We start from the raw sequence: 115,343 nt of genomic DNA, 5'->3' as shown, positions 1-115,343 counted from the left end.
ATCCGTCCACGGCCTCCGCGAGGACCGCGTCGAGATAGCTGCGCGGGAGGCCGTGCATCGGAAACACGTAGTCCTCGGGGACAGGCAGGCCGATCGCCCCGCGCTGCTCCTCGACATCGGCCGCGACTCCGATTTCCCCCTCCGCCAAGCGGTAATACGGTTCCAGGTCGGCATAGCCGATCGGCCAGTTCCGGCCGTGCCCGAACTCCCCGGCGCGGAAATCCTCGGGGTGCATCCGCAGGGCCAGACCGGTCCACGCGTTGCCGCTGCCACCATTGACCCGCAGATACGGGCTTGCGTAGGGCAGGGCACCCCGCTGGAGCAGATAGCCGTGTGCTTGAAACCCGTCGCGACCGCCGGTCAGGTCCAGCACATCCGGTGAGGGCGCCGCGGCGGTGGTGCGATAGGGGGCGGTCGGTGTCTTGGCCACGGCGGTGTGGAAGGCACGTACCGCATCCTGGTGATCCTGCCAGGCGTCACGCGTACCCGCACCGGCTTCCAGCACCAGCACCCGCCAACCCCGCTCGCCCAGCGCCTTCGCGACCAGCGAGCCGGCGAAACCAGCGCCGACCACGACCACGTCGTAGCGCTGCGGTCCCCTCACGTGGGCATCGCCCGCCTCGGCGGGCGGGCCCAGCTGCCGAAGCCGGGCGCGACGGTACCGGGAGGAGCTCCGTGAAACGTCTTCCACACCAAGCCCTGCGCGTAGGACCGGGGCGACACGACATACGCCTCAGCGGACGGCGGCAACCCCGGCCAGACACCCACGTACCACAGGTGCGTCACCGCCCGCGCGAGATCCAGCAGATGCGGGTCGTCCACGGCCGGCGGATCACCACCGGCCTCCAGCACGGTCACGGCCAGCCGGCGATAGCGTCTTTCGGTCACTTCCGTCACGACGAGATCGTGGTACCGGTCGGCCATGCCGGTCGCCTGCAGCTCACCGGGATCGAAACCGGTCAGCCGGGACGAGACCCTGACGAACTCATCCACCGCCGAGACATCTTGCACAGCGACAGCTTTGGGGAACAGGCAGGTTCGCGGCAAACCGGTCGACGAGCGCACACCGGCCGCCTCCCGAACCGGCAGTGATCAACCGACGGCGTCAACCGCCGTCCGAATGGCCGGCCTTGCCGCATCCGGGCGTCCGTGAGCCGCAGGCGTGGCACCCCTGCCCGGCGCGCCCGCCGCCGATGCCTGCCATCGTGGCCCGGCACTGCGCCGACTCCGTGAAACGGCGTGGTGTACCGCACATTCGTCAATGTCCGGCTCTTCCCGCAGAACGGGGGTCAGGCCGTGGGTCGAGGCGGGCGACGCGTCCGAGGCCCCGGACGGGTCACCGCAGGTGAACGACGGTCGGTGCCGGATGCATGAGGAAGTCGTGGTGGCTGATGTTGTAGCCGTAGGCGCCGCACATCGCGAACACGACCAGGTCGCCTGCCGCGATGCCGGGTAGCCGGACCTGCCGGGCCAGAACGTCTTTGGGGGTGCAGAGTTGTCCCACGAAAGTGATCGGTTCGGCGGTCACGCTCGGGCGCGGCCACGGACAGTCCCACTGCTCGGCCGGGACGACGACGACCGGCTGGTCGTGGCCCTTGGCGGCGGGGGTGCGCAGGTGGTGGGTCCCGCCGGCGCACACCGCGAACCATTCGCCGTGGCTGGGTTTGAGGTCCAGGACACGGGTGGCGTACCAGCCGGAGTACGCGCTGATCGCTCGTCCGGGCTCGATCCGGATGGTCAGTGACGGGTGCTTGGCCGCGATCGCGGCCAGACGGCGGGCATAGCCGGCCCAGTCGAAGATCTGGTCCGGCCGTCGGTAGTCCACGGCCATCCCGCCACCGACGTTGACCTCACGCAGAGCCAAGTGGTGCCGGCGGCCGAATTGGGCCGCCCAGGATAGTACGACCTCGGCTAGGGCGGCGCAGTCCGCTGGAGCCAGGCCGCTGGCCAGGTGGGCATGCACCCCGACGACCTGTATACCGGGTAGCTCAGCCAGGTCGGCGGCGGCTGCGGCGGCCTCCGCCGGGTCCATACCGAACGGGCTGGGCATGCCGCCCATGGTCAACGCCGCGCCTCCGCCGAAACCAGTGGGCAGGTTGACGCGCAACAGCACCTGCACCCGCTGCCCGGCGGCGCGGGCCAGGGCGTCCAGCCGACGCAGCTCGTGCCGGCTCTCCACGTGGTAGCGGTCGACACCGGCGGCCAGCGCGGCGGTCAGTTCGGCGTCGGTCTTGCCCGGACCGCCGAAGGCGAGCGGCACACCGGGCAAGTGCGCCCGGACGTGGGCGAGTTCGCCGCCGCTGGCGACCTCGAGTCCATGGACGTGCTCGGCGATCACCGTGAGCAGTGCGGGGTCGGGGTTGGCCTTGACAGCGTGCAACAACTCGATTTGCGCGTCCACCCCGTCGAAAGCCGCCCGAATCCGCGCCAGGTGGTCAGCGAGGTGGCGCAAATCGTAGAGGTACGCGGGCAGCGTCCGGTCTGCGGCGGCGGCCAGTACGGCGTCGGTGACCGGTGTTCCCGGCGGCGACGAGGTCCAGGTCATCGGAGGTCCTCCGGCAGGGCTCGGCCGAGGGGGTTGGGGAACGGCACATAACCGGCGTGCCGGTCGGCTGCACGCTGCCAGCGGATCAGCAGATTTGTCTTGGCGGGCAACGGAACACCGGCCAGCAACGCTCGCAGCCGGGGTGGGCCGCCGAGATCGGTGCCGGTGGTGGCGACGACGTCGGCGACGGTGTCCCAGAGCTCGTCCTCGAACCGCGGCCGTGCGGGTACGAGATCGGCGAGCGCACCGGCGATCTCGGTGAGGTGATTGACGAAAAGGCAGTAGGCGACGCGATTCCAGCCGTTCTCCTCGCTGTAGGCGGCGGCGCCGGACACCTCGGCGGGCAGCGCGGCGAGGAGGTCGGTGTGCCGGTGGGCCAGCAACTTCGTGCCTTCGAGGTCGCGCACCAGCACCTGGGTGGGTATACCGTCGGCGTCCAGGACGGCGAGCACGTTCTGCAGGTGCGGTTCGAGGACGATGCCGTGCTCGGCCCACAGCCGCAACACCGGTGGTACCAGCAGGTTCAGGTAGCGCCGCCACCACAGCCCGGCCCACGCGGCCGGGTCGCGGTGATCCACGAGGTCGGCGAGCCGGGTTCGGGTACCGGCGGGATCGAGCTGCGCGGCGGCCAGCGCACCGGCGAGGTGGACCTGTTCACCGGGCCGCAGCCGGCCGGTGATCCCCGTCCGCAAGATGGTGCCGAATCCTTCGAGGATCGCGTGACGCTGCCGCGCTGTGCCGAGATGTCCGGGCAGCACGACGCTGCGGGCCGCGGGTTCGGGTAGCGCGCCGAACCCGGGATGGCGGGCGGCGACCTCGGCGAACGGCCTGGCGAGCACGCCGGTCAGTGCGACCGCGCCACGCAGTTCGTAGGCGGCGTTCTTGCGCAGGCAGTTGGTGATGCGCACATTGAGGCTGGTCTTGAGGAAGACGTCGATCTCGGGCTGGTAGAGGGTGCGCACGCTGGCGGTGGGGTGACACGGCAGCCCGGTCTGTCCGAGGTCCAGTAGCGCGCCCTCGATGCGTGCGGCGGCCAGCACCGGTGCCAGGTCCGGGTCATCGGACAGCAGCTGGAACTGCCACGGGTGCACCGGAAGCGCTCGGTACCCGGCAGGCAAGGGCCGGCCGAGCAGGTCGGAAGTCCTTGCGTGCTGGTCGAAATCTCCGCCGACGGCGTGTTCGTGCACGAGTTCCGCGGGCGCGGCGAGCCAGTGCGGCGGGAACGCGGTGCGGGTCTCGGGCGAGAATCGGCGCCACCGGCTCGGTTCCCCGGACCGCCACTTGGGTGCCGGGTGCCGCGGGTGTCCCGCGAGCAGGGACTGTTCGGAGTCCAGGTAGGTGGCGGCCGGCTCGGCGACCGGACGGTCGGGGCGATCCGGACGCCTGGCCAGGGTGTCGTGCAGGGCGTCGCGGCTGGCCCGGACCTGCGTGGCGAACTCGTCGTTGCCGTGGCCGGTACGGGCGGTCAGCTCGGCATCGACGAGGTCGGCGAGTTCTGCCAGTCCCAGGTCCACCCAGGTGGTGCCGCCGGCGTGCCGTTGCACCGGACCGGCGAAGCGGTGGGCCGCGACCGTGGAGACCCGCAGCAGCGTGGCACGCAGCACCTGGCCGATATGCGGCAGGCGCAGCAGCAACCGGCCGGTGTCCACCGTGACCTGGCGGTCCGGACCGGCGAGTTCGCGGACCAGGCACCCCAGCAGGGTGTGCGCGGAGAGCAGGTCGGCATCGGTGTCGACGGGGAAGGAGGTGGTGACTTCGACTGTCACAGCGAAACTCCGTTACAGGGATCGGGATCAGGACGTAGGCGCAATGAGCGGCCCGGGAGCGGGTCTGGTGAAACCGGCGACGGCAGCGGCCAGCGCGAGGCCGACCACGACCGGGATTGCCAGTGGCGCGGCAGGGCCGAAGCCGGCCAGGGCGGAAGCCGTGACACCGGCCAGCACCGCACCGCTCTTGGACGCAGCCTCGACAGTGCCGAACAGCTTGCCGGGACGGCGGCCGGTCGCGGCTTCCGTAGCGAGCAGCGACAGCGAGGGCAGCCCGAGGGCGAGGGCGGCGCCGAGCACCAGCCGGCCGACCACCAGCCACGCCAGCGCACCAGAACCGGGAGCGACGAACAGGTGCACTGCGGCGGACGCTGCCGCCAAGGCGTAACCGGCGGTCAATCCGGCCCGTGCCCGGCCCCTCAACCAGCGCAGTGTGAAGGCACAGGCCAGCAGGTAGCACAGGTGGGGTGCAGCGAACAGCAACCCGATCAGCACGGGAGCCAATCCGGGCGCGATCTGGTGTGCCAGCGGCAGGAAGTACGGGAAGGTGATCACGGTGACGAGCACGAATCCGCCTTCTGCCAAGCACATTCCCGCCACAGTGATGCCTGCGCGGGCAGTCGTGGGCTCGGCGGCGGCCCGCACCGATCGACCGCCACCGGTGGGCGCGGGCAGGATCAGCGTCGCGACGGCGGCGGCCAGCGGCAGCAGGGCGGCCATCCCGTACATCTCCCGGACATCCAGCATCGTGGACAGCAGCCCGGCCAGCACCGGTGCACCTGCCAGCGCCGTCCGGGCCGATCCCTGCATCAGGGCCAGTGCGCCGGCCAGGCGGGGACCGCGCAGGCCCGCCGCGAGGTACGCGGTGCTGGCCGAGTAGGTCCCGCCCAGCAGGCCCTGTGCGATGAGTGCGATGACCAGACTGGTCATGTTCTGCGCGATCGCCGCGAGCCCGAACGCCACGGCGAGCCCGAACTGGGCGCGAACCAGCAGAGGTTTGGGGCCGTGCCGGTCGGCCAAGCGGCCCCAGACCGGCGCCGCCAACGCGGTGCACAGCGTGGGCAGCACGTAGAGCAGACCGGCCCAGCGAGCGTCCGGGTCACCGAGCTCGGGCAGGAGCCGGGGAAGGTAGGGCGGCAGGCCGAGAGCGGCGAACGCCGACGCGCAGTGCGCAGCCGTGATCGTGACGACGTGCGCGCGGCCCGGACCGTCGGAGGGCTGGTTCACCGGGCGTCCGCAAGATAGTTGGGACCGGTACGCAGGTAGTACTTGTTGACGTCGACGACGCCCAGGCGGGTCTTGGGCAGCAGGGTGCCGGCGGTGATCATGGCCTTGATCGGAAGCCGATCGGCCGCCAATACTCGGTCACGCAGCAGCACAGCGGCTTTCCGGGAGCGGGGCTCGTCCAAGTCGCACCAACGCTCGGTTGCTTCGACCAGACGCGTACGTGCCAGGTCGAACAGCTCGGCGCGGCGCCGGAGATCGGGACCCGCTTCCTCGGCGACCAGCGCGGCGACGCACAGGTGCAGCGTGATCGTGGTGACCATGTCGGCCAGCTCGGCGGGGTCGCTGACTGCGATGCGGCGGTCGGTGAAGTCTTCTGGCCGCACAGGCAGGCCCAGCGCTGCCGACGCGTGGGCACAGTCCACCCGGCCGCTGTCATTGTCCTTGTAAACCAGGCGAATGCCGGGGTTCTGGGCGACTGTGACGTTCTGCTGGTGGGCTTCCAGCGCGATGCCGTAGCGCAGCCACAACGCCACATGCCAGTCCAGCAGGACCGACAGGTAGCTGTCGAACCAGGACAAGACGTCGCCACCGGAGAGCCGGTCGATGATCCGGGCGTCCGGACGGCCGGGGTCCGGTGCAAGCAAGGCCGCGACCGGAACCAGGGTGCTGCCGGCGATCGCGGGCGGATAGCGCCGGACGAGCACGGCCAGCAGGTCGCTGTCGCTGTCGGCCCACTGGGACTCGTCGGCCAGCAGCACGCGCCCGGCCAACTCCGGTTCCCGCTCCAGCACGGCGCTCAGCAGGCGGTGCATGGTCTCCCCGTCGGGGAGCGTTCCCGGCTTGATGGTGCGGCGGTTACGCCGACCCAATGTCGCTGTGGGCAAAGGAAGTTTGAGGTGCACGCCGGGGTCTTCGGCCAGCGCGACCGTGCGGGTGGACAGCGTCGGCACCACGGCCGGGCCAAGGTGTGCCACCGCGTCGGCCTCGCCGCGGTCGACGGTCAGCGGGTGCACCGGGATGGCCACGTGATCGTCGGGGAACCCCAGGTCGGCCGGCGACGGCCACCACTCGGGCGTGGCGAAGGCGTCCGACAGCCGCATGCGAGTCCTCGGCACGACGGTCCAGCGCAGCGGGAAACTCGGCAGGTACTCCGGTGCGTAACGGCGCAGGTCGCCGGCGGTCATGCCCCACCGGCACCGGCCGGTGGGATGGACGGGATGGTCGCGGAGCGCGGCCAGCGCCTCGTGGCGCAGCAGACCGTCAAATCCCTTGTGGTCACGGCCTTTCAGCCTGGCCATCAGGTCGGGTTCGGCAGCGTCGTGCAGGTTCAGCACGGCCGAGGTCTGGGCGCACTCCTCGGTGAACTCCTGCCAGCCCCGCTCCGCCTCCGCGTCGCCCTGCGGCGCGAGGGAGGCCAGCACACCATCCACAGTGGACTCCACGTGCACGGTCGCGGCGTCGGTGACCACGAGGCAGCCGAGAGCGACGGCGTGGTCGGCGAGGACGCCGTCCGGCCGGACCGCGAGCCAGCCGGCGCGTCCGCCGGGCAGCGGGAACCGCCACCACGTGTCGTGCGCCGGGGCGCCGGGCGGCGGGCCTGCCATCCCGCCGTGGGTGAGCATCCCGAGGTGATCCTCACGGAACAAAGCGTCGAGCACGCGCTCCAGCAAGCTCACGCCGTCACCGACCACTGGTTGGCCGCGACGAAGTCCTCGATGGCGGCGCCGACTGCTTCCGGCCCCGGCCCGATGGCGTGGACGACGCCGAGGTAGTCGCGGTTGGTGCCGTGCAATGCGGCGGTGACGCCGAGCGCGCGCAGGCGGCGGTGCCCCAGCCGGATCCCGTCCGGCAGTTCGGCCGAGGAGGTCGGCGGGGCCTCGGTGAACCGGCCGGCCTGTTCGGCGGCGACGTAGCGGATCCGGGCATGCCGGTCCACAGTGGACGGTACCGGCAGGCCGGCGGAAAGTGGCCGTCCCAGGTGCAGCCGGATCACCTCCGCGAACAGGTCGACCTCGAGCAGCTCCGCGCAGATGAGGTCCATTGTGTCGCCGATCAACCGGTAGTTGACCTCGATCAGGCGGGCGCGGTCGCCCTGGATCACGAACTCGGTGTGGCAGGCGCCGAACCCGACCTCGAGTGCGCTCAACTGGGCGCGCAGGTCGCGTTCGACCGGCTCCGGCAGGCTCGGCACCCAGTCCCGGCCGGACTCGATGAAGGACGGCGGTTCCCCGAGGCTGGTGCGCCAGGACCCGAAGTGGTGCAGGCGCTCGCCGTCGCCGAGCGTGTCGTAGGTGTGCAGTTCACCGGCCAGGTACTCCTCGGCGATCAGGGTGCACGACCCGCGCCGGGCACGGATCCGCGCCACCTCCGTCACCAGCTCGCTCCGGTCTCGCACGAGCAGGACGTCCTCGCTGGCCACGCCTTCCGTCGGCTTGACCACCGCGGGAAACGGCAGCTCACCGGCGACCTCGGTGACGTCGTCGGAGGGCCCGATCTCCACGCAGGCAACGGTGTCCAGGCCGGCCGCGGCCAGCGTGTGCCGGGTGAGGAACTTGTTCTTGCACCGCTGCGCTGCCCGCCACTCCTTGTGCGGCAGATCGAGCAGCTCGGCCGCCAGTGCAGTGGTGGCCTGGAGGTGATCGCTGTTGCTGAACAGCGCGGCCGGGCTGCCGGCCAGTGCCAGCACCCGGGTGGCCACCGCACCGGGGTCGCGGACGTCGACCGGCTCGACCGCCGACGGCGGGTGCGCGTGGCCGGCGTAGGCAGCGCGGTGGGCTTCCGGCTGGTCGGTGAGGATCACCATCGGCATCCCGAGCCGGGCCGCGGCGGGCAGCAGCCCGTGGGTCACGGCGTCGGTCGGGTTGAGGGCGGTGAGGTACAGGCACACGGGCGGGACTCCGTCGCTCAATGATTTTTGGTTAGCCTTGCCTAATTCATGACCGGCGGGCATCACCCAACTTCATCCAGCGACCAGGGTCAAGCGATCGACGCCGTGGCCTAGAACACGCCGCCTCCGACTTGCTAAGGCTAGGCTTGCCTACCCTAGAATCCTGCGACGTTCTCCTCCTTCGTCCCCTTCGGAGCCGTTGTGCCGCATGCCACCCGAGAGGGCCGGTCGTCGCCGCTGGTCTGGACCATCGCGGTGGCCGGCCTGCTGCTGGCCGCCGGAGCCAGCCTGTTCCTGGGCGCCCGGCTGCTCTCACCGGCAGAGGTCCTCGACGGCCTGACCGGCACCGGGAACACCACCGCCGTGCTGGTCGTGGCCGACCTGCGCCTCCCCCGCACCCTGCTCGGCCTCCTCGCCGGTGCCGGGCTGGCCGTCGCGGGGGCGGTGATGCAGGCGATCACCCGCAACCCGATCGCCTCGCCCAGCGTGCTGGGCATCAACGCCGGCGCCGCCTTCGCCGTGGTCGCCGCGGTGGATCTGCTCGGCATCACCAGTGCCCTCGGCTACACCGGGTTCGCCCTGCTCGGCGCCGCGGTGACGGCGGTGCTCGCCTACACCCTGGCCACCGCGGGCGGCAGCGCCGGCCCGACCCGGCTCGCGCTGGCGGGAGCGGTGATCGCCACGATGCTGTCGGCCTGGACCACGACGATGCTCGTACTGTCCGGGCAAACCCTGGAGGAAGCCCGGCACTGGCTGGCCGGATCATTGGTCTCCCGCGGCACCGATGCGCTGTACGTCGCCGCACCGCTGATCGTGCTCGGTCTCGTGCTGGCCGCCGGGCTCACCCGTGGTCTGGACGCCTTGGTCCTCGGTGACGAGCAGGCCGCGTCACTGGGCCTGCGTCCGGCCCGCATCCGGCTGTGGGGTGCGCTGGCGGTCGTGCTGCTGGCAGGGGCCTCGGTTGCCGCCGCCGGGCCGATCGCGTTCATCGGGCTGGTCGTGCCGCACGCGGTGCGGATGGTCGTGGGCAGCGGCCACGGACGGCTGGTGCCGGCCTGCGCCTTGGCCGGGCCGATCCTGTTGCTCAGTGCGGATGTTGCCGGCCGGCTGATCGCACGGCCGGCCGAACTGGAGGTCGGCATCGTCACCGCCGTCATCGGTGCCCCAGTGCTCATCGCGCTGGCCCGACGTGCCGGGGAGCCGGCCAGGTGACCGCCACGCTGAACCGTCCGCGTTTCGCGGTGCCGGGTATGCCGCATCCACTTCGGACCACCGCGCTGTGCGTCGCGCTGCTGGCCGTGCTGATCGTGGCCGTGGTCGCCGCGCTGTGTCTTGGCGACGTCATGCTGAGCCCTGCGGACGTGCTCGGTGTCGCTACCGGCACCGCCGACGGCGGCACCACATTGATCGTTACGGAGTTCCGGCTCCCCCGGGTGTTCGCCGGCGTGCTGGCCGGCGCCTGTCTGGCCTGTTCCGGCACGCTGCTCCAGTCGTTACTGCGCAATCCGCTCGCCTCCCCCGATGTCGTCGGCGTGTCGCACGGGGCATCCGCGGGCGCGGTGGTGCTGCTGGCCGCCGGTATCTCACCCGGGTTCGTGCCGCTCGCCGCGCTGGCCGGAGCGATCGTCACCGCGACCGCGCTGGTGCTGCTGGGCTGGAAGCACGGCCTGTCCGGGGAACGCATCGTGCTGATCGGCATCGGCTTGTCGTCGATCTTCACGGCCGTGATCACCTGGGCAGTGGTCACCTTCCCGATCACCGTTGCGCAGCAGGCATTGTTGTGGACCGCGGGTTCGCTGTTCGGCCGCACCTGGACCGAGGTCGGCTGGGCCGGCCTGGCCGCGGTGGCCGTGCTCCCGATCGCCTTGGTCCAGCTGCGCCGGCTGGGTGTGCTGGAGCTGGGCGACGACCTCGCCCGCGGCCTCGGTCTGCGCGCCGACCGGGCGCGGCTCGGCCTGCTGGTCACGGCCGTCGTCCTGGCCGCGACCGCGGTCGCGCTGGGCGGGCCGATCACGTTCATCGCGCTGGGGGTGCCGCATCTGGCCCGCGCGCTGGCCGGGCCGCCGCGCCCGATCACACCCACGCCGGGAACCCTGCTGCTGGGCGCGTTGCTAGGTGCGGTCTTGGTCGTCGCGGCCGACATCGTCGCGGAATCCGTTCTGCCCCAACCTGTTCCGGTCGGCGTCATCACCGCGACCCTGGGCGCGCCGTGGTTCTGCTGGCTGCTGGTGCGTTCGGCCCGCGCCGAACGCCCGGCCACCGAGAGGAGGACGGCGTGACCCTGTCCGCGCACCGGCTCACCGTCGGCTATCCGGGCCGGACCGTGCTCGACGAGGTGGACGTGGCGATCCCGCCCGGTTTGATCACCGCCGTGGTCGGCCCCAACGCCTGTGGCAAGTCGACCTTGCTGCGTGCCCTGGCCGGCATCAGCCGTCCCGGCGGCGGCGAGGTCCGGTTGGACGGGACCAGGCTGACCGAAATCACGCCGAAGCAGCTGGCTCGACGAATCGCGCTGCTCCCCCAGTCCCCGCCGACGCCTGCGGGCATCTCCGTAGAGGCCCTGGTCCGGCGCGGTCGTCACCCGCACCAGCGCTGGCTGACCCCGTGGTCGGCCGGCGACCAGGAAGCCGTCGACGCCGCGCTGACCCGTACCGGACTCACCGAGCTGCGTACCCGTCCGGTCGACCGGCTCTCCGGCGGGCAGCGGCAGCGGGCCTGGATCGCGCTCGCGCTCGCCCAATGCACCGAGTACCTGCTGCTCGACGAACCGACCACGTACCTGGACCTGCGTCACCAGCTCGACCTGCTCAACCTCGTCGCGGACCTGAACACCGTCGACGGGCGCACCGCCGTGCTCGTCCTGCACGACCTCGGCCAGGCCGCCCGCTACGCGCACCACCTCGTGGTGGTCGCGGACGGCCGGATCGCCGCCGCCGGACCGCCCGCCGAGGTGCTGACCGAGAACCTGGTCGAAGCCGTCTTCGACGTGCCGTGCCGGGTCGTCCCCGACCCGACCTGCGGCAGCCCGCTCGTGCTGCCGCTGCCCTCGGTCGCCCATCTGCCCCGGAACCCAGTGGAGGAACAACGATGACTCGACGGATCACCCGCGTACTCGGCGCCTTGGCCGCCGCGGGCACCTTGGCGCTCACCGCCGGGTGCGGCAGCGCCCAGCCCGCCTCGTCCGGTACCGCTTCGTCCGAGGCGGGGTTCCCGCGCACCATCGCCACCGCCAAAGGCGACGTGGCGATCCCGAAAAAGCCGGCCCGGGTCGTGGTGCTGGACACCGCCGAGCTGGATTCGGTCACGCTGCTGGGGATCACACCGGTCGGCGCCATCCCGCCGCACCTGTCCGACGGGTCGAGCTTCCCCTCCTACCTCAAGGACAAGCTCAAGGGCACGGTGGACGTGGGCACCTCGGCCGAGCCGAAGCTCGACCTGATCGCCTCGCTCAAGCCGGATCTGATCCTGAGCAACAAGGTCCGTCACGACAAGATCTACGACCAGCTGTCCCGCATCGCTCCGACGGTGCTGACCGAGACGACCGGGCAGCCGTGGAAAGCCAACCTGGCCGTGCATGCCAAGGCGGTCGGCCGGGAGCAGGACGCCGCGGCCGAGCTGAGCCGCTACGAGGCCAGGGCGAAGAAGGTCGGAGCCGAGATCGTCGCCGGAAACGGCGGCACGGCGCCGACCGTGTCGGTGACCAGGTTCATGGCGGGCAAGATCCGCATGTACCAGAAGGCCAACTTCTCCGGCGTCATCCTCGCCGACATGGGTCTCGCCCGGCCCGCGTCGCAGAGCGCCGACAAGTTCGACAACGAGATCAGCCCCGAACTGATCGACAAAGCCGACGCCGACGCACTGTTCCTGACCACGGCGGTGTCGCCGGACAAGACGCAGCAGCAAGCCGTCCAGGCGAGCCCGCTGTGGGCCCAAATGGGGGCCGTCAAGAACCACAAGGTGTTTCCGGTCAAGGACGAGATCTGGATGTCGGGCATCAGTGTGCAGGCGGCGAACCTGGTGCTGGACGACCTGGCCACCGCGTTCGGCGTTGCTCCGCACCGGGCCTGACGTGTTGCGGGTCAACAAGGTCAGGGCGAAGCTCGCGGCCGGCGAACGGGTGTACGGGCTGTTCAGCGTAATCCCCGAGCCTGTGCTGGTCGAGATGATCGGCTGTGCCGGCTACGACTTCGTGGTACTCGACAGTGAGCACACGCTCGTCGACCCGCAGCAGCTGGAGAACCTGATCCGAGCCGCCGAGGCCGTCGACCTCACACCCTTCGTACGGGTCCCCGTCGCCGCGCCAGGCGCGATCCTGCGGGCGCTCGACGCCGGTGCGATGGGCGTGGTGCTACCCCACGTGCGGTCACGGTCCGATGTGGACGAAGCGATCCGAGCCGCCCGCTACCATCCCGAGGGCATGCGGTCACTCGGCGGCGGCCGGGTGCCCGGTTTCGGCGCCATCGACGGCACCGCATACCTCGCCCGGGCCAACGCCGAGATCATGGTCATCCCGCTGATCGAGGACGCCGAAGGCGTCGCGGCGATCGACGACATCGTGGCCGGTGGCGGTGTCGACCTGGTCATGCCGGGACCGGCCGACCTCTCGCAGTCCTACGGCGTGCCGTGGCAGGTCCGCCACCCGCTGGTCCAGGACGCCCTGAAACAGCTGCACACCGCGTGTGCCGGGCACGGCGTACCCTACTGCCCGATCACCCGCAACCGCGACTCGCACCGGCGTTGGCTCGAAGCCGGCGTCACCGCCTTCGTGCTCGGCGAGGAACGCGACCTCGCCGCTACCGCGTTCCGGCAGCACCTCGCCACCCTCTCGCCCCGAGGGCTGTGAAGGGACCCTTCACGGACTCAGCGACCGTGAAGGGTCCCTTCACAGCCTTGGAGCGCGGCCTCCAGCACCGTGCTGGCGCCTTCGGGAAGCATGAACTGGCTGGGTGGACCGAGTGTGGATCAGATGTGGACCAACCGGACGCGCGCCGCCCGGCCGGCTCGACGATCTCACCTCCAACGCCATCACCATGTCCATCGGCTGACACCGGCGGAACACTCCGCTCAGCTCACGTTCCCGACCCGCTCTTCCGAGAAATCGGTGTTCCGCGGCGCACTCCGATCCGCACACGAACAGTGGTGCCCGGAGAATTCGTTCCCCCCTTCATCACCGTCCCAGCGCGCACCGTAGGACCGGCCCGGCAATAGCCTCTGGAATCGCTGATATATTTCTCCCGCACGGTCCACCGGTTGCTGATGACCACCATGCGGACCGGTGACATCGCGCAATGTCCACACCTGGCGCGGAATGCGATACCTGGCGAAACGCACGCGCAGATCGAACAGCTCGCAGGGCTGTTCCAGCTCATGCACCACGTATGACCGCAGCACCTGCGGCCGAGGAAGGCGGTACCTTATGGCGAAGGCATGCGTGTCGCCTTTCGCGAGTGGTTCGGGCGGGGTGAGGGACAGGCGGCCCCGCGGTGCTGTGCCGCCGGCGCGCAGGGTGCCCCCATACAGCACGTCCACGTCGGGCAGGCCCCGCAGTGCGAACGCCGGCGAGGTGAAGTCGAGTTCGTGCAGTCCGTCGTGGTCTGCGACGATGCGGTACTGCTCCAGCACTTCGTGCTGCGGCCGGTCCAGCGTCACCACCACGTGCAGTTCCCCGATGTGCCAGGCCCCGTCCGGCCGGAGCGGGATGGTCACCACCAGTTCCGCGAGCAGGTCGATGGCCTCGTCGACCCGGCGGCGCACGGTACGCGCGTCGCGATCGATCCGGGGTGCGGCCCAGCCGACGCGGTCCTGGTACAGCGGCATGCGCACCTCGGCGGTGAGCCCGAAGGCGGCGACGGTGGCCAGGCGCATGTCCTCCGGCAACTGCTGGGCCAATCCGGTCAACCGCGCCACGAGCTTCTCCCGGATGGCGACCGGACCGTCGTCGTGCGTCACACCGCACAGCACGCGCAGCGTCGGGCCGATCCGCTCGCCGATCCTCCCGGCGTGCACCCCGCGGCCCTTGCGCAACGACTTGAGTTCCCGCACCAGTTCTTCATGGGTGTTCATCAGCCACGCCTCCCCGTCGATCTCCGATGACCGGCAGCTTGCGACGGATGAGTGGACCAGAAGTGGACATGTCGTGGATCAGTCCGCACGGCGGTACCCAGTACTCGTTCCGCCCGCTCGCGCTAGCCCGGAAACGAAGGTGCCCGCGCCCGATGGCAGGCACGGCGGAAATAGGTCGTTTTCGGTGCCACACGAATGGGCGCTTGCAACGACACAGTGATGGACATCAAGCTCGCACCGGGAGGCGGAGTGGATTTTCGGATGCTAGGTCCGCTGGAGGCGTGGCACGAGGGCGCTCCGGTAGATCTGGGCAAGCAGCAACAGCGCTTCGTGCTCACTGTGCTTCTGTTGCACGCCAACAAACCGCTCTCCGCCGACCGGCTGACCGAGATCATCTGGGGGGCCAACCCCGAGCGCCGCACCCTGATCCGCGGCTACATCAACAAGTTGCGCAAGGCCTTCGACCCAGCCGAAGACGTCGCGATCGAGACCACCGTAACCGGCTACCTGCTGCGGGTTTCCCCGGAACAGCTCGACCTCCACCGCTTCGACCAGTGGCGTGCGCAGGCCCGTCAGGAGCAGGAGCCACGCCGTCAGATCGAGCTGCTCCGCAGCGCGCTCGACCTGTGGCGCGGGCGCTTCCTCGAGGACATCGACATCGACCGGGTGGGCGGCACCGACGTGATCTCGCCGGCCGAAGGCTATTTCGACACCGTCGGCGATCTCGCCGAACTGGAACTGGCCAACGGTGATCATCGATCGGCACGCGACCGGTTGCGCCGCATCGTCGGCAAGGAACCGGACCGGCAGCGCCACGCCGGGTTGCTGATGCGCGCGCTGCTCGCCAACGGTGATCGCGTGGAGGCGATCCGGATGTTCCACAGAACCTGCGCCGCGCTCGCCGAACTCGATCTCGAGCCGGGGCCGAGGCTGCGCACCATCGCCGCCCGGGCCGAACGCGATGAGCCCGCCAGCTCTCTGCCGTCCCGGCCCGGTGGTTTCATCGGCCGCGAAAACGAACTCGACCTGATCGCCACGGCGGCGGGCACCGGCGAGAAAGCCGTGTGGGTCAGCGGCGCCCCGGGGGTGGGCAAGACCGGCCTGGCGCTGGAAGCCGCGCACCGGCTGCGGAAGCGATTCCCTGACCGGCAGGTGCTGTTGCGGCTCAACGGGTTCACCCCGAACGTCGGCGCGATGACCACGGGCGACGCGCTCACCCAGCTCCTGCTCGAACTCGGGGTACCCGCCGAGCAGCTCCCCGCCTCGCCGGGGCGCAGGATCGCGATGTACCAGAACGAGTTGTCCGGGACCCGGACATTGATCCTGCTGGACAACGCGAAGTCCGCCGGACAGGTCCGCGCCCTGCTCCCGGACGACCCGGGCTGCTTAGCGATCGTGACGAGCAGGCGGGTGGGCGAGCCGGACACCGGCCAGCAGGTGCGGCTGGCTCCGCTGCCGCCGGACGACGCCGCCGCGTTGTTCTGCACGCTCGCCGTGCCACAGCGGGTCGCCGGTCGTGCCCCCGAGGTGGCCGAGGTGGTCAAGCGGTGCGGTCACCTGCCGATGCCGATCCGCGTCTGCGCCGCGTTGTTCCGCCGTCACGACCGGTGGCCGCTGGAGCACCTGCTCCGGTTGCTGGCCGACAGCGGGCCTTGGCAGGCCGGCGCCGGTAACGACGCGGGCGCCGCGGCGGTCCGGGTCTCCTACCAGCAGCTGAGCGAGCACCAGCAGGAGATGTTCCGCTTGCTCGGGCACGCGCCGGGGCCGCACGTCAGCGTCGCGGGTGCCGCGGCGCTGGTGGACAGCACCCTCACCCACGCCCGGCTGGTGCTCGACGGACTGCACGAGGTGTGCCTGATCGAGGAGCTCACGCCGGAGCGGTACCAGATGCTGGACCCGCTCAAGGAGTTCGCCGCGGCCGAGCCCGGCGAGCACACCGACGCGGTGCTCCGGCTGCTCGACTTCTTCCTGGTCACCCTGGCGGACGCGGCGGGGGCGGCCTATCCCTTCGAGCGCGCTCGCCTGCCCGCGGTGACCCGCACGTCGCCGGTGGCCCGGACCTTCGACACGCCTGACGCCGCGACGGCGTGGATCACCGCCGAGCGGGACAACCTGGTGGCCGCCATCCGCTACGCGGCCACGCACGACTTGCCCGGGCACGCCTGGCGGCTGGCGGTGCTCATCTGGCGCTACTTCCACACGACGAGCCAGTTCGACGACTGGGCCGAGACAATGGAACTGGCCCGGCGGCTGGTGACCGCGGACGAGGACAACACAGTCGGTCAGGCACACGTGCTGCTCCGGCTGGCCGCCGTGTACAACCGCCGCGGCGAGCTGGCCGCGGCGCTGCAGCTGGCGCGGCGAGCGCTGGCCTGCTGGGTGCGACTGGGCGACGCCAGGGGCGAGGCCACCACGTTGTGCGCCATCGCCATCCCGACCATGGAGCTCGGCAGGCACGCCGAAGCGATCACCCACCTCGAGACGGCGCTGGAGAAATACGAGGAAGCCGGTGATCTGCGCGGGCAGGCGCACGCGCTGAGCAATCTGGGATACCTCAACGAGCTGCACGGCAACCTGGACGTCGCGCTGCGCCAGCACCGCGCCGCGATGCCGATCCTCCGCGAAACCCAGCACACGCATGGGCTGGCGCACGCGCTGAACAATCTCGGCTCGGTCCGGCAGCGTCTCGGTTTCCCGAGCGAGGCGCTGGCCGACCACCAGGAGGCGCACCACCTCGCCTCCGAACTGGATGACGTATGCGTCATGGCCTACGCGCTGTCCAACATCGGCAACGTGCACCGGTCGGCAGGCCGGATCCCGGAAGCCGAGCGCTACCAGGAAAAAGCCGCCCGCATCGCGGCCGGGGTCCTCGACGCGGACCTCCGAACCCGGCTCTTCCGCGACCGCGCGGCGACCGCCCAGGCCAAGGGCGACAACGTCGAGGCGTTGCGCCTTTACGAGGCCGCGCTGGAGCTGGCGGCCACGTCAGGGAACCGGGGCCATCGGGCGCACGCCGATCGGGGCGTCGCGCAGACCCTGCACCGGCTGGGCCGGCACGGGGACGCGGTCGCGAACTGGGAGGCGGCCGAAAAGGAGTTCGCCGAGCTCGAACTGCCCGAGGCCGGCCAGGTGCGAACCGAACGGGCGGAACTGACCTGCGCCTGCCGCGACGGGGTGCGGTGAGCTTCAGGCCCGCTGGTGCAGCACGCGCCGCAGTTTCGGGTAGACCTCGCGGACCGAGGCGTGGTTATGCCACCGGCTGACGTTCCTGGCCAGTTCCCGCAGGTCGAGCCGGATCGTCGCCGAGTCGACGTGGGCCGCGTCCTCCAGTGTTTCGGTCAGGGTTCGGCAGCTCTGCTCGACTTCGCCCGCCAGGGCATAGGCCAGCGACCTGCGGACGCCGAACCGTGCCCGCGTGCGCCGCGAGTCCGTGGGCAGCCGGGCCAGCTCCCGGTCCAGGAGTTCGGCCGCTTCACCGGGCCGGCCGAGGTCGCACAACGACCAGCCCCGGGCAAGCCCGACCGGGTCGGGAGCCGTGGAACCGAGCACCGGGTACGCCGATGGGTTCGTGCCCGCCGCGTCGAGGTGAAACAACGCCCTGTCCAGCGCGCGTTCGTACTCGCTGCGATCGCCGGCCAGGGCGTGGCCCTGTGCCTCCCGCCGTGCGGCCAGGGCCAGAACGCGCGAACCGGCCGGTCCCGCCTGCTGGGCACGGCGCGCCAGTTCGATCGTGGCGATCGGATCGTGCCGGTAAAGCGCGAGCCCGGCTTCCCGTACGAAGGCGTAGCTGACGATCTCGTGGTCCCCGCCCGCGACGGCCAGTTCCGCGGCCGTCCTCGTCCAGGACAGCGCGAGCCGGTCGTCCCCGGCTTCCTGCTGCATCCAGCCGGTGTACTCGGCGATCCGTGCGGCCAGCAGCAACAAGCGCGACCTGGTCGGCTCCGGGTTCTCCCCGGCCAGCGCGCCGAGCATCCGCACCTGCGCGGTCAGCGATTCCAGCACCACCACCGGGCTGGTCTGCATGCCGAGGCTCCGCAGGTGCTCGAAGGTGGTCCGGATCCCGAGGACCACCCGTTCGTCCGGCACCGGCCGCGGCCCGCCCGCGAGCGTCACACTGAGCACGGTGCCGGCCACCAGCACCTGGCGGCGGTCGACGGTCACCGCGCTCTCCCTCGCCGACCGCGCCGCCGCCAGCAGTGCGCCGCCCGCGCCGAGTTCTCCGTCGCAGAGCCGCGCCATGGAATCGTGGGGTGGTTTCACCCCGTTTTCGAGCTTGCTGAGATATCCCTTGCTGTAATGGATGCGCTTGGCCAGCTGGCCCATTGACAGGCCGGCGGCAATGCGGTATTCACGCAGCAGTTCCCCAAATGTTCCGGTCACCAATGCCTCCCGCTCAGACTGACTTCGAGTACAGCACCTGCCCCGAACGCACGCAATCGCCCGGTCGCCCGCGAGGTGATCGCGGGCGACCAGGGCGGCACTTTCGCCGGCAAATCAGTCTTGCCAGGGATTTCCATCCGACTCCTGTGCAGCGGTGGCGGCCGGCGGCGCCGCAGACGGTTCGTCCGAGGGCAGGGCGAAACCGCCGGTGAAACCGGCCATGGCCAACCACGGCGCGGCCGTGACCGAGGCGATGACGGCAGCAAAAGTGGACATGAATGTGGACATGACGAATCCTCTCGACGAATTAATGAACTGATTTCCGGCTTTCCGGATCTGTCCCGGTGCCCATATCGAGGATTCATTAGAGCCCGGACGGCCGACAAGGAGGTGACCGTTTCCCCCGCGGCGGTCAACGGGAAACGGGCGGGGATCCACATCACGTCCACTTCTGGTCGACAGCGGCGGTGGAGTCTCCCCCGGTACTCGCCGGTGTGGTGCCGGCGACGACCAGAAAGGGTGGATTATGAAGGAAAATACGGCCTATGACGTCGCCGTTTCATTCACCGAGCAGTCGCGGGCCGCGGTCGGCGAGCTGGTCGAGACGAGCCGGCAGCGCGGGCTGAGGGTCCTGCACGGGCCCGACCAGACCCACGAGTGGTGGGGGCACAAGGACCGGGGAGACCTGCCGGCCACACCGGTGCGCTTCTTCCTGCCCTTCGTCTCCACTGTGGACGATTTCGGTGCCGCGATGCTGCGCGCGGTCAAGAACGGGGACGAGCACGTGCTGCCGGTGCTCGTCGGTGAGCTCACCGTGCCCGCCGAGTTGCTGCACCCGCATGTGAGCTACCTGCGGTTCGACCCTGCGCGGCCCGACCTGCTCACCGATGCGCTGGCTGCCCGGGTCGAGGCCGCCGAGTCGGCGGGCGCCGAGCAGGCATCGGTCGCCGAGGTGGTGACCGGCGCCCGGCGGCTTACCAGCTCACCAGCCGTGCCCGCCACGTTCAGCCGGTACGCCGAACAGGAAGCCACCCTCCGCTATCTGGGCGACCAGCTTACCGCGGCGATGCCGGGCCTGGAGCGCAGCGGGTTCGTCGGCACGGTGCACCGCGGTGTCTCGCGCATCAGCGTCCGGGTGGAGCAGGCCGGTGACACGGTGTACTCGCTGGACATCCAACGCGGGGGCATCGGCGGGGACGAGACCGTGAACTTCGTGGTCGGCAGGCACCAGGCCGACACCGGCAGCGGGTGCAGCAACGGATGGGCCCTCCCGGTGTACAGCACCGAAACCGGTACCGCCGTGCTCGAGCTGCACGACTTCTCGGTCCTCGGCCGCAGCACCGGCGAGCCCCGCGTCTACCGCCGGGAAGACCTGTTCGCCGCACTGTGGCAGCGCATCAACACCGTGGTCGCCGCCGTGGCGCGCTGACCCCACGCGAAAGCGCCCTTCACCTGCTTCGGGTGAAGGGCGCTTTTCGCGCGCGGTCACCGGTGCTCGTGGGACCGGTCCAGTACTTCTTCGAGCCGCAACGGACTCGGCGGGTGGTGGCTCAGGCACAGCGGCACCCGCATCCGGCGGAAGGCGAAGTTCTCGCCGGTGGCGTAGAACTGCCCGCGTTCCAGCCGCGAGATGTCGCCCACCGAACTGCTCTTCGCCCTGGCCATCTCGGTCGCCGCGGCCACCTGCGCCGGGCTGTTCAGCCTGCCGAAGAACTGGGTCGTGGCATTGCCGACCACCTGGTTGTGCACGCCCTTCGGTGCCTGGGTGGCCAGCACCAGGCCGAGCCCGTACTTGCGGGCCTGGGAGGCGAGCAGGATGGTGCTCTGCGTGCTGGCCGTCAACGCCGTCGACGGCGCGATGGTCTGCGCTTCGTCCATCACGAACAGTCCGCCGAGCGGCCGGTCCACGGCCGGGTGGCGTTTGATCCAGGCGAACACCTCCCACTGGAGCTGGCTGACGAAGCCCTGCCGCTGTTCCTCCGACGGCAACCCGATGAAGCTGATCACCGAGATCCGGGCCCGCCTGCCTGCCGACGGCGTGAGCAGGACCCCCGGGTCGGTCGCTTCTCCCGGCCCGCAGAGGAGCGGGTCGTTGACCACGGCCGCCCGCAGGGTTTCCGCCAGATCGGCGGCCATCGCGGTGCCGGTGCTGAGCTTGCTCACCCCTTCCGGCAGTTCGGCGAGCAGTTCGATGAACCGGTTGAGGTCCCGCTTCCCGGAACGGGCGTAGTGCGTCAGCGCCTCGCGCAGCACCGCCCGGCCGCGAACGGCACCCTTGGTACCGTTGGCGACCCTGGCGTGCGGCACCAGCCGGGCCACGGCGGCTTCGACCGAGACCGCGAACTCGTCGGCGTCCTCGCGGACGTCGGCGAAGTCGGGCAGCGGGTGGAAGCTGAGCGGACGTCCGCCCGCCCGGCCCGGTGTCCACACCACGACCTCGGTGTGGGCCAGGTATTCCGCCGACCTGCCCGCGTCCCCGGGCAGCCAGTCGCCAGGCGGTTCGGGCCAGGCGTCGCCCAGGCGCGCCAGGTCGTTGTTGGGGTCCAGCACGATCGCCGACACCCCGCGCAGTGCGCACTCCTCGACGATCCGGCGCAGCAGCACGGTTTTCCCGCTGCCGGACCCCGCGAACACGATGACGTGCTTGCGCAGCGACGCCAGCTCGATGCGGACTTCCCCGTCGAGCCCGAGCACGAATGCCTCGTCGGCCGGTGCGGCCGATTCGGCGGCCGGGGCTTCGGCTGGTTCGGCAATCGGGGCCTTCGGCGGGGTGGGCTTCGGCTCGGCGGCGGGTGTCGCCGGGGCGAGTTCCGGCGGCGGCCGCGTTTCCTGGTGGCCGTTCCTGGTCTGGGTGGACTGGGGCAGGACGTGGCGCAGCAGCGTCCGGCCGCTGGCCGGCTTGCGCGCCACCAGCCAGGTGATCAACCGCCGGTTCGGCGTGGCGAGCATTTTCCGGAGCGCGCTGAAGGTCCGCAGATCCTCGTCCGACATGTCGAGGCGCCGCACCCCCAGCTGCTCCAGCGCAGTGAACTCCTTGCGGGTGGTCGGCCCGGTCCAGCCGCGGTTGCCCCAGCGGATGAGCACGAGGTACCGGTCCTTGGCCCCCGCTCGGATGCCCGCCGCGTCGCGGGCGTTGCGCAACCGGCGCAGCACGGTCGTGCCGTGGCCCCCGGAGATGACCCGGAAGGTCCACTGCTCCTGGAGGTCGAGCGCGTCGTCGAGGTGCCGGCGCAGGCTGGCGTGCAGCCTTTTCTCGTCCGAGAGCGACTCCGGCTGCCACTTCAGGTCGTCGTTGCCGATCTCGGTGATCCACGCCTTCAATCCGGCCAGCAGCAATGGCGGGGCGACCTCGTCTTCGTTGTCCTTGCTGATGTCCAGCTCGCCGAGATCGACCGCGCTCCGCAGCCGGGCGAACTCCTCGTCGAGTTCGGCGAGGGAATGATCCGGCAGCAGGCCCACGGGTGCGGGTACGGTCTCGGCCACCTTTTCGTCGAAGGAACCCAGTTCCCGGATCTCACCGTGCAGGCAGGCTTCGGCGTGGGCATGGATCCGCTTGAGCAGCTGCCGCGGTGTGTGACTCGTCCAGCTCTCACCGAACGCGCCGGCGGCTACGGGCCAGGTCGAGTGCGGTGGTGTGACGCCGTGCTTTTCGTAGATCACCCCGAGCCACTTCTCGATCAGTTTCCTGCCCAGTTCCGGATCCTGGATCGCCCCCAGGAAGGAGGTCTGGGTGAACCGGTCGCCCACCGTGTCGCTGGCCACGGCCTTCAACCTCATCCAGGTGTTGGGCAGGCACGCCACGATGGTCAGCGTCCGCTGGGTGGATTCGCGCAGCGCCATCAAGCCGTCGGAAATCAGCGCGATCTCCCGGGTCACCTCGGCGTCGGTCTCCTGGCTGTCGAGGGCGTCCTGCCCCTTGTTGACCAGGGTGTCCAGCTGGTCGACCCCGACGACGCACGGTCCCGTCAGGGCGAGGACGCGGGAGATGTCTCGCACGAGCACGCGGGGTGACTTGGCGCGCGGCTGCATGCCCCACAACCGGCGGTCGGCCTTGCTGCCTTCGTGGCCCTGGAGGTATTCCAGGCCGATGTCCGCGGCGTCGGACCCGTAGAGCACCAGAGCCCGGATGGTGTCACCGCATTCCGCGGCGATGCGGCCGTCGGCCTTCCTCAGGCCGTTGAGCAGTGCACGCAGGTGGTCGGGCCGCAGTTCCGATTCGCCCACGATGGCTCGGCTGACCTCTTCGGACACCGCGGCACCGGCGCACAACTGCCGCAGCAGCACGGTGAGCTGGCGCTCGCCCTCGTCGTTGGCCCGGTGCAGTTCGCTGCGCATCGACTCGGCGAGGTCATCCCAGAACGCGTCCCCGGTGGTGAGCTCGGCGAGGAAGAAGTAACCGCCCTCACGCTGCACCATGCGGCGCACCGAGCCGAGCAGGTGGGTCTTGCCCACTCCCTTCTCCCCCTGCACGGCCACGCCCACCGGGCTCGGGCCGGTGCTGGCCCTGGCGTCCTCGATGCCCGCCCTGATGGTGTGCTCGACCCGGGCGTGCAGGCCGTCGATATGCGAGGGCGAAGTGTGCCAGACGTCGTCCGGGGTCTCGGCGGAGTTGAACCGCAGGACGGCCAGGACCTCACGTAAGTCGTCGGTCATGATTCCTCGATCACGATGAGGTGCTTGTCCTCGCCACCGACCCGGACGGCGGCGTCGTGGTCGGCGTCGGTGAGCACCTTGCGATTGGAGTCGGGGGCCAGGTGGACCGTGCCCGTCTTCGCCATTTTGACCAGCACGGCGTCCACCTCGTCCTTGCCCGCACCGTTGAGCTTCGGCCGTAGCCGGGCCAGGCGGATCCAGTCCTGCACACCCACCGTCAGCTCGGCGTAGACGCCGCGAATGAGCGATTCCAGGTCACCGGAGCGCAGCGCCTCGGCCAGCAAGCCGCGCCGGCGCAGGAACGGCACCAGCCGGCGCAGCAGGTCGAGTTGTTGCCGGGCCTGCGGCCCCGCGCGAGGCGGTAGTTCCGAGCGAACCAGGTCGGTCAGGCACCAGTCGATCCCGTCGTCGGTGATCCGGTGCACGAACGGCCGGACGTTCGTCGAACTCTCCAGCAGTCCGGCGGTATTCAGCCGGTCGCGGTCGGCGGGACCGAGCCGGACCTTGTGGTCCTTGACCAGTTCGGTGTTGAGCATGGCCCGGTTGGCCAGTGCCAGCGCCAGCAGCGCGGCCCTGGCATTCGTGGAGTACTGCTCCGGCATTTCGCCGCCTTTCATTCGGTGAACGCGTTGATCCGTCGATCGATCCGGCTCAGCAGTGCCTTCGTCGCGTCGAGGAGCGCACGGGGTGCGGGCACCCCGGCACCGTCGCCGTGGGCTCTGCCGAGGAAGGCCAGGTCCGCCGACCGGTCGAGCAGTTGGGCCAGGTCGCCGTGGTCCAGTGCGGCGGCCATTCCGCTGACGGTTTCCTCGACCAGGACGAAGCGTTCGGCGTAGGGCAGGGTGTGCGGCAGCGCGCGGAGAGCGGCCGCCGCGCCCCGCAGCGCCTCCTGGTCCGGCTCTGCCCCGGTGGCGGTAAGCAGATGGTGCAGCTGTCTGGCCACCTGGACGGGCCGCACGTCCGGGGTGAATTCCAGGTGGCGCAGATTGCGCACGAAGCCCGGCAGTTCGTCGCGATCGATGCCGCGGGCGAGCAGGCAGAACAGCTGCCGATGCCCGCCCTCCGGCCCGAGCGTGTGCCGGAGGAATCGTTCGGACTCGGTGATCTGCCAGCGGCTGAGCGGTCCCTCCACCACCAGGCACAGGTGCCGGGCCGATTCGGTGGCCTCGGCCAGGAATCCCGGGTCGCCGGACAACGACCGGTCGGCGCGCACCCCGAGCAGGTGCAGTTCCTGGATCAGTTCCGCGGCGACCTTGGACTGCCGTGCGCTCGACACCAGCACGTCCAGGTCGAACTCACGGCACCGGTCCCGCGCGGCGGCCACGTAGGCGTCGCGGTTGTCGGCCAGCACGTCGGTGCGGTCGAAGTCCTGCGCGATGACCGAAGCGACCGTCTCCAGCGCGTAGGAGATCTGGTCCGCCTTGGGCACCTCCTCCTCCAGGACCGGCAACTGCTCGCCGAAGCTCCAATAGGAGACGTAGGGCACCGTGAGGTGGCGCATCATCAGGTCCACCGGGACGGTCTGCGCCAGCCAGTTGCCGAACAGCGGCGCCACGGTCTCGGCGCACTTGCGCTGCCACTGCTCGGCACGCTCGTACTCGACTCGATTGTCCAACCTGGACAGAATGGGGAGTACCGAGTGCCGGGGCCGGTCGTAGGGCATGCGGTCACGGGCGCGGTCAGCCCGCCGCGCGACGTCCACCACGTCGTCGAGGTTCTGGTCGTTGGCGGTGAACACCACGACCAGCCGGTCCGGCAGATGCGCGGTGCAGATGCCGGCGATGTCGGAGACACCGGTCCGGCTGTCGAGCAGTACGAAGTCGTAGTCCTCGGTCCACGCCGCCCGGCACCGCTCCAGGTACGCGGCGAACTCGAGCCGGTACAGCTCCTCCCAGTTCAGCGCCTGCATCCGCTTCGAATAGGAGTCTTCCAGCTTGCCGGAAACCATGCGTCCGGCTGCCAGCAGATCGAGCCGGCCACCTTCGACGCCGACCTGGACGGGGTAGGACTCCAGGTCCCGCGGGGCCTTCGACGATCCGGCATCGCGCAGGAAGTCGTGCGCGAGGTCGACGACGCCGCGTTCCGGCTGCTCGACCAGCTTCGGCCCGAAGTAGTGGTGCAGCCCGGGCGCTTCGAGGTCCCAGTCCACCGTGAGCACCCGGTACCCCCAGCGCGCCAACAGCACTGCCACGTTCGCCAGCGTGAAACTGCGGCCCACCCCGCCCTTGTACGAATAGAAGGTGAGCACGGTGCCGGTCGTCATTCGAACCTCGGCAGCGGAGGAGTCGGCAGCAACACCGGTTCCGGCTCTTCGACAAGCGGCCAGTCGGGCCGCCACGGTGGTGCCTGGGCCACCAGCTGCGCCAGGTCCCTGGCGAGCTCCTTGACCTTGTGGTGGAACTTGTTGTATTCAACGCTCTGCTGATAGCAAGGATCCGGATAGGCGACGTCCTTGAAATCCCGCCAGGCTCGCACCTTTCCCCAATCGGGGAAGTTGTCCGAGTCCCCGTACAGGATCGGGTAGATCAACCCCTGGGAAGAACGACCGTGTCCCGCGAAGCCGAGCATCTCCTCCCTGGCCTGCATGCTGCGCATCTCGGCCAGGCACCAGGATGAGCGAAAGTATGGCGGGGTCAGCAACTGAACCATGATCTTGCTGCGCTGCAACGCGTCCCGCAGGTTGGACGGCCAGTGCACCGCGCTGGGCATCTGCCGATCCACGTACACGTTCAGGCTGCCGTACTCGTCGGCGAGACATTCACGCAATTTGCCGTAGAAGTGGTTGAGCAGCCATTTTTGCACGCTGCCGTGACGGCTGTAGCTGATGAACAGATCAAACTCGTACTCGGACACGCCAACGATGATATGCGGCGGGCAGCGGGCGGGAATCGACAGATAATGACGATTATCGGGACAACTGGCCAGTCAACTGGCCACAAAGTGGACAACAACCGGTGGAAAGGGGCCCTTTCGGCATCTCTGCCGTCGCGGACAGGCGCGATGTGGATGTCCGCCGCACTCGATGGCCCGACGGCGGGAATTCCTTGGCCTGCGGCGAGTCAAGGTCGGTCCGGGTCAGCCGCAGCAGAACCACTGCCAGCTCGGCACCGGCCGCGCCAAGCGAGCGGAAGCTCTTGATGAACGCCAGCTCATCCTTGTGCACAGTTCGGGGATGCCCCGCGTCAATCCGGGTGTTGCCAAGGTCTTTGGTCAGGTCTATCCAGTTCTGGATGGCGTCGATCAGCTCGGTGTCGAGCGCCCGCAGCTGGTCGGCCTTCGCTTCGATGATCCGGTCCGCATGCTGTGTCACGTATCCCCCTTTGTTCAGGTCAGCCCGGCAAAGTTGGTCGGGGCCCGGCAGCGGGCGATGCGGAGGTGTGTGTGCGACCACCTCGTTGCGTGCGCCGGACCGGTTTCGGGTCCGTGAAGGGACCCTTCACGGACTCTGAGTCTGTGAAGGGTCCCTTCACAGACCTCCACACCGACTTTGCCGACACCCTGACCGGTGAGGGAGTGAGCATGGAGCTTTCTCCGCTGGGACTCGGCGGCGCACAGCTGGGCAACCTCTACCACGCGATGTCCGGCGAAACGGCGGTCTGTGCACGTCACGGTGTCGAGTTGCCGGACGCGGCGCTCGCGCTGCCGCGGACGCATCCGGCGGTGACCTCCGTCGTCGTCGGCGCGCACGCGCCGGACCAGGTGACGCTCAACGTCCGCCGGGCCGCCGCGAAGATCCCGGCCGGGCTGTGGCACGACCTCAAGGACGCCGGTCTGGTGCGAGCCGGTGTCCTGGCCACTGGAGACAGGCCGTGATCGATGCGCACCACCACCTGTGGGACCCGGCCTGCCGCGCGTATCCGTGGCTGGCCGGTGACCGGATGGCCCCTCTTCGCAAACCGTACACAGTGGACGATCTGCGCCGGTGACCACGGCCGCCGGGGTGCACGAGACGGTCCTCGTGCAGACCGTTCCGGACGAGGCCGAGACGGAGGAGTTCCTGGCTGTCGCGGCGGCGGAGCCACTCGTCGCGGGCGTCGTCGGCTGGGTGGACCTGACCGCGCCGGATATCGCCGACCGGCTCGCGCGGCTGCGCGAACTCGGCCCGCTCGTCGGCATCCGCCACCAGGCGGAGAACGAGCCGGACCCGGAATGGCTGCTATGGCCCGAAGTCCTGCGCGGGCTCGCCGCGGTCGGGGTCGCCGGGCTGGTCTACGACCTGCTCGTCGCCCCGGCGCAGCTCGCCGCCGCCCGGCAGGTGGCGCAGCGGCTGCCGGAGCTGACCCTGGTTCTCGACCACGCGGCAAAGCCCCGGGTCGCGGCGGGGGAGTGGCAGCCGTGGGCGGACGGCGTGGCCGGGCTGGCCGCGCACGAGAACGTGCACTGCAAATTGTCCGGGCTGGTCACCGAGGCCGATTGGCACGAATGGCAGGTGGGGCACCTGCGCCGCTACGCCGAGCACGTGTTCACCGCCTTCGGCGCGCAGCGGGTCATGTTCGGCAGCGACGGGCCGGTGTGTGAACTGGCCGCGGCCTACGAGGTCGTGGTGGACGCCGCGCTTTCGCTCACCGGCCCGCTCAGCGATCCCGAGCGGCTGGCAGTGTTCGAGCACACGGCGGCGCGCGCGTACCGGCTGGGGTGAGGCCTCAGAATTCCTGGCCCTGGATCATTTCGCGGAGCTTGCTCAGCGCACGATGCTGGGTGACGCGCACGTTGCCCGCGGAGATGCCGAGCGTCTCCGCGGTCTCGTTCGCGCTCAGCCCGACGATGATGCGCAGGGCGAGGATCTCCTGCTGCACCGGCGCGAGCTTGGTGAGCAGCTCCTGCAGGCGGCTGCCGAGATCGACTTGCAGTACGCGCATTTCCGGCTCGTTGCCCGACAGCGGGCGTTCGGGCAGTTCCGCGACCGGGTCGGACCGGTCGCGGGCGAGCACCCGGTAGGCGTCGGCGACCTTGTTCGCCGCGATCGCGTGCACCAGGTACAGGAAGGAGCCGCCGCGGTCCTGGTAGTCGGGCAGAGCCTTGAGCACGGCCATGCAGACGTCCTGCGCCACGTCGTCGGCGGAGAGGTAGGACAGGTCGCGCCCGCCCATCCGGGCCCGGCAGTAGCGGGCCACCACTGGGCGCAGCACGTGCAACAGCTGCCCGATCGCCAGCTGATCACCCCGGCCGGCGGCGCGCACGAGCGGGTCGAGGTCCTCCTTGGTCAGCCGTCCGCCACCGCGAGGCAGCTGCTCGGGCCGCACATATCCCGGGACGGTGTGCTCCGTGGACGCTCCGGTAATCCCGGTTTCCGCGATGTCGGACGGCTTCGTGGTTGTCGGTGCGGTCATGGTCGTCTCCCCGGCGACCCGGCGACCGTCGCAGTCTTGGGGTCAACACTCTGTGATGTTGCGGTCGCGGCTCCCCCGATCGGCGGGGGCGCATCCGCGTCCGTTGCGACGCTGTGTAACCCTAGGCGGCTCATCCCGGACCGTCCATCTTTCAACTACGAATACCCCGTTAGCAGCAACAGTCTTGATGTAATTGAGACCCAGCGACGCGGCGGGAGAATCCTGGGTCGCGGAATGTACCGGACGAAGGGCCTCCTGATCACGGAGGGTCAGATCGTGGTGGCGCGACGGAGAGTGTCCGCCGCGGCCGGACGAGTGGGCTGGGTTCGGGTGCGTGGCAGGCGTGATCGGCCTGCCGGTGGCGCCGTGAGCGGAAGGTGACGGGCCGGGTGAACGGTGGGCGGGGTCCGGATTCATCCGATGAGCGACCGTGGTCATGCTGATCGCGGCGTGGCTGTTTGCCGGCCGGGATCTCGCCGCAGGGGTACCGGCAAAACCGGCACGCAGGTGCAGACGTGCCAACCCGGCTTTCCCGCGGCGCTCGCCCGGGAAAGTGATCATGGGAGCGCGAATCCTGGGTGCTCGAACTGGGTGCTCGAAAGCGCGTCGCCGCACTGTCCGGATTGGACACCGTGCGGTGGGACGTCCGGCATCCTGGGTGGCGCGGTCCGCGACGCCGTGCTCCCCATCGACCGGCTACTCCGCGCTGGACCACGACCTCGGTGAGTGACGTGCCGCCCTCGTCGCATGAAGATCAAGATCGGTATCTCTCGCGGGGTCGATCCATGCGGCTGGGTGCCGATCCCGGCCGCGAAGTCGCCGTGGGTGACCCGGCCCTGACGGAGTGTACAGTGGACGCTGCCGATGATCAGTCCTTTGTGGTCTCTCCACGGTCGAAGACCCACCAGCGCAGGACGGCGAATCGCAGGATGCCGCCCACGACACTCGCGGTCAGGAGCGCGCCGGTCTGTTGCCAGGCGGTCGGCTGATCGACCAGTCCGTCGAGCACGGCCAGCGCTATCGAGCCGTAGCCGACGTAGAAGGCGAACGTCGCGAGGTCCTGCAGATGCCGCTTGCCGGCGCGGCTGGTGCGCCCGGCGAAGGTGACGCGGCGGTGAAACTCGGTGTTACCCACCGTAGTGAGGGCGATCGCGACCAGATTCGCCCACTGTGCGCCGAATTCCGGCCGCAGCAGGAGGAAGAGTACGGCCTGCAGTCCGGTGGTGATCCCGCCGGCGGCGAGGTACCACGCCGCGTGCCCGCCGAGTTCGCGGTGCCGCCCATCGGCGAGCTGCGGCCGCCGCGGCGCCCACCTCGTGGTGGTCATGAGCGCGACGCTACCCGCAGTTCACAAACTTGTGAACCTGATGAACCCGCGGACCACCTGTGATACGAGCGACAGCAGATCACCCCGTTTCACCTTGCCCCGTCGCGGGTAGCTCCCCTCGGACACTGTGGACGCCAGGAGGGCTCATGAACGATCGGCATCCCGCCGAGGGCAGCGAGCCCGGTCCCGGCGTGGCCGCGAACGGGCGGCAGGCCGGAGGTTCGGGATACCTCGGATCCGGCCTGGGAAGCCGGTGGGATCCGGCAGGCGGGACCATCGCGGACGCGATCCGTTCGGCGATGAACCGTCGCGCCTGACCCGGCCGGTCGCGGCGATCCGCCGTGACCGGCACCACTACGATCCGAGCACCAATCCGCTCACGCTGCGCGACCGCCCGGGCGACCCTAGCGTGAAAAACCACCATCAGACATCGCATCCGACCGCGACGAAGGGAAAGGCCGAAGATGCTGACCGTCACCGAAGCCGCCGCCGAGGCGATCTCCGCCCTGACTGCCCAGCAGGGCGCAGAGAACGGGGATAGCGGACTGCGGTTCGCACTCCAGAGCATGGAAGGCGAAGGTGCGCAGCTGGCGTTGTCCGTCGCCCCGTCCCCCGAAGACGGCGACCGCGTGGTCGGCGCCGACGGCGGTGCCAAGGTCTTCCTGGAACCGCAGGCCGCCGCACTGCTCGACGACAAGGTGCTCGACGTCCAGCAGGACGAGACCGGCGACGTCGCGTTCGCCGTGCTGCCACAGCAGTCCGCCTGAGCGGACTTCTTTCGGACGCTTGCCGCCCAGGGTTTGCCTTGGGCGGCAAGCACCTGCGTGTCCCGGGGTTGTGCGGGATGCCGGCCCGCCCGGCCGTGTGGGTGCACGGCCCACCGATTATCTGCGAACCTGGCCCGCCGATTACCTGCGAACCTGGCCCGATCGACTACCGGTGAACCCGGCCCGATCGACGACCGGTGAACCTGGCCCGATCGACGACCGCCGAGCCACCGATCGCGCCCGGTCGGCGCCCCTGCGGTCCCGGGGCCGCCCCTGGCCGACCCATCGTCCACAAAGGACGCCTCACCTCGTGGCCCATTCCCGGACCAGCACCTCCGCCCTGGCACGCAGCAGCTCGGCGGCATGCGTGCGCGCGTGGTCGAGTGACGGTGCGTGGTCGATCAGTGCGCTGCTGCCCACCACACCCAGTCCGGCCAGCGTCGCGGCGTCCAGCTGGATCCGGCCGGCCAGTATCAGCAGCGATGCGCCTGCCTGCCCCGCCCGTGCGGCGATTCCGGCCGGGGCCTTGCCGGACAACGACTGTTCATCCAGCGAACCCTCACCGGTGATCACCAGGTCCGCGTCCTCCAGAGCTGCGTCCACCCCGGTGAGCGACGCGATCAGATCGAAGCCCGACTCGACGTTCGCCCCCAGTCCCGCGACCGCGCCGCCGGCGATTCCGCCGCCCGCGCCGGCGCCGGGAACGGTCGTGACGTCTCGCGCGCCGGTCTTCACCAGGGCCATGGCCCACTGCCTCAGCGCGGCGTCCAGCGTCGCGACATCATCTCGGCCCGCGCCCTTCTGCGGGCCGAAGATCGTGGCCGCGCCGTTCGGGCCGAGCAGGGGATTGGTCACGTCGGTCGCCACGGCCACCGGCACCTCGCCCAGCCGCGCCCGCGCCGGCGCCAGGTCCACCTGGGCGACTCGGGCCAGCGCTCTGCCGCCGAGGCCCACTGGCGCGCCGGATGAGTCGAGCACTCCGGCACCCAGCGCGGCCAGCATGCCCGCTCCGCCGTCCGTGCTCGCCGTCCCGCCGACCGTCAGCACGAGCCTGCGCGCACCGCGGTCCAGTGCGTCGGCCAGCAATTCGCCGACGCCCCAGGTGTGCGCGGTGAGCGCGACCTCCGGGCTCGGCGTCACGAACTCTATGCCGCACGCTCGCGCCGATTCGATGTACGCCGTGCCGTCGAGCAGCACATAACGCGCTTCGACTTGCTCGGCGAGCGGCCCCCTGACCGGCAGCTGTACCACTGTGCCGCCCGCGTTTTCCAGGACCTCCGACGTTCCTTCGCCGCCGTCGGCGACCGGGCAGGTGGCGATGTCCGCGTCCGGCAGCGCATCCCGCACGCCCAGCGCGATCGCCTCGGCAGCCTCGACCGCGGTGAGGCTCCCCTTGAACTTGTCCGGCGCGATCACGACGCGGGTCACGGCGTTACCTTCGTCAGCGGCTCCGCCCCGGCGAGCACGGAGACGACATTGCGCGCGGCCAGCACCGCCATCGCGGTGCGGGTTTCCACGGTCGCCGACCCCAGGTGCGGGGTCAGCACCACGTCCTCCCGGCCGAGCAGCCGCGGTTCGACGTCCGGCTCCGCCTCGAACACGTCCAGCGCGGCACCGGCGATCTCCCCCGCTTCCAGCGCGTCGGCCAGCGCTGACTCGTCGACGACCGGACCGCGCGTGGTGTTCACCAGGTACGCCCCGGGTTTCATGGCTTGGAGCGCGGTCGCGTCGATGAGATGCCGGGTGTCCTCGGTGAGCGGACAGTGCAGGGAAACGACGTCCGCGCGCGCCAGCAGCTCCTCGAACGGCACGAACTCCCCGGGAAAGTCCGGTTTCCGTGATCGTCCTGAGTAGACGATCCGCATCCCGAACGCGGCCGCCCGCGCGGCCACCGCCCGCCCGATCTGCCCGGGCCCGACGATGCCGAGCGTCCTGCCCTGCAGCCCGGAGCCCAGCAGGAACCCGAGGTGGAACGACCACGGCCGTTGCGCTCGGACGAGCCGTTCTCCTTCCCCGAGCCGCCGCGTGATCGCCAGCAGCAACCCGAACGTGAGGTCGGCAGTGGCCTCCGTGAGCACACCCGGCGTGTTGGTCACCACGACACCACGCCCAGCCAAGGCGGCAACGTCGACGTTGTCGTATCCCACCGCGACGTTCGCGACCACACGCAATCCGTCCCCTGCCGCGTCCACGACCGGCCCGTCGACCCGATCGTGCAGCATCGACACCACCGCGGACGACCCCGCCACGAACTCCCGCAACTCCTCCGGCGTCAGCGGCCGATCAACCGGCGAAACAACGACCTCGCCGACCGTCCGGAGCACGTCCAGAGCCTTGTCCGGAATCCATCGAGTGACGGCGATCTTCGGCATGGCGAGCAGCCTAATGCCCGTGATCCAGGGCCGGCGAGGTTCCGCACGGGTCCCGGAACAGGGCAGCCACCCCACGTCTGCGGTACGCCTGCGCCCGGTAGCACTTCACGCCGGACAGCGGTGAATTCCGCATTGCGACCCCTCCTTTCCCCTTGTCGCGCACCCTGACATTTCGTGCCGGCGAGCACTGGTACCAACGTCTCCTCCGGCCTCGCCCGGCGTTTCGCTGCCGTCACCCGTGGTGAAGAGCGGTGTCGCCCATTCCACACCATCGCCCTGCGTTCGTAAGCCGCGTCGCAGCCGCTGCCCGGCACCCACGCCGATCAACAGCCTCAGCACCACCTCCACTCAATACATCCGCGCCACGATCACCAGAGACATCACCGAAACAATCGCCGCCGCCCGCTCACCTCACTCTGCTGCTCACTCCGCTTGGTCCCACCTCTTCTCCCTTTCCCCTCCGGTCGCCCCGTGCTATGTTCTCCATCAGAACGTCTGTGCGCTATGCGAACAGGCTACCGCAGAGAAGACCTCAAGGGAAGGGCTCGAGATGGCACGGGTGCTGTCGCTCGGCGAGGCGATCGCCGCGCTGGTGCACGACGGGGAAACTGTCGCGCTCGAGGGGTTCACGCACCTCATCCCGGTCGCGGCCGGTCACGAGATCATCCGGCAGGGCCGCACGGGTCTCACCCTGATACGGATGACCCCGGACATCGTTTACGACCAGCTCATCGGCGCTGGATGCGCGAGCAAGCTGATCTTCTCCTGGGGTGGCAATCCCGGCGTCGGCTCGTTGCACCGCTTTCGCGACGCCGTACAGCACTCCTGGCCGGTACCCCTGGAAATCGAAGAGCACAGTCACGCGGGGATGGCCAATCGCTACGTCGCCGGTGCGTCGGGGCTGCCGTTCGCCGTGCTGCGCGGGTACACCGGCACCGACTTGCCCGCGCAGACCGACACGATCAAGCCGATCACCTGCCCGTTCACCGGAGAGCGGCTCACCGCGGTTCCTGCGCTGAACCCGGATGTCGCGATCGTGCACGCCCAGCGCGCCGACCGGATGGGCAACGTGCAGCTGTGGGGGATCGCCGGGATTCAGAAGGAAGCCGTACTCGCGGCGAAACGGTCGCTGGTCACCGTGGAAGAGATCGTCGACGAGCTGGAACCGCGGCCGGGGGCACTCGTGCTGCCCGGCTGGGCGGTGACTGCCGTCGCCGAGGTGCCGGGTGGCGCCAGGCCGTCCTACGCGGCCGGCTATTACGAGCGCGACAACGCTGCCTATCAGGCGTGGGACGCCATCGGGCGGGACCGCGAGGAATTCACCCGCTGGCTGGCCGGGCTGACCGGAGTGAACGCATGAACGAGTACACCGCAGACGAGATGATGAGCGTTGCTGCGGCCCGTGCGCTCGGTGAAGGCATGTCCTGCTTCGTCGGCATCGGGCTGCCCAGCACCGCCGCGAATCTCGCGCGCCGCACGCATGCGCCGAACCTCGCGTTGATCTACGAATCCGGTTGTCTCGGCGCGAAACCCGCGCGCTTGCCGCTGTCGATCGGTGACGGCGAACTGGCCGAGACCGCCGATGCGGTGGTGAGTGTGCCCGAAGTGTTCAACTACTGGCTCCAGCCGGGCCGGATCGATGTCGGCTTCCTCGGCGCTGCGCAGCTGGACAGGTTCGGCAATCTCAACACCACGGTGATCGGCGCCGACTACCACAATCCGAAGGTGCGCCTGCCCGGAGCGGGTGGGGCGCCGGAAATCGCGGCCTCCTGCAAGGAGGTGTTCGTGGTGTTGCGGCAGAACACCAGAACGTTCGTGGAGAAGGTCGATTTCGTCACGTCGTTCGGCCACGGCACCGGGCGTGGCGACCGGGAGCGGCTCGGCCTGCGCGGGGCGGGGCCGACCCTCGTGATCACCGATCTCGGGCTGCTGCGGCCCGATCCGGAGACCGCCGAGCTGACGCTCACCGAACTGCACCCGGGGATCGAGCCGGTGGAAGTCGTCGAGGCCACCGGGTGGACCCTGAAAGTGGCCGAGAACCTGATCACCACCCCCGCACCCACCGAAGATGAACTGTCCCTGCTCCGCGCACTGAAGAAGGCCGGCGAATGAGCGACGTCTACCTGTTCGACGCGATCCGTACTCCGTTCGGCCGCCACGGCGGCGCACTGGCGAAGACCCGGCCCGACGACCTGGCCGCCGGGCTGTTGCGCACCCTCGTCCAGCGCAACGACCTCGACCCCGGCACTGTCGATGAGGTGCTGCTCGGCGACGCGAACGGGGCGGGTGAGGACAACCGCAACGTCGCGCGGATGGCCACGCTGCTCGCCGGCTGGCCGACTTCGGTCCCGGCCGCGACGGTCAACCGGCTGTGTGCGTCCGGGCTCGACGCGGTCCTGCACGCGAGCCGGACCATCCAGGTCGGTGACGCCTCGTTGATCGCCGCCGGCGGAGTCGAGTCGATGAGCCGGGCGCCATTGGTGATGGCCAAGCCGGACAAGGCTTTTCCGGCCGCCAACCAGACGTTGTACAACTCTGCGCTCGGGTGGCGCATGGTCAACCCGGCGATGCCCGCGGAGTACGTGATCTCCAATGGCGAGGCCACCGAGTACCTCGCCGGGCGTTACGGCATCGGCCGCGACGAGCAAGACGAGTTCTCCGTGCGCAGTCACCGCAACGCGGCCCGCGCCTGGGACGAAGGGTTCTACGCCGACCACGTCGTGCCGGTCGAGGGCGCGGAGCTGGACCGGGACGAAGGTATCCGGCCCGATTCCACGACGGAGAAGCTGGCCAAGCTCAAACCGGCCTTCCAAGCCGAGGGCGGCACGGTGACCGCTGGCAACTCGTCGCCGCTCAGTGACGGGGCGTCCATGCTGTTGCTGGGTGACGAGGAGGCCGGGCGGCGGCTGGGCCGGGATTCGCTGGCCCGGATCGCCGGCCGGGGCGCGGCCGGGGTTGATCCGAACCTCTTCGGCATCGGGCCGGTACGGGCCGCGGAACTCGCGCTCGAACGGGCCGGGATCGGGTGGGGCGACGTGGCGGCGCTGGAACTCAACGAGGCGTTCGCCGCGCAATCCCTCGCCTGCCTGCGGGAGTGGAAGGAACTCGACCCGGCGCTGGTGAACGTGCACGGCGGCGCGATCGCGATCGGGCATCCGCTCGCTGCGTCGGGCGGCCGGATTCTCGGCACGCTCGCCCGGCAGCTGCGCCGCACCGGCGGACGGTGGGGGGTCGCGGCGATCTGTATCGGCGTCGGTCAGGGTCTCGCGGTCGTCCTCGAGAACGTCTGAGAAGGGAGGACAACCGGCCGCACAGAGTGGCAGCCGGGCTATTTCGGGCGGGCTGACTCCCGAACCGATCACGGAGGTTGAATGGACAGAGACCGGCACGAGGCGGGTCTGCGTGTTCGCTGCGAGGCGCTGGGTATGGATTACAAGGTTCGTGCTGTGGTGGACGCTACCGAGTTCGGCAGTCGGTCCCGGCAGACCTCACCGAGGTGGGTTTCGGGTGAGGCGCGGATGCGCGGCGAGCTGGATGCGTGGACCCTCGGCCGAAGTCGGCTCTCCGTGTCGCGCTATCACGAAGAGCTGGTGACGGCAGGTCACGCGGTGCGCTGCGACGGGATTACTGCGGACGAGGTCGGTGAAGGTCTGCTGGACACCGGTGTGCCGGCGGTCGGCCGAGCCTGGGCGATCATGCTGCGGACCAGCGCCGAGCTGGGAGAAGCCGCGGCCTGGCGACCGGCCGGATAAGGTTCGGGGCATGGATTCCGAGGAGCCGGCCGAACGCGGCGCACACCACGTGCAGTCGCTGGAACGTGGGCTATCGGTGATCAAGGCGTTCAGCGCCGAGGCGCCGCATCGCACGCTCAGCGACGTCGCCCGCGTCACCGGGCTGACTCGCGCAGCCGCGCGGCGCTTCCTGCTCACCCTCGTCGACCTCGGTTACGTGCGCACGGACGGCAAGTACTTCTCGCTCACGGCGCGGGTGCTGGAGCTGGGGTACGCGTTCCTGTCCAGCATGAGCCTTGCCGACGTGGCGCAACCCCATCTGGAGCGGCTTTCGGCGCAGGTGCACGAATCCAGCTCTGTGTCCGTGCTGGAGGTCCCGGACATCGTGTATGTCGCCCGCGTCGCGGTGTCGCGGATCATGACGGTGAGCATCAATGTCGGCACCCGGTTTCCGGCCTACGCGACGTCGATGGGGCACGTGCTGCTCGCCGACATGACGCCGGTCGAGCTGGAAGCCTTCCTGATCGTCACCGATTTCGAGCGGCTCACCGAGAACACCCTGACCGACCGCGAATCGCTGAACGCCGAGCTGGCCGTCGTCGGCCGTCAAGGGTGGGCCATGGTCGACCAGGAACTCGAGGAAGGACTGCGCTCGGTCGCCGCCCCGATCCGGGACAGCAGAGGACGGGCGGTGGCCGCGATCAACATCTCCACGCACGCCAGCCGTACCTCTGCGGAGACCGCGCGCAACGACCTCGTGCCCCCGTTGCTGGCCACCGCTGCCGCCATCTCGGCCGACCTGCGGCTGACCGCTTCATCCCAGGCCGCACATGGCTGAGATTCAGGCAGCGTATGGCTGAACCGGTCGCCGGGCTGCTCCTCGCCGCCGGTGCGGGGCGGCGGTTCGGCAAGCCGAAGGCGCTTGTCGAGTTCGAAGGTGAAGCGCTGGTGCAGCGAGCCGTCCACACGCTCGCCGAAGCCGGGTGCGAACCCGTGCGGGTGGTGGTCGGGGCGGCCGCGGGCGAGGTTCGTCGGCTGCTGCCGGACCATCTCGAAGTCATCGAGGCGACCCGATGGCGCGAGGGGATGGGGGAATCGCTCGCTGCCGGTCTCGGGCACTTGATCGACCGGGAGACGCGCGCTGTCGCCGTGCTGGTGCACCTGGTCGACCTGCCGTGGGTGCCGCCTGCCGCGCTCCGGCGGGTGCTCGCCGGAGCGGGGGAGGCCACGGTGGCTCGCGCTGCGTATGACGGGGTGCCCGGCCACCCGGTCCTGTTCGGCCGCCGATGGTGGCCGGAGATCGCCGCCGCGGCGACCGGTGACCGTGGTGCCCGCGATTGGCTCAAGCCCCGCACCGACGTACGCCTCGTCGAATGTGGCGACCTGGGTACCGGGCGCGACGTCGACCGCCCGGCAGACCTCGAATGGCCCGGCGCTGCGGAGGACTGACCGGGTCCGCGTCGCTGTCTGGGACGGGTCTCGTCCGGGCTCGTTCCGGCTTGTCCGGTTGGGCATTGGCGGTGCACGGCTGGGCGGGGTCATGGGCGGCGGGCTCTGTGAGGGCATCGGGCTGCGGCGGTGCACGGCGGGTGGGCTGCGTGTCAGTGGGTGCAGTGGCGGGTGTGTTCTGGTGGCGATGCCGGGTGACCGCCTCGTGCGCAGAGTTGATGCCTGGCGGGCGGGGCGGGCTGGACAGTGCTTGGTCAGGCTGGGCTGGGATGCCGCATCAGATTGGGGGTGGGCCGCCGGTGCCTGATGGGGTATGAAGCATCGGACGCCGCACCAGGTTTGGCGGAGGCCGCCGTCACTCGGCGGGTCGGGGCCGGGCTGCTGGTTTCCGGCTGCGCTGAGGTAGAGCGATCCTGCGCTGCGGCGGCGGGCCGGGCCGAGGTGGGTTGGGCCAGGCCGAGCCGGGCGCCGGGCTGGGCCGGGCCAAGTCGGGTTGGGCCGGGCCGGGCCGGCTTGGGGAGGCACACCGGTTCTCGCGCCGAGCCGGGGCCGTTGATGCGCGGCCGGACCGAAGTGCGGCACCATCGGTGCACGGCCGGGTCAGCGTAGGGCAGCACGTCGGCAGCCGGAGAACCCGAGTCTCCCGGCGCTCAGGGGTGGCCGGGCTTGAAACAGCGCCAGGACCCCGTCCGGCCCTACGATCGACGGCGTGACCGCCTCTCCTGCCTCGCCTGAGGAACTGATCGCCGCGCTGGACGGTGTGGGGTATCTCGCCGATGAAGGGGTGGCGACGGCCGGGTTTCTGGCGTTGCGACTGCGGCGGCCGTTGTTCTGCGAGGGGGAGCCGGGGACCGGTAAGACCTCGTTGGCGCTCGCGTTGGCTGATGGGCTCGGGTTGCCGTTGGTCCGGTTGCAGTGTCACGAGGGGATCGACGCTGCGCAGGCGTTGTACGAATGGGATTTTCCGCGCCAGCTGCTCCACCTGCGGGCGCTTGAAGCGGCCGAGGGCGGGCGGCTGGACGCGGACACCGCGGAGCGGTCGCTTTACACCGAGCGGTTCCTGCTGGCCCGGCCGTTGCTGCAGGCGCTGACCAACGCGCCGTGCGTACTGCTGGTGGACGAGATCGACCGCGCGGACGACGAGTTCGAGGCCTTCCTCCTGCAGTTGCTTGACGAATACGCAGTCACGATTCCCGAGTACGGCGAGATCCGTGCCGAGCAACCCCCGCTGGTGGTGCTCACCTCGAACCGCACGCGCGAGGTGCACGACGCGCTCAAACGCCGGTGCCTTTACCACTGGCTGGAGCATCCCGACCTCCCTCGCGAGATCCGGATCCTGCGCCGCCGGGTACCGGGGCTCGGCGAGACGCTCGCCCGGCAGGTCGCCGAGGCGGTGCACCGGCTCCGCGATCTGGAACTGCTGAAACCGCCCGGGACCGCCGAATCGCTGGACTGGGCGCGGGCATTGCTGGCGTTGGACCGCGACGAACTGGACACGGCAACAGCGGCGCGCACGCTTGGCGCGGTGCTCAAGTACAGCGAAGACCTGGATCGGGTACGGGCCAAACTGGACGTTCTGTTTGCCTGAACCGACGGAAAAACGCGTTGACCCGGGTCCGGCGGCTCGGTCATGCTGGACGTGCCCGCAAGCCTGGAGAAATCCCTTCGCCATCCGTTCCTGCCGGAATCGCCGGCAGGGCAAGCACGCTCTTCGCGCCCACCCGGGGGTTCCCGGGTCCGGCCGCCGTGAAGAGCACCTGGTCCGCGCCGCCGTTTCCGCACGGGAACGGCGGCGCGGACCGCCTTTTCCACCACCACCCGGAGCGCAGGCCGGCGATACAGCAGTCCGGCAGTACCGCGACCGGCGACGCTGCGGCGGGGGGTAGGGCAACCTGGGGGACGCGGCAGACCGGCTGCACCGCAGATCGCGGACGCAGCAGACTGGCGGCACCGCAGGCCGGGGACACCGCAGGCCAGGGACACCGAAGATGCAGCACGCCGGGGAGACGGCAGGTCGGTGACGCACAGGCCAGCGACACCGCAGGTCGGCGACACGGCACGCGGGGGACGCGGCAGACCAGGGGGCATTCCAGGTTGGCGGGTAGCAGGCCGGGGGACACCGCCGCAGGAGATGCAGGCCCGGGGGTACGGCAACCCAGAGTCACGGCATGCCAGGGACACCCGCAGACCGGCGGCACAGCAAATCCGACCGGCGGCAAACCTGACGACGGCAGATTGGACCGGAGGCAAACCAGCCGGCCGCAGACCAGACTGGCGGCAGATCAGACCGGCGGTGCAGCAAACGCGCCGACCGCAGACCAGGCTGGCGGCGGACCAGACTGGCGGCAGATCAGACCGGCAGTGCAGCAAACGCGCCGACCGCAGACCAGGCTGGCGGCGGACCAGACTGGCGGCAGACCCAACCAGCAAACCCGACCACCAACAGCCCAGACCGCCGCGCGGCGAACCCGGGACACAATGGAGGCATGGACACCGAACGGGCGGACCCGCTCGCGGGGTTTGCCGGGTTCGCGGCGGCCCTGCGTGTGGCGGGGGTGGCCGTCGACGCGCGTCGGGTGCAGGCCTACCTTGCGGCGGTCGGGCAGGTTGATCTTGCGCAGCCGACGCAGGTTTACTGGGCCGGCCGGCTGACGTTGTGCGCCGATCCGGACGATCTGCCGCGGTACGAGGAGGCGTTCGCGCGGTGGTTCTCCGTCGACGAAGGGCCGTCGAAACAGGGTGGGGCGCCGGTGCCGAGGCGTGCGCGAATCGCGCCGCTCGTGGCCGGTGGGGAAGGGGAGACGGAGGGCGCGGGAGCCGAAGAGCAGCTGCGGGTGGCTGCGAGTGACCATGAAGTCTTGCGCCACCGCGATCTTGCCGAACTCAGCAAAGCCGAGCGTGAGCATTTGCGGGAGCTTCTCGCCACTTTGCGGCCTGAGTTGCCCCGGCGTCGGGCTGCGCGTCGCGTACCCGCGCATCGTGGGCGGCTTGATGCGTCGCGCACGCTGCGGGCGATGCTTGCCGACGGTGGTGAGCCTGTTCGTCTCGCGTATCAGCGTCGTGGCACGCGGCAGCGGCGTGTGGTGTTGTTGATCGACGTCTCCGGTTCGATGAGTCCGTACGCGGACTCCCTGCTGCGCTTCGCGCACGTACTCACCAGAGCAGCGCCGGCAGCGGTCGAAGTGTTCACGTTGGGTACTCGGATGACCCGGGTATCGCGACAGTTGCGTCAGCGCGATCCGGAACTGGCCATGCTCGCCGCGGGTAGCGCAGTGCCCGATTTCGCCGGCGGTACGCGCCTTGGCGAGACGCTGCGCGTTTTTCTCGACCGCTGGGGACAGCGTGGCGTCGCGCGACGCGCAGTGGTCGCCATATTCTCCGACGGCTGGGAGCGGGGCGACCTACGGCTGCTGTCGGATCAGCTCGGCAGGTTACGCCGCCTGGCGCACGCCGTATTCTGGGTGAATCCCCATGCGGGGAAGGAGGGCTACGCGCCGGTCCAGTCCGGTATCGTCGCCGCCCTTCCCCATATCGATCGGTTATTGGCCGGGCACAGCCTGGTGACGTTGGAACAACTGCTTCGGGAGATGGCCGATGCGTGACGTACTCGACGACGTGTATCGCCGCTGGCAGGCAGGAGAAACCGTCGGCCTCGGGACGGTGGTGGCCACGTTCTCGTCGGCGCCGCGTGCGCCGGGCGCTTCGATGGTGGTCGCGCCGGACGGCACGGTGGCCGGCAGCGTGTCCGGTGGTTGTGTCGAAGGCGCGGTGTACGAGCTGGCGCGGGAAGTGGTCGCCGAGCGAAAGCCGGTGCTGCAGCGTTACGGCGTCACCGACGACGACGCCTTCGCGGTCGGGTTGACGTGCGGCGGCATCATCGACATCTTCGTCGAGCCGGTGGACCGCGCATCGATGCCGGAGCTGGGCCAGGTGGTCGAATCGGTGCGCGCGGGCGAGCCGGTCGCCGTGGTCACTGTGATCGAGCACGAATCGGCCGGGCTGGTCGGCGAGCGCCTGATCGTCTGGCCGGACAGGGTCGAAGGTTCGCTCGGTTCGTCCAGGATGGACGACGCGGTCTCGGACGACGCGCGCGGCCTGCTCGCGTCGGGGCGCACCGGCACGCTGCACTACGGCCCGGACGGCCAGCGCCGCGGTGAAGGAATGGCGGTGTTCGTGAATTCGTTCGAACCGCCGCCGCGGCTGCTTGTGTTCGGCGCGATCGACTTCGCCGCCGCGATGGCCCGGATGGGTGCCTACCTGGGTTACCAGGTGACGGTGTGCGACGCGCGTCCGGTTTTCGCTACCAGCAGCCGTTTCCCGGATGCGCACGAGGTCGTGGTCGACTGGCCGCACCGCTATCTGACGGCCGAGGCAGAAGCGGGCCGGATCGACGCGCGCACCGCGATCGCGGTGCTCACCCACGACCCGAAGTTCGACGTGCCGCTGCTGGAAGTGGCGCTGCGGCTGGAGGTCGGTTACGTCGGCGCGATGGGCTCGCGCAAAACCCACGACGATCGGTTCGCCCGGCTGCGCGAAGCAGGCATCACCGAGTCCGAATTGGAGCGATTGTCCTCGCCGATCGGCCTCGACCTCGGCGCGCGCACGCCGGAGGAGACCGCGGTGTCCATCGCCGCGGAGATCATCGCGCTGCGCTGGAGCGGCACCGGGCGCAGGCTGGCCGCGTTGAACGGGCGCATCCACAACTGAGGCGGAAGCGCCGGCGGGTGATGGTTGAGGTGCTGTGAAGGGTCCCTTCACGGTCTCTTGGTCCGTGAAGGGACCCTTCACGGCCTTCAGGGCATAGGTGGGGGCCGGAAAAATCACCCATCCGAAGTGCCGTATCCGCGGCGTTCCACCGCGATTGCCGGCGCAGATGCGGAATCGGCTGGGCGGCGGGGGACATCAGGACTTGTCCGCGCGCGGAAGGAGTAGCAGGCTCGGATGTGAGGCCGATCACCATCGCGCCTGGCCGTTCCCGAACCGGCCCGCCGGCGTTGCCGAGACCTGGCGGGCATTCGCTCTTGGAGGCCTTTGATGCGCATCACCGTCACTGTCGACGGCTCGAAGTACACCGACGACGTAGAGCCGCGCATGCTTCTCGTCCACTATCTGCGGGAGCGAGCCGGAAAGGTGGGCACCGTCGTCGGCTGCGACACCAGCAACTGCGGCGCCTGCACGGTGCACCTGGACGGGCACAGCGTGAAGTCCTGTTCGGTCCTCGCGGTGCAGGCCGACGGCTGCGAGGTCACCACCGTCGAAGGGCTCTCCCGGGACGGCCGGCTGCATCCGGTCCAGCAGGCGTTCCACGACAATCACGCGCTGCAGTGCGGATTCTGCACACCGGGCATGATCATGCAGTCGATCGATCTGCTGGCGGACAATCCGGATCCGGACGAACAGGCGATCCGCGAAGGGCTCGAGGGCAACCTCTGCCGCTGCACGGGCTACCAGAACATCGTGCGCGCGGTCCGGGACGCGGCGGACCACATGAGCCCGGGCGCCGGTCCCGAGGCCGAACAGATCAAGCACGTCGGCGTGGGTGGTGAATGATGACCGCGACCGTGGAACCCGAGGTCGGCAAGGCTCGCCGCCGCAAGGAGGACGAACGGCTGATCACCGGCCGCACGCGCTGGACCGACAACATCGCGTTGCCCGGCATGCTGCACCTGGCCGTGCTCCGCAGCCCGTTGGCGCACGCGAGGATCACCGCGATCGACACGTCCGGGGCGAAGGAATTCCCGGGCGTGATCGCCGTCTACACCGCGGCCGATCTCGATCCCGAGGGCAGCATCGGCATGCCGTGCGCGTGGCCGGTCACCCCGGACATGGCCGCGCCGCGGCGTCCGGTGCTCGCCGCCGAGCGGGTGAACTTCGCCGGGGAGGGTGTGGCCGTGGTGGTCGCCCGGTCCGCCGCCGAGGCGCACGACGCGCTCGAAGCGATCGAGGTCGACTACGACGAGTTGCCGCCGGTGCTGGACATGGAGGCGGCGCTGGCCGAGGGCGCGCCGCTGGTGCACGAGGAGCTGGGCAGCAACAAGAACGCGGTCTGGGTCTTCGATTCGGCCGGCGCGGGCACCGGCGGGGACGTCGAGCAGGCGCTCGCGTCCTCGGAAATCGTGCTGAAGCGCCGGTTCCGCCAGCAGCGGCTGGTGCCCGCGTTCATGGAGCCGCGCGCGTGCGTGGTCGATCCGACCGGCCCCCAGCTCACCCTGTGGTCGGCCACCCAGGTGCCGCACATCCTGCGGGTGATGGCCGCGCTGACGCTCGGCATCCCGGAGCACAGGCTGCGCGTGATCGCCCCGGACGTGGGCGGCGGCTTCGGTGGCAAGATCGCCGTGCTGCCCGAGGAGATGATGGCGCTGCTCATCGCGGGCAAGCTCGGGAAACCGGTGAAGTGGAACGAATCCCGGTCCGAGACGATGCTCGCCGCGCACCACGGGCGGGACCAGATCCAGGACATCACCGTGTCCGCGAACGCCGACGGCACGCTCACCGGGCTGAAGGTCGAGCTGCTGGCCAACCTCGGCGCCTACAACGGACTGGTCGGGCCGGGTGTGCCGATCCTCGGCGCGTTCATGTTCAACGCCATCTACAAGATCCCGGCCTATCATTTCGCCTGCACCAACGTGTTCACCACGACCACGCTCACCGACGCCTACCGCGGCGCCGGACGGCCGGAGGCGACGTTCGCGATCGAGCGGATCATCGACGAGCTGGCCGACGAGCTGGGCATGGATCCACTGGAACTGCGGGAAAAGAACTGGATCCGGCACGAGGAGTTCCCGTACACCACGGTGGCCGGGCTGACCTACGACTCCGGCAACTACGAGGCGGCCACGGCGAAGGCGAAGGAGCTGTTCGGCTACGACGCGCTGCGCCGGGAGCAGGCCCAGCGGCGCGCGGCGAACGACCCGGTACAGCTGGGCATCGGGGTCTCCACGTTCACCGAGATGTGCGGGCTGGCGCCCTCGCGGGTGCTCGGCTCGCTCGACTACGGGGCAGGCGGCTGGGAATACGCCTCGCTGCGGATGCTGCCCACCGGCAAGGTCGAGGTCACCACCGGCGCTTCGGCGCACGGGCAGGGGCACGAGACCGCGTGGAGCCAGATCGTCGCCGATCAGCTGGGCGTGCCGTTCGAGGACGTCGAGGTGCTGCACGGGGACACCCAGTCCGCGCACAAGGGCATGGACACCTACGGCTCCCGGTCGCTGGTGGTCGGCGGGATCGCGATCGTCAAGGCCGCGGAGAAGGTCGTCGCCAAAGCCCGGCCGATCGCCGCGCACCTGCTGGAGTGTGCGGAGGACGACCTGGAGTTCGCCGGCGGCAGGTTCGTGGTGAAGGGCACCGACTCGGCGACCACGATCCAGGACATCGCACTCGCGGTGTTCGCCGCGCACAATCTGCCGGACGGCGTCGAACCCTCCCTGGATTCGGACGCGACCTTCGACCCGGAGAATTTCTCGTTCCCCCATGGTACACACCTGTGTGCGGCCGAGGTGGACACCGAGACCGGCCGGGTTTCGCTGCGCTCGTACGTGTGCGTGGACGACATCGGCAAAGTGGTCAACCCCCTGATCGTGGAAGGTCAGGTGCACGGCGGGCTCGCGCAGGGCATCGCGCAGGCGTTGTACGAGGAGGCAGTGCACGACGAGAGCGGCACGCTGACCACCGGTACATTCGCCGACTACCTGCTGCCTTCGGCGGCGGACCTGCCGTCGTTCACCACGGCGCGCACCGAGACGCCGTCGACCACGAATCCCTTGGGCGCCAAGGGAGTGGGTGAAGCGGGCACGATCGCGTCCACGCCCGCGGTGGTCAACGCCGTGGTCGACGCGGTGCGGCAGTTCGGCGTGGACGACATCGAAATGCCGCTCTCGCCGATGCGCGTGTGGCGCGCCGTGCAGTCCGGTACCGCTTCGAACGACGGAGGTGCCCAGTGATCCCGGCCCCGTTCGACTACGTCGCTCCGTCCAGTGTGGACGAAGCAGTGCAGGCGCTCGCCGCCGCGGGTGAGGATGCGAAGGTGCTGGCCGGCGGGCAGAGCCTGTTGCCGGTGCTGCGGATGCGGCTCGCCGCACCGTCCACAGTGGTCGATCTGGGCAAGATCGCCGAGCTGCGGGGCGTGCGCGAGGAAGAGGGCACGCTGGTGGTCGGTGCGATGACCACGCACTACGACGTGCAGCGCGATCCGCTGGTCGCCGAGCACGCGGCGCTGGTCAAGGAGGCCACGGACACCGTCGCCGACCCGCAGGTGCGCCACCGCGGCACGTTCGGCGGGTCGATCGCGCACGCGGATCCGGCGGGTGACCTGCTGGCCCCGGTCCTGGCGCTGGACGGCGTACTGGTGATCGCCGGACCGGGCGGCCGGCGGACGATGCCCGCCGCGGAGTTCTTCCAGGACTACTTCACCACGGCGCTGGCTCCGGACGAACTGCTCGTCGAGGTGCGGCTGCCCAAGCACACCGGTTGGCGTGCGCATTACGAAAAGTTCAACCGGGTGGCGCAAGCCTGGTCGATGTGCGCGGTGGCGGCGACGGTACGCACCGAGGGCGGCGTGATCGAGGAGGCCCGGATCGCGCTCACCAACATGGGTGCGACACCGGTTCGGGCGACGGCGGTCGAGCGGGCGCTGCTCGGTGCTCCGGCGAACGCGGAAACGATCCGGGCGGCCGCCGCACACGCGGCCGAGGGCACCAGTCCGGCCCCGGACGGCAACTCCGATGTCGCCTACCGGCAACACCTCGCTCGGGTCCTCACCGGACGGGCGATCACCGCCGCCGTCGGCTGATCCGGTGGCGGCCGGGGCGTCGCGTCGTATGGTGGAGGGATCTGCCCGGCGTTGCGCAGGAGAGGAGGTCGGCCCGTGCGGCTCGACCACGAATTCACCGTGCCCGCCCCGTTCGAGGAGGTCTGGCAGGCCGTCCTCGATCCCGCGCGGGTCGCGCCGTGTCTGCCCGGTGCCTCCCTGACCAAGGTGGAGGGGGATTCCTTCGCCGGTACGGTGAAGGTGAAAATGGGGCCGATCTCGTTGCTGTACAAGGGGAACGGCGAGTACCTGGAAAAGGGCGAAGCGGCCGGCAAGGTGGTCATCAAGGCCTCCGGCAAGGATTCCCGCGGCGCCGGCACGGCGGCGGCCACGGTGACGCTGACCCTGACCGGCCAGCCCGGCGGTGCCACGCACGGGGCGGTTGCCACCGAACTGGCCATCACCGGGCGGCCGGCGCAGTTCGGCCGCGGCATGATCTCGGAGGTGGGCGGGCGGATTCTGGATACGTTCGCGGTGAATCTGGCCCGGTCGCTGGCGGAGACCGCGGTGGGTCCGGCTGGCTCGACTGGTTCGGCGGCTCCGGGGGAGACCGCGGCGGCCGATGAGGCGGAGCGGGCTGCGGCTGCGGGTGGGGCTGGTGTGAGCGATGGGGCTGCTGAGGCTGAGGCGACAGCGACGGGTCAGGTCGGTGTGACTGGTGGGGTTGCAGAGTCTGGCGGCGTGGTGGGGTCTGGTGGGGCTGCGGCGATGGGTAAGGCTGCTGTGACTGGCGGGACTGGTAGTGCTGCAGAGTCTGGCGGTACGGCTGGGACTGGGAGTGCGGCTGGGGGTGTGGGTGGGACTGGGAGTGCGGCTGGGGACGCAGGTGTGGCTGGGAGCGTGGGTGCGGGCGGGGCTGGTCCTGACCGTGTGGGTGAGTCCGGGTCCGGTACGGAGGCCGGCACTGCCGGTGCCGGTGAGGCCGGAGGATCCGGATCCTCGGGAAAGCCTCGGTTGCGCAGCGTCCCCGCGGGTGGTGCGACCGGTGAGGCGGAGCCGATCGATCTGCTCGACTACGCCGGCCGGTCCGTGGCCAAGCGGGTGATCCCGGTCGTCGGGGGTGCGGTGGTGCTGGCCGTGGTGCTGGCGATCGTTCGCCGGGTGCGGCGTCGTTGAACGCTTGAACGCTGTCGTGGAGGGCTTCGCCGGGCCTCGAATGCCTCGCTCGGTTCGTGGTGAAACGGGTGATAACGGTCGTCGGCTGCCGGGGTGGAGCGGTGATGCCGGTCGCTGGGGCCGGCGATCGCGTTACTGCGTCACTGAACGCTGTATCGACGAGTCGCGGCAGGTCTGGACAGGCCTGCCGCTGTCCGCGGGGTGAGTGCCGATCAGCGGCCGAAGCCAGTCCATAGTGGACTGCGGCAGGTTCGGCGCGCCAGCCGTGAACCTGGACCGGATCCGGCCCGCGTCGGCAGCGGGACTGGACCAGGCCTGGTTCGCGGTGGCGGTGAATCTGGACCGGATCCGGCCCGCGTCGGCAGCGGGACTGGACCAGGCTCGGTTCGCGGCGACGGTGAAACCAGCCCGGATTCGGTCCGCGTCAGCAGCCGAACCGGACCGAGTCCGGGCTGGGTCAGCCTGCTCCGCGCCGGTTCCGGAGCATCCGCAGCACGCGGCGCAGTTGCGGCCGCGACGGCAGGTAGTACCCGAAGAACAGCGCGCGGGAAAGCCACGCCGGGCGACCGTGGAACGACATGCCCCAGGCTTCGAGGACGGCGTGCCCGCGGCCGAAACCGGCGGTCACCCCGACGCTCTTCCAGGTGAACTCCCGTTGCGTCCGGCCCTGGACGGCGCGGGCGATGTTGCGGCCGATCCAGCTGCCCTGGCCGATGGCCCAGGCGGCGTCGACGGGGCAGGTCTGTCCGGAGGCGAGCGGGATCGACGCGGCGTCACCACCACACCAGATGTTCGGCGCGATCTGCAGCAGCCGGTCGGTCCGCAGGGCACCCCGGGAATCGACCGGCAGGTCGTCGAGGCCGGGCAGCGGACGTGGGCGGTGGCCGACTGCGGCGACGACCGTCGCGGTGGGCAGCCACCGGCCGTCGTCCAGTTTCACGCCGTCCGGAGCCACGGAGACCACGCGCGCGGGAGCGATCAGGGCGACTCCGTTGGCCCGCATTTCCTTGCGGACATGCGCGCGAAGCTTGGGCGGCAGCTCCCGGGCGATGTGTTCCGTCGCACTGACAAGCACGACCTTGGCAAGCTCGTGCCCGCCCGCGGCCGCGCGGGACATTCGCTGGGCGATCGCGACGGACGTTTCGACGCCGGCCAGCCCGCCTCCGGCCACCACCACCGACAGCAAGGCTTTGCGCTGCTCCGGTGACGAGGACTCCAAAGGCTCCGCAAGGCACCGGTCGAGCTGGGTCACGAGCGCCTCGGTCCGGCCGGCCGCGCGCAGCCGGAAGGCGTGTTCCTGCATCCCTTCGACACTGTCGACGTTCTCGTACTGTCCCGTGCCCACGACGAGGTAGTCGTAGTGCAGGGTCTCCGTCGCCCCGTCGGTCAGGGAGACTTCGACGGTCTGCGCGTCGCGGTCCACCCGCTGGGCGAGGCCCCGGACATGCCGTGCGCCCGGCATCGCTTCGGCGATCGGGCTGAGCTGGGCCTGCGGCGGCAGCTCGCCGGACAGTACCTCGCCGGTCCAGCCGTGGAAGGCGTGCGCGTCCGCGGGCGCCACCACGGTGAAATCGACCTCGCGGCCGAGCTTGCGCTTGAGCGCGCGATGCGCCCAGATCGACAGATATCCCGCGCCGAGCAGGAGAACTCGGTGGCGTCCGTGTGTTCGGGTCATCCCCGGCCTTCCAGCGCTCGACGGTTATTTGATCTCGCGATGTGAGCGTAATGCGGCAAAGAGCAACGTTCCCCTCATCGCGGCGTTGTGTGGACATTCGGCCCGCCGGTCGGGGGAAATACGGGAAATACCCGGCACCGAAAGTTGTTGAACGTTTCATGACTGTTGCGGATCACGCTGCGGACGTCGTGGTGATCGGGGCCGGCCAGGCCGGGCTTTCGGCGGCGTATCACCTGCGCCGCGCGGGTTTCGCCAACGACAGCGGGTTCGTCGTGCTCGACCACGGCAAATGCGCCGGTGGAGCTTGGCAGTACCGGTGGCCGTCACTGGTACTGGGCAAGGTGCACGGCATCCATGACTTGCCCGGGATGGCTTTCGGCATGCCTGACGTGACGCGCCCGGCGAGCGAAGTCGTCTCGGAGTATTTCGCTCGCTTCGAGCGCACCTTCGACCTACCGGTGCGCCGTCCGGCCGACGTTACTGCCGTACGTCGCGCGGGGGAGCGGCTGATGGTCGAAACGCCTGCGGAGACTTGGGAAGCGCGCGCGGTGATCAGCGCGACCGGGACGTGGGACCGTCCGTTCCTTCCGTACTACCCGGGTAGTTTCGCCGGGCGGCAGCTGCACACCGCCGACTACCGCGGCGCCGAGGAGTTTCGCGGGCGCCGCGTGGTCGTCGTCGGCGGTGGTGCGTCGGCGGTGCAGCTGCAGATGGAGATCGCGCCCGTTGCCCAGTCGGTCACTTGGGTCACGCGTCGTCCGCCGGTGTGGCGTGACGAACCGTTCAGCGAGAACTGGGGACGGCACGCGGTGGCGAAGGTGGAACGCCGTGTACGCGAAGGACTTCCACCGGAGAGTGTGGTGAGCGTGACCGACTTGGCGGTGACGGCCGAGGTCCGCGCGGCCCGCACCGCCGGTTATCTCGACCGTCAGCCGATGTTCGATCGCCTTGTCCCCGAAGGCGTCGTATGGTCCGACGGCCGCTTCGCGCCCGCCGACATCATCCTGTGGGCTACCGGTTTCCGCGCTTCGATCGACCACCTCGCGCCGCTGCACCTGCGTACGCGCGGCGGTGGGATTCGGCTCGACGGCACGCGGGTGCTCGCCGAACCGCGGCTGCACCTGGTCGGGTACGGCCCCTCGGCGAGCACCATCGGCGCTAATCGCGCCGGTCGTGCCGCGGTGCGTGAAATCGGGCGGCTGCTGGGGAAATGACCCCGGTCAGCAGCCCTTGAAGTGACGATCGGCGGACCAGCCCGTGTTCGCCCAGGTGTCCGGCGCCGCCGGGTGGAAGCCGGGATACTGCTTGGTCAGTTCCGTGAGCAGCCACTGGGTGAACCGCGCCGCGCCCTGCGGGCAGGTGTGGACGCCGTCCGAGCTGCGGTCGGCCTTGCCCCCCTTGTTCTGCTCGTACTGCGAACCCCAGACCGGGCTCGCGTCCAGCGCGACGGCCTGGCCGCCGGAACCGTCCGCGACCGTGCGGGCCACCTCGGTGGTCTGCGCCAGCTCGGTCATGTGGTCCTTGTAGAAGTCGTCGGCCTTGATCGGCGGCATGGTCACGAACATCGTCTTGGCGCCGGCATTGCGGGCGGTGGTCACCAGCTTCTCGTAGCCTGCCTGCTGGTCCTGTTTGCTGCCCCAGTCGTAGCTGGTGGACTGGTAAATCACCAGGCCCGGCTTCGCCGAGGAGATCTTCTTCTCGATGTCCGGCCAGCTCTCCTCCGAGGACGGGCCGACCACGTTGCCGCCGCCCTCCGTCGCGATCGATTCGAACTCGGCACCGGTGGCCTTGAACGCGGCGCTCATCGGCAGGGCTTCCCCGACCGCGACCGAGTCGCCGAGGAAGAGCGTCTTCGGCAGGCTGGAGCCGCGGCCGCCCTCGGCGGTGGAGGTCTGGGAACACGCGGTGAGCAGCAGCCCGGCGAGGGCGAGTACGAGCATTCGAGGCTTGATCATGACCATCACGGTGCCGGGCGTGCGTCCCGGCCTGCCCTCCGCGATGTCCCGGTTCTGTCGCAAGCCCCTCGAACCCCCGCCTGCTCGCGGCGAGCCGGGCGGGCATTGTCCATACTGGACCGGTGGTGGCGATATTGCTCATCGAGGACGATCCATTGGTGCGGCGCGGGCTGGAACTCGCGCTGTCCCGGCACGGACACGTCGTGCGCACCGCGGAGACCGGGGAGGCCGGCCTCGACGCGTTCGTCGCCGCGACCCCGGACCTGGTGGTACTCGATCTGATGCTCCCGGGCATCGACGGGTTCGAGGTGTGCCGCCGGATCCGCCGCGCCGGCGACGTCCCGGTCATCATGCTCACCGCGCGCGGTGACGACTTCGACGTCGTCGGCGGGCTGGCCGCCGGTGCCGACGACTACGTGATCAAACCGGCCCAGCCCACGGTGCTGGACGCGCGGATCCGCGCGGTGCTGCGCCGGACGCAAGGCAGCGGCGAGGGCGTCCGCATGCACGGCGACCTGCGGATCGACACCGCCTCGCTGACCGTTTCACTGTGTGGCGAGCAGGTGCCGCTCACGCCGACCGAACTGCGTTTGCTGCTCACCGTCTCCCGGGGCCCCGGCCGGGTGTTCTCCCGCCAGCAGCTGCTGGAGGAGGTCTGGGAGCACGATTATCTGGGCACCGACCGGCGGCGCCTGGACGTGGTCGTGGCCAACCTCGTCGGCAACGCGCTGCGCCACGGTGCCCCGCCGGTGGCGGTGCGGGTCTCGGCCCCGGGCGAGAAGGTCCGGATCGAGGTCACCGATCACGGTCCGGGCCTGTCCGAGGAGGTGCTGCCGCACGTGTTCGACCGGTTCTACAAGGCCGACGCGGCGCGGGTGCGCACGCCCGGCAGCGGGCTGGGGCTGGCGATCGCGCTGGAGAACGTCCGGTTGCACGGTGGCACGCTCATCGCGGAGAACACCGGGAGCGGCGCCCGGTTCGTGCTGGAACTGCCGAGGGAGAACCGGTGAAACGGGTCTGGCCACTGCTGCTCGTCCTGCTGCTGGCTGGCTGCGGGGTCGAGCCCGCCGGTCCGGCGCCGGGAGGGGAGGCGCCGACCGGGGTGGCCCCGGGGGTCACGTTGTACCTCGTGGACGAGCACCAGCAGCTCCAGCCGGACCTGCGCCTGGGCGGACAGCTCGGCACCATCTCGGACGCGCTGGCCCTGCTGCTGAATCCCGGTCGCCGCACGTCATCGGGCCTGCATACGGAGATCGCGGACATTTCGGGTCCCCAGTCCCGGGTGACCATGGCGCCGGGCCTGATCCAGATCTCGGTGCCGTTGACCGTGCAGAACCTCTCGCCGCTCGGCATCGACCAGATCGTCTGCACCGCGCTCGGCGTGTATGTCCAGAGCGGCGGGCCGCGCACGACCGAGGTGCAGGTGAGTTTCATCCAGCCCACCCCGGCCTCGGACGTGCGGCGGACCTGCCCGCTGATCAGCCCAGGCCGCTGAGGTCGATCCCGGGTGCCGGGGGCTCCGGCACGAGCACCCACACCAGGATGAGGGCCACCGTCGCGGCTGCGAACGTCATTACGCCGGGGCGGCCTTTCGCCCAGCGCGCGCGGAATCGGATCGGGTCTTCGACGAAGTACTTCGACAGCGCGGCCAGTGCGATCGACACGGCGATGACCACCACTGTCCGCAGCCAGCCGTCGAGCCCGATCCTCTCCGGCGAGAGGAGCACGTACACCGGCCAGTGCCACAGGTACAGGCTGTAGGAGATCCGCCCGAGCCACCGCAGGGGACGGGCGGCGAAGGCTTTGGACACCAGCGCCCGCGGCTGGAGTGCGACCAGGCCGATCAACAGGGCCGCGGCGAGCGAGTGCGCGAAGAGACCGCCGGTGTAGAGCCATCCGGAAGTGGTTCCGTCCGCGAAGGCCCACAGCGTCGCCATGCCGATGACCAGCAGTGGGAGCGCGAAGCGGCCCCATCGTCCGGCGCGCAGCGGCACGACTGCGACGGCGGCGCCCAGCAGCAGCGAGAACGCACGGGTGTCGGTGCCGGTGTAGACCCGCGTCGGATCCGCCGGGTCGACGAGCAGGACCATCAGCACCAGCGACGCGACCGAGGCCACCATCGCGACCGTCGCGATCCGGGGGGCTACCCGCCGTGTGAATGCGGCGATGATCAGCACGACCACCGGCCACACCACGTAGAACTGTTCTTCGACGGCGATGCTCCACAAGTGCTCGAACACCCGGCTCGGCCCGAACCGGTCCCAGTAGGTCGCGGATTCGGCGAGCAGATGCCAGTTGACGAGGTTCGCCTGCACCCACGGCCCGTCGGACAGCGTCGAACGCACCATGGTCGGGTCCGCGACCAGCCGCACCACCACGGTGACCACCGCGAGCAGCACCGCCAGCGCCGGGAAGAGACGGCGGATCCGCCTGCCCCAGAAGGACATCAGCGAGACCCGGCCGGTGGCCTGGACCTCGCGCAGCAGCAGTCCGGTGATGAGATACCCGGAGAGCGCGAAGAACAGGTCCACGCCGAGGAAGCCGCCGGGCAGATTTCCGGTGTGGAACACCAGCACGCCGAAGATCGCGACCCCGCGGATCCCGTCGAGCGCGGGGAGATGCGGGGCGGCGCGGTGGATCGGCCTGGTCATCTCGCCGACGGAGGGGAGATGCGCCTCGGTGCCCGGCCTCGGCAGGTACGCGGGCATCGGCATGGTGGGTGGCTCGGCGTCCGGCATGGCTTCGAGGGTGGGGTGCCGCGGTGGCGGAGCCGTCCTCGTCAGGTCGCAGTTGTGTCGTGACCGGCTCGGCACACGTCTCGACCCCATGCAGGCGATCAGGCGGAGCGCCGCGCGCTCCTACTTCCGGCCCAGTCCGGCGGTGATCCTGGTCAGATAGGCGAGGCTGGTGGCGACGTCCCGTCCCGGCCGGTCCGCGGGGCTGCCTTCGCCGAGCGCGGTGTCCTGCTCCAGCACGTACCACCCGTCGTAGCCCGCTTCGTCGACGAAACGGACCACCGCCTCGATGTCCACATCGCCCTCGCCGAGCGGGACGTAGAGGCCCCGGCCGACGGCCTCGGCGTAGGGGAGTTCGCCCGCTCGCACGGCCGCGGCCAGCTCGCCGCGCACGTCTTTGAGGTGCAGATGGCCCACTCGTGACGGGTGTCTGCGCGCGAGCGCGACCGGGTCGGTGCCGCCGATCAGCAGGTGCCCGGTGTCCAGGCACAGCGGCAGAGCCGAATCGGCGAGGAACCGCTCCACCTCGGCTTCGGTCTCCACGTGCGTGCCGATGTGCGGGTGCAGCACGGTCTTCACACCGTGGCCCGTGGCCAGCTCCGCGATCCGCGCCGCTGTCGTGACCAAAGTGGACCATTCGGCCTCGTCGAGCGCGGGCCGTTCGTCGTAACCGGCCAGCCCGGTCGCCGCGGCGAGCACGAGCACTTCGGCCCCGCACGCGGCGAACAGCGCGGCGGACCCGGCCGCTTCGGCGAGGGCGGCGTCGGGGTCCCGGTGCAGCGTGACCGCGAGGAATCCGCCGGCCAGCTCCAGCCGGTGCCCGCCGAGCAGGGCCTTGAGCTCGCCCGGATCGCGGGGCAGGTAGCCCGGCGGGCCGAGTTCGGTCGCGGTGATGCCGAGCCCGGCCATCTCGCCGAGCACCGCCGGGGCATCGAGCACACGGCCCCAGCCGGGCACCTCGCACACCCCCCACGAGATCGGCGCGGCCGCGACCCGCAGCTTCCGCGCGGTCGTCATGAATCCCTTTCCACCGCACGGGATCGGCCGGACGTGCGATTGATTAGAGCGCTCCAATCTTGTAGCGTCCGGAACCGCGAGTCAAGGGCCGGTTCGCCTTCGGAAGATCCAGCCGGGAGGCCGCGGATGGGGAAACCCACGATGGAGGACGTCGCCGCGCGCGCCGGCGTCTCCCGTGCGCTGGTCTCACTGGTGATGCGCGACTCACCGAAGGTCTCCGCGCGAAGGCGTGCCGCGGTGCTCGCCGCGGCCGGGGAACTCGGGTACTCGCCGCACGTCATGGCCCGCTCGCTGGCGAGCCGGACGTCCACTGTGGTCGGTGTGCTGGTCAACGATCTGCGCAACGCGTTCTTCGCGGACGTGGTCGAGGGCCTGGACGCGGCTGCCCGGGCGGCCGGGTTCGAACTCATCCTCACCACCGGCGGCCGGGTGCCCGCGCGTGAGCAGGCCGCGTTGCGCAGCCTTCTTTCCTTCCGCCCGGCGGGAATCGTGCTGCTGTCGCCGGTGGTTCCGGCCGCCGCCATCGAAGCCGCCGCCCGCCAGTGCCCGGTGGCGCTCGTCTCGCGCACCTCACGTTCGCGTGGTGTGGACACGGTGAATGACGACGGGGAGGCCGGTTCGGCGCTGGCGGTGGAGCATCTCGTGCGCCGGGGCCACCGCCGCATCGCGCATCTGGACGGCGGGGGCGCGGCCGGTGCCGCCGCTCGCCGCCGTGGGTTCCAGCGGGCCATGCGCGGGCATGGGCTGGAGCCGATCGTGGTGCGCGTGGTGCGCAGCGAGCACACCGACACCGCGGGGGAGAAGGCGGTGCAGGAGCTGCTTTCCCGCTACCCGGGAGCGGCTTTGCCGACCGCGCTGGTGGCGGGCAACGACTTCAACGCGGTCGGGGCGATCTCCGCGCTGGCCGAACACGGATTGCGGGTGCCGGAGGACATCTCGGTGGTGGGCTACGACAACACGTCGCTGGCCGCGCTTCGGCACCTGTGTCTGACCACAGTGGACCAGCCGCGCACGGAAATGGGCAGGCTCGCCCTGGAGACCCTGCTGGAACGGGTGCGCGGCGAGCGGACCGAGCCGGTGCGGCACCTGCTGCACCCGTCACTGGTGGTGCGCGACACCACCGCGGACCACGATCGGACGGGACGAGGATGAGGGTGGGACTGGCGGGCACCGGGCGGATCGGTGCCGCCCACGCGGAAACGCTGCGCGGCTTCGCCGAGGTGTCCTCGGTGGTGGTGGCCGACGTCGACACCGCGCGGGCGCAGGCGACCGCGGCCGCGCTCGGCGTGGCAGCGGCAGACGGGCTCGACGCACTGTTCGATGCCGGGCTCGACGGGCTGGTGATCACCGCGGCCACCGATGCGCATCCGGAGCTGATCATCCGCGCGGTCGACGCCGGGATCCCGGTGTTCTGCGAAAAGCCGGTCGCCTCGGACATCGCCGGCACCCGCGCGGTGCTCGACCGGGTCGCCGATGCCGGAGTGCCGGTGCAGATCGGTTTCCAGCGCCGGTTCGATGCGGGATACCAGGCCGCGAAGGCCGCCGTGGACAGCGGTGAGCTGGGCTGGCTGCACTCGGTACGGGCGACCACTTTGGACCCTGCGCCGCCACCCGTGGAGTACGTGCCGCGGTCCGGCGGCCTGTTCCGCGACTGCGGGGTGCACGACTTCGACATCATCCGCTGGGTCACCGGCCGGGAAGTGACCGAGGTCTATGCGGTGGGGCGCAACAAAGGCGAGCGGTTCTTCACCGACGCCGACGACGTGGACACGGCCGCGGTCATGCTGACTCTCGACGACGACACGCTCGCCACCGTCTCCCTGACCCGGTACAACGGCGCGGGATACGACGTACGGTTCGAAGCTTTGGGCTCGGCCGGAAACGCGGTGGTCGGTCTCGACGATCATGCTCCACTTCGCACAGTCGAGCCGGGGGTGGCGCCGCTGCCCGGCCCGCCGTACCCCGGCTTCATGACACGGTTTCGCGCGGCCTATACCGCGGAGCTGCGGGTATTCCTGGAGGTCGCGGCCGGTACCCGGCCGAGCCCGGCCGGGGTCGCGGACGCGCTCGAAGCGTTCCGCGTCGCCGAAGCCTGCGAGCTGTCCCGCCGGGAGCGCCGTCCGGTGGGTCCGGCCGAACTCCGGGCGTGCCCGTGACCAGGTGGTAAGCAGGATTATCAGGTGGCATCCGGGTGCACGCTGTGCCAAGCTGCAGGGCGTGCCTGTCGCCGGAGGGTCCGAGATCGTGTTGATTCCGCTGGACGAGCCGGGGCTCGGGCGGCTGCTGGAACTCGCGGCCGCCGAAGCGGATCCGCTCGAGGTGATGCCCCCGGTGACCGGTCCGGCCGGCTGGACCGATCAGCGGCGCGCGGCGTTCCTGGCCTTCCACCGCCGCCGGTCGCTCGACCCGGACACCGCCATCGAAAGCACCTGGGTGATCGAAGTGGACGGGCGCACGGCCGGCGCGGCCCGGCTCAAACCGGTGTCCGGCCCGTCCGCGCTGGAGGTCGAGGCGGGCGTGTGGCTGGCCCGATCGGTACGCGGGCACGGCATCGGCCGCCGGGTGACCGAGGTCCTGCTCGAATCCGCGCGGGACGGCGGCAGTGCCCGGTTCGTGGTCGCCACGACCACGGTGGACAACGCCGCCGCCCGCCGGCTGCTCACCGGGACCGGCGCGGACCTGGACGTGCACGGCGGCAGCGTCGACGCCCGGCTGGAACTCTGAGCCCGTCTGGGAACTCTGACGGGATGTCGCGGGCACTCAGCACGGTGCGGCGGCCGTCCGGATAGGACAGTTCAGCCGCACGTCCTGGTGCGCGGAACCGACCAGCCGCGTCCCGTCGCGGACGTAGGGTAAGTCCGGGGTGCCGCGCATCTCGTCCGGCTGGTCCGCCCTCGGCTTCCGACCGCCGAGAATTCTGCTGAACCGAATTGCACGCTCCGTCCACGCTCGACTACGCAGTGCCGGGCTTGTCACCGCGGCGTTATCTTCCGTGCTGAGCTGCGGTGATCGGGTCGAGAGCGGACCGCCGTGGCCGGGATCACCGCGCGTCAAGATCGCGTAAACACGTCCGGGACCGCGCGTCAAGGAGGTGTCAGCCGGAGGCCGCCGCCCGGTGCGGCGACCGCAGAGTGGCCTTGACCGAAGCCGGTCACCCGGTCCGGGTGACCTTTCCTGAGAGGTGCCTTGTGGCGGATTTCCTGTACGCCGTCTTGCTGATCGGCGTTTTCCTGCTGCTCGCCGGGGTCCTGCGCGGGTTGGAGAAGCTGTGAGCGGCGCGGGCACGGTGGCCGACATCGTCGGCGGGCTGCTGGCGCTCGGCCTGATCGGGTATCTGTTCGTCGCACTCGTACGGCCGGAGAAATTCTGAGATGAGTGATGTGGGTGCCGGCCTGATCCAGGTCGGCTTGCTCCTGGCCGCGCTGGCGGCGGTGTACAAGCCGTTCGGCGACTATCTCGCCCGGGTCTTCTCCTCGGAGAAACACCTGCGGGTCGAGAGGGTCCTCTACAAGATCGTCCGGGTCGACCCGGATTCGCAGCAACACTGGAAGACTTACGCCTCGGGGGTGCTCGGGTTCTCCTTCGTCTCGGTGGTGCTGCTCTACCTGCTGCAACGGCTGCAATCCGTGCTGCCGTGGAGCTTCGGCCATGGTCCGGTGTCGCCGGCGGTGGCGTTCAACACCGCGGTGAGTTTCGTGACCAACACGAACTGGCAGTCCTACGTGCCCGAGTCGACGATGGGCAGCTTCGTGCAGATGGCCGGGCTCACCGTGCAGAACTTCCTCTCCGCCGGGGTCGGTCTCGCGGTGGCGATCGCGGTGACCCGCGGGTTCATCCGCGCCCGCACCGACCGGCTGGGCAACTTCTGGGTGGACCTGACCCGCGGCACGATCCGGGTGCTGCTGCCGATGGCGTTCGTCTTCGCCCTCGTGCTGATCGCGCTCGGTGTGGTGCAGAGCCTGCGTTCGGGTGTCGCGGTGACCAATCCGGACGGCAGTCACAGCACGATCGCGCTGGCGCCGGCCGCGAGCCAGGAGGCGATCAAGGAACTCGGCACCAACGGCGGTGGCATCTTCAATGCCAACTCCGCGCACCCGTTCGAGAACCCGAACGCCTGGACCAACCTCGTGGAGATGTTCCTGATCCTGGTCATCCCGGTCTGCCTGACCCGCGCGTTCGGCCGGATGGTCGGGAAGCAGCGGCAGGGTTACGTGCTGCTGGGCGTGATGGGCCTGCTGTGGGGCGCGATGCTCGCGGTGATCTGGTCGTCGGAGGCGCTGACGAACAGCCCGGCCGCGCTCGCCGCCGGCGCGAACATGGAGGGCAAGGAACAACGATTCGGCCTGAGTCTCACTTCGATCTTCGCCGACACCACCACCGGCACGTCGACCGGCGCGGTCAACGGCGCGCACGACAGCCTGTCCGGGCTCGGCGGTGGCGGGGCGATGCTGAACATGTTGTTCGGCGAGCTTTCGCCGGGCGGGGTCGGCACCGGGCTGTACAGCATTCTCGTGATGGCCGTGATCGCGATGTTCCTGGCCGGTCTGATGGTCGGGCGTACGCCGGAGTATCTCGGCAAGAAGCTCGGCAGGCGGGAGGTCACCTGCGCGGCGATCGCGATGCTCGCGATGCCGACGGTGGTCCTGCTCGGTTCCGGGATCGCCTTGCTGCTACCGGGAACGTCGTCCGCGTTGGGCAATCCCGGTGCGCACGGGTTGTCGGAGATCCTCTACGGCTACGCGTCCACGGCCAACAACAACGGCAGTGCGTTCGGTGGCCTGACCGCGACGAGTGATTGGTTCCAGGCGTCTTTCTCGGTCGCCATGCTTCTCGGCCGGTTCGTGCCGATCATCGCCGTGCTCTGCCTGGCCGGTTCGCTCGCCAAGCAGAAACAGGTTCCGGAGACCGCGGGCACGCTGCCCACCACCGGGCCGCTGTTCGCCTCGATGCTCACCGGCACCGTGGTGCTCGTCGCGGCTCTTACGTTCATTCCGGCGCTCGCGCTGGGTCCCATCACGGAGGCGTTGTGAGTACACAATCGCGCCGGCTCGCTCGCTACGCCGGTCGGGTGCGGGTGTCCCGCAAGACACTGGAGGCGTTGTGAGTACACAATCGCGCCGGCTCGCTCGCAACGCCGGTCGGGTGCGGGTGTCCCGCAAGACACTGGAGGCGTTGTGAGTACACAATCGCGCCGGCTCGCTCGCAACGCCGATCGGGTGCGGGTGTCCCGCAAGACACTGGAGGCGTTGTGAGTACACAATCGCGACAGCCCGCTCGCAACGCCGATCGGGTGCGGGTGTCCCGCAAGACACTGGAGGCGTTGGCATGAGTATCACTCAAGAGCGGAGTCCCGCTGAGGAAACCCAGCACCACGTCGAGAACGCCGGTCGGGTCGGCGCCGGGGTGTTCAGTCCGGCGCAGCTGTGGATCTCGCTGCCGGATGCGCTGCGCAAGCTGCACCCGAAGCACCAGCTGAAGAACCCGGTGATGTTCGTGGTGTGGGTCGGCTCCCTGCTGACCACGGTCTTCGCGTTCACCGACCCGAGCGTGTTCACCATCCTGATCGCGGTGTGGCTGTGGTTCACCGTGCTGTTCGCCAACCTGGCCGAGGCGGTGGCCGAGGGCCGGGGCAAGGCGCAGGCGGAAACGTTGCGGCGGACCAAGAAGGAGACCGTCGCGCGGCGGCTGACCGAGGACGGTGCCGAGGAGCGGGTGCCCGGGGCGGACCTGCGGGTCGGCGACCGCGTGGTGGTCGAGGCGGGGGAGGTGATCCCCGGCGACGGCGACGTGGTCGAGGGGATCGCCACGGTCGACGAATCGGCCATCACCGGCGAATCGGCGCCGGTGATCCGCGAGTCCGGCGGCGACCGCTCGGCGGTGACCGGCGGTACCACCGTGCTCTCCGACCGGATCGTCGTGCGGATCAGCACGAAACCCGGCGAGTCCTTTGTGGACCGGATGATCGCGTTGGTGGAGGGCGCTGCCCGGCAGAAGACGCCGAACGAGATCGCGCTGACCATCCTCCTCGCCACGCTGACCATTATTTTCCTGCTCGCGGTCGTGGCACTGCAGCCGATGGCCTCCTACTCCGGCAGCCAGCAGTCGGTGGTGGTGCTGACCGCGTTGCTGGTCTGCCTGATCCCGACCACCATTGGCGCGCTGCTCAGCGCGATCGGTATCGCCGGGATGGACCGGCTGGTGCAGCGCAACGTGCTTGCCACCTCCGGGCGCGCGGTGGAGGCCGCCGGCGACGTGTCCACGCTGCTGCTGGACAAGACCGGCACGATCACCTTCGGCAACCGCCGGGCGACCGAGCTGATCCCGGTCGGCGATTCCACTGTGGACGAAGTGGCCCGCGCGGCCCGGTTGTCCAGCCTCGCCGACGGCACGCCGGAGGGCCGCAGCATCGTCGAACTGGTGGTCGCCGAGCACGGGCTGGCCCCGGCCGCGGACGAGGAGGAGAAACGCGCCGAGTTCGTGCCGTTCACCGCGCAGACCCGGATGAGCGGCATCACCCTGCCCGCGCGCGGCAGCCACGCCGGTGAGGGTGACCGCGAGGTCCGCAAGGGCGCCACTTCCGCGGTGCGCCAATGGGTGCGCGACCGCGGTGGCCACGTGCCGGACGAGACCGAGCGCGTGGTCGACGAGATCAGCCAGCAGGGCGGCACGCCGCTGGTGGTCGCCGAGGCGACCGGCGGAAAGGCGTTCGTGCGCGGGGTGATCCGGCTGTCCGATGTGGTCAAACCGGGTATGCAGGAGCGGTTCACCGAGCTGCGCGCGATGGGCATCAAGACGGTGATGATCACCGGCGACAACCCGCTCACCGCACGCGCGATCGCCCAGGACGCGGGTGTCGACGATTTCCTCGCCGAGGCCAAGCCCGAGGACAAGATGGAGCTGATCAAGCGGGAGCAGGAGGGCGGCAGGCTGGTCGCGATGACCGGCGACGGCACGAACGACGCACCCGCGCTCGCGCAGTCCGACGTCGGGGTGGCGATGAACACCGGGACCATGGCGGCCAAGGAGGCCGGCAACATGGTCGACCTCGATTCCAACCCGACGAAGCTGATCGAGATCGTCGCGATCGGCAAGCAGCTGCTGATCACCCGGGGCGCGCTGACCACCTTCAGCGTGGCGAACGACCTGGCCAAGTACTTCGCCATCCTGCCCGCCATGTTCTCCGGCATCTACGCCCAGCTCGGCGCGCTGAACATCATGCATCTGGCCACGCCGCGCTCGGCCATCCTGTCCGCGGTGATCTTCAACGCGCTGATCATCGTCGCGCTGATCCCGCTGGCCCTGCGCGGGGTGCGGTACCGGCCCTCCTCGGCGTCCGCGCTGCTGCGCCGGAACCTGCTGATCTACGGCCTCGGCGGGATCGTGAGCCCGTTCCTCGGGATCTGGGTGATCGACCTGATCGTGCGGCTCATTCCCGGGATTGGATGACCTGAGATGAACACTCTGCTCAAGCAGTCGTGGGCGGGCCTGCGCCTGCTGCTCGCGATGACGGTGCTGCTCGGTGTGGTCTACCCGCTGGGTGTGTGGGCCCTCGGGCGGATCCCCGGCCTGCAGGACCGTGCCGAGGGCTCGATCGTCATGCAGCACGGCCAGGCGGTCGGCTCCTCGCTGATCGGAATCGACCCGGTGCCCGCCGATCCGGGGCACGACCCGTGGTTCCACACCCGGCCGTCGGCCAGTGCGAAGGATGCCCTCGGGCCCGGCGATCCGGCGACCTCCGGTGCCTCGAGCAAGGGGCCCTTCAACGAGGATCTGGTGAAGACCATCGACCAGCGCAAGGAGCTGATCGCCCAGCGCGAGGGCGTCCGGCCGGATCAGGTGCCCGCCGACGCGGTGACCGCGTCCAGCTCCGGGCTCGACCCGGCGATCAGCGTCGCCTACGCGCAGCTGCAGGTGCCGCGGGTGGCCCGCAACACCGGGCTGAGCGAAGAGAAGGTGCGGCAGCTGGTCGCCGCGAACACCACCGGGGACGGGATCGGCGTGCCCGGCGTGAATGTGCTGATGCTCGATCTTGCGGTGCGCTCGGCCGATCCCGGCGCACACTGAAGAAGGGTGAGTGTGTTCATGCTCGAGGTTGCCGGGTATCCGGCCCGTCCAGGTGCACACTGAACAGGTGAGCACTCCGGAGGTGAACCCGAAGCCACGCCGAGGCGAGCTGCGCATCTATCTCGGCGCTGCGCCGGGCGTCGGCAAGACCTTCGCCATGCTGGGTGAGGCGCGCCGGCGGCTGGATCGCGGCACCGACGTGGTCGTCGGCCTGGTCGAGACCCACGGCCGCAAGAAGACCGCGGACCTGCTCGACGGGCTGGAGGTCGTGCCGCGGCGCACGGTCTCGCACCGCGGGCACGAATTCGCCGAAATGGACCTGCCCGCGGTGCTCGCCCGCGCGCCGGAAGTGGTCGTCGTCGACGAACTCGCGCACACCAACGTGCCCGGCGGCAAGCACGAGAAGCGCTGGCAGGACGTGGACGATCTGCTCGACGCCGGGATCGACGTGCTGTCCACGGTCAACGTGCAGCATCTGCAGAGCCTCAACGACGTGGTGGAGCGGATCACCGGGGTCACTCAGCAGGAGACCGTGCCGGACGAGGTGGTCCGCCGGGCGGGGCAGCTGGAGCTGGTGGACATCACGCCGGAGGCGCTGCGTCGGCGGCTCGCGCACGGCAATGTCTACCCGGCCGAGCGGATCGATGCTGCGCTGGGCAACTACTTCCGTCCCGGTAACCTCACCGCGCTGCGCGAGCTGGCCCTGCTCTGGGTGGCCGACCAGGTCGACGTCGCCCTCCAGCGGTACCGCGCGGAGCAGAAGATCACCGATACCTGGGAGGCCCGCGAACGCGTCGTCGTCTCGGTGACCGGCGGGCCGGAGAGTGAGACGCTGATTCGCCGGGCCAGCCGCATCGCCACCCGGGCCGGCGCGGAGCTGCAGGTCGTGCACATCCTGCGAGGGGATGGGCTGGCCGGTTTGGGGCCGACTGCGGCGGCGCGCTGCCGCACGCTCGCCGAGGACGTCGGCGCCACCTATCACAGCGTCGTCGGCGACGACGTGCCCACCGCGCTGCTCGACTTCGCGCGCGGGGTGAACGCCACACAGCTGGTGATCGGCACCTCCCGGCGGTCGCGGATGGCGCGGCTGTTCGACCAGGGCATCGGCGCGACCGTGATACAGCATTCCGGGTCGATCGACGTGCACATGGTCACCCACTCCTATGCCGGCGGACGGCTGCGCGCGCGGCTGGGCAAGAGCCCGTTGACGCCGTCGCGGCTGACCTTCGGCTGGGCGCTGAGCCTGCTGCTGCCGCTGACCGCGACCGGGCTCGGAGCGTTGCTGCGCGACACGGTGGAGTTCTCCACCGACGTGGTCCTCTACGTGCTCGCGACGGTCGTCGTCGCGCTCGTGGGCGGGCTCGGGCCGGCGGTGATCGCGGCGATCTTCGGGGCCGGGCTGCTGAACTTCTTCTTCACGCCCCCGCTGTACACCATGAACGTCCACAGTCCACAGAACGTGGTCACGCTGCTGGCGATGATCGTGGTCGCGGTGCTGGTGGCGTTGGTCGTGGACTCCGCCGCGCGCAGGGGAACCGCCGCGGCGCGGGCCCGCACCGAGGCGTCGTTGCTGGCTTCCTATGCCCGGACGGTGCTGACCGATCCGCATCCGATCGAGCGGCTGCTGGAGAAGGTCCGGGAGAATTTCGGGCTGACTTCGGTGACCCTGCTGGAAAAGCGGGAGGGGCAATGGCAGAAGGTGGCGCTGGCCGGGTATCAGCCGTGCACCGATCCCGATGAGGCCGATGTGGACGTCGCGGTGACCGCCGACGTGCACCTGACCCTGCTCGGGCGGACGCTGCCCGCGGCCGACCGGCAGGTGCTGGAAGCCGTTGCCGGGCAGGCGTTGCTCGCGTTGCGCCAGCAGCGGATGGCCGCCGCGGCGGCGGCCGCCGAACGCAAGGCGGAGGCGACCGAGCTGCGCACCACGCTGCTGTCCGCCCTCGGGCACGACCTGCGGACTCCGCTCACCTCGATCAAGGCCGCGATCGGCAGCCTGCGGGCGCCCGATCTGTCGCTGTCGGAAGAGGACACCGGGGAACTGCTGGAGACCGTGGAGCTCTCCGCCGACCGGCTCGCCGGGCTGATCGAGAATCTGCTGGACTCCTCGCGGCTGGCCACCGGTGCGGTCACCCCGCATCTGCGCCCGGTCGGCTACGACGAGGTGCTCGCGCATGCTTTGTCCACTGTGGACAACTCGGCCGGGGTGCGGGTCGCGGTGGACGCGCGGCTGCCCTCCGTGCTGGCCGATCCGGGCCTGCTGGAACGGGTCATCGCGAACCTGCTCGACAACGCGCTGCGCCACGGCGGCGGCGAGGTCGCCGCACGGGCGAGCGCGTACGCGGAATTCGTCGAGCTGCGGATCGTGGACCACGGCAAGGGATTGCGCAAGGGGGCCGCGGATTCCGCGTTCGCGCCGTTCCAGCGGCTCGGCGGCGATCGTGTCCCGGTACCGGGTATCGGGCTCGGCCTGTCCGTGGTGAAGGGTTTCACCGAGGCGATGGGTGGCACCGTGCGGGCGGAGGACACCCCCGGCGGCGGACTGACCATGGTGCTCTCGTTGCCCGCCTGTACCGGGCGGGAACTCGTGGGCGTGGAAGGGGAAGCGGTGGAAGGGGACGGGGCCCGATGAATGTCGACCGGACGGCGCGGGTGCTGGTCGTCGACGACGAACCGCAGATCGTGCGGGCGTTGCGGATCAACCTCAACGCCCGCGGGTACCAGGTGATCACCGCACACGACGGCACCGCGGCGCTGAAAGCGGTCGCGGAGACCAAACCGGACGTGGTGGTGCTCGACCTCGGGCTGCCCGATCTGGACGGCACCGAAGTGATCGAGGGCCTGCGTGGCTGGACCACGGTGCCGATCATCGTGCTCTCCGCCCGCGGCGATTCCGCGGACAAGGTGCAGGCACTCGACGCGGGCGCCGACGACTACGTGACCAAGCCGTTCGGCATGGACGAGCTGCTCGCCCGTCTCCGCGCGGCCGTGCGGCGTTCCGCGGTGCACGGCGCGGACGGCGTGGAGGCGGTCGTGGACGCCGGTTCGTTCACTGTGGACCTGGCGGCGAAGAAGGTGCGCCGCGAGGGCCGCGAGGTGCACCTGACCAAGACCGAGTGGGGTGTGCTGGAAATGCTGGTGCGCAACCGCGGGCGGCTGGTCGCGCAGAAGCAGCTGCTGCACGAGGTGTGGGGTCCCTCGTACGAAACGGAATCACACTACCTGCGCGTGTATCTGGCCCAGCTGCGGCGGAAGCTGGAGCCGGAGCCCTCGCGGCCCCGGCACCTGCTCACCGAACCCGGGATGGGGTACCGCTTCGAGCTGTGACCGGTGTCCCGGCTCAGGGCGAGGACGGCCCGCTCGTGTGCGTGTCCGAAGTGGACGGACGCTCGCTGGTCGGCTTGCCGCTGGTCGAACCGCCCCCGCCGGAGCTGGAGGGCGGGTCGCTCGGAGGGGACGAGGGCGGGCTGGTCGGGTCGCTGGTCGGCGGTTTGGTCGGCGAGCCCGAGGTGTGCGGCGGTGTGTCCGAACTCGGCGGATCGCTGCGTGGCGTGGTCGACGGGCCGCCGATCGGACCGCCACCCGGCGGGGGGTTGCCGGGGGTGCCCGGATTTCCGGGGTTGCCGGGCGCGGCCGGGGGCGGGATGCCGATGCTGGTGGTCGGGATGCCGTCCGGGCCGACCGACACCACGGTGGTCGGGGTGGCCGGCGTCCTCGGGTCGCCGGAGCCGGCCGCACCCGGCGCGGCGGGCGTGCCCGTCGTGGTAGTGCCCGGCGCGGTCTGCGAGGTGCCGGTCAGCGTGCCCTGTCCGGCCGGGATGGTGGTGGCGGTGTCCGCGGGGGCACCGGGCCCGGCCAGCTCGGCCACGGCGGCGAACGCGGTGGCCACCACGAGGCCGCTGACCCCGAGCACGGCCCACCCGGACCGGCTGGATCGGCTGCCCTGGGGCGGGGCGGTGGTCTTGGGCCCGGTGCTCTCGGGCGCTGTGCTCTCGGGCGGGACGGCTGAGACGGAGACGCTCGGATCAGGCCCGTCGGGGCGGGACATGCAGGCTCCTCTGCGGCGTTTCGGACGCGGGAAGGTCTCGTTCGGTCCGCACGGCGGGGAATCGGGGCGCGCCGGACATCGACCCGGCCGGAGGCTATCACCGCACGTCCCGGGCTCGCGCGGACGTACGAGACGGTGCTCACTGTCCGCAGTCGTGGGTGGCGGGGCAGGATGGGGCCGGTGAACGAACAGGACATACCCGTCCGGCTGGCCGCCTGGGTGCACGGGCAGGTACAGGGCGTCGGTTTCCGCTGGTGGACGCGCAGCCGGGCGCTGGAACTGGGGCTGGTGGGCTTCGCGCGGAACCTTCCGGACGGCCGGGTCGAGGTGGTCGCCGAGGGGCCGCGGGACCACTGTGCGCGGTTCCTGACGGCGTTGCGGTCGCAGACCTCACCCGGTCGAGTGGATCGTGTGGTGGAGAGCTGGGCCGCCGCCAAGGGCGGGTTCACCGGCTTCGCCGAGCGCTGATCCGCCCGGCCATGGGATCTGTGGTGCGCCTGGGTCGGGAGGGGCGCATGGGGTTGCCGGGGCGAGCCGTCCTGTGCTAAGGCACGCCCGGACACCCCGCCTGCCACGATCAGCGGTGCCGCCCGGGTAGCCTGTCCCGGATCGGCATGCCGCACCCGGCTCAGTACCCATGGCCAGAGGGGTCCGCACCCAGTGCACCTGAAAAGCTTGACGCTGAAGGGCTTCAAGTCCTTCGCCTCGGCCACCACGCTCCGGTTCGAACCGGGGATCACCTGTGTGGTCGGGCCGAACGGCTCGGGCAAGTCCAACGTCCTGGACGCGCTGCGCTGGGTGATGGGCACCCAGGGCGCCAAGGATCTGCGCGGCGGCAAGATGGAGGACGTCATCTTCGCCGGGACCGCGGGCCGCGCCCCGCTCGGCCGGGCCGAGGTCACCCTCACCATCGACAACGCCGACGGCGCGCTGCCCATCGAGTACACCGAGGTGTCCATCACCCGCCGGATGTTCCGCGACGGCGCGAGCGAGTACGAGATCAACGGCGACCGCTGCCGGCTGATGGACGTGCAGGAGCTGCTCTCCGACTCCGGGATCGGCCGCGAGATGCACGTGATCGTCGGGCAGGGCCAGCTTTCGGCGATCCTGGAGTCCAAGCCCGAGGAGCGCCGCGCCTTCATCGAAGAGGCCGCGGGCGTGCTCAAGCACCGCAAGCGCAAGGAACAGACCCTGCGCAAGCTGACCAACATGCAGGGCAATCTCGACCGGCTCGGCGATCTGACCACCGAGCTGCGCCGCCAGCTCAAGCCGCTGGGCAAGCAGGCGGAGATCGCGCGCAAGGCCCAGTCGGTGCAGTCCGAGCTGCGTGACTCCCGGCTGCGGCTGCTCGCCGACGACCTGGTCACCCAGCGTGATTCGATCGCGCGGGAAGAAGCCGACGAACGGACCGCGCGGCAGCGCCGGGCCGAGGTGGAGCAGGCGCTGGAGCTGGTCTCCGCGGAGGAGGCCGAGCTGGAGGCCTCCCTGGCCGAGGACGCGCCGCGGCTGCAGATCGCGCAGGAGACCTGGTACAAGCTCTCCGCGCTGGCCGAGCGGCTGCGCGGCACCGTGCGGCTCGCGGTGGAACGCCAGCGGCACCTGTCGGCCGATGTGGACGCGCCGACCGGCGGGCGTGACCCGGAGGAACTGCTGGCCGAGGCCGAGCAGGTGGCCGAGCGGGAGCAGGAGCTCAACGAGGCGGTGCTGGAGGCCCGCGAGCTGCTGGCCGAGACCGTGCTGCGGCGTGAGGATCTCGAACAGCGGGTGCAGGCCGCCGAGCGGGCGCACTGGGCCGCGGTCCGGGCGATCGCCGACCGTCGCGAGGGCATGGCGAAGCTGACCGGCCAGGTCGAGGCGGCGCGCAGCAAGAACGGCGCCACCGCCGAGGAGATCGACCGGCTCACGGTGTCGCTGGAGGAGTCCACCGAGCGCGCCGAGATCGCCGTCGAGGAGCTGGAAGAGGAGAAGGCCTCCGGCGGCGTCGAAGACTCCGACGACGCCGAACTGCAGGAGCGCCACGACCGCTCGGTCGAAGCCAACAACGCGGCGAAGGCCCGCGTCGAAGAGCTGGTGAAGGCCGAGCGCGCCGCGGAGCGCGAGATCGCGTCGGAGAAGGCCCGGGTCGAGGCGTTGTCCATGGGCCTCAAGCGCAAGGACGGCGCGGGCGCGCTGCTCGGCGCGGCCACGGAGCTGCCCGGCCTGCTCGGTTCGGTGGCCGCGCTGCTGACCGTCGAGCCCGGCCACGAGGTCGCGCTGGCCGCGGCGCTGGGGCCGGTCGCGGACGCCGTCGCCGTGGCCGGCGGCGAGCAGGCGCTGTCCGCGCTGAAGTACTTGAAGGACACCGATTCCGGCCGTGCCGGGCTGGTACTCGGCGGTTTCGGGCCGGGGGCGGACCCGAGCGGCTGGCCGGTGCTGCCCGCAGGCGCGCGCTGGGCGCGAGAAGTGGTGCGAGCGCCGGAGCAGCTGCGGCCCGCGGTGGAACGGGCGCTGGAGCGGCTCGCGCTGGTCTCGGACCTGGACGCCGCGCGGCAGCTGGTGGCCACGCACCCGGAGGTCCGGGCGGTCACCGTGGAAGGCGACGTGTTCGGTGCGCACTGGGTGGCCGGTGGTTCGGCCGCGCGGGAGAGCGTGATCGAGGTCCAGGCCGCCGTCGACGAGGCGCAGGAGCGGCTGCGTGCCGCCGAGCGTGCGCTGGAGCGGTATTCCGCGGAGCTGGAAGGCGCCCGCGCCGAGCAGCAGTCCCGGCGGGACGAGGTCGGCCAGGCCAAGGAGGCGCTGAGCGACGCGAAGGTCCGCAAGGCCCGCTCGTCGGAGCGGCTGAACCGGCTGGAGCAGGTCGCCCGGTCCGCCCGCGCCGAGGTCGAGCGGCTGACCGGGCAGCGCGCGAAGGTCGAGCAGAGCCGGGAACAGGCGCTTGAGCAGCTGGCCGAGCTGGAGGAGCGGCTGGCCGCCGTCGCCGAGCAGCCGGTGGAGGACGACCCGGACACCGCCGAGCGCGACGAGGCGGCCGCGCAGCTCGCCGTCGTGCGGCAGGAAGAGGTCGAAGCGCGGCTCGCCCAGCGCACCGCGGAGGAGCGTGCGCGCGGCATCGCCGGGCGTGCCGAGTCACTGCGCCGCGCCGCGCACGCCGAGCAGCAGGCCCGTGAGCGCGCCGCCCGTGCCCGCGAGTCGAGGCAGCGGGGCGCGGAGATCGCCAACGCCGTGGTCAACGCCGGTGAGTTCGCGCTGGAGCGGATCGAGCACTCCGTGCAGCGCGCGGCGGCCGAGCGCGACGAGGTACAGGCCCGGCGGCAGACTCGGGAGACCGCGCTGACCGCGGTCCGGGCCAAGGTGCGTGAGCTGTCCGGCGAGCTGGAGAAGCTGACCGACGCCGTGCACCGGGACGAGGTGCAGCGCGCCGAGCAGCGGCTGCGGCTGGAGACGCTGGAAACCAAGATCGCCGAGGACTTCGGCATCGGGCTCGAGGATCTGGTCGCCGAGTACGGCCCGGACGTGCCGGTGCCGCCGAGCGCCGGCGAGCTGGCCGAGTACGAGGCGGCGAAGGAGCGGGGCGAGGACGTCACCGCGCCGCCGCCGATGCCCTTCGACCGCGCCACCCAGGAGCGCCGCGCCAAGCGTGCGGAGAAGGACCTGACGCTGCTGGGCAAGGTCAACCCGCTGGCGCTGGAGGAGTTCGCCGCGCTGGAGGAGCGGTACAAGTTCCTGTCCACCCAGCTGGAGGACCTCAAGTCCGCGCAGAAGGACCTGCACGAGACGATCAAACAGGTCGACGAGAAGATCCTGGAGGTCTTCACCTCGGCCTACCACGACGTCGCGCGCGAGTTCGAGACGGTGTTCGGGGTGCTGTTCCCCGGCGGCGAGGGCCGGATGGTGCTCACCGCCCCGAACGACCTGCTCAACACCGGCGTGGACGTGGAGGCCCGCCCGCCGGGCAAGAAGGTGAAGCGGCTGTCGCTGCTCTCCGGTGGCGAGAAGTCGCTGGTCGCGGTGGGGATGCTGGTGGCCATCTTCCGCGCCCGCCCGTCGCCGTTCTACGTGATGGACGAGGTCGAGGCGGCCCTGGACGACACCAACATGCGCCGGCTGATCGGGCTGCTGGAGCAGCTGCGCGACTCCTCGCAGCTGATCATCATCACCCACCAGAAGCCGACCATGGAGATCGCCGACGCCCTCTACGGCGTGAGCATGCAGGGCGACGGCATCACGAAGGTCATCTCGCAGCGGCTGCGGACCGCGGAGGAAGAGCCGGTTCCGGCTTCCTGAGTTCCTTCCGGTGCCCGATTGTCCACAGTGGACCTGGCTTGCCCGGGTTCAGGACTCCGGCGGCTCCAGTCCGGTGACCAGCCGTGCCGGGTCGACCTGCAGCCCGGCGGAGAGCTTGAGCAGGTTGTGCAGGCTGATGTTGCGCAGCCCGCGTTCGGCCTGGCTCACGAACGTCCAGTGCAGCCCCGCACACGCCGCCAGCGTCTCCTGGCTGACGCCGAGCTCATGACGGCACTCCCGGACACGTTCACCGAACGTCCGGGTCGCCGAGGATACCGGGGGCTTCGCCATAGTGGATCAACCACACCGGAACAAAGCAGCGAGCACCAGAGAAAAAGAACCTAGGAGATAACCGACTAGAGCAATTACGTCTTGTTCGCGGGCCACTTCGGGTGATCAACTCTTCCGGCCGACGGGCGGTCGGTTGCGGTTCTACCTGTAACAATGGTGAACACCGGCGCCGAACAAGACCCGTCTGGGCGAATCCCGAAGCCCCATGAAGGGTCCCTTCACGGACTCAGAGTCCGTAAAGGGACCCTTCACAGCGCGCCCACATCGACCAGCCCACATCGACCAGTCCACTTTGAACAGTCGCCGGTGCGAACCGAAGGCCGTGAAGGGACCCTTCACAGCCTGTGGGTCCGTGAAGGGTCCCTTCACAGCGTCGGCCGGCGACGGGTCAGGCGGCCACTTCCGGGGATTCCTCCACCTCCACCTCCACCTCCGCCGCTCGAGGGTCGGCGTGGCGGTGGCGCAGGGCGAGCAGCCCGCCCACGAGCATCGTGATCAGGACCCCCGCGAAGGTGTACCAATAGGTCGCCAGCGGCACCAGCGTCCTGGTCGCAGTCCCGAACTGGATATGGACCGCCGCGGTGGTCTTGTCGAATTTCACGAACAGGATCAGGAACGCCATGCCCACCACGGTGCAGGCGAACGCGATCAACGCGTCGGGCTGGCGGGCCTTGCGGATCAGCAGGCCGAGGAGGAACGAGCCGAGCAGGGCGCCGTAGGTGTAGCCGACGATGCCGAGGCCCTGCTGGATCACCGGGTCCTTGGAGTTGGTGAACAGCGAGGCGAAGATCGCGAACACCACCGCCCAGATCAGCGTCCACATGCGACCTTGGCGGAGCAGTTTGGCGTCTTCGATCGAGCGATGCGTGAAGCGCTGGTAGAGGTCGGCGATGGTGGACGTGGACAGCGCGTTGAGCGCGGAGGCCAGCGCGCCCATGGTCGAGGCGAGGATGCCCGCGATCAGCAGCCCGGCGAGGCCGACCGGCAAGTCGTTGACGATGAAGCTGGAGAACACGTCGTCGGCGGACATCCTCCCGGCCGTGACGGCGGTCGCGGTGGCGCCGGTGCGGCCGCCGGTGAACACCCACAGCATCGCGCCCACCAGCAGGAACAGGGCGAACTGCACGAACACCACGAACGCCGAGCCGATCAGCGCGCGCTGGCCGTCGCGCAGGCTCCGGCAGGACAGCAGCCGTCCGACGATCAGCTGGTCGGCGCCGTGCGAGGCCATGGACAGGAACGCCCCGCCGATCACCGCGCCGACGAAGGCGTACGGGTTGGTGAACACGTTCGAGACGAAGTCGGTGAGCTGGAACCGGCCCTGGCTCGCCGCGGTGTGCAGCCAGCCGTCCGGCAGCTTGGTGGACAGGAAGATCACCGCGCCGATCGCGCCGAGGATGTAGAGCGACCACTGGATCACGTCCACCCAGATCACCGACTTGATCCCGCCGACGAAGGCGTAGATCACGGTCAGCACGGTCAGCAGCACCACGATGTGCCAGTAAGCGGTGTGGATCCCGTAGTGGTCCAGGATCGCCTTGATCGGGATCGCGCCCGCGAACAGCCGCAGGCCCTCGGCCAGCAGCCGGGTCACCACGAAGGTGACCGACGCGGTGCCCTGCAGCCCGTGCCCGAACCGCTGGCCGAGGAATTCGTAGGCGCTCACATAATTGCCGCGGAAGTAGCGGGGGAGCAGGACGAAAGCGGCGATGACCCGGCCGATGATGTATCCGAAGGCCACCTCGAGGAACAGGAACGCGCTGCCGAAGACCAGTCCGGGCGTGGAGATGACGGTGAGCGTGGAGGTCTCCGTGGCCACCACCGACAGCGTCACCGCCCACCACGGCATGCTGCGCTCGCCGACGAAATAGTCGTTCGCGGACTTCTGCCTGCGGCCGACCAGCACGCCGATGATCGGCATCGCGGCGAGATACACGATGACGATCACGAGATCGACAGGGTTCATGAGCCTCTCCTACCGTGCTGCGCCGGTTTCCGCGACCCGGAGCCGGGTCATGGCACCCCTCAACGGGGCCGGAAGGGATAGGGGCCGCACACCCGGCGTCAGCGCGCCGAGCAACCGCGGGCCGCGCGCACCGGTGGCGGACGGCAGCGTCGCCGGGACGCCGCACCAGCTCAGCCAGCCGAGCAACGCGGTGAGGTAAGCCTCTTTGCCCGCGCTGGGCAGGCCGAGGTCGTTGCTCGTGCGCAGTGAGCCGGCCGGCAGGTGCCGGGCGAGCGCGGCTATCAACGCCGGGTTCGCCACGCCGCCGCCGGACGCCACCACGGTCGCCACGTCGTGTCGGCGGCATTCCGTGGCGATGGTGACGGCCGTCAGTTCGGTCAGGGTGGCCAGCAGGTCTTCCGGACGAAGCGAGGGCAGGCCGTTCAGCGCGGCGTCGAGATAAGCGCTGTGGAAGTGCTCTTTTCCGGTGGATTTCGGCGGTGCGGCGGCGAAGTACGGGTCGGCCAGCAGACGGTCGAGCAGGTCCGTTCGTACGGAGCCGGTCAGCGCGAGGTGCCCGTCCACGTCGGCTTGACGTGCACCGCCGGTCACTCGTGCGGCGGCGACGTCGAGTAGGGCGTTCGCCGGGCCGGTGTCGTAGGCGAGTACGTCCTCAGCGGCTGCGGTGATGGTGACGACGGTGATGTTCGCGATGCCGCCCAGATTCAACGCCGCGATCGGACGTCCGGTCTGTTCGGCGAGGTCACGTAGCCACAGTGCGTCCAGCGTGCTCGCCAACGGAGCGCCTTGGCCGCCCGCGGTGATGTCGCGGATGCGAAGGTCCGCGACGACCGGTACGCCGGCGCGTTCGGCGATCCATGCCGGCTGGCCCAGCTGGAGCGTGCCGAGCGCGACGCCGTCTTCGACCCAGTGAAAGACGGTCTGGCCCAGCGAAGCGATGACATCCACCGGACCGTGCTCCGCGATGCCGCGCGTCGCCGCTTCGGCGAACGCCTGCCCGATGCGCGTGTCGAGCACGGTCAGCGCTTCGGCGCTGCTCGGCTGTGGCGGCAGAGCGTCGAGGAGCGCGGTTCGCAGCTTCGCGGGGTACGGCACGTCGAGCGTGCCGAGCGGGGTGAGTACCACTGTCTGCGCTTCGGCGTGGAGCTCGGCGACGGCGATGTCGATGCCGTCAGCCGAGGTACCGGACAGCAGCCCGAGTACACGGAAACGGTGGCTGGTCATCCGGATTGGTCTAGTCCTCACGCAGCGAGGGCGCAAGCAGGTTCGTGAAGTCTTGGCCCAATCGGAACCCGCCGGGTTGGCTGTTGGCGGCCGGGTGTGGGGTGTCCGGGCGAGCCGGGGCGCGGATGACAGGATGGTGGCGTGTCGAGCACCTGGTTCTGGATCGTCATCGCCGCCGTCGTCGTCCTGGTCGCCGTTCTGGTGTCCGGGCTGCTCATCGCGCGTCGGCGGCGGATCAGCATCGCCGAGCCCCGCGAGGTCGAGCAGAAGCCCAAGGGCGGGGGGTACGCCGCGAGCGGCGGGATCACCTTCGCGCCCGGCGGTGAGGCTCGCCCGGATCCCGGGGAGGCGCATCCGGTCGTGGACCGGCCGGAGGTGGACGGGCAGCCCGGCGTGGGCGACGACGCGGCCGTGCCGCGGGATTCCGGCCAACGCTCGGTACGCGACGTCGCGCTGCCGGAGCCGGAATCCGCGGAGGAGGCCGAGGCCGAGACGCCAGCCAAGCCCGCTACGTCAGCCAAACCTGCCGCGCCAGCCAAACCCGCCACACCGGCCGAGCCTGCGACGCCCGCCGCGCCAGCCGCACCTGACTCGGCTAGCACCCCAGCCACCTCGGCCCCTCCGGCCGAGCCGGTGGCGGAGCCCGCACCCGAGCCGGTGGCGGAGCCCGCACCCGAGCCGGTTGACGAGATCGATCCCGCGATCGGGCGGCTGGAGCGGCTGCGCGGGCGCCTGTCGAAGTCGCGCTCGATGTTCGGGCAGAGCCTGCTCGGCCTGCTCGGCGGCGGTGACCTCGACGAGGATTCGTGGCAGGACGTGGAGGACACCCTGCTGCTCGCCGACCTTGGCGCGGCCACCACGACGCAGATCGTGGAGCGGCTGCGCGACGAGCTGGGCCGCCGCGCCGTGCGTTCCTCCGACGAGGCCCGTGAGGTGCTGCGCGAGGTGCTGACCGCCGCGCTGTCCACGGACTCGGAGCGCTCGGTGCGCGCGCTGCCGCACGAGGCCGACGGCAGGAAGCAGCCGGCCGTCGTGCTGGTCGCCGGCGTGAACGGCACCGGCAAGACCACCACCACCGGCAAACTCGCCCGGGTCCTGGTCGCCCAGGGCGCCACCGTGGTGCTCGGCGCGGCCGACACGTTCCGCGCCGCGGCCGCCGACCAGTTGCAGACCTGGGGCGAACGCGCGGGTGCTTCGGTGGTGCGCGGCAAGGAGGGCGCGGATCCCGCCGCGGTCGCCTTCGACGCGGTCAAGCAGGGCATCACCGAGAGCGTGGACGCGGTATTGGTGGACACCGCCGGCCGCCTGCACACGAAGACCGGCCTGATGGACGAGCTGGGCAAGGTCAAGCGAGTCGTGGAGAAGCAGGCCAAGGTCGACGAGGTCCTGCTGGTCCTCGACGCGACGACCGGCCAGAACGGCCTCGCCCAGGCCCGGGTCTTCGCCGAGGTGATCGACGTGACCGGCATCGTGCTCACCAAACTGGACGGTACCGCCAAGGGCGGCATCGTCTTCCAGGTCCAGCGCGAACTCGGCGTCCCGGTGAAACTGGTCGGCCTCGGCGAGGGCCCGGACGACCTGGCGCCGTTCGAACCGGGTGCCTTTGTGGACGCGCTGCTGGGCTGAGCGGAGCGGGTTCTCGTGACTGCCGTCGGGAGCGGGTGGACGCCGGGAATCACCCCACCGGCAGCTGCTGGGCCAGCCGGTCCGCGATCTTCTGCACCACCGGCGCGATGTGGCCGACGGCGTCCGCGGTGAGGCGGCCGGACGGGCCGGAGACCGACACCGCGGCCGGGACCGGCGCGCCCGGGACGGCGACCGCGATGCAGCGGACGCCCAGTTCCTGCTCGGCCTCGTCCAGCGCGTAGCCCTGGCCTGCGATCTTCTTCAGCTCGTCCGCCAGCGCCTTCGGGTCGGTGAAGGTGTGTTCGGTGTAGGCGGGCATGCCGGTGCGCGACAGCAGCGTCGCGACTTCGTCGGCGGGTAGCTGCGCGAGCATCGCCTTGCCGACGCCGGTGCCGTGCGGCAGCAGCCGGCGCCCCACCTCGGTGAACATTCGCATCGAGTGCTTCGACGGCACCTGTGCCACGTACACGACTTCGTCGCGTTCCAGCACGGCCAGGTTCGCCGTCTCACCGACCTCGTCGACGAGCTGCGCGAGAAGCGGCCGTGCCCACGCACCGAACTGCATGCTTGCGTTCTCACCGAGGCGGATCAGCCGGGCACCCAGTGCGTAGCGCCGATTGTTGTTCTGCCGCACGTAACCCAGGTCCACGAGCGTCCGGATCAGGCGGTGGATCGTCGGCATCGGCAGCCCGGACAGGGTCGCCAGCTCCGACAGGCTGGCCTCGCCACCGGTGTCCGCCAGGTGTTCCAGCAGCTCGAACGCCCGCTGCAGCGACTGCACGCCGCCATCCCGCCCGCCTTTCTCCGCCGCCACCGGTGGTCCTCCTCACAGTCCCGATTGAGCTTCCGCTATGCAGAAACTATAGTCCGTCATGTAGAAACCGTAAGGACGTTATCCCAACCAGTACTCGGGGTGTTGCGCATGTCTGAAGCCCAGGTCCTCGGCGGATCGGTCGAGCGCGGGGACGAGATCCTGACGCCGGAAGCCCTCGCCTTCGTGGCGGGGCTGCACGACGTGTTCGCCGCGCGCCGCGATGAGCTGCTGGCCGCCCGCGGCAAGCGCCGCGAGGAGGCCCGCACCACCGGACGGCTCGACTTCCTGCCCGAGACGAAGGAAATCCGCGAGAGCGACTGGCAGGTCGCCGGGGCGCCCGTAGCGCTGCGCGATCGCCGCGTGGAGATCACCGGCCCGACCGACCGCAAGATGACCATCAACGCGCTCAACTCCGGCGCCAAGGTGTGGCTCGCGGACTTCGAGGATGCGAACACGCCGCACTGGGCCAACGTCGTCGGCGGACAGGTCAACCTGCACGACGCCGTACGCGGCAGCATCACGCTCGACCAGAACGGCAAGCACTACGCGCTGAAGGACGGCGTCGAGCACGCGACGATCGTGGTCCGCCCGCGTGGCTGGCACCTCGATGAGCGCAACCTCACCTTCGGTGGGCGCAAGGGGGTCGGCGCGCTGGTCGACTTCGGCTTCTACTTCTTCCACAACGTGCGCGCGCTGCTCGACAGCGGCAAGGGGCCGTACTTCTACCTGCCGAAGATGGAGAGCCACCTCGAAGCGCGACTGTGGAACGACGTGTTCACGCAAGCCGAGAAGGCGTTGGGTATCGAGCACGGCACCGTCCGCGCGACTGTGCTGATCGAGACCATCCCGGCCGCGTTCGAGATGGAAGAGATCCTGTACGAGCTGCGTGAGCACGCTTCGGGGCTGAACGCGGGGCGTTGGGACTACCTGTTCAGCGTGATCAAGTACTTCCGCGACGCGGGCGAGAAGTTCGTACTGCCGGACCGTAACTCGGTGACCATGACCGCGCCGTTCATGCGTGCGTACACCGAGTTGCTGGTGCGTACGTGCCACAAGCGCGGTGCGTTCGCCATCGGTGGGATGGCGGCGTTCATCCCTAGCAAGGACCCTGAGGTCAACCAGGGCGCCTTCGACAAGGTGCACGCGGATAAAGCGCGCGAAGCAGGCGATGGCTTCGACGGTTCGTGGGTTGCGCACCCCGGCATGGTGGCGCTGTGCAAGGACGAGTTCGACAAGGTTCTCGGCGACAAGCCCAACCAGCTGGAGCGCACCCGTGACGAGGTGAGCGTGACGGCCGATCAGCTGCTCGACGTCGCGTCGACCCCGGGTAGCGCGACCGCGGCCGGGCTGCGTGCCGCGGTCGACGTCGGCGTCCGCTACATCGCGTCCTGGTTGAGCGGCAACGGTGCGGCGGCCATCCACAACCTGATGGAGGACGCCGCCACGGCGGAGATCTCGCGGTCGCAGGTGTGGCAGTGGGTCAAGAACGGCACACAGCTCGACAATGGCGAGAAGGTCACCGCGGAGCTGGTGCGCGGCGTTGTCGCCGACGTACGCGGCGAGCTGGCCGCCGAGGTGCCCGAGGAACTGCTGAAGCCGGCGGTCGAGCTGTTCGAGCAGGTCGCCCTGGCCGACGAGTTCCCCGACTTCCTGACCCTGCCGGCCTACGAGTACATCCAGTAATGGCGGGTCGGCTCACCGAGGACGTCTACACCGCAGCGGACGCGCGTTTGGCCGAGGCCGACGCGCGCGTCGCGGCCAGCTACCCCGGTGAGTCGCCGGGTCGCCGGCCCGTACACACGGTGTACGTGCCGGCGTCCCAGTACCGCACGCGCCTGGTCGCAGACTGGGGCAAACAGGCGATGCGGGTCTTCATCGAGCACGGTGATCTGCTCGACCTGGACCCGGCTGTCGCCGAGCGAGTCCGCGAGAAGCTCCTTACCGAGCCGATCGAGGATTTGCGCATCGATTTCGAAGACGGCTACGGCCACCCCGGCGACGACGTGGAGGACGCCGACGCGTTGTCCGCAGGGCGCACGCTCGCCACGACAGGTGGCACGCCGTTCGCCGGAATCCGCTTCAAGAGCTTCGAAGCTGCGACGCGACGGCGTGGCATCCGTACGCTCGACCTGTTCCTCTCGGGGCTGCTCGAAGAAGGGCCTCTGCCAGACGGTTTCGTGGTGACGCTGCCGAAGGTCACCGCAGTGGAACAGGTCGAGGTCGCTGCAGACGTCCTCGCGCGTCTCGAAGCCGCGTACGGGCTTGCCGAGGGCACGCTGCGGTTCGAGGTGCAGATCGAGACCGCACAGTCGGTCCTGTCGACCGACGGCACGGTCTCGGTCGCGCGGATCATCCATGCCGCCGCCGGCCGTTGTTCCGGGTTGCACTACGGGACGTACGACTACAGCGCGGGCCTGGGCATCGCGGCGGCGTACCAGAGCATGGCGCATCCGGCGGCCGACTTCGCGAAGCAGTTCATGCAGCTGGCCGCGGCGGGTACCGGCGTACGGCTGTCCGACGGTTCGACCAACCGGCTGCCGGTGGGCAACGACCTGGACGGCGCGTGGGCGGAGCACCGGCGTCTGGTGCGCCGTTCCCTTGAGAACGGCTTCTACCAGGGTTGGGATCTTCACCCGCACCAACTGCCGACCCGCTTCGCCGCGACGTACGCCTTCTATCGCGAAGGCCTCCCGTCCGCGGCGCAGCGGCTGCGGAACTACGCGGACCAGGTTTCCGGCGGCGTGCTCGACGAGCCGGCCACCGCCGAGGCGCTCGCGCGGTACCTGCTCGGCGGCTACCACTGTGGTGCGCTGGCCGAGGCGGAGTTGCCGTTCGACGTGCGCACCCTGGATGCCTACGCCCGCCGCGAAGCACGTGGGTAAACTTCCTGCCGGTCTTCAAGGGGCGGGAAGGAACGCACTACCGATGACGGAAAACACAGCCGGCGAAACCGGACAGGTGGAAACCCACGAGTTCCAGTCCGAGGCGCGGCAGCTGCTGCAGCTGATGATCCACTCGATCTACTCGAACAAGGACATCTTCCTGCGCGAGCTGGTGTCGAACGCCTCCGATGCGCTGGACAAGCTGCGGCTGGAGACCTACCGGGACAAGGAGCTGCAGGCCGACACCGACGACCTGCACATCGAGATCGACCTGGACACCGAGGCCCGCACGGTCACCGTGCGCGACAACGGCATCGGCATGTCCCGCGACGACGTGGTGAACCTGATCGGCACGATCGCCAAATCGGGCACCGCGGAGTTCCTGCGCAAGCTCAAGGAAGCCAAGGACGAGGCGAAGGGCGCGGCCGGGCAGGACCTGATCGGCCAGTTCGGCGTCGGCTTCTACTCCAGCTTCATGGTCGCCGACAAGGTCACTCTGGTGACCCGCCGGGCGGGCACCGGCGAGGGGGTGCGCTGGGAGTCCGCCGGCGAGGGCACCTACACCATCGAGCCGGTCGCCGACGCCCCGCAAGGCACCTCGGTGACGCTCCACCTGAAGCCGGTCGACGACGAGGACCACCTCTACGACTACGCCTCGCCGTGGAAGATCCGCGAGATCGTCAAGCGGTACTCGGACTTCATCACCTGGCCGGTCAAGATGGCCAAGACCGGCACTCCCGAGGCGAGCGCGCCCGAGGAAGACACCTCCGAGGACGGCGCAGGCGAAGCGGCCGCGCCCGAACTCGAGACGGTCAACTCGATGAAGGCGCTCTGGGCGCGTTCGAAGGACGAGGTCTCCGACGAGGAGTACCACGAGTTCTACAAGCACATCAGCCACGACTGGACCGATCCGCTGGAAACCGTGCGGATGCAGGCCGAGGGCACCTTCGAGTACCAGGCGCTGCTGTTCCTGCCGTCGCGGGCGCCCATGGACCTGTTCATGCGGGACGCGAAGCGCGGCGTGCAGCTCTACGTCAAGCGCGTCTTCATCATGGACGACTGCGAAGCGCTGATGCCGAACTACCTGCGCTTCGTCAAGGGCGTCGTGGACGCGCAGGACCTCTCGCTGAACGTCTCGCGCGAGATCCTGCAGCAGGACCGGCAGATCCGCGCCATCCGGCGTCGGCTGGAGAAGAAGGTCCTGGCCACGGTCAAGACGATGATGACCGAGGACGCGGAAAAGTACGCGACCTTCTGGCGCGAGTTCGGCCGCGCGGTCAAGGAGGGCCTGCTCGACGATCCGGAGAACCGCGAGCAGATCCTGGAGATTTCCTCGTTCGCCTCCACCCACCACGCGGAGAACCCGACCTCGCTGCGGGACTACGTGTCGCGGATGAAGGACGGCCAGGAGCACATCTACTTCGCCACCGGCGAATCCCGCGGCACCATCGAGAACTCGCCGCACCTGGAGGCCTTCCGGGCCAAGGGGTACGAGGTGCTGATCCTGACCGACCCGGTCGACGAGATGTGGGTCGACGGGGTCACCGGCTTCGACGGGAAGTCCTTCCAGTCGGTCGCCAAGGGCGAGGTCGACCTCGGGGACGACAAGACCACCGACGAGCAGAAGGCGGACTACGCCGACCTGCTGAAGTGGATGTCGGCCTCGCTGTCGGAGTCCGTCAAAGAGGTCCGGCTGTCCTCGCGGCTGACCACCTCGCCGTCCTGCGTGGTCGGTGACGCGGGCGATCTGACCCCGACGCTGGAGAAGATGTACCGCGCGATGGGCCAGGAGCTGCCGCAGGTCAAGCGGATCCTGGAGCTGAACCCGGAGCACCCGCTGGTCACCGGCCTGCGCACGGCGTACGGGGAGAACCCGGCCGACGCCACGCTGGCCGAGACCGCGGAACTGCTGCACGGTATGGCCCTGCTCGCCGAAGGCGGCGAGCTGAGCGACCCGAGCCGCTTCCTGGCCCTGGTCGCCGACCGCGCCGCGAAGGTGCTCTGACGGCGTCCCCCGGTGGCGCTCCGCCACCGGGGGACAGCCCCGGGTTTTCGAGGTTTTGCCGCTCTGGCAGGCGGAATTCGTGCCCGATCTTTGAGGGGTACCTATTCGGCGGTCAGCGCGAGATAGACGTCGACCTGGGTGGCGAAGTCGTTCAGGTCCGCGCCGAGCAGCTCGGCGGCCCGGCCGATGCGGTAGCGCAACGTGTTCACGTGGATGTGCAGTGCTTTCGCGGCCCGGGTCGGCGAGCCGGAGCATTCCAGGTAGACCCGGACCGTGTGCACCAGGTTCGAGTGCTGTTCGGCGTCGTAGTCCAGGAGCGGCCCGAGCCGGCGTCGGCGTACCGCGCGGCGCAGGTCCGGCGACGCTCCGGCGAGCAGAAGCTGGTGCACGCCCACCTCGTCGGCCGGCACGACGGCGATCGGGCCGGGACGGGCGGCGGCGAGAATGAGCGCCTGCCGGGCGACTTCCCGTGCCCCCTCCGCTTCCGCCGCGGGGACCGCGTCGGCGAATCCGGCCGCGAGGCGGGAGGCGTGCAGTAGAGGCTCCACTGTGGACAGTGCAGCGGTGGTGGTTTCCGCCCAGTCTTCGGGCCAGTGCGCGCCGGGCACAAGCGCGAACGCCTCGCCCTCGGCGCCCGGGGTGAAGGCGAACGGGGCGGGGGCGAGGAGCTCGGCCAGTACCTCGGCGGCCTCGTCGGAACCATCCGTGCGCAGGGCGATCGCCCGGACCGGGCCGTCGCCGATCGTGGCGGGTTCGGGTGCTTGCCTGGCGAGGCTGATCAGCCCGGCCAGTTCTTCGGCCAGTTCGGCGTGTGCGCCGCTCAGTGGACCGGCCACGGCCAGCAGCCACGGCACGGACTGCCTGCCTTCCACCGGGAGCACGGTGAGCCCGCCCGCCGCGGTCGGACGGCGGTGGGCGGCGATGAACCGTCGGACCGCCTCGGCCGGGTCGATCGGCAGCACCTCCGTCCCCGCGACGACCCGCGGCACCGCGGAAAGCACCCAGCACGGCGTATCCAGCTCTTCGGCGGCGCGGTCGAGCAGGCCGGACACCGGCGTGCCTTCGGCGGCGGCGGTCAGCAAACGTTTGCGTGCCTCGTCCGCGGTGGCCGCGAGGGCCAGCACGACCCGTTCGGTGACCACGGCGAAGGACAGCTCAGGCGGTACCTCCAGCAGCGCGATGCGGTGCCGGGCACAAGCGGTGACGACGTCGTCCGGGATCCCGCCCGAATCGGCGCCGGAGGCGGCCAGCGCGGCGGCTCCGGACGCGGCGAGCGCGGCCACGAACGGTTCCGCGTCCCCGGGCGCCCGCCACCACAGCAACCCGGACAGGACCAGCTCGCCCGCGCCGAGGTAGCGGCCGGGGTCGCGCAGCTCGGTCGCGTAGAGCCTGGTCACCGCCCGGTCGAGCAGCTCGTCCGGGCTGCCCGGGTGCCGCCGCAGGCCGGGCAGGTCCAGCAGGGTTCGCACGGTCGTCATCAGACTTGTAGGAAAGCACAAACGGGTGGTCCCGCGCTGCCGCGGCTTTCATGGCGTGCCACCGTTGCCGGGCGGCGGGCGTTCGGCGTGTACTGGTTGCTTCCCTGGAGAAGAGGAGCCCGGCGTGGAGTTCCTGCGGCCCGAATCGCTCGGCGAAGCGCTCGCCGAGCTGACCCGGATGCCGGACGCCCTACCCCTGGCCGGCGGTACGGACGTGCTGGTCGAGCTGAACTTCGACCAGCGGCGCCCGGCCGCGCTGCTCGATCTGACCCGGGTGCCGGAGCTGGCCGGATGGTCCATTTCGGACGGCCGGGTGCGGCTAGGTGCCACGGTGCCCTACGCGCGGATCATCACGGAGCTGGGGGCGCGCGCGCCGGGGCTGGCGATGGCGGCGCGGACCGTCGGTTCGCCGCAGATCCGCAACCGGGGCACGGTCGGGGGCAATCTCGGGGCGGCTTCTCCGGCCGGGGACATGCATCCGGTGCTGCTGGCGCTCGACGGCGTGGTGGAGGTCGCCTCTGCTCAGGGCACGCGCGTCATCCCGGCTGAGGAGTTCTACCTGGGGGTCAAGCGGAACGCGCTGGAGCCCGGTGAGCTGATCACGGCTGTGCACTTGCCCGCGGACGCCGGGCCGCAGCAGTTCAGCAAGGTGGGGACGCGGAACGCGATGGTGATCGCGGTGTGTTCGTTCGCCTTGGTGCTGCGGCCGGATCAGCGTCGGGTGGGCACGGGGATCGGTTCGGCGGCGCCGACGCCGCGACGGGTGCAGGCAGCGGAGGAGTTCGCAGCGGGGGAGCTGCCGTGGGATCGGCCGGCGCCGCTGGGTGACGCGCTGCTCCGCCGGTTCGGCGAGCTGGTGGCCGCCGCCGCGGCGCCGATCGATGACGTGCGGGGGAGTGCGGGGTATCGGCGGCATGCGTTGTCGGTGCTGGCACGGCGGACGCTGACGTGGGCTTGGAGGGAGTTCTCATGCGCGTGAACATGACGGTGAATGGTGAGCCGCGGCAGGCGGACGACGTGTGGGAAGGCGAGAGCCTGCTGTACGTATTGCGCGAACGACTGGGGCTGCCTGGCTCGAAGAACGCGTGTGAGCAGGGCGAATGCGGTTCGTGCACAGTGTATCTGGACGATGTGCCGGTGTGTTCCTGCCTGGTCGCGGCAGGGCAGGTGGAGGGCCGCGCGGTCCGCACCGTGGAGGGCCTCGCAGACGGGGACCGGCTCGATCCGGTGCAGCAGTCCTTTGTAGACGCCGGGGCGGTGCAATGCGGATTCTGCACGCCCGGTCTCGTGGTCGCCGCGCACGACCTGCTTCGCCGGGTGGCCGAGCCCAGCGACGCGGAGATCCGGGAGGCGCTGGCCGGGAATCTGTGCCGGTGCACCGGATACGAGAAGATCCTGGACGCGGTCCGCCTCGCGGCCAAGGGCGGTGTCGCATGAGGACGGTCGTGGAGAACGCCGCGATCGCCACCGTCAGCGGCCCGGAGTACCGCAACGGCTACGTCCTGATCGATGGTGACCGCATCTCCGGCGTGGGCGCTGGAACGTTCCGCGGGGAAGCCGACGAGCGCGTGGACGCCGCCGGCTGCCTCGTCACCCCGGGCCTGGTGAACACCCACCATCACCTGTACCAGTGGGCGACCCGCGGCCTTGCCGCCGACCACACCCTCTTCGAGTGGCTGGTCGCGCTGTACCCGGTGTGGGGCCGTCTCGACGCGGAAATCACGCACGCGGCGGCCAGCGCGGGGATGGCTCGCCTGGCGCTGACCGGCTGCACGACGGTGGCCGATCACCATTACGTGTTCCCCTCCGACGGCGGGGATCAGGTGGCCGCGCTCGCCGCCGCGCGGGAGCGGATCGGCGTGCGGCTGCATCTGGTCCGCGGTTCGATGGACCGCGGCGAGTCCGACGGCGGCCTGCCGCCCGACCGGCTGGTGGAGAGCACCGAGGACGCGCTGCTCGGCACCGAAACGGCGATCGACCGTTTCCATGACCCCGATCCCGGTGCGCATCTGCGGATCGCGGTCGGCCCGTGCTCGCCGTTCAGTGTTACCGAAAAGCTGATGACCGGTGCCGCGGATCTGGCCCGGCGCAAGGGGGTCCGGCTGCACACCCACCTCGCCGAGACGCTCGACGAGCAGCGACAGTGCCTGGCCGAAACCGGGCGCACCCCTGCCGAGTACGCGGACCTGCTCGGCTGGCTCGGTACGGACGTGTGGCTGGCGCACACCGTGCACCTCGCCTCGGACGCGATCCGCCGCTTCGGTGCGACCGGCACGGGCTCCGCGCACTGCCCGACGTCGAACGGACGGCTGGGCACCGGGATCGCGCCGGTGCGTGACCTGCTCGACGCGGGCGCGCCGGTTGGTCTGGGCGTCGACGGGGCGGCGTCCAGTGAGTCCGGCGGGCTTGGCGAGGAGCTGCACCAGGCGTTGCTGCAGGCGCGTCAGCGCGGCGGGCCGACTGCGCTGACCACTCGGGAAGCGTTGTGGCTCGGCACGATGGGCGGCGCGCGCTGCCTCGGCCGGCAGGGCGAGCTGGGTTCGCTGGAGCCCGGCAAACTGGCGGATCTGGCGGTGTGGGACTTGTCCGGCCTGAACTACGCGGGCATCGACGACCCGGTGGCGGCGCTCGTCTTGGGCGCCACGCCACCGTTGTCGCGGGTTTTCGTCGGCGGGAAGACGGTGGTGGAGCAGGGCCGTCTGAAGCTGGCGGACGAGTCTGTGCTGGCCCGCGAGCTGACGGCGGCGAGCGCGCGGTTGCGGGAGGACCGATGACCACGACGGAACAGGCGACCGGTACCGCGAACGGCGTCGGCGCGAACGCGGCCCGGCCGGACGGCACGGTGAAGGTGCGTGGCGAATTCGCGTACGCCTCGGACCTGTGGCACGAGGACATGCTGTGGGGCGTCACGTTGCGCAGCCCGCATCCGTACGCGCGGATCCTCGGCATCGACCTGACCGAAGCGTTGCGGGTGCCCGGGGTCTACGCGGTGCTGACACACGAGGACGTGCCGGGCCTGAACCGCTACGGCTTGGAACACGCTGACCAGCCGGTGCTCGCCGACGAAGTCGTGCGTTACCAAGGGGAACCGGTCGCGCTCGTGGCCGCCGACCATCCGGAGACCGCGCGACGCGCAATGAAGCGGATCGAGGTGCGGTACGAGGAACTGACCCCGGTCACCGATTCCGAAGCGGCGGTCGCGGGTCTGGGCGCCGAGCTGCATCCGGGCGGCAACGTCGTGCGGCACGTACCGATTCGCCGTGGCGCGGCCGAGATTCCGGCGGATGTCGTGGTGTCCGGCGTGTACGAGGTCGGTATGCAGGACCAGGCCTTTCTCGGCCCGGAATCCGGGCTTGCCGTGCCGGACACCGAAGGCGGTGTGGACCTGTACGTGGCGACGCAGTGGTTGCACGTCGACCAGCAGCAGATCGTCGCGGCGCTCGGGCTTCCGGTGGAGAAGGTGCGGCTCACCCTCAGCGGCGTCGGCGGTGCGTTCGGCGGCCGGGAGGATCTGTCGATGCAGGTGCACGCGTGCCTACTGGCCTTGCACACCGGCAAGCCGGTGAAGATGGTCTACAACCGCGAAGAATCCTTTTACGGCCACGTGCACCGGCATCCGGCGAAGATGTACTACGAGCATGGTGCCACGAGGGACGGTCGCCTGGTGTACGTCCGGGCGCGGATCTTCCTCGACGGTGGTGCGTACGCCTCGTCCACCGGCGCCGTCGTGGCGAACGCCGCGACGCTCGGCGTGGGACCGTACACAGTGGACAACGTGTCGGTGGACTGCTGGGGCACGTACACGAACAACCCGCCGTGCGGCGCGATGCGTGGGTTCGGCGCGGTGCAGGCTGCGTTCGGCTACGAGTCCCAAATGGACCGGCTGGCCGCGGCCTGCGGTATCGACGCGGTGGAAGTCCGCATGCGCAACGCCATGCGCGAGGGTTCGGCCATGCCGACCGGCCAGGTCGTGGACTCCGCGGCTCCGGTGGCCGAACTGCTCGAACGCGTGCGGGACAAGCCGTTGCCCGCCGAGCGCGGCAATGACCTGCGGAACCTCCCCGGCGGGGTGTCCAACACCACGCACGGCGAGGGCGTTGTGCGCGGGGTTGGTTACGCCGTCGGCATCAAGAACATCTGCTTCTCCGAAGGTTTCGACGACTACTCGACGGCCCGCGTCCGGCTGCAGGTCGTCGGCGGCGAACCCGCGGCCACCGTGCAGACCGCTGCCTGCGAGGTCGGGCAGGGGCTGGTCACCGTGCTGCAGCAGATCGTGCGGACCGAGCTGGGTGTGGAGCAGGTGACCGTGCTGCCGATGGACACGTCGATCGGCAACAGCGGATCCAGCTCCGCCTCCCGGCAGACCTACGTCACCGGGGGCGCGGTGCGCTCGGCCTGCGCCGCCGTCCGGACCCGGCTGCTGGCGCATGCCGCGCTGGAGCCGCAAACCCGTTTCTCCGGCGGCAAACTGCTCTCCGCCGGCGGAGAGGTCGTCCTGGTTTCCGTCCTGGCGGACGAGCTGTTCGACGAAACCCGGGAATGGCGCCACCGCCCGACCACCGCACTGGACCCGGAAACCGGCCAGGGCGATGCCCATGTGCAGTATGGCTTCGCGGCCCACCGCGCCGTGGTCGATGTGGATGTGGAGCTGGGCCTGGTCAAGGTCGTGCAGCTGGACTGCGCGCAGGATGTCGGCAAGGCGATGAACCCCCAGGCCGTCGTCGGGCAGATCCAGGGAGGTTCCGCCCAGGGCCTCGGCCTCGCGGTGATGGAGGAGATCCAGGTGGTGGACGGCAAGGTCCGCAACCCGTCGTTCACCGATTACCTGATCCCCACCGTGCTGGACATGCCCCCGATGTCGATCGACGTCCTGGAACGCCCCGACCCGCACGCCCCCTACGGCCTCCGCGGCGTCGGCGAACCCCCCACGATCTCCTCGACCCCCGCCATCGTCGCCGCCATCCGCGCCGCGACCGGACTCGCGCTGAGCCGCGTCCCGGTCCGTCCGGAACATCTCACCGGCACTTGAGGCCGGTCTGCTGTGTGCCTGGTCGGGCCTGGCTGGGTCGGGCCTGCCGGACCAGGCCCGCCGTGCTGAGCTGGTTGGTGTGGCTGGAATCCCTGGCGTTGCCGGAATGCCCGGTGGTGCCCGCTGCTCGGGTGAGCCCGGTTCGCGGGGTCGGTGTCTGCCTGTTCTCGGCCTCAGTCCGCCCCGTATAGGGGCTGGACGGTGCCGCTGGTGGCGAGGACGGAGTTGTGGTCCGCCGACCGGGGCGGGGCGGGTGGTCAGGCGGCGCGGGGTTGGGCGGTGTGGTGGGTGTTGGTTCGGGGTTTTCGTTGGGGGTCGAGGTATTCGGGTGGGGTGAACTGGGGGCGGCCGTGGGTGATGCGGAGGGTCCAGCCGCTGCGGTGGAGCAGGCGGTGGTGGTGTTTGCACAGCAGAGTGAGGTTGTCGAGGGAGGTGGGGCCGCCGTTCCACCATTCGATGATGTGGTGGGCGTCGCAGTGGCGGGGTGGGCGGGTGCAGCCGGGGAAGGTGCAGCCGCGGTCGCGGAGGGTGAGGGCGGTGCGGATGGGGTCGGTGACGAGTCGTTTCGCGCGGCCGACGTCGAGGGGCTGGCCGGGGGAGCCCAGGACGGCGGGGATGAGGCGGCAGTCGCAGGCGAGGGTTCGGGCTTCGGCGGCGGTGAGTGGGGTGGCGGGGTCCAGGTGGGCGTGGCCGAGTCCGGTGCGGAGCGTGTCCAGGGGGATGGTGACGACGAGGTCGGCTCGGCCACCGCTGCGGTTGGGGGCGTCGGGGTGGCCGGCGGCGAGGGCGATGATCTCCATGAGCGCGTCCCCGTATCGCTCGGCACGGCTTCGCGCCGGCTGTTCGTCGGCGGGGTCAACAGCAGGGCCAACAGCAGGGCCAACAGCAGGGCCAACAGCAGGGCCAACAGCAGGGCCAACAGCGGGGCCAACAGCGGGGCCGTCGGCTGGGCCAATGGCAGGGCCAACAGCAGGGTGGCCGGGAGGGTCATCGGTGCGGGAATCCATGCGGGAGCCGGTGCGGGGTGCGGCGAGGGGTTCCAGCAGGGCGAGGGCCGACGCTCCGGATACCGGATCAAGGTGACCGTCGAACACCACCGTCCCATCCCGGCGGGTGCGCAGCCGCAGGGCGCGCTCGGGTACGGGGGTATCGCGAGGGGGAGTGCCATCCGGGTCGAGCAGGTCGAGAGCGCGACGGCCGGCGACGGCGATCTCGGCCACTCCCGCGGTATGGGCCAGCTCGACCAGCGTGTGTTCTGTGCGGTCCCGGTCCGCGGCGCTCACGGTGGCCGGGATCGCGTGCAGCACGGATACGATCGCGTCGGCCTGGGCGGGGGAGAGCGCACCCTCCGCGACCGCCTGCCCGGTGAGTGGTGCCGCAGCGGGAACCTCCGCGCCGTCGAGACCGTGGCCGGGATTGGTGGCGAGTGCCCGCGCCACCAGTTTCCGTACCGTGGCGGGGGATGTCCGCGCCAGTTCGGCCACCAGCGCCGCCGTCGACGAATAGCCCAGCTCCTGCGCGCCACCACCGCCATCCAGGTGCGCAATCACCCGGCACACCCGCGACTCCTGCCGCCACAACGCCGCCAGCTCCTCCCGCAGCAGGGAAGCGGCTTCCCCTGCGGTGAGCTGCCACAACTCCCGATTCGGGGCGGCGGAGGACGAGGTCTCGAACACCCCGCCAGCCTACCGGAACCGAACGCCTGTTCGACGTCGCACAATCAGGTGAAGCTCACAAAAGTCCACTATGGACAATCAAAAACCTGTAACTGACAAGGGAAGAAGCCTGAAAGTCCAGGAAAAGTCCACATTGGACCATGGTTCAGCCCCTGATTCCATCCACCCCCAGCTCCGCAAGCAGCCGCCGAGCGGTATCAGCCACCGAAGCACCCGCAACGGCCATCGGCTCGATCGAACGCATCGACCTGGCCAGCACGAACGCGCCCTCCAGGCTGTTGATCAGGCTGATGGTCAACGTCCGCGCCGCATCCCGGGGCAGCCCGAAGGGGGCGAACTTCTCCGTCCCCGCCTCGATCCAGGCCGTGAACACGTCGGCGGTGGCTTTGCGGAGCGGCTCGTTCGTGGTCGCGACTTCCAGTGCCACCGTGGCGATCGGGCAGCCTTCGACGTAGTCGGTCTCCAGCAGCGTGGTCACGCCCGCGGCGAAGAACGTCTCGATGCCGGTGAGCAGATCCGGCGCGGGTGCGATGAACAGATCGAACAGCTGGATGTATGCCATGCCCGAAGTGCGCACGACTTCCTCGCCCAGCTGCTCCTTGCCGCCGGGGAAGAAGTGGTACAGCGACCCGAACGGCGCGCCTGCCTTCTCCACGATCTGCTTCACGCCCGTGCCGCTGTATCCGCCCTGCCGGAACAGTTCGGCGCCGGCGGCGAGGATGCGGTCCTTCGTCCCTGTCACGGCGCCGAGGATAACTCGTGGCCGCTAGAGCGTTCTATCAATCGAGGCCCGAACACCAGGTTCAGCACCACCGCGGTCACGCATCCGGCGCTGATCCCGGAGTTGAGCACCACCTGCAGCGCAGCGGGGAACCCCGAGTAGAAGCCCGGCGCGGCGATCGGGATCAGCCCGACGCCGAGCGACGCGGCGACGATCGCGACGTTCGCCGGGTGCTCGAACGACGCCTTCGCCAGCGTACGCACGCCACTTACCGCGACGCTGCCGAACAGCACCAGCCCGGCCCCGCCGAGCACCGGTTGCGGGACCAGCGCGACGATCCCGCCGGCGATAGGGAACGCGCCCAGCAGCACGAGCACCGCCCCGGCGGCTGCGACCACGTACCGGCTGTACATGCGGGTCAGTGAAACGAGGCCGATGTTCTGCGCGAACGCCGTGCAGGCGAAGCCACCGAAGATGGTCCCGACCGCGGTGGACAGCCCGTCCGCGCGCAGTCCATCGGCCAGCGTGCGGCTGGTCGTCGGGCGGTCCACGATCTCGCCCAGCGCCAGCAGATCGGCGGTGCTCTCGGCCATCGTCACCAGCATCACGACGAGCATCGAGAGGATGGCTGCCACCTCGAACCGCGGCGCGCCGAAGTGGAACGGCGAGGCGATGCCGAACACCGGCGCCTGCCGCAGAGTAGACGTGTCGACTTGACCCAGTGGCCAGGCCACGAGCGTGCCCGCGACCAGCCCGAGCAGCAGGGCGATCCGGCTCCAGAATCCGTGCAGGAACCGGGTGAACACCAGCACCGCGGCCAGTGTGACCCCGGCGAGCAGCAGCCCGGAGGGCCGGACAGCGGGCCGCTGTGCGGAAATCCACTGCACGGCGACCGGCAGCAGCGAGATCCCGATGAGGGTGATCACCGTACCGGTGACCACCGGCGGGAAAAATCGGGTGAGCTTCGAGAAGAACGGCGCGGCCAGCACCATGAACACGCCGCCGGTCAGCGTCGCGCCGAAGACGATGCCCAGTGCGTTGCCGGAACGGTGTTGCGCCGCGATGGCGAGAATCGGCGCCACGGCGGCGAATGTGACGCCGTTGACCAGCGGCAGCCGGGCACCGAACCGCCAGATTCCGAGCGTCTGCAGCAGTGTGGCCAGACCGGCGGTGAACAGTGCGGCGCTGATCAGCAGCGCCAGCTGCCCGGGAGACAGGCCCACCGCGGCGCCGATCACCAGCGGTGGGGCCACTACGCCAGCGTACATGGCCGCGACATGCTGCACTCCGCCGAGTACGAGCTGTGGCAACGGGGGCGCCGCGTCGACAGGATGACGCGCAGGTCGTTCCTTTGTGGACATTGCTCTCCCGGGATCGGGGCTAGAGCACGGCGCCGGTCCAGGCCGGGCCGGGCTCTTCGGCTTCGTCGCGCACCGCGGAGCCTTCGATCAGGCCGTACGGGCGGTCGGCGGCGTAGAACACCTCGCCGGGGTTCTCCAGGCCGAACGGGCTCAGATCGACGAGGAAGTGATGCTTGTTCGGCAGCGAAAGCCGGACCTCGGCGACCTCCGGCCGCGCCCGCAGCACCGCCTCGCCCATTGAGTACAAGGTCTGCTGCAGCGACAGGCTGTGCTTGGTGGCGAACGTTTCCAGCATCGTCCGCCGGATCTCGCGGTGGCTGCCGGCCCAGTCGATCCCGCCCTCGCCTTGGTATCGCCACCGCGCGGTGACGGCGGTGGCCAGAATGCGGTCATCGGTCTCGTCCAGCGTCGTGTATTCGTCCCGAGGGAAACCGTGGAACTCCGAGCCGGTCGACTTCAGCACCACCAGACCGTCCACACCGGACACGATCCATGCCCGGTTCTCCCGCACCGTCACGGCGGTCGTGCGGGTTTCCCCGCCGGCGCGGCTGAACGCGTGGTCGTGCGGCACGCCGTCGACCGGGATCCGGTCCCAGCCGTGCTCGGCGATGGTGATCCGCGCGCTGGTGATCTTTTCCTGCGTGCGGACGAAGCGCCTGCCCAGGCGTAGCGCGAAATCCTCGATCTCCCCGACGTCCTGCTGCTTGGCGAAGGCGTACACGGTGTTCTTCTGCGTGTCCGTGGCCAGCACCGCGGAGTTGTCGCCGGTGAGGTGCGTGTCGGTCAGGTCGCCGCGCAACGCGGTGGACACGGTGAGGTCGCGCAGGTGGTGCACCGCGCCTTCCCTGCGCACCGTGACCAGCCGGACTTCGGACTTGCCGTATTGGTTGGGGCCCAAGGAGATTCCCACGTCAGCTCCCTCGGTAGGCCGAGTAGGCGAACGGGCTCAGCAGCACCGGCACGTGGTGGTGCGCAGTGCCGTCGGTGATCCGGAAGACGATCGTCACCTCCGGGAAGAACGCCTCCGGGCCCAGATACGAACTTGTGTCGAAGACCAGCCGGTAGACGCCGGGTTCGAGGCGGTCCGGGCCGAGGTCGCGGATCCGTCCGTCGGCATCGGTGACGCCTTCGGCGAGCAAAGTGCCGTCCTGCTCGAACCGTACGGCGATCCCGGCGGCCGGTTTTCCGGACGCGGTATCGAGGACGTGGGTTGTCACCAGGCTCATGCCGTCACCGCTTTCGCCAGGCGCAGGTGCGCTATTTCGGCCAGCTCGGCGCCAGCGACGTCCACTTCGGACTCCGGGTCGTTGCCCAGCCGCTTCCGGAGGTTCGCCAGCAGCTCGGCCCCGCTGCGGCCCTGGGCGCGTACCAGGAAAACGTGCCCGAAGCGGGCTTCGTACTCGGCGTTGGCGGCGGCGAACTCGTCCGCATTGTCCACTTCGGACTGTTCTGCCCGCGACCTGTCGTCTTCGGCGCGGTGGCCGCCGGGCGGTTCGCCGATCCGCGGATGCGTTGCGATGGCTGCGCGAACTTCGTCCCGGCGTAATGGCATGTCCGCGGCCGCGTGCAGGGCGGCGAGATCGGCGTACGGGCGTCCTCTCAGCACGGCCTCGACCCAGCGTGGCGCGGCCAGGCACGCAGTGAGCACGGGCCGGACGTCGGCGGCTTCCGCGGAGTTGAACTCGGCGAGTGCGAACGGCACGGCGACCTCCTCGCGGCAGGGGGACCTGGTTGTTCCGCCGACCGTACGACTGGCTTGGCCATTCGTCAACAGTTTGTTGAACGGGCTGGTCAGTCGGCTTCCCGGTTGAGATAGTTGTAGACCGTGAAGCGGGTGACGCCCAGCGCTTCGGCCACCGCGGACACCGATTTCCGCAGGTGGAACGCACCGCGTTCGCGCAGCAGCCGCACCGCGCGCTGCTTGCCGGGGCGGTCCAGTTCGGCCAGCTTCGCGCCCAGTTCCCGCTCCACGTCGGCGATCAGCCGGGACAGCGCGCTGTTCAGCTCGACGGGCGGGCCGGGCTTGGTTTCGTCCGTGCGTCGCAGCTGCAGGGTGACCCGGGTGGCGCCGCCTTCGAGCGCGGCCCGCGCGATCGCCGGCAGCGACGCCAGCAGCTCGTCCACGCTGCCGCGGGCGAGGGTGCCGAGCGGGCCGAAGTCGGTTTCGAGCCCGGCCTCCTCGGCCGCGGCGCGGGCCAGGAGGGCGTGCTCCGGCGGAGCGCCTTCGCCGTGGAACGGCTCGCTGGTGAACTCGGCTTCCAACTGCACCCACTGACCGTAACGTGCGCCGGGTGGCGTTGACGAGCCGCGAACGGCGTCGCTAATCTCGTTTGGCGAAACAGCCTTTCCGTACCGTGAAATCCCGGTGTCGGGGTGAGGAGTGTGCCCGCCGATGGATCTCGTGGTACGCGCCGCTCGGGCGGTGACTCCGGCCGGGGAAGGCCCGGTGACGCTCGGGGTCGAAGACGGCCGAATCGCCGTAGTGGCGCCCGGATTCGTGGACCTGCCGGGTGTGCGGGTGATGGCACTCGGCGAGGACGAGGTGTTGCTGCCCGGGCTTGTCGACACCCATGTGCACGTCAACGATCCGGGCCGGGCGGAGTGGGAAGGGTTCGAGACGGCGACTCGCGCGGCCGCCGCCGGTGGCGTGACCACCATCGTGGACATGCCGCTGAACAGCCTGCCGCCGACGGTCGAAGTGGCCGCGCTGGCGGTCAAGCGCGCGGTTGCCGAAGGCCGGGTGCACGTCGACGTCGGGTTCTGGGGCGGTGCGGTGCCGGGCAACGAGGGCGCGCTGCGTGCGCTGCACGACGAGGGTGTGTTCGGGTTCAAGTGTTTCCTGCTGCATTCCGGGGTCGACGAGTTCCCTCCGCTGGACCCGGCCGGGTTGGAGTCGGCGATGCGGGAGCTGGCCTCGTTCGGCGCGCAGCTGATCGTGCACGCGGAGGATTCCGACGCGATCGACGCGGCGCCGGATCCGCACGGCGAGCGATACGCCGATTTCCTGTCCTCCCGCCCGCGCGGCGCGGAGAACCTGGCCATCGCACACGTCATCGAGACGGCCCGGCGGACGGGTGCTCGGGCACACGTCCTCCATCTGTCCTCTTCGGACGCTCTGCGGCAGATCGCCGGTGCCCGACGCGACGGCGTGGCACTGTCGGTGGAGACCTGCCCGCACTACCTGAGCTTCGTCGCTGAGGAAATCCGTGACGGGGCAACGCAATTCAAGTGCTGCCCGCCGATCCGTGAGGCGCGCAACCGGGAGCTGCTGTGGCAGGGTCTCGCGGACGGCGTGATCGAAACCGTGGTCAGCGACCATTCGCCGTGCACGCCGGAGCTGAAGCGGTTCGACACCGGCGATTTCGGTCTCGCCTGGGGTGGGATCTCCAGTCTGCAGCTGGGTCTTCCGGCGGTCTGGACCCAAGCGAGGCAACGGGGTTTCACGCTGTCCGATGTGGTCTCCTGGATGGCCGCGAACCCGGCGGCGCAGGTGGGCATGCGGCACAAGGGACGCCTCGAACCCGGCTGTGACGCGGACTTCTGCGTGTTCGCGCCGGACGAGACGTTCGTCGTGGAGGTTGCGAAGCTGGCGCACCGCAACCCGGTGAGCGCCTACGACCAGCGCCCGCTGGCCGGGGTCGTGCGGGGCACCTGGCTGCGTGGCGAACCTGTGACCGGTGGTGAGCCGCGTGGGCGGCTGCTCAGGAGAGGAGACTGCTAGCGATGGAGGAACCCCTGCCCGTTCGTCCGGAGTGGACAGACCTGCCCGACCTGGCGTCGCGACGGTTCGGCGGGACCGTCATGTGGGCCACCGACGAGCTGTTCGCGGAGAAGGAGAACCTGGTCAACCCGTGGCGGCCGGCGCACCGGGCGGAGACCTTCGGCCCCAAGGGTCAGGTCTACGACGGCTGGGAGACCCGGCGGCGCCGCGCACCCGGCGACGATCACGCGATCGTGCGGCTCGGCCTCGGCGGCGTGGTCTCCGGCGTGATCGTGGATACCGCGTTCTTCAAGGGAAACTACCCGCCGTTCGTCTCGGTCGCGGCCGTGTCGGTGCCTGGTTATCCGAGTGCGGAAGAGCTGCGGGGCGCGGACTGGGAGGTGCTGGTGGACCACGCGCCGGCGGCCGGGGACGTGGAGAACTTCTTCCCGGTCGCCTCCCCGCGCCGCTCCACGCACGTGCGGCTCACCCAGCATCCCGACGGCGGCGTGGCCCGGCTCCGCGTGCACGGTGACCCGGTCCCCGATCCCGCCCTGCTGGATCCGCGGTCGCTGGACCTGGCCGCGCTGGAGAACGGCGCCCGGGTCACCGGCTGCAGCAACAGGTTCTACTCCTCGCCGAACAATCTGTTCTCTCCCGGATTGGCCGCGCACCAGGCGGAAGGCTGGGAAACCGCCCGCCGCCGCGACGACGGCAACGACTGGGTGACCGTGGCGCTGGCCGGCGCGGGCCTCGTCCGGTTCGCGGAACTGGACACGAGCAACCTCAAAGGCAACGCCCCGGGGTGGGCCGCGGTGAGCGGCAGGCTCGACGACGGCGAGTGGGCGCCGCTGCTGCCCCGCACCCGGCTGCAACCGGACACCCGCCACCGCTTCGCACTGACGGAGGGGCCGGAGGTCACCGAGGCCCGCCTGGACATCTACCCGGACGGGGGCCTGGCCCGCCTGCGCTTGCACGGCGAATTGACGAAACGCGGCCATGAATCCGTGACCGCCCGGTTCGCCGAGACGACCGCTTGAGCCCGGTCAGGCCTTCTGCGCGGCCGGGTCCGGTGCCCCGGCGGGGTCCGTGCGCCACTGCTCGTCCGACTGTGCCCAGGCGTCGTCCGCCTGCATCTGGACGTCGGTGAGGGACTTGTCGAGCGTGACCGCCGACTTGCCGCCCCAGCCGACGAGGTTCTTGCTGCTCTTCGTGTCGGCGATGCCTTTCAGGTACGGGTAGGCGTCCGGGTACTTCCGGAAGAACTTGTCCGGTGCCTTGACGATGTCGTCCCAGGCGTTCTTGCCGCCGGTGTAGTCCTTGATCCGCTCGCATGCGGACTTCATCCAGTCCTCGTGCTTCTTCATGAACTCGATGTCGTAGGGCTTGAACGGCGACTGCGGTTTCGGCGCAGGCGGCTCGGTCCCGGCACTCGGGGTACTCGACGTGGTCGTCGTGTCGGAGGACGGACGCGCACTGTGCGGCGACGGGGCGCCCGGGTCGTGCGACGGCAGGGCGTTTTCGTTGTGGGGCGGCGGATTGAAGTGCCTATCCGCGGCCAGCCACGTCGCGTACGGGTCTTCCTCGTGCAGTGGCGTGGCCACGTCTCGGGGCGGAGGCGGCGTGCCGGGGTCGTGCGGGGTAGGCGGACGGAGATCGGTCAGCTCGTGCGCGCCGCCCGCGCGGCCGCCGCCCGGGGCGGGCTTGACCTTCGCGGCCAGCTCCGCCAGCCGCGCCGCGGTGCGCCCGCCGAGCCCGACGATCTTGGCCAGCTTCGACGAGAAGTCCAGCGCCAGCGAGATCCCCACCCGGACGCAGTTGGCCACCCCGGCGATGAGCGACGCGCCGAAGGTGAACGCCGCCATCCCCAGCGCGATCAGCATGGTGGAGATGATCTCGCCGAGGAACGTGGTGATCATGTCCCGGATCAGCGCGCGCGACGCGGTGACCAGCGCCATCGTCGTCTCCACGACGTAACCGGCGGCGTCGACCGACTGCCCGGCGCTCTCGATCTGGCCGCGCCGTTGCCCGATCTCGTTCCGGAACGCCTCGAATCCGCCACCCTGCCACTCGGTGATCGTCTTCTCCAGGGTGAGGTCCAGGTCCTTGGCGGAGTTGCGCAGGTCTTCGCCGGTCCGGTGCAGCTGTTCGGCCATCGCCTTGATCGCGGCCGGATCACCGGCCAGCTTGTCCAGCGGCGTCTTGAGGAACGAAAGGTGCTCGACCATCCAGCCCAGCCCGGCGGCGATCAGCTTGCCGAGCGGGTCCAGGGCGAACGCGACGGTGTCCGCGATCGCGCCGGCCAGCGAAACCCCGATCTCCACGCCCACCGCGGCCGCGTCCGCGCCATGCAGGTCCCGGATCTCCCGGATCGAGGAGGCGACGCTGTACCAGCTGTCCGCGACGCCCGCTCCGGTGGTGGTCGGCTCGACGACGCTCATCCGGCCGCCTCCGGATCGAACTTGCCGAGCCCGGCCGCGAAATGCGCGTCCTGCTCGGCGTAACGCTCCGCCGCCTGCTTGGTGCTGGCTGCGGTCTTGGTCACATCGCCGGCGACGCCGTGCAGGCTGTCGGAAACGGTCGTCAGCGTGATCCGCGCGGGGACGGCGAGGATCTGCGCGAGGAGCACGCCGAACGAATCGACGTCCCCGCGGTTGGCGTCGTCCACCGACCTCGCGGCGTCGTGCACCGCTGGTGCGGTCCTGCCGTTCAAATACCTGCTGAAAGTGTGCAACTCGTCTGTGTGGACGGTGAAGCCGTTCCCTGACACCAGCGCTCCGTTCTCCTGCCGCGTTTCGGCGGAGACGAGTAGATCAGCGGCGGTTGAACTCCCGGCCAAGCGCGCGCGGCCACGGGCTGAACGCGCTAGCCCCGGGCGCTCGGCCGGTTCAGGTAGGCGGAGAACGAGGACAGCAGGCAGGCGACCCCGACGATCGCGCTGACCCACCACGGCCCGCCGACCACCAGGTTCCACACGAACGCGGCGGCCATGAGCATCGCGGCCAGGATGTTGCGGATCTGCAGGGGAGAGGGTTTCGCCATACCCCCAGGCTATCCCGGGTGCCACAGCGCCCTGGCCCGGTGGTGGCGAGCTTGGCGCGGCCGGGAACGAGGACAGGCAGTTCACCGGGCCATCCGGACGATCCCGCCGGAGCCGGAGAGGACGGACGAGATGAACGAGAGCACCCGGGATCCAGACGGGCTCGCCTGGATGGCGCCGTGACCGAGCCGGATCACACCGCGGTGCGGGTGGCGTTGTGGCGAGCGTTGCACGGGCTGGCCGATCCGGACGAGGGCTGGCGTGACCGGCCGGACATGCACCTGGCCGGAACAGCATGGTTCCGCGCGAGCCCCGCGATGGTCGCCTCGACCGGGGTGAGCATGTACCTCACCCGGGAGGCCAACGCGGCGACGTTGCGCGCGCTGGCCGGATCGTGGTGGCGATGACTTTTCAGCCACCGGCCGAATCACTGTCCGAAGAGGACCGCGCGGCCCGGCGGATGGCCGCTGACGGCGCAAAGGCGGCAGGCACGCCGTTCCTGAGCTTCTTCATGCCGGAGGAAATCCTGGCGCTGGCTCGGGACTCCGGCTTCGCCGACGTGCGGCACGTGAGCGCCGGCGAGCTGAACCGGCGCTACTTCGCCGATCGCGCGGACGGCCTGGCCACGTCGAACGGTGAGGACTTCCTCGTCGCGACGGCCGGGTGAGCGTCGTACGTGGTATCGAGGACGGCGCGGCGCACCCTTTCCAGGGGGTGCCGTACGCGACCTGTGGGCCCGCGTCAACCGGTCACGCGATCAGTCACGCCGCCAGACGCCGACCGCCACGGCGAGCGTCACGTCCCGTGCAGCGGCGGTCCGAAGCCGCTCCCCGCGCCCGTCGCGGTCCAGGTGGAACCCTGCCGGTCCCATCGCGACCACGTCGTGTACCTGCTGCGCGGTGAAAGCGCTCGTCCGGATCACTTCGGTGACCGTTTCCCGTGTGAAGTGCGCGCCGAGAGTGGTTTCGAGGCGCTGTTCCTTCCGCTCGTCCACCGCGAGCACGAGGTCGCCCAGTTCGGCCAGGTGGCCGGGCAGCGGCGCGGCCACGACGAGAATGCCGCCAGGCGCGAGGACCCGGTGGAATTCGGCCGCGTTGCGCGGCGAGAAGACGTCGAGCACCACGTCGGCGACGCCGTCGCCCACCGGCCATGGCTCCCACAGGTTCCACACCGCGGCGCCCAACCGTGGGTGTGCCCTTGCCGCGCGACGCAACGCTATGGCCGAGACGTCCAACGCCAGGCCGACGGCCGACGGCGCCGCGTCGAGGACCCGAGACAGGTAGTAGCCCGGCCCCGCACCGGCGTCCACGACCAAGCCGCTCGGCGCGCCGGCTGCGCCGGCGACGGCGTCCGCAAGAGGCGCGTACGCGCCCGAGGCGAGCAACGCCGAGCGCGCCTCCACCATCGGCGCCGTGTCCGCCGTGCCGGCCGGGATCCGCGCATGCAACAGATTGACGTAACCCTGGCGGGCCAAGTCGAAAGAGTGACGGCTTTCGCAACGCAGCGTGCGCCCGGCCAACTCGATGGGGGAACCGCACACCGAACAGCGCAGTGCGTCCACGACCCGTGGTGGCAATGGGTCGATTCCCGGCCCTGCTGCTGTCATGCCGCTATTCGACCATGACGTTTCGCAACCGGACACAGCAGGCCGAACGGCCGGAAACCTTCCCGTAACAACTCCGGTACCGGAGTTCACGTACGGGAAACCTTGCGCGCCGCCCGGCGAAACACCCGCGCCGAAGACTTCCCTGCCAGCTACCCAGTGCACGGGAGGAAGATTGTGCTGAACGCCGGAGACACCGCGTGGGTACTGATCAGCGCCGCGCTGGTCATGCTCATGACGCCAGGACTCGCGTTCTTCTACGGCGGCATGGTCCGCGCGAAGAGCGTTTTGAACATGCTGATGATGAACTTCGTCGCCCTCGCGGTCGTCGGGGTGCTGTGGGTGCTCTTCGGGTTCTCCATGGCCTTCGGGAACGACGCGTTCGGCGGCCTGGTCGGCAACTTCGACTTCGCCGGGCTGTCGGACACCTTCGGCAAGCTCGTCGGCTTAGCCGCGAACGGCCCGCCGGCGGTGGCGTGGCCGGGCCCGGACGCGTTGCCGCTGCTGGCGTTCTGCATGTTCCAGCTGATGTTCGCGATCATCACCCCGGCACTGATCTCCGGCGCGATCGCGGACCGCGCGAAGTTCTGGGGCTGGACCCTGTTCGTGGCGATCTGGGTGGTCATCGTCTACTTCCCGGTCGCGCACTGGGTGTTCTCCTTCGACGGGTTCACCGGCGCGGACGCGGTCGGCGGCTGGATCGCCAACAAGCTCAAGGCCCTCGACTTCGCGGGTGGTACCGCGGTGCACATCAACGCCGGCGCCGCGGGTCTCGCGCTGGCCATCGTGCTCGGCAAGCGCAAGGGCTGGCCGAAGGACACCGGCCGCCCGCACAACGTGCCGTTCGTGCTGCTCGGCGCTTCGCTGCTGTGGTTCGGCTGGTACGGCTTCAACGCCGGTTCCTCGCTCGGCGCGAACGACCTGGCCGGCGTCGCGTTCACCAACACCACGGTGGCCACGGCGGCCGCGGTGCTCGGCTGGCTGGTCGTGGAGCAGCTGAAGTTCGGCAAGCCGACCACGCTCGGCGCGGCCTCCGGCGCGGTGGCCGGTCTGGTCGCGATCACCCCGGCGTGCGGGTTCGTCAGCCCGCTCGGCTCGATCGCGATCGGGGTCGTCGCCGGGGTGCTGTGCGCGCTGGCGGTGTCGCTGAAATACCGGTTCGGCTTCGACGACTCACTCGACGTGGTGGGCGTGCACCTGGTCGGTGGTCTCGTCGGCACCTTGCTGATCGGCTTCTTCGCCACCAAGAGCGTCAACTCCGCTGGTGCCGACGGGTTGTTCTACGGTGGCGGCTGGAAACAGCTGGGCATCCAGGCGGTCGCCGCGTTCGCGGTGCTGGGCTACTCGTTCGTGCTGTCGCTGATCATCGGCTTCGCGATCAAGAAGGCCGGCGGGTTCCGGGTGAGTGCGGAGGACGAGGCGAGCGGCATCGACGAGGCGCAGCACGCGGAGAGCGCCTACGACTTCACCGGAATGGGCGGGATCGGCCAGCACAGCACGTTCCCGGTGAAGCCCGCCACCGCCACGAAACTCGAGGAGACCAAGGCATGAAGCTGATCACCGCGATCGTCAAGCCGTTCACGCTCGACGACATCCGGTCCGCGCTGGAGCAGCTGGGCGTGCTCGGCATGACGGTCGGCGAAGTGCAGGGCTACGGCAGGCAGAAGGGGCACACCGAGGTCTACCGCGGCGCCGAGTACTCGGTGGACTTCGTGAGCAAGCTGAAGATCGAGGTCGTCACCGACGACACGGCGGTGGAGAAGGTGCTCGACGCGATCACCACCGCCGCGCACACCGGGAAGATCGGCGACGGCAAGGTGTGGGTCACCCCGGTCGAGACGGTGATCCGGGTCCGGACCGGCGAACGCGGCACGGACGCGCTCTAGGCGCCGGGGATGACAGACGGGGGTGAACTGGGCCGGGCGGCCGCAGGACTGCTGGACGGCAGGCTGCGGCCGCCCGCGCTACGGGCGGCGCTGGTCGACTTGTACGAGTTCTGGCTGGGAAAGGCCGCCACGGCGGCCAGACTGGACACCGCGGAACCGGGTGTCTCGCTGGTGGCCGTGGGCGGGCTCGGGCGACGCGAGCTGGTGCCATTCTCGGATCTGGACCTCGTACTCGTACACAACGGCAACCCTCGGGTCGGCGAGATGGCCGACTCGCTGTGGTACCCGCTGTGGGACGCGAAGGTGGGGCTGGACCATTCCGTGCGTACGCCGGGCGAAGCGGTGAAGGTTGCTTCGGAGGATCTGCGGACCGCGCTCGGCCTGCTCGACGCCCGGCACCTGGCCGGTGACGCCGACCTGACTGCACGGCTCGCTTCCGCCGCGCGCGACCTGTGGCGACGTACGGCCCGTAAGCGGCTGTCGGAGCTGGCTGATTCCGTACACACACGCTGGCGACGCAGCGGTGAGATCGCGCAGTCTGCAGAACCCGATCTGAAACACGGGCGAGGTGGCCTGCGGGATTTCGGCGTACTGGAGGCGTTGGCGGCGGCGCAGCTGACCGACCGTCCGAACGAAGAGCTGTTGGCTGCCAAGGGACTTCTGCTCGACGTACGGACCGAGTTGCGGCGTGAGCTGCGACGAGAGCGCGACGTGCTGAGTGCGCCGGAAGCCGAACCCGTGGCTGCTGAGTTGGGCTTCAGCGACCGGTTCGCCTTGGCTCGCAAGCTTTCCGGCACGGGTCGAGTGATCGGGTACGCGGTGGATGTCGCGCTTCGCTCGACTGCGGAGCCACCGCGCGCCCGGTTTGGGCGAAGGCCCGCGCGTACGCCGTTGGCAGAGGGCGTGGTGTTGCACGGCACGGAGGTCGCGTTGGCGCGCGATGCCGTCCCGGCCAAAGACCCAGCGTTACTCCTGCGGGTTGCGGCGGCTTCTGCGCGTACTGGGAAATCGATTTCGTACGGCACGTTGCGCATCTTGGCCGACTCCGCGCCAGAGCTGCGTACGCCGTGGCCGGATGACGCGCGCAACGCTCTCGTCGAGCTGCTGGGCGCAGGGGAGGGCCTGGTCGACGCCGTCGAGGCGCTGGACCGGACAGGACTGTGGGCGCGGCTTTTCCCGGAATGGGGCGCGATTCGTGATCTACCGCCTCGTTCTCCGGTGCATCAGTGGACTGTGGACCGGCATCTGGTGCAGGCGTGCGTCGAAGCAGCGAAGCTGACGACGACGGTGTCGCGCCCGGATCTGTTGCTGATCGGGGCACTGCTGCACGACATCGGCAAAGGCCGCGATGCCGACCATTCGGAACTGGGCGCGAAAATCTCCGCGCACGTCGCGGAACGGCTCGGGTTGTCGCGTACGGACGTCGCGACCGTGTCGGCGATGGTCCGGCACCACCTGTTGCTGCCCCACACCGCGACGCGGCGCGACATCGCCGATCCGGCCACAGTGTCGCGCGTCGCGAAGACGCTGGACGGCGACGTGGTGCTGCTGGAGCTGCTGCACGCACTCACCCGCGCCGACTCCCTGGCAACCGGGCCGGGCGTGTGGACCGACTGGAAGGACCGGCTGCTCGCCGAGCTTGTCGCAAGCTGCGAAGAGGCAATGCACGGCAAGGGGTTCACGCCGCCCGAGCCGCTGAACGAAGCGCAGCGGGACCTGGTCGGCCACGCCGCGCGTACCGGCCTCGGCCAGGTCCGGATCACTGCACACGGCAAGGTCGTGACGGCGTTCCTCGCGGTGCCCACCGGCGGCGAAGTGCTGGCACCTGCCGCCGGAGTGCTCGCGTTGAATTCCCTGGAGGTACACAGCGCCGTACTGCACGACGCCGGTCGCGCGGGTGTGTTCACGGCTTCGCCGCGATTCGGCTCATTGCCGGATCCTGCGCTCTTGCGTGAACAGTTTGCCCGCGCAGTGTCCGGCGCTCTTCCCCTGATCGACCGTCTTGCGGCGAAGGAGCGTGACTACTCCACCTCGTCGGTGCCTGTCGTCGCCCCGCACGTGCGCTGGTTCGACGACGAAACGAGCGGCTCGGACACCGTGGTGCTGGAACTTCGCGCAGCAGACCGCATCGGCTTGCTGTTCCGCGTGGCAGGGGCGCTTCGCGCCGAAGCGCGCGTGCGGTGGGCGAAGGTGGCTACGCTCGGCGGAGTGGCCGTCGACTCGTTCGCGGTGGCCCCACGCAGTGGCCGGATCGAGCCGGGATGGCGCCGAACGGTGGAAGCAGCGGTGCTCTCTGCTGCCGGGTGAGCCGATTTGCGCGGTCCGGACTCACCCATTCGGGGTGTCTCCGAAGCGCCGGCCGATTCCGATGGCAGGATGACGCGGGTCCGAGGAGGGTGCCAGCGGGGGTGAGCACGATGCGGGGTCCGGAGCAGAATCTCCCGGGATTGTCCCTGCCTCCCACCGTGGTCGCCGGTCATCTGCGGTCCTGCGCCGAGGAGCTGGCCGAAACGCTGCGTGGGCACGACGAGGCGGCGACGCTGGGCGAGCTGACCGAGGTCGTCACCCAGCTGGTCGCCGGGCAGCGCGCCCTCGCGCACGCGCTGGCCGGGCTCGCCGGGCGGGTGGACGTACGCAACATCGCGTTGGTCGCGGCTCCCACAGTGGACCTCGAAGTGGTCACCGAAGTCCTGCAGGCCGCGGCGTGCGCGGCGAGCTGTTCCGCTGAGGCGCTGGTCGAAGCGCAGCCTTCGCTCGACTGTGTCCGCGAGTCCGCCGGACCGGATACTCGCGTTTGAGTAGTCCTACTCAGTCCCGATTAGGTGACTTCACGCTGCCGTGGCCGGTGGCGCTCCGGGCAGACTGCACCCCGGCGCAGCGGACGAGGGGTATCCGCGAGCGTGCCGGCGGCGGAGGACACCCGGGGAGGTGTGTTCTTTCGCCGTGGTTCCGGGGCCGGTCGTGGGGAGCGGCCGGCCCCGGGACCACCCCGCGATTCACGATTCCGCGAGCCGCTTCAGCAGCTGCGAAGCCATCCGCAGTAGCTCCTGCTCCGTTGTGCTGAGCGTGCGGTCCACCGCGGCGGCCAGCCACGTCTCGCGCGACACCGAGTACTCCCGCAGCGCCGCCCGTCCGGCTGCGGTGATGTCGATCAACGACCGCCGTCCGTCCGAAGGGTCCGCGGTGCGCGTGACGAGCCCTCGCGAGGTAAGCGTGGCCAGGATCCGCGTCAGTGACTGTGGGTGCATCCGCTCCGTATCAGCCAGCTCACCCGGCGTGTGCGTACCGGCACGAGAGAGCCGGGAAAGCACCGCGAGCACGGCCGCCCCCGGCGAAGGCGTGTCCGCTTCGGCGCGCATCCGCCAGTCGAGCCGCCCGACGCTTTCGCGCACCTCGCGAGCGAGCGCGGTCGGTTTGTCGGTGTCCCCGGCGGGTTCGGCGCGCTGCTCGATCACTGATGTCATACGCCTATGTTTACTGAAATCCGCCGGAAACTCCACCAGATTTCCCATGGTTGAGCTGAACTGACCGTGCGAGGTAATAAACGTAGGAGTACAAATTCCTGCACACCCGTGAGGCCGGGGAGCCGGGCGGCTACCCTCGGGAGATGCCCGGGTGGCTGTGTGCTGCCCGGCACGCGAACTCTCGACCCAGCTGGAGCGTGCACCCCCGTGTTCGACACTCTCTCCGATCGGCTCACTTCGGCCCTTCAGTCGCTCTCGCGCAAGGGCCGGCTGTCCGAAGCCGACATCGACGCCACCGCGCGCGAGATCCGCATCGCGCTGCTGGAAGCGGACGTCGCGCTGCCGGTGGTCAAGGCGTTCGTCGCGCGCGTCAAGGACCGCGCGAAGGGCGCCGAGGTCTCGCAGGCGCTGAACCCGGCGCAGCAGGTCATCAAGATCGTCAACGAGGAGCTCGTGGCGATCCTCGGCGGTGAGACGCGCCGGTTGAACCTGGCGAAGAACCCGCCGTCGGTGATCATGCTCGCGGGTCTGCAGGGTGCCGGTAAGACCACCCTCGCGGGCAAGCTGGCGATGTGGCTGAAGAAGCAGGGCCACGCGCCGATGCTGGTCGCCTGTGACCTCCAGCGGCCCAACGCGGTCACCCAGCTGCAGGTGGTCGGTGAGCGTGCCGGAGTGACCACCTTCGCGCCCGAACCGGGCAACGGCGTCGGCGACCCGGTCGATGTCGCGCGTCGGGCCATCGCCGAGGCACGGCACGCGCAGCACGACATCGTCGTCGTCGACACGGCGGGCCGACTCGGCGTCGACGAAGAGCTGATGAAGCAGGCCGCGGATATTCGTGAGGCGGTCGATCCGGACGAAGTCCTCTTCGTGGTCGACGCCATGATCGGGCAGGACGCGGTGACCACCGCCGAGGCGTTCCGCGACGGGGTCGGCTTCACCGGCGTCGTGCTGACGAAGCTCGACGGTGACGCCCGCGGTGGTGCCGCGCTCTCCGTGCGCGAGGTCACCGGCCAGCCGATCCTCTTCGCGTCCAACGGCGAGAAGCTGGAGGACTTCGACACCTTCCACCCGGACCGGATGGCCTCGCGCATCCTCGGCATGGGTGACGTGCTGACCCTGATCGAGCAGGCCGAGCAGCACTTCGACCAGGAGCAGGCCGAACAGGCCGCGCAGAAGCTGACCAGCGGCCAGCTGACCCTGGAGGACTTCCTCGAGCAGATGCTCGCGGTGCGCAAGATGGGCCCGATCGGCAACCTGCTGGGCATGCTGCCCGGAGCCGGCCAGATGAAGGACCAGCTCGCCGAGGTCGACGACAAGCACCTCGACAAGCTGCAGGCGATCATCCGCGGCATGACACCGGCCGAGCGGGCCGACCCGAAGATGATCAACGGCTCCCGGCGGCTGCGCATCGCGAACGGTTCCGGGGTCGCCGTGCGCGACGTGAACGACCTGGTCAACCGGTTCTTCGAGGCGCGCAAGATGATGGCCCAGATGGCCGGCCGCTTCGGCTTCGGCGGGGGCGGCGGCAGCAAAACGCGCAAGGGCAAGAAGGGAAAGAAGGGCAAGGGCCGCGGCCCCACACCGCCCAAGCTGCGCGGCGGGATGCCCGGCGGGATGCCGATGCTGCCCCCCGGTGGCGCCGGCGGCGGAATGCCCGACCTGTCCCGGCTCGGCGGCATGAACGACGTCCCGGGATTCGACCCCTCGAAGTTCAAGCTGCCGAAAAACCCCAAGTGAGCGCACTGCACCTGACCGGCACCGTGCTGCCGGCGGGGGAGCCTGCTCAGCTGTGGATCGAGGACGGGCGGATCTCGGCCGAACCGGTCCCCGGCGCCGAAAGCTTGTGCGCCGACGGGTTCCTGGTGCCCGGCCTGGTAGACGCGCACTGCCACCCGGGGATCGGCCCGGGTGGCGCGGTGCCGCCGGCGGAAGCCGAGCAGCAGGCCCTCGTCGACCGTGCCGCCGGTACGCTGCTGATCCGCGATTGCGGTCTCCCGATCGACGTCCGGCCCCTGCAGTCGCGGGCCGATCTGCCGACGATCATCCGCTGCGGCCGGCACCTCGCGCTCCCGAAGCGATACCTCCCGGGCTATGCGATCGAGCTGGACGATCCGGCGCTGCTGCCCGAAGCCGTCGCGGAACAAGCCCGAGACGGTGACGGCTGGGTCAAGCTGGTCGGTGACTGGATCGACCGCGCAGAGGGCGATCTGGCGCCGCTGTGGCCGGACGACGTACTCGCCGAAGCGATCCGCGTGGCGCACGATCTGGGCGCGCGGGTCACTGCGCACGTGTTCGGCGAAGCCGCGCTGCCGGGGTTGATCGAAGCCGGTATCGACTGTCTTGAACACGGCACCGCGCTGTCCTCGGAACAGCTCGCCGAGCTGGCCCGCCGGGATGTCGCACTCGTGCCTACCCTGATCAACATCGAGAACTTCCCCGGCATCGCGGACAAGGCCACGAGGTACCCGGCGTACGCGGCCCATATGCGCGCGCTGCACGCAGGCGTCGGCGAGATGGTCTCCACGGCCGTCGAAGCCGGCGTACGCGTCTTCGCAGGCACGGACGCGGGCGGCATGGTCGAGCACGGCCTTATCGCCGACGAAGTCGAGGCCCTCCACCGCGCCGGAATGTCGCGTACGCAGGCGCTCGCCAGTGCGTCCTGGGAGGCCCGCGAGTGGCTCGGCCATCCCGGCATCGAGCACGGCGCACCCGCTGATCTGATCGTCTACCCGGCGGATCCGCGGGAAGACCTGGCCGTGCTTCGGCACCCGAAGCACATCGTGCTGGGCGGCACCGTCTTCGACTGAGCGGCGCGCTGTTCGGCTTTTCAGGTGCGTACGCCGCTATCGACCGTCAAAAAATGCGGGGTGCTCCCGGTCGAGACCGGTGAGCACCCCGCACTCTATTTCATTGCGCTGATGCGTCAGCCTTCATCCGCGACCGTACTGCGGCGACGGCGCACGTACAGGAGAGCAGCCGCACCTCCGCCGAGCAGCAGGACTGCGGCCCCGGCCATCCAAGCGATGTCCACACCCGTGAAGGCGAGCGGACCACTTTCACTGGCCTTGTCGATGAGGCCAGGAGCACCCGACTGGGGCACCAGGCCGGCGTCGACGGTCAGGTCCGTCGGCTTGTCCCGTCCGAGGGTGGTCTGTCCGGTGGTGCCGGTCTTGGGGTCGGCGTCGGAGTCTTTCGTGTTGTCCCCGGCGTGGGGCTTGGTGAAGGTCTTGCCATTGGGTGCGGTGAAACGCACCTGGTAGCAGCCGTCGCGCAGGCCGTCGAAGGAGTACTTGCCCTTCGCGTCGGTTACTGCGGTGTCCGGTTTGCCGTTGCCGTCTCCGTCGACCGGCTTGCCTGTGCAGTCGAGGAGTTCCACCTTGACTCCGGGAACGCCGGGTTCGCCGCTGTCCTGGAGTCCGTTGCCGTTGGTGTCTTCCCAGACGAAGTCACCGAGGTGGTTGCCTGGCTTGGTCACGAGACCGGCGTCGAGTGTGAGGTCTTCACGCTTGTCCGCGCCGAGGGTGGTCTGTCCGGTGGTGCCGGTCTTGGGATCGGCGTCGGAGTTCTTCGTGTTGTCCCCGATGTTGGGCTTGGTGAAGGTCTTGCCGTCGGGTGCGGTGAAGTGCACCTGGTAGCAGCCGTCGCGCAGGCCGTCGAAGTGATATTTGCCTTGGGCATCGGTTACCGCGGTGTCCGGTTTGCCGTTGCCGTCTCCGTCGACCGGCTTGCCTGTGCAGTCGAGGAGTTCCACCTTGACTCCGGGAACGCCGGGTTCGCCGCTGTCCTGGAGTCCGTTGCCGTTGGTGTCTTCCCAGACGAAGTCACCGAGGTGGTTGCCTGGCTTGGTCACGAGACCGGCGTCGAGTGTGAGGTCTTCACGCTTGTCCGCGCCGAGGGTGGTCTGTCCGGTGGTGCCGGTCTTGAGGTCGGCGTCGGAGTCTTTCGCGTTGTCCCCGGCGTGGGGCTTGGTGAAGGTCTTGCCATTGGGTGCGGTGAAACGCACCTGGTAGCAGCCGTCGCGCAGGCCGTCGAAGGAGTACTTGCCCCTCGCGTCGGTGGTGGTGGTGTCGGGCTTGCCGTTGCCGTCTCCGTCGACCGGCTTGCCTGTGCAGTCGAGGAGTTCGGCTTTGACGCCTGCGACGCCGGGTTCGCCGGCGTCCTGGAGTCCGTTGCCGTTGGTGTCTTCCCAGACGAAGTCACCGAGCCGGTTGGTCTCCGGCAGCCGCAGCGAGACGCGGTGCAGGTCCGAGGTGGTCGCCTCGGCCTCGTACTCGGGCACCAGGGGAGACTCACCCGGCACGACGTTCAGGCCGTTGATGCCGTCGGCACGACCGTCCTTGCGGTCCGTGAAATACAGGCTGCCGGTGTCGTACGTCGCGGCGGGGAAGTTCGAGAACCGCCGGACCTCGGTGTCCAGCTTGAACGTGACCTCGCTGAAGGTGCCCAGCAGGGTAGCCGAACCGCATCCGGCGAAGTCGGTCTTCGGAGTCCGGTAGTCCGTGCCCGCGTGTCCCTGCGGACGCTCGTTGCACATGTTGTGGCTGTTGTCAGCGGCGACTTCGAGGGTCTTGCCGTCGGTCTTCAGATTGGTCCGGCCGCCGGACAGCTCGGCGAAGCTGATCCCGGGGGTCTGGATCGTCCAATGCGTCGCATCGAACGACCCGCGGGCCCAGAAGACGCCGTTGATGTCCCGCTCGACATTGGACTGGCCACCGAGGCCGGTGATGTCCAGCACCGGGTTGGTCACCGGCTTCGAGAACTTCAGGGTCAGTTTGCCGGTGTTCTCGCACACCCCGTCGAAGTTCTGATGCGCCGCGGTGCCAACCGGGCCGCCGCAGCTGGAGGCCGTGCTGAGCACGCCCAGCGCGGGTAGCTTCGCCGGATCGGGCGAGCCGGTCAGCATGGCCGCCGTGGCTCCGTAGGACGCCTGGTTGGTGCCGTTGGCAAGGAAGTTCGCCCCGGGCAGCTGCTCGGGGCCGGCCGAGAACTGGGCGGTCACGTCGACCGGCCCGGTGGAGAGCGGGATCTTCGTGGTGGCCTTGGCGGCCGCCTGGCTTCTGAACGCATTCGGGGTACGCGGCCCCGCGGCGGAACCCGGGTTCACCAGCGTCCACTGGTCGTTGAACACGTAGCCGTTCTGTTCGGCCGCGACGGCCTCGGGCGAGGCCGCGATCTGCACCGCGGCCGAACCCGTCATCACGAGAAGCAGCGACGCCGCAGACGCCACGCCTCTCCGAATGGGCGAGCAACCCACAACAATGTCCTTTCCTGACACACGAGATGGTGTGCGGCTCGGGGGTTCCTGGAGACCTGCGGCGCGGGCTCTCGCCGAAGAAAGGCGCGGCAGGCGTTCAGATAAAGAGCTACGAGGTGGTTTTACCGCAAGATTTCCCGGGCGCCTAGCTGGATACCCCGCTGGGGGGAGGACTTCGGATCCGCTGGGTGAAAATTGTCTCCGCACGATTGACTTGCGTAGTCGTGCACCGCAGAAACGGCGGGGTCGTCACTCGTCAGTGATTCATGCGATGGGGGATAACGAATCTTTTCGCAATCACCATGCCCCTTCGGCCACGTTTGTTGTGACAACGAAGCAGCCTTCGCATCCGGCCGGAATACCTCTCAGGGGTGAGAAAGTTTTTGCCGAGATTGCGTGACCGATGGTCAGAAATTGCCTGATCCCGCCTGACCCGCCGCACCCTGCCACCACACCGCCACCTAGCGTGATGGTGTGGTCGACGACAACAGGGGAAGACGGATCTTCGGTGCCCACTGGGCGTTCGCCGCGTTCTTCGCCGGAGTGGCGGGCTATCACCTCGTCACCCTGATCACCACAGCAGCGGTCACTCACCCGAGTGGAGATGACGATCCGGTCGAACTCCTCGCCGGTCCGGGCCTGCTGCTGTCCTTCGTGCCGAACCTGGTGCTCGGGCTCAGCCCGGTGCTCGGCTCGGTGCGCTTCGGCTTCGGCCTCGATCGTGACTTCGGGCTTCGACCGCACTGGCGCGACGTCCGCATCGGTCTCGCCTGCGGCGCTCTCGCGCTCGTCGTCGGCTACCTGCTGAACCTCGGCGTCCTCGCGGTCTACGGCGGCGACGACGTGTCCGACAGTCCGCTCACCGACCTCCCCGACGTGTCCGACGGCAGCTCCCGCTGGCTCGCGGCAGCTGCGGCCGTGCTGGTGATAGCCGTCCCGATCACCGAGGAACTGCTCGTCCGCGGGGCCCTGTGGAACGGCCTCGCGCACCACCGCGTGCCGCCGTGGGTGGTGCTGGCGCTGACCGCGTTCGTCTTCGCCCTGATACACGGCGAATCCACCCGCGTGATCGCGCTGTTCGGGCAGGGACTGGTCCTGGGGCTGGCGCGCTACCGCTCCGGCCGCACCGCGGCGAGCGTGATCGCCCACGCCACGAACAACCTGCCGCCCGCGGTCCTTCTGTTCACCGGACATTGATCGTCCGCGTGATCATTCGAGTACTGTGCGAAGTCGTCCGGGCGGTTAGGCTCGACCGGTGATCCGCGCGAGCACCGGAGGAGCGGCGTGACGACTTCCCAGCACCGGGAACCCCTCCCGGGCGGCCCTCTGATCGTGGGGGAGGACACGGTGGCCGAGCCCGCCGGACCGCCCGCGCCGCGCTGGGGGTTCGGAGCGTTCCTGCTCGTCGAGGCGGTCCTGCTCGCCTCGGCCGCGTTCGTCAGCGTGCTCGCCGGCGATCCCCCGCCCGGAAAGCCGCTGCCGATCAGCTCGGTGCTGCTGGGCACCATGCTGCCCACCATGATCGCGGCCGGGGTCGCGGTGCTGATCACCGTCGTGCGCGGGAACGGCCCGGTGCCGGACCTGCGGCTGCGCTGGTGCTGGGCGGACGTGAAGACCGGGCTCAAGTACGGCCTGCTCGGCCTTGTGCTCACCTCGCTGGGCGCCTACCTGTGGACCCGGGTGGTCGGCTCCGCCGACGCGACCTCGGCGATCAGCGCGCTGGTGGACGACCGCAAGATGTCCGTGCCCGCGGCCGTGGTGATGTTCGCCTACCTCTGGCTGCTCGGCCCGATCTGCGAGGAGATCATCTACCGCGGGCTGCTCTGGGGTGCGGTCGAGCGGCTGAAGTGGAGCAGCGAGCGGTGGGGGCGCTTCGCCGCGTTCCTGCTGTCCACGGCGGTGTTCGCGGCCAGCCACCTGGAGCCGTTGCGCACCACGCTGCTGCTGGTCATCGCGGTCCCGATCGGGCTGGCCCGGCTCGCCACCGGACGACTCGCGGGCGGGGTCGTGGCCCACGCGGTGAACAACTTCCTGCCCGCGGTGGCGATCCTGCTCGGCGCGCTCGGCGTGGCCCGGTTCTGACGCGGCTTCCCGTGCTGCGGCCGGGGTCTGCGCAGGCCCGCGCGCATCGTCTGGCAGAATGGTGCACTGCCCGCTTCCGCCGGACCCTCTCACCGCGCGGGAGCTCCTGACCTTCGGGCGCCCGCTGCCCTGTCCCCACGGGGTCCGGCGTGCGCCCGCACCGCACCAGAGAGCAACGAGGAGTACCCACACCCGTGGCCGTCAAGATCAAGCTGCAGCGCCTCGGCAAGATCCGTGCGCCGTACTACCGCATCATCGTCGCCGACGCACGCACCCGCCGGGACGGCAAGGCCATCGAGACGATCGGCAAGTACCACCCCAAGGAAGAGCCGAGCCTGATCGAGGTCGACACCGACCGTGCGCAGTACTGGCTGGGTGTCGGCGCGCAGCCGACGGAGCCGGTCCAGCGCATCCTCGAGATCACCGGTGACTGGCAGAAGCACAAGGGCCTGCCGGGCGCCGAGGGCACCCTGAAGGTGGCCGAGCCGAAGCCGTCCAAGCAGGACCTGTTCAACGCGGCGCTGGCCGCGGCCGGTGAGGAGCCGGTCGCCGAGGCCATCACGGCGAAGAAGAAGGCTCCGAAGAAGGCCGAGGAGAAGGCCGAGGCCGGCGAGGGCGAGAAGTCCGAGTGAGCTTCCTCGCCGACTCCCTCGAGCATCTGGTGCGCGGGATCGTCGACAACCCGGACGAGGTCCGGGTCGAGCTGCTGACCACCCGCCGTGGCCGCACGCTCGAGGTGCACGTGCACCCCGACGATCTCGGCAAGGTGATCGGCCGGGGCGGGCGCACCGCGACCGCCCTGCGCACCGTCATGGGCGGCATCGGTGGCCGCGGCGTCCGGGTGGACGTCGTCGACACCGATCGCTGACCCGGCTGAGATACGGACGGTCAGGATGGACGTCGTAGTCGGCCGGATCGCGAAGGCGCACGGTATCCGCGGCGAGCTCGCGGTCGATGTGCGCACGGACGCTCCGCAGGAGCGGTTCGCGATCGGCGCGGTCGTCGCGACGAAGCTGCGAGACGGCAGCGAGAGGGAACTCACCGTGGCAGCCGCCCGCGAGC

101 protein-coding genes and 2 pseudogenes (2 of these 103 running past the window's edge) are annotated in these 115,343 nt (G+C 70.0%); 61 read left to right on the top strand and 42 right to left on the bottom strand.

The genetic code is table 11. From position 1 onward, the window contains the following. The 7 genes from D5S19_RS33935 to D5S19_RS28360 all read right to left on the bottom strand — a co-directional run. On the bottom strand, window positions 1–604 hold the 5' portion of the coding sequence (locus tag D5S19_RS33935; protein ID WP_120026418.1) for a GMC family oxidoreductase. Its footprint begins 1,214 nt before the window's first position; 604 of the gene's 1,818 nt are visible here — the first part of the coding sequence; the start codon lies at window positions 602–604; its stop codon lies off the left edge, out of view. After that, entirely contained in the window at window positions 601–993 is a 393-nt protein-coding gene (locus D5S19_RS28385) for a hypothetical protein (RefSeq protein ID WP_199730749.1), read from the bottom strand. Before D5S19_RS28385 ends, D5S19_RS33935 begins: the two co-directional genes overlap by 4 nt. Window positions 994–1,336: 343 nt before the next feature. Then, on the bottom strand, window positions 1,337–2,545 hold the full coding sequence (locus tag D5S19_RS28380) for a type III PLP-dependent enzyme (RefSeq protein WP_120026417.1): 1,209 nt from the start codon (window positions 2,543–2,545) through the stop codon (window positions 1,337–1,339). Then, on the bottom strand, window positions 2,542–4,311 hold the full coding sequence (locus D5S19_RS28375; protein ID WP_120026416.1) for an IucA/IucC family protein: 1,770 nt from the start codon (window positions 4,309–4,311) through the stop codon (window positions 2,542–2,544). Before D5S19_RS28375 ends, D5S19_RS28380 begins: the two co-directional genes overlap by 4 nt. A 27-nt stretch (window positions 4,312–4,338) precedes the next feature. Next, the gene (locus D5S19_RS28370) at window positions 4,339–5,538 is read right to left on the bottom strand and encodes an MFS transporter (RefSeq protein ID WP_199730748.1); all 1,200 of its coding nucleotides are present in this window, start codon (window positions 5,536–5,538) and stop codon (window positions 4,339–4,341) included. Beyond that, window positions 5,535–7,214 carry an IucA/IucC family protein gene (locus D5S19_RS28365; protein ID WP_199730747.1) on the bottom strand — a complete coding sequence of 560 codons (1,680 nt, stop codon included), beginning with the start codon at window positions 7,212–7,214 and terminating at the stop codon, window positions 5,535–5,537. The genes D5S19_RS28370 and D5S19_RS28365 overlap by 4 nt, the downstream gene beginning before the upstream one ends. After that, the gene (locus D5S19_RS28360) at window positions 7,211–8,446 is read right to left on the bottom strand and encodes an ATP-grasp domain-containing protein (protein WP_199730746.1); all 1,236 of its coding nucleotides are present in this window, start codon (window positions 8,444–8,446) and stop codon (window positions 7,211–7,213) included. Before D5S19_RS28360 ends, D5S19_RS28365 begins: the two co-directional genes overlap by 4 nt. Window positions 8,447–8,626: 180 nt before the next feature. Here D5S19_RS28360 and D5S19_RS28355 point away from each other — a divergent pair, with 180 nt between their 5' ends. From D5S19_RS28355 to D5S19_RS28335, 5 genes are read left to right on the top strand one after another with little or no spacing between them, the layout of a single operon-like run. After that, window positions 8,627–9,637 (top strand): FecCD family ABC transporter permease, encoded by a 1,011-nt coding sequence (locus tag D5S19_RS28355; protein ID WP_120026414.1) that lies wholly within the window; start codon window positions 8,627–8,629, stop codon window positions 9,635–9,637. Continuing rightward, window positions 9,634–10,704, top strand: coding sequence for a FecCD family ABC transporter permease (locus D5S19_RS28350; protein WP_120026413.1), 1,071 nt, complete (start codon window positions 9,634–9,636; stop codon window positions 10,702–10,704). Before D5S19_RS28355 ends, D5S19_RS28350 begins: the two co-directional genes overlap by 4 nt. Further along, complete coding sequence (locus tag D5S19_RS28345; protein WP_120026412.1) at window positions 10,701–11,516, top strand: ABC transporter ATP-binding protein; 816 nt, start codon at window positions 10,701–10,703, stop codon at window positions 11,514–11,516. The genes D5S19_RS28350 and D5S19_RS28345 overlap by 4 nt, the downstream gene beginning before the upstream one ends. Further along, window positions 11,513–12,493 (top strand): ABC transporter substrate-binding protein, encoded by a 981-nt coding sequence (locus D5S19_RS28340; protein WP_120026411.1) that lies wholly within the window; start codon window positions 11,513–11,515, stop codon window positions 12,491–12,493. The genes D5S19_RS28345 and D5S19_RS28340 overlap by 4 nt, the downstream gene beginning before the upstream one ends. A gap of 1 nt (window position 12,494) precedes the next feature. Continuing rightward, on the top strand, window positions 12,495–13,268 hold the full coding sequence (locus D5S19_RS28335) for an HpcH/HpaI aldolase family protein (RefSeq protein WP_120026442.1): 774 nt from the start codon (window positions 12,495–12,497) through the stop codon (window positions 13,266–13,268). Window positions 13,269–13,489: 221 nt separating this feature from the next. On the opposite strand, the gene D5S19_RS28330 is transcribed toward D5S19_RS28335, so the two are convergent. Next, a complete protein-coding gene (locus tag D5S19_RS28330) occupies window positions 13,490–14,488 on the bottom strand; it encodes a hypothetical protein (RefSeq protein ID WP_120026410.1) in 999 nt (332 codons plus the stop codon). Window positions 14,489–14,749: 261 nt separating this feature from the next. Between D5S19_RS28330 and D5S19_RS28325 the strand changes: the two genes are divergently transcribed. Beyond that, entirely contained in the window at window positions 14,750–17,671 is a 2,922-nt protein-coding gene (locus tag D5S19_RS28325) for an AfsR/SARP family transcriptional regulator (protein WP_120026441.1), read from the top strand. 3 nt (window positions 17,672–17,674) lie between these two features. On the opposite strand, the gene D5S19_RS28320 is transcribed toward D5S19_RS28325, so the two are convergent. Together D5S19_RS28320 and D5S19_RS32190 are read right to left on the bottom strand one after the other, a co-directional pair. Further along, the gene (locus D5S19_RS28320) at window positions 17,675–18,868 is read right to left on the bottom strand and encodes a helix-turn-helix domain-containing protein (RefSeq protein ID WP_120026409.1); all 1,194 of its coding nucleotides are present in this window, start codon (window positions 18,866–18,868) and stop codon (window positions 17,675–17,677) included. A 114-nt stretch (window positions 18,869–18,982) separates the two neighbouring features. Then, complete coding sequence (locus D5S19_RS32190; protein WP_158605663.1) at window positions 18,983–19,156, bottom strand: hypothetical protein; 174 nt, start codon at window positions 19,154–19,156, stop codon at window positions 18,983–18,985. A gap of 238 nt (window positions 19,157–19,394) precedes the next feature. Between D5S19_RS32190 and D5S19_RS28315 the strand changes: the two genes are divergently transcribed. Continuing rightward, window positions 19,395–20,297, top strand: coding sequence for a hypothetical protein (locus tag D5S19_RS28315; protein WP_120026408.1), 903 nt, complete (start codon window positions 19,395–19,397; stop codon window positions 20,295–20,297). A 56-nt stretch (window positions 20,298–20,353) separates the two neighbouring features. Here the strand turns inward: D5S19_RS28315 and D5S19_RS28310 are convergent, their stop codons facing one another. From D5S19_RS28310 to D5S19_RS28290, 5 genes are read right to left on the bottom strand one after another with little or no spacing between them, the layout of a single operon-like run. After that, on the bottom strand, window positions 20,354–23,521 hold the full coding sequence (locus D5S19_RS28310; protein WP_120026407.1) for a helicase HerA domain-containing protein: 3,168 nt from the start codon (window positions 23,519–23,521) through the stop codon (window positions 20,354–20,356). Beyond that, window positions 23,518–24,123: a hypothetical protein gene (locus tag D5S19_RS28305; protein ID WP_120026440.1), complete on the bottom strand. Its 606-nt coding sequence runs from the start codon at window positions 24,121–24,123 to the stop codon at window positions 23,518–23,520. Before D5S19_RS28305 ends, D5S19_RS28310 begins: the two co-directional genes overlap by 4 nt. Before the next feature lie 11 nt (window positions 24,124–24,134). Further along, a complete protein-coding gene (locus tag D5S19_RS28300; RefSeq protein ID WP_120026406.1) occupies window positions 24,135–25,784 on the bottom strand; it encodes a KGGVGR-motif variant AAA ATPase in 1,650 nt (549 codons plus the stop codon). Then, window positions 25,781–26,374 carry a TIR domain-containing protein gene (locus tag D5S19_RS28295; RefSeq protein WP_120026405.1) on the bottom strand — a complete coding sequence of 198 codons (594 nt, stop codon included), beginning with the start codon at window positions 26,372–26,374 and terminating at the stop codon, window positions 25,781–25,783. Before D5S19_RS28295 ends, D5S19_RS28300 begins: the two co-directional genes overlap by 4 nt. A gap of 52 nt (window positions 26,375–26,426) precedes the next feature. After that, window positions 26,427–26,831 carry a chorismate mutase family protein gene (locus D5S19_RS28290; protein ID WP_120026404.1) on the bottom strand — a complete coding sequence of 135 codons (405 nt, stop codon included), beginning with the start codon at window positions 26,829–26,831 and terminating at the stop codon, window positions 26,427–26,429. Between the two features lie 209 nt (window positions 26,832–27,040). On the opposite strand from D5S19_RS28290, the gene D5S19_RS28285 reads away from it, so the two are divergent. Together D5S19_RS28285 and D5S19_RS28280 are read left to right on the top strand one after the other, a co-directional pair. Continuing rightward, window positions 27,041–27,334 (top strand): hypothetical protein, encoded by a 294-nt coding sequence (locus D5S19_RS28285; RefSeq protein ID WP_407641798.1) that lies wholly within the window; start codon window positions 27,041–27,043, stop codon window positions 27,332–27,334. Then, a pseudogene (locus D5S19_RS28280) lies at window positions 27,331–28,160 on the top strand (amidohydrolase family protein). Before D5S19_RS28285 ends, D5S19_RS28280 begins: the two are co-directional and overlap by 4 nt. A gap of 4 nt (window positions 28,161–28,164) precedes the next feature. Here the strand turns inward: D5S19_RS28280 and shbA are convergent. Continuing rightward, entirely contained in the window at window positions 28,165–28,851 is a 687-nt protein-coding gene (gene shbA, locus D5S19_RS28275) for an RNA polymerase sigma factor ShbA (RefSeq protein ID WP_199730745.1), read from the bottom strand. Between the two features lie 868 nt (window positions 28,852–29,719). Next, window positions 29,720–30,178, bottom strand: coding sequence for a GtrA family protein (locus D5S19_RS28270; protein ID WP_120026403.1), 459 nt, complete (start codon window positions 30,176–30,178; stop codon window positions 29,720–29,722). A 146-nt stretch (window positions 30,179–30,324) separates the two neighbouring features. Between D5S19_RS28270 and D5S19_RS32185 the strand changes: the two genes are divergently transcribed. Next, window positions 30,325–30,495: a hypothetical protein gene (locus D5S19_RS32185; protein WP_158605662.1), complete on the top strand. Its 171-nt coding sequence runs from the start codon at window positions 30,325–30,327 to the stop codon at window positions 30,493–30,495. A gap of 147 nt (window positions 30,496–30,642) precedes the next feature. After that, complete coding sequence (locus tag D5S19_RS28265) at window positions 30,643–30,945, top strand: HesB/IscA family protein (RefSeq protein WP_120026402.1); 303 nt, start codon at window positions 30,643–30,645, stop codon at window positions 30,943–30,945. Between the two features lie 303 nt (window positions 30,946–31,248). Here D5S19_RS28265 and D5S19_RS28260 read toward each other — a convergent pair whose 3' ends face one another. Together D5S19_RS28260 and D5S19_RS28255 are read right to left on the bottom strand one after the other, a co-directional pair. Continuing rightward, window positions 31,249–32,373 (bottom strand): glycerate kinase, encoded by a 1,125-nt coding sequence (locus D5S19_RS28260; RefSeq protein WP_120026401.1) that lies wholly within the window; start codon window positions 32,371–32,373, stop codon window positions 31,249–31,251. Further along, on the bottom strand, window positions 32,370–33,317 hold the full coding sequence (locus D5S19_RS28255) for a 2-hydroxyacid dehydrogenase (RefSeq protein ID WP_120026400.1): 948 nt from the start codon (window positions 33,315–33,317) through the stop codon (window positions 32,370–32,372). Before D5S19_RS28255 ends, D5S19_RS28260 begins: the two co-directional genes overlap by 4 nt. A 550-nt stretch (window positions 33,318–33,867) precedes the next feature. Between D5S19_RS28255 and D5S19_RS28250 the strand changes: the two genes are divergently transcribed. The 13 genes and pseudogenes from D5S19_RS28250 to D5S19_RS33930 all read left to right on the top strand — a co-directional run. Beyond that, on the top strand, window positions 33,868–34,677 hold the full coding sequence (locus D5S19_RS28250; RefSeq protein WP_120026399.1) for a CoA transferase subunit A: 810 nt from the start codon (window positions 33,868–33,870) through the stop codon (window positions 34,675–34,677). Further along, on the top strand, window positions 34,674–35,429 hold the full coding sequence (locus tag D5S19_RS28245) for a CoA-transferase subunit beta (RefSeq protein ID WP_120026398.1): 756 nt from the start codon (window positions 34,674–34,676) through the stop codon (window positions 35,427–35,429). The genes D5S19_RS28250 and D5S19_RS28245 overlap by 4 nt, the downstream gene beginning before the upstream one ends. Beyond that, window positions 35,426–36,607: a thiolase family protein gene (locus D5S19_RS28240; protein ID WP_120026397.1), complete on the top strand. Its 1,182-nt coding sequence runs from the start codon at window positions 35,426–35,428 to the stop codon at window positions 36,605–36,607. The genes D5S19_RS28245 and D5S19_RS28240 overlap by 4 nt, the downstream gene beginning before the upstream one ends. An 81-nt stretch (window positions 36,608–36,688) precedes the next feature. Continuing rightward, on the top strand, window positions 36,689–37,069 hold the full coding sequence (locus tag D5S19_RS28235) for a hypothetical protein (RefSeq protein WP_120026396.1): 381 nt from the start codon (window positions 36,689–36,691) through the stop codon (window positions 37,067–37,069). 10 nt (window positions 37,070–37,079) lie between these two features. Next, on the top strand, window positions 37,080–37,886 hold the full coding sequence (locus tag D5S19_RS28230) for an IclR family transcriptional regulator domain-containing protein (protein ID WP_120026395.1): 807 nt from the start codon (window positions 37,080–37,082) through the stop codon (window positions 37,884–37,886). 14 nt (window positions 37,887–37,900) lie between these two features. Continuing rightward, window positions 37,901–38,497, top strand: coding sequence for a nucleotidyltransferase family protein (locus D5S19_RS28225; protein WP_120026394.1), 597 nt, complete (start codon window positions 37,901–37,903; stop codon window positions 38,495–38,497). Between the two features lie 709 nt (window positions 38,498–39,206). After that, a complete protein-coding gene (locus D5S19_RS28220; RefSeq protein WP_120026393.1) occupies window positions 39,207–40,085 on the top strand; it encodes an AAA family ATPase in 879 nt (292 codons plus the stop codon). 898 nt (window positions 40,086–40,983) lie between these two features. Further along, window positions 40,984–42,099, top strand: coding sequence for a vWA domain-containing protein (locus tag D5S19_RS28215; protein ID WP_120026392.1), 1,116 nt, complete (start codon window positions 40,984–40,986; stop codon window positions 42,097–42,099). Continuing rightward, entirely contained in the window at window positions 42,092–43,204 is a 1,113-nt protein-coding gene (locus D5S19_RS28210; protein WP_120026391.1) for an XdhC family protein, read from the top strand. Before D5S19_RS28215 ends, D5S19_RS28210 begins: the two co-directional genes overlap by 8 nt. A 327-nt stretch (window positions 43,205–43,531) precedes the next feature. Beyond that, the gene (locus tag D5S19_RS28205) at window positions 43,532–44,047 is read left to right on the top strand and encodes a (2Fe-2S)-binding protein (protein ID WP_120026390.1); all 516 of its coding nucleotides are present in this window, start codon (window positions 43,532–43,534) and stop codon (window positions 44,045–44,047) included. Then, window positions 44,047–46,437 carry a xanthine dehydrogenase family protein molybdopterin-binding subunit gene (locus D5S19_RS28200; RefSeq protein ID WP_120026389.1) on the top strand — a complete coding sequence of 797 codons (2,391 nt, stop codon included), beginning with the start codon at window positions 44,047–44,049 and terminating at the stop codon, window positions 46,435–46,437. The genes D5S19_RS28205 and D5S19_RS28200 overlap by 1 nt, the downstream gene beginning before the upstream one ends. Next, window positions 46,434–47,285 carry an FAD binding domain-containing protein gene (locus tag D5S19_RS28195; protein WP_120026388.1) on the top strand — a complete coding sequence of 284 codons (852 nt, stop codon included), beginning with the start codon at window positions 46,434–46,436 and terminating at the stop codon, window positions 47,283–47,285. The genes D5S19_RS28200 and D5S19_RS28195 overlap by 4 nt, the downstream gene beginning before the upstream one ends. A gap of 75 nt (window positions 47,286–47,360) precedes the next feature. Continuing rightward, window positions 47,361–47,823: pseudogene (locus D5S19_RS33930) on the top strand (SRPBCC family protein); the annotation flags it as partial. A gap of 1,053 nt (window positions 47,824–48,876) precedes the next feature. Here the strand turns inward: D5S19_RS33930 and D5S19_RS28185 are convergent. Next, on the bottom strand, window positions 48,877–50,094 hold the full coding sequence (locus tag D5S19_RS28185) for an NAD(P)/FAD-dependent oxidoreductase (protein ID WP_120026386.1): 1,218 nt from the start codon (window positions 50,092–50,094) through the stop codon (window positions 48,877–48,879). 158 nt (window positions 50,095–50,252) lie between these two features. On the opposite strand from D5S19_RS28185, the gene D5S19_RS28180 reads away from it, so the two are divergent. After that, window positions 50,253–51,308 (top strand): NAD(P)-binding domain-containing protein, encoded by a 1,056-nt coding sequence (locus D5S19_RS28180; RefSeq protein ID WP_120026385.1) that lies wholly within the window; start codon window positions 50,253–50,255, stop codon window positions 51,306–51,308. A 6-nt stretch (window positions 51,309–51,314) separates the two neighbouring features. Here the strand turns inward: D5S19_RS28180 and D5S19_RS28175 are convergent, their stop codons facing one another. Next, entirely contained in the window at window positions 51,315–52,049 is a 735-nt protein-coding gene (locus tag D5S19_RS28175) for an SGNH/GDSL hydrolase family protein (RefSeq protein WP_120026439.1), read from the bottom strand. Window positions 52,050–52,171: 122 nt separating this feature from the next. Here D5S19_RS28175 and D5S19_RS33645 point away from each other — a divergent pair, with 122 nt between their 5' ends. After that, a complete protein-coding gene (locus D5S19_RS33645) occupies window positions 52,172–53,059 on the top strand; it encodes an ATP-binding response regulator (protein WP_120026384.1) in 888 nt (295 codons plus the stop codon). Continuing rightward, window positions 53,056–53,544, top strand: coding sequence for a hypothetical protein (locus D5S19_RS28165; protein WP_120026383.1), 489 nt, complete (start codon window positions 53,056–53,058; stop codon window positions 53,542–53,544). Before D5S19_RS33645 ends, D5S19_RS28165 begins: the two co-directional genes overlap by 4 nt. Here D5S19_RS28165 and D5S19_RS28160 read toward each other — a convergent pair. Next, window positions 53,528–54,787, bottom strand: coding sequence for an acyltransferase family protein (locus D5S19_RS28160; RefSeq protein WP_233574213.1), 1,260 nt, complete (start codon window positions 54,785–54,787; stop codon window positions 53,528–53,530). The genes D5S19_RS28165 and D5S19_RS28160 overlap by 17 nt on opposite strands. Before the next feature lie 120 nt (window positions 54,788–54,907). After that, window positions 54,908–55,801, bottom strand: a complete 894-nt coding sequence (locus tag D5S19_RS28155) for a sugar phosphate isomerase/epimerase family protein (RefSeq protein ID WP_120026382.1) — start codon at window positions 55,799–55,801, stop codon at window positions 54,908–54,910. A 126-nt stretch (window positions 55,802–55,927) separates the two neighbouring features. Here D5S19_RS28155 and D5S19_RS28150 point away from each other — a divergent pair, with 126 nt between their 5' ends. The 9 genes from D5S19_RS28150 to D5S19_RS28110 all read left to right on the top strand — a co-directional run bounded on the left by D5S19_RS28150 (window position 55,928) and on the right by D5S19_RS28110 (window position 67,192). Beyond that, entirely contained in the window at window positions 55,928–56,953 is a 1,026-nt protein-coding gene (locus D5S19_RS28150; protein WP_120026381.1) for a LacI family DNA-binding transcriptional regulator, read from the top strand. Next, entirely contained in the window at window positions 56,950–57,957 is a 1,008-nt protein-coding gene (locus D5S19_RS28145) for a Gfo/Idh/MocA family protein (RefSeq protein WP_199730744.1), read from the top strand. Before D5S19_RS28150 ends, D5S19_RS28145 begins: the two co-directional genes overlap by 4 nt. Window positions 57,958–58,018: 61 nt before the next feature. Then, entirely contained in the window at window positions 58,019–58,525 is a 507-nt protein-coding gene (locus D5S19_RS28140; RefSeq protein ID WP_233574212.1) for a GNAT family N-acetyltransferase, read from the top strand. A 544-nt stretch (window positions 58,526–59,069) separates the two neighbouring features. Beyond that, window positions 59,070–59,171, top strand: a complete 102-nt coding sequence (gene kdpF, locus D5S19_RS28135) for a K(+)-transporting ATPase subunit F (protein ID WP_098510759.1) — start codon at window positions 59,070–59,072, stop codon at window positions 59,169–59,171. 1 nt (window position 59,172) lies between these two features. Further along, window positions 59,173–60,831 (top strand): potassium-transporting ATPase subunit KdpA, encoded by a 1,659-nt coding sequence (gene kdpA, locus D5S19_RS28130; RefSeq protein ID WP_120026380.1) that lies wholly within the window; start codon window positions 59,173–59,175, stop codon window positions 60,829–60,831. A 295-nt stretch (window positions 60,832–61,126) separates the two neighbouring features. After that, window positions 61,127–63,247: a potassium-transporting ATPase subunit KdpB gene (gene kdpB / locus D5S19_RS28125; protein WP_120026379.1), complete on the top strand. Its 2,121-nt coding sequence runs from the start codon at window positions 61,127–61,129 to the stop codon at window positions 63,245–63,247. Window positions 63,248–63,253: 6 nt separating this feature from the next. Beyond that, window positions 63,254–63,865, top strand: coding sequence for a potassium-transporting ATPase subunit C (locus D5S19_RS28120; RefSeq protein WP_120026378.1), 612 nt, complete (start codon window positions 63,254–63,256; stop codon window positions 63,863–63,865). Between the two features lie 67 nt (window positions 63,866–63,932). After that, window positions 63,933–66,497, top strand: a complete 2,565-nt coding sequence (locus tag D5S19_RS28115; protein ID WP_120026435.1) for a sensor histidine kinase — start codon at window positions 63,933–63,935, stop codon at window positions 66,495–66,497. Next, window positions 66,494–67,192, top strand: a complete 699-nt coding sequence (locus D5S19_RS28110; protein WP_120026377.1) for a response regulator — start codon at window positions 66,494–66,496, stop codon at window positions 67,190–67,192. The genes D5S19_RS28115 and D5S19_RS28110 overlap by 4 nt, the downstream gene beginning before the upstream one ends. Before the next feature lie 13 nt (window positions 67,193–67,205). Here the strand turns inward: D5S19_RS28110 and D5S19_RS32180 are convergent, their stop codons facing one another. Continuing rightward, a complete protein-coding gene (locus D5S19_RS32180) occupies window positions 67,206–67,913 on the bottom strand; it encodes a hypothetical protein (RefSeq protein WP_158605661.1) in 708 nt (235 codons plus the stop codon). A 171-nt stretch (window positions 67,914–68,084) separates the two neighbouring features. Between D5S19_RS32180 and D5S19_RS28100 the strand changes: the two genes are divergently transcribed. After that, on the top strand, window positions 68,085–68,381 hold the full coding sequence (locus D5S19_RS28100; protein WP_120026376.1) for an acylphosphatase: 297 nt from the start codon (window positions 68,085–68,087) through the stop codon (window positions 68,379–68,381). 192 nt (window positions 68,382–68,573) lie between these two features. Continuing rightward, window positions 68,574–72,176 carry a chromosome segregation protein SMC gene (smc, locus tag D5S19_RS28095; RefSeq protein ID WP_120026375.1) on the top strand — a complete coding sequence of 1,201 codons (3,603 nt, stop codon included), beginning with the start codon at window positions 68,574–68,576 and terminating at the stop codon, window positions 72,174–72,176. Window positions 72,177–72,224: 48 nt separating this feature from the next. Here the strand turns inward: smc and D5S19_RS28090 are convergent, their stop codons facing one another. From D5S19_RS28090 to D5S19_RS28080, 3 genes are all read right to left on the bottom strand, one after another. Then, a complete protein-coding gene (locus tag D5S19_RS28090; RefSeq protein WP_098510752.1) occupies window positions 72,225–72,467 on the bottom strand; it encodes a helix-turn-helix domain-containing protein in 243 nt (80 codons plus the stop codon). 388 nt (window positions 72,468–72,855) lie between these two features. Continuing rightward, window positions 72,856–74,433, bottom strand: coding sequence for a sodium:solute symporter (locus tag D5S19_RS28085; protein ID WP_120026374.1), 1,578 nt, complete (start codon window positions 74,431–74,433; stop codon window positions 72,856–72,858). 9 nt (window positions 74,434–74,442) lie between these two features. Next, window positions 74,443–75,657, bottom strand: coding sequence for an anhydro-N-acetylmuramic acid kinase (locus D5S19_RS28080; RefSeq protein WP_120026373.1), 1,215 nt, complete (start codon window positions 75,655–75,657; stop codon window positions 74,443–74,445). A gap of 141 nt (window positions 75,658–75,798) precedes the next feature. On the opposite strand from D5S19_RS28080, the gene ftsY reads away from it, so the two are divergent. Continuing rightward, window positions 75,799–77,283 carry a signal recognition particle-docking protein FtsY gene (gene ftsY, locus D5S19_RS28075; RefSeq protein WP_120026372.1) on the top strand — a complete coding sequence of 495 codons (1,485 nt, stop codon included), beginning with the start codon at window positions 75,799–75,801 and terminating at the stop codon, window positions 77,281–77,283. A gap of 49 nt (window positions 77,284–77,332) precedes the next feature. Here the strand turns inward: ftsY and D5S19_RS28070 are convergent, their stop codons facing one another. Further along, complete coding sequence (locus D5S19_RS28070; RefSeq protein WP_120026371.1) at window positions 77,333–78,097, bottom strand: IclR family transcriptional regulator; 765 nt, start codon at window positions 78,095–78,097, stop codon at window positions 77,333–77,335. Between the two features lie 108 nt (window positions 78,098–78,205). On the opposite strand from D5S19_RS28070, the gene aceB reads away from it, so the two are divergent. From aceB to htpG, 3 genes are read left to right on the top strand one after another with little or no spacing between them, the layout of a single operon-like run. Next, window positions 78,206–79,780, top strand: coding sequence for a malate synthase A (aceB, locus tag D5S19_RS28065; RefSeq protein ID WP_120026370.1), 1,575 nt, complete (start codon window positions 78,206–78,208; stop codon window positions 79,778–79,780). After that, on the top strand, window positions 79,780–80,979 hold the full coding sequence (locus D5S19_RS28060) for a DUF6986 family protein (RefSeq protein ID WP_120026369.1): 1,200 nt from the start codon (window positions 79,780–79,782) through the stop codon (window positions 80,977–80,979). The genes aceB and D5S19_RS28060 overlap by 1 nt, the downstream gene beginning before the upstream one ends. 43 nt (window positions 80,980–81,022) lie before the next feature. Next, window positions 81,023–82,984: a molecular chaperone HtpG gene (htpG, locus tag D5S19_RS28055; protein WP_120026368.1), complete on the top strand. Its 1,962-nt coding sequence runs from the start codon at window positions 81,023–81,025 to the stop codon at window positions 82,982–82,984. Window positions 82,985–83,085: 101 nt separating this feature from the next. Here htpG and D5S19_RS28050 read toward each other — a convergent pair whose 3' ends face one another. Then, window positions 83,086–84,462 (bottom strand): helix-turn-helix domain-containing protein, encoded by a 1,377-nt coding sequence (locus D5S19_RS28050; RefSeq protein WP_120026367.1) that lies wholly within the window; start codon window positions 84,460–84,462, stop codon window positions 83,086–83,088. Window positions 84,463–84,586: 124 nt separating this feature from the next. Here D5S19_RS28050 and D5S19_RS28045 point away from each other — a divergent pair, with 124 nt between their 5' ends. From D5S19_RS28045 to pucD, 4 genes are read left to right on the top strand one after another with little or no spacing between them, the layout of a single operon-like run. Continuing rightward, window positions 84,587–85,441, top strand: coding sequence for an FAD binding domain-containing protein (locus tag D5S19_RS28045; RefSeq protein ID WP_120026366.1), 855 nt, complete (start codon window positions 84,587–84,589; stop codon window positions 85,439–85,441). Continuing rightward, the gene (locus tag D5S19_RS28040) at window positions 85,432–85,899 is read left to right on the top strand and encodes a (2Fe-2S)-binding protein (protein WP_120026365.1); all 468 of its coding nucleotides are present in this window, start codon (window positions 85,432–85,434) and stop codon (window positions 85,897–85,899) included. The genes D5S19_RS28045 and D5S19_RS28040 overlap by 10 nt, the downstream gene beginning before the upstream one ends. Then, a complete protein-coding gene (locus tag D5S19_RS28035) occupies window positions 85,896–87,236 on the top strand; it encodes an 8-oxoguanine deaminase (protein WP_120026364.1) in 1,341 nt (446 codons plus the stop codon). The genes D5S19_RS28040 and D5S19_RS28035 overlap by 4 nt, the downstream gene beginning before the upstream one ends. Continuing rightward, window positions 87,233–89,491, top strand: coding sequence for a xanthine dehydrogenase subunit D (gene pucD, locus D5S19_RS28030; RefSeq protein WP_120026363.1), 2,259 nt, complete (start codon window positions 87,233–87,235; stop codon window positions 89,489–89,491). Before D5S19_RS28035 ends, pucD begins: the two co-directional genes overlap by 4 nt. Window positions 89,492–89,748: 257 nt before the next feature. Here the strand turns inward: pucD and D5S19_RS32610 are convergent, their stop codons facing one another. From D5S19_RS32610 to D5S19_RS27995, 7 genes are all read right to left on the bottom strand, one after another. Beyond that, window positions 89,749–91,167 carry an HNH endonuclease signature motif containing protein gene (locus tag D5S19_RS32610; protein WP_120026362.1) on the bottom strand — a complete coding sequence of 473 codons (1,419 nt, stop codon included), beginning with the start codon at window positions 91,165–91,167 and terminating at the stop codon, window positions 89,749–89,751. 145 nt (window positions 91,168–91,312) lie between these two features. Next, complete coding sequence (locus D5S19_RS28020) at window positions 91,313–91,909, bottom strand: TetR/AcrR family transcriptional regulator (protein WP_199730743.1); 597 nt, start codon at window positions 91,907–91,909, stop codon at window positions 91,313–91,315. Continuing rightward, on the bottom strand, window positions 91,906–93,249 hold the full coding sequence (locus tag D5S19_RS28015) for a nucleobase:cation symporter-2 family protein (RefSeq protein ID WP_120026361.1): 1,344 nt from the start codon (window positions 93,247–93,249) through the stop codon (window positions 91,906–91,908). The genes D5S19_RS28020 and D5S19_RS28015 overlap by 4 nt, the downstream gene beginning before the upstream one ends. Window positions 93,250–93,268: 19 nt before the next feature. Beyond that, window positions 93,269–94,159, bottom strand: a complete 891-nt coding sequence (gene pucL, locus D5S19_RS28010; protein WP_120026360.1) for a factor-independent urate hydroxylase — start codon at window positions 94,157–94,159, stop codon at window positions 93,269–93,271. A 1-nt stretch (window position 94,160) separates the two neighbouring features. Next, window positions 94,161–94,475, bottom strand: coding sequence for a hydroxyisourate hydrolase (gene uraH / locus D5S19_RS28005; protein ID WP_120026359.1), 315 nt, complete (start codon window positions 94,473–94,475; stop codon window positions 94,161–94,163). Further along, a complete protein-coding gene (uraD, locus tag D5S19_RS28000) occupies window positions 94,472–94,951 on the bottom strand; it encodes a 2-oxo-4-hydroxy-4-carboxy-5-ureidoimidazoline decarboxylase (RefSeq protein WP_120026358.1) in 480 nt (159 codons plus the stop codon). Before uraD ends, uraH begins: the two co-directional genes overlap by 4 nt. 89 nt (window positions 94,952–95,040) lie before the next feature. Beyond that, a complete protein-coding gene (locus D5S19_RS27995) occupies window positions 95,041–95,517 on the bottom strand; it encodes a helix-turn-helix domain-containing protein (RefSeq protein WP_120026357.1) in 477 nt (158 codons plus the stop codon). 124 nt (window positions 95,518–95,641) lie between these two features. On the opposite strand from D5S19_RS27995, the gene allB reads away from it, so the two are divergent. Together allB and alc are read left to right on the top strand one after the other, a co-directional pair. Further along, window positions 95,642–96,970, top strand: a complete 1,329-nt coding sequence (gene allB, locus D5S19_RS27990; protein ID WP_120026356.1) for an allantoinase AllB — start codon at window positions 95,642–95,644, stop codon at window positions 96,968–96,970. A 2-nt stretch (window positions 96,971–96,972) separates the two neighbouring features. Then, a complete protein-coding gene (gene alc / locus D5S19_RS27985; protein WP_120026355.1) occupies window positions 96,973–97,989 on the top strand; it encodes an allantoicase in 1,017 nt (338 codons plus the stop codon). 6 nt (window positions 97,990–97,995) lie between these two features. On the opposite strand, the gene D5S19_RS27980 is transcribed toward alc, so the two are convergent. From D5S19_RS27980 to D5S19_RS32605, 3 genes are all read right to left on the bottom strand, one after another. Next, entirely contained in the window at window positions 97,996–99,390 is a 1,395-nt protein-coding gene (locus D5S19_RS27980; RefSeq protein ID WP_120026354.1) for a WXG100 family type VII secretion target, read from the bottom strand. Further along, a complete protein-coding gene (locus tag D5S19_RS27975) occupies window positions 99,387–99,719 on the bottom strand; it encodes a hypothetical protein (RefSeq protein ID WP_120026353.1) in 333 nt (110 codons plus the stop codon). The genes D5S19_RS27980 and D5S19_RS27975 overlap by 4 nt, the downstream gene beginning before the upstream one ends. 95 nt (window positions 99,720–99,814) lie before the next feature. Next, window positions 99,815–99,991: a hypothetical protein gene (locus D5S19_RS32605; RefSeq protein ID WP_199730742.1), complete on the bottom strand. Its 177-nt coding sequence runs from the start codon at window positions 99,989–99,991 to the stop codon at window positions 99,815–99,817. Window positions 99,992–100,168: 177 nt separating this feature from the next. Here D5S19_RS32605 and D5S19_RS33385 point away from each other — a divergent pair, with 177 nt between their 5' ends. Together D5S19_RS33385 and D5S19_RS33380 are read left to right on the top strand one after the other, a co-directional pair. Beyond that, a complete protein-coding gene (locus D5S19_RS33385) occupies window positions 100,169–100,396 on the top strand; it encodes a hypothetical protein (RefSeq protein ID WP_233574211.1) in 228 nt (75 codons plus the stop codon). Then, on the top strand, window positions 100,393–100,656 hold the full coding sequence (locus D5S19_RS33380) for a hypothetical protein (protein WP_233574210.1): 264 nt from the start codon (window positions 100,393–100,395) through the stop codon (window positions 100,654–100,656). Before D5S19_RS33385 ends, D5S19_RS33380 begins: the two co-directional genes overlap by 4 nt. Before the next feature lie 90 nt (window positions 100,657–100,746). Here D5S19_RS33380 and D5S19_RS27965 read toward each other — a convergent pair whose 3' ends face one another. Next, window positions 100,747–101,595 carry a putative RNA methyltransferase gene (locus D5S19_RS27965; protein WP_120026352.1) on the bottom strand — a complete coding sequence of 283 codons (849 nt, stop codon included), beginning with the start codon at window positions 101,593–101,595 and terminating at the stop codon, window positions 100,747–100,749. Between the two features lie 174 nt (window positions 101,596–101,769). Between D5S19_RS27965 and D5S19_RS27960 the strand changes: the two genes are divergently transcribed. The 4 genes from D5S19_RS27960 to D5S19_RS27945 all read left to right on the top strand — a co-directional run bounded on the left by D5S19_RS27960 (window position 101,770) and on the right by D5S19_RS27945 (window position 106,276). Beyond that, window positions 101,770–103,143, top strand: a complete 1,374-nt coding sequence (locus D5S19_RS27960) for an ammonium transporter (protein ID WP_199730741.1) — start codon at window positions 101,770–101,772, stop codon at window positions 103,141–103,143. Continuing rightward, complete coding sequence (locus D5S19_RS27955) at window positions 103,140–103,478, top strand: P-II family nitrogen regulator (RefSeq protein ID WP_098510729.1); 339 nt, start codon at window positions 103,140–103,142, stop codon at window positions 103,476–103,478. The genes D5S19_RS27960 and D5S19_RS27955 overlap by 4 nt, the downstream gene beginning before the upstream one ends. Before the next feature lie 9 nt (window positions 103,479–103,487). Next, window positions 103,488–105,785, top strand: coding sequence for a [protein-PII] uridylyltransferase (locus D5S19_RS27950; RefSeq protein ID WP_120026351.1), 2,298 nt, complete (start codon window positions 103,488–103,490; stop codon window positions 105,783–105,785). A 110-nt stretch (window positions 105,786–105,895) separates the two neighbouring features. Next, the gene (locus tag D5S19_RS27945) at window positions 105,896–106,276 is read left to right on the top strand and encodes a hypothetical protein (protein WP_120026432.1); all 381 of its coding nucleotides are present in this window, start codon (window positions 105,896–105,898) and stop codon (window positions 106,274–106,276) included. Window positions 106,277–106,474: 198 nt separating this feature from the next. Here D5S19_RS27945 and D5S19_RS27940 read toward each other — a convergent pair whose 3' ends face one another. Then, window positions 106,475–106,942: a MarR family winged helix-turn-helix transcriptional regulator gene (locus D5S19_RS27940; RefSeq protein WP_120026350.1), complete on the bottom strand. Its 468-nt coding sequence runs from the start codon at window positions 106,940–106,942 to the stop codon at window positions 106,475–106,477. Between the two features lie 207 nt (window positions 106,943–107,149). On the opposite strand from D5S19_RS27940, the gene ffh reads away from it, so the two are divergent. Then, complete coding sequence (ffh, locus tag D5S19_RS27935; protein WP_120026349.1) at window positions 107,150–108,682, top strand: signal recognition particle protein; 1,533 nt, start codon at window positions 107,150–107,152, stop codon at window positions 108,680–108,682. After that, window positions 108,679–109,752 carry an amidohydrolase family protein gene (locus tag D5S19_RS27930; protein WP_120026348.1) on the top strand — a complete coding sequence of 358 codons (1,074 nt, stop codon included), beginning with the start codon at window positions 108,679–108,681 and terminating at the stop codon, window positions 109,750–109,752. Before ffh ends, D5S19_RS27930 begins: the two co-directional genes overlap by 4 nt. A 116-nt stretch (window positions 109,753–109,868) precedes the next feature. Here the strand turns inward: D5S19_RS27930 and D5S19_RS27925 are convergent, their stop codons facing one another. Next, window positions 109,869–112,172, bottom strand: a complete 2,304-nt coding sequence (locus tag D5S19_RS27925; protein ID WP_120026347.1) for an SdrD B-like domain-containing protein — start codon at window positions 112,170–112,172, stop codon at window positions 109,869–109,871. Between the two features lie 501 nt (window positions 112,173–112,673). On the opposite strand from D5S19_RS27925, the gene D5S19_RS27920 reads away from it, so the two are divergent. The 5 genes from D5S19_RS27920 to rimM form a co-directional block, all read left to right on the top strand. Then, entirely contained in the window at window positions 112,674–113,396 is a 723-nt protein-coding gene (locus tag D5S19_RS27920; protein ID WP_120026346.1) for a CPBP family intramembrane glutamic endopeptidase, read from the top strand. An 87-nt stretch (window positions 113,397–113,483) separates the two neighbouring features. Continuing rightward, entirely contained in the window at window positions 113,484–114,281 is a 798-nt protein-coding gene (locus tag D5S19_RS27915) for a CPBP family intramembrane glutamic endopeptidase (RefSeq protein WP_120026345.1), read from the top strand. Between the two features lie 194 nt (window positions 114,282–114,475). Next, a complete protein-coding gene (rpsP, locus tag D5S19_RS27910) occupies window positions 114,476–114,913 on the top strand; it encodes a 30S ribosomal protein S16 (protein ID WP_120026344.1) in 438 nt (145 codons plus the stop codon). Then, window positions 114,910–115,149 (top strand): RNA-binding protein, encoded by a 240-nt coding sequence (locus D5S19_RS27905; RefSeq protein ID WP_003103110.1) that lies wholly within the window; start codon window positions 114,910–114,912, stop codon window positions 115,147–115,149. The genes rpsP and D5S19_RS27905 overlap by 4 nt, the downstream gene beginning before the upstream one ends. A gap of 25 nt (window positions 115,150–115,174) precedes the next feature. Further along, a protein-coding gene (rimM, locus tag D5S19_RS27900) for a ribosome maturation factor RimM (RefSeq protein WP_098510718.1) crosses the window boundary here: on the top strand, window positions 115,175–115,343 show its 5' portion. It continues 341 nt past the right edge of the window; the window shows 169 of its 510 coding nt (coding positions 1–169); the start codon lies at window positions 115,175–115,177; its stop codon lies off the right edge, out of view.

It is taken from the genome of Amycolatopsis panacis (assembly GCF_003600245.1).
In the GTDB taxonomy this organism is placed as follows: domain Bacteria; phylum Actinomycetota; class Actinomycetes; order Mycobacteriales; family Pseudonocardiaceae; genus Amycolatopsis; species Amycolatopsis sulphurea.
Note: the sequence above shows the minus strand (reverse complement) of the source record. Positions and strands in the feature narration are given on the sequence as shown.

Excerpts from the sequence above, each read along its gene's own strand:
- D5S19_RS28315 (WP_120026408.1), top strand. The coding sequence starts at position 19,395 with ATGAAGGAAAATACGGCCTATGACGTCGCCGTTTCATTCACCGAGCAG.
- uraH (WP_120026359.1), bottom strand. The coding sequence starts at position 94,475 with ATGAGCCTGGTGACAACCCACGTCCTCGATACCGCGTCCGGAAAACCG.
- D5S19_RS28205 (WP_120026390.1), top strand. The coding sequence starts at position 43,532 with ATGCGCATCACCGTCACTGTCGACGGCTCGAAGTACACCGACGACGTA.
- D5S19_RS28285 (WP_407641798.1), top strand. The coding sequence starts at position 27,041 with ATGGAGCTTTCTCCGCTGGGACTCGGCGGCGCACAGCTGGGCAACCTC.
- D5S19_RS28015 (WP_120026361.1), bottom strand. The coding sequence starts at position 93,249 with ATGTCCACAAAGGAACGACCTGCGCGTCATCCTGTCGACGCGGCGCCC.
- D5S19_RS28150 (WP_120026381.1), top strand. The coding sequence starts at position 55,928 with ATGGGGAAACCCACGATGGAGGACGTCGCCGCGCGCGCCGGCGTCTCC.
- D5S19_RS28160 (WP_233574213.1), bottom strand. The coding sequence starts at position 54,787 with ATGCCGGACGCCGAGCCACCCACCATGCCGATGCCCGCGTACCTGCCG.
- htpG (WP_120026368.1), top strand. The coding sequence starts at position 81,023 with ATGACGGAAAACACAGCCGGCGAAACCGGACAGGTGGAAACCCACGAG.
- D5S19_RS32605 (WP_199730742.1), bottom strand. The coding sequence starts at position 99,991 with ATGGCGAAACCCTCTCCCCTGCAGATCCGCAACATCCTGGCCGCGATG.
- D5S19_RS28330 (WP_120026410.1), bottom strand. The coding sequence starts at position 14,488 with ATGAACACCCATGAAGAACTGGTGCGGGAACTCAAGTCGTTGCGCAAG.
- D5S19_RS32190 (WP_158605663.1), bottom strand. The coding sequence starts at position 19,156 with ATGTCCACATTCATGTCCACTTTTGCTGCCGTCATCGCCTCGGTCACG.
- D5S19_RS28240 (WP_120026397.1), top strand. The coding sequence starts at position 35,426 with ATGAGCGACGTCTACCTGTTCGACGCGATCCGTACTCCGTTCGGCCGC.
- shbA (WP_199730745.1), bottom strand. The coding sequence starts at position 28,851 with ATGACCGCACCGACAACCACGAAGCCGTCCGACATCGCGGAAACCGGG.
- D5S19_RS28380 (WP_120026417.1), bottom strand. The coding sequence starts at position 2,545 with ATGACCTGGACCTCGTCGCCGCCGGGAACACCGGTCACCGACGCCGTA.
- D5S19_RS28340 (WP_120026411.1), top strand. The coding sequence starts at position 11,513 with ATGACTCGACGGATCACCCGCGTACTCGGCGCCTTGGCCGCCGCGGGC.
- D5S19_RS28040 (WP_120026365.1), top strand. The coding sequence starts at position 85,432 with ATGCGCGTGAACATGACGGTGAATGGTGAGCCGCGGCAGGCGGACGAC.
- D5S19_RS28265 (WP_120026402.1), top strand. The coding sequence starts at position 30,643 with ATGCTGACCGTCACCGAAGCCGCCGCCGAGGCGATCTCCGCCCTGACT.
- D5S19_RS28050 (WP_120026367.1), bottom strand. The coding sequence starts at position 84,462 with ATGACGACCGTGCGAACCCTGCTGGACCTGCCCGGCCTGCGGCGGCAC.
- D5S19_RS28230 (WP_120026395.1), top strand. The coding sequence starts at position 37,080 with ATGGATTCCGAGGAGCCGGCCGAACGCGGCGCACACCACGTGCAGTCG.
- allB (WP_120026356.1), top strand. The coding sequence starts at position 95,642 with ATGGATCTCGTGGTACGCGCCGCTCGGGCGGTGACTCCGGCCGGGGAA.
- D5S19_RS28270 (WP_120026403.1), bottom strand. The coding sequence starts at position 30,178 with ATGACCACCACGAGGTGGGCGCCGCGGCGGCCGCAGCTCGCCGATGGG.
- D5S19_RS28200 (WP_120026389.1), top strand. The coding sequence starts at position 44,047 with ATGACCGCGACCGTGGAACCCGAGGTCGGCAAGGCTCGCCGCCGCAAG.
- aceB (WP_120026370.1), top strand. The coding sequence starts at position 78,206 with ATGTCTGAAGCCCAGGTCCTCGGCGGATCGGTCGAGCGCGGGGACGAG.
- D5S19_RS28180 (WP_120026385.1), top strand. The coding sequence starts at position 50,253 with ATGACTGTTGCGGATCACGCTGCGGACGTCGTGGTGATCGGGGCCGGC.
- D5S19_RS27940 (WP_120026350.1), bottom strand. The coding sequence starts at position 106,942 with ATGACATCAGTGATCGAGCAGCGCGCCGAACCCGCCGGGGACACCGAC.
- pucD (WP_120026363.1), top strand. The coding sequence starts at position 87,233 with ATGACCACGACGGAACAGGCGACCGGTACCGCGAACGGCGTCGGCGCG.
- D5S19_RS28120 (WP_120026378.1), top strand. The coding sequence starts at position 63,254 with ATGAACACTCTGCTCAAGCAGTCGTGGGCGGGCCTGCGCCTGCTGCTC.
- D5S19_RS28110 (WP_120026377.1), top strand. The coding sequence starts at position 66,494 with ATGAATGTCGACCGGACGGCGCGGGTGCTGGTCGTCGACGACGAACCG.
- D5S19_RS27945 (WP_120026432.1), top strand. The coding sequence starts at position 105,896 with ATGCGGGGTCCGGAGCAGAATCTCCCGGGATTGTCCCTGCCTCCCACC.
- D5S19_RS28145 (WP_199730744.1), top strand. The coding sequence starts at position 56,950 with ATGAGGGTGGGACTGGCGGGCACCGGGCGGATCGGTGCCGCCCACGCG.
- D5S19_RS33380 (WP_233574210.1), top strand. The coding sequence starts at position 100,393 with ATGACTTTTCAGCCACCGGCCGAATCACTGTCCGAAGAGGACCGCGCG.
- D5S19_RS28100 (WP_120026376.1), top strand. The coding sequence starts at position 68,085 with ATGGGGCCGGTGAACGAACAGGACATACCCGTCCGGCTGGCCGCCTGG.
- D5S19_RS28060 (WP_120026369.1), top strand. The coding sequence starts at position 79,780 with ATGGCGGGTCGGCTCACCGAGGACGTCTACACCGCAGCGGACGCGCGT.
- D5S19_RS28225 (WP_120026394.1), top strand. The coding sequence starts at position 37,901 with ATGGCTGAACCGGTCGCCGGGCTGCTCCTCGCCGCCGGTGCGGGGCGG.
- D5S19_RS28175 (WP_120026439.1), bottom strand. The coding sequence starts at position 52,049 with ATGATCAAGCCTCGAATGCTCGTACTCGCCCTCGCCGGGCTGCTGCTC.
- D5S19_RS28250 (WP_120026399.1), top strand. The coding sequence starts at position 33,868 with ATGGCACGGGTGCTGTCGCTCGGCGAGGCGATCGCCGCGCTGGTGCAC.
- D5S19_RS27965 (WP_120026352.1), bottom strand. The coding sequence starts at position 101,595 with ATGACAGCAGCAGGGCCGGGAATCGACCCATTGCCACCACGGGTCGTG.
- D5S19_RS28300 (WP_120026406.1), bottom strand. The coding sequence starts at position 25,784 with ATGACGACCGGCACCGTGCTCACCTTCTATTCGTACAAGGGCGGGGTG.
- D5S19_RS28080 (WP_120026373.1), bottom strand. The coding sequence starts at position 75,657 with ATGACCAGCCACCGTTTCCGTGTACTCGGGCTGCTGTCCGGTACCTCG.
- D5S19_RS28305 (WP_120026440.1), bottom strand. The coding sequence starts at position 24,123 with ATGCCGGAGCAGTACTCCACGAATGCCAGGGCCGCGCTGCTGGCGCTG.
- D5S19_RS28235 (WP_120026396.1), top strand. The coding sequence starts at position 36,689 with ATGGACAGAGACCGGCACGAGGCGGGTCTGCGTGTTCGCTGCGAGGCG.
- D5S19_RS28325 (WP_120026441.1), top strand. The coding sequence starts at position 14,750 with ATGCTAGGTCCGCTGGAGGCGTGGCACGAGGGCGCTCCGGTAGATCTG.
- D5S19_RS28215 (WP_120026392.1), top strand. The coding sequence starts at position 40,984 with ATGGACACCGAACGGGCGGACCCGCTCGCGGGGTTTGCCGGGTTCGCG.
- kdpA (WP_120026380.1), top strand. The coding sequence starts at position 59,173 with ATGAGTGATGTGGGTGCCGGCCTGATCCAGGTCGGCTTGCTCCTGGCC.
- D5S19_RS27955 (WP_098510729.1), top strand. The coding sequence starts at position 103,140 with ATGAAGCTGATCACCGCGATCGTCAAGCCGTTCACGCTCGACGACATC.
- D5S19_RS28085 (WP_120026374.1), bottom strand. The coding sequence starts at position 74,433 with ATGAACCCTGTCGATCTCGTGATCGTCATCGTGTATCTCGCCGCGATG.
- D5S19_RS28155 (WP_120026382.1), bottom strand. The coding sequence starts at position 55,801 with ATGACGACCGCGCGGAAGCTGCGGGTCGCGGCCGCGCCGATCTCGTGG.
- D5S19_RS28255 (WP_120026400.1), bottom strand. The coding sequence starts at position 33,317 with ATGCCGAAGATCGCCGTCACTCGATGGATTCCGGACAAGGCTCTGGAC.
- D5S19_RS27950 (WP_120026351.1), top strand. The coding sequence starts at position 103,488 with ATGACAGACGGGGGTGAACTGGGCCGGGCGGCCGCAGGACTGCTGGAC.
- D5S19_RS32185 (WP_158605662.1), top strand. The coding sequence starts at position 30,325 with ATGAACGATCGGCATCCCGCCGAGGGCAGCGAGCCCGGTCCCGGCGTG.
- D5S19_RS28090 (WP_098510752.1), bottom strand. The coding sequence starts at position 72,467 with ATGGCGAAGCCCCCGGTATCCTCGGCGACCCGGACGTTCGGTGAACGT.
- alc (WP_120026355.1), top strand. The coding sequence starts at position 96,973 with ATGGAGGAACCCCTGCCCGTTCGTCCGGAGTGGACAGACCTGCCCGAC.
- D5S19_RS28185 (WP_120026386.1), bottom strand. The coding sequence starts at position 50,094 with ATGACCCGAACACACGGACGCCACCGAGTTCTCCTGCTCGGCGCGGGA.
- D5S19_RS32180 (WP_158605661.1), bottom strand. The coding sequence starts at position 67,913 with ATGTCCCGCCCCGACGGGCCTGATCCGAGCGTCTCCGTCTCAGCCGTC.
- D5S19_RS27980 (WP_120026354.1), bottom strand. The coding sequence starts at position 99,390 with ATGAGCGTCGTCGAGCCGACCACCACCGGAGCGGGCGTCGCGGACAGC.
- D5S19_RS28245 (WP_120026398.1), top strand. The coding sequence starts at position 34,674 with ATGAACGAGTACACCGCAGACGAGATGATGAGCGTTGCTGCGGCCCGT.
- D5S19_RS28035 (WP_120026364.1), top strand. The coding sequence starts at position 85,896 with ATGAGGACGGTCGTGGAGAACGCCGCGATCGCCACCGTCAGCGGCCCG.
- kdpB (WP_120026379.1), top strand. The coding sequence starts at position 61,127 with ATGAGTATCACTCAAGAGCGGAGTCCCGCTGAGGAAACCCAGCACCAC.
- D5S19_RS28310 (WP_120026407.1), bottom strand. The coding sequence starts at position 23,521 with ATGACCGACGACTTACGTGAGGTCCTGGCCGTCCTGCGGTTCAACTCC.
- D5S19_RS28210 (WP_120026391.1), top strand. The coding sequence starts at position 42,092 with ATGCGTGACGTACTCGACGACGTGTATCGCCGCTGGCAGGCAGGAGAA.